We start from the raw sequence: 115343 nt of genomic DNA on the forward strand, positions 1-115343 counted from the left end.
TACTGTTGTTTTGGAATTCATCATTTCTGATGACGTTCACTGAAAATCTTTTATTCATTTTCAGGGATGGTTGCTGTTCAATTATCAATGTTCTTGTTTTGCTTGTTGCCGTTTCAGCAACAACTCGTTTATATTATCACGATTGTTTTGCTTTGTCAACAACTTTTTTATATTTTTCTTCGTTATTCAAAACTTAGAATCAATTAAATTTTTCTGTCTGAACTGCTGTCTCAGCAGTCAGCTTGTGTATAATACTACGTATTTCGACTGTTGTCAACATGCTTTTTTAATTTTTTTATTTTTATGTATTTGTCAATTAAATCTAACTGCAATTATTACTTCTAGCGATCTTTGTCATCCTACATTAATAGAATTGGTTTTACTTATTATTTAAATATAATATCAGTATGACTTTATCTGTGTTGTATTTAACTTGTTTTAATTTATATTCTAAAATCAATCTGTCTGGTACCTATTAATACTTTATGTTAGATTGGATTTGTTTTTTATTTATTCTAAAATATCATTTTACTATTTACGGATTATTTTCTTTTTTCTATTTTTTACCGTAAAATTTTTTAAGCCATTTCCTTCTTTTTAATATTATGTAAACTAAATTACGGATTATCCCAATTTAGTTAGAATAATCCGTAATTATTTTTAATTTTTTTATTTATTATCTATGGTCTTTGGCCTAAGGCTCCTTCGAGTGTAAGCGTTTCGCCACTCATATATTTAAAGTCTGGAGAAGCAAGCTGTACACATACGCGACCTATTTCTTTCTCCACGTCTCCAAAATGTCCCATTGGTGGTGTTTTTACATTTGCTTTAAATGCATCCGGATAAGCTTTTTCAAAATTTTCAAGCTGAGCTGTCCATGCAAGTGGGCATACTACGTTTGCATTTATGCCGTCTGCTGCCCATTCGGTTGCAGCAACTCTTGTAAGTCCTCTGATTCCTTCTTTTGCTGCAGCATAAGCACACTGTCCATAGTTTCCAAATAGTCCTGCACCTGATGCGAAATTAATTACAGAGCCTTTTGTTTCTTTTAAATACGGATAGCATTCTTTCATATAGTAGAAAGCCGCATAAACTCCTGAATACATTGCGAGATCAAATTGTTGTGTTGTATGATCTGCTATTGTTACTCCTGAAGCTGATGCCTGTGCATTATTTATTAACACATCAATTCTTCCAAACTCATCTATTGTTTGCTTTACTACATTTGCAACAACAGTTTCATTGTCTGCTCCGGCATTTATGTCAGCCTGAATTGGCAATACTTTTATTCCGTATTTGCTTTCCAATTCTTCTTTTGCGTCTGTAAGTTTTTTAACGTTACGTCCTGTAAGTACCAAATTGGCACCTTCTTTTGCATAAGCCGTTGCTATTCCGTAACCTATTGAACCACAGCTTCCATCCTGCAATACTGCTCTTCCTCCACCTGTTATAATGGCTGTCTTTCCTGTTAAAAATCCCATATCAGTTTCTCCTTTCTTTACTCTTCCATTATTTTTTCTGAAAAGTTTATTTTGCCCCAAGGTTCTTCCATTACAATTGTAACTTTGCTTTTCCATTGTTGATACATTTCATCTGCGCTATTTTTTTCTTTTGCGTTTAATATATCTTCAACTTTTTTTGCAATTTTTTCTTTTTTGTAAATTTCAACTAGTCTTTCTTTGCTAATATTAACTTTTGATAACATTTTTTCGCTGGAATTTTCTAAATAGTAGTCAGCTTCTTCATTTGCCTCGCTTTCTTCTTCTGCACTCAAGGACACGTCATATTTTGAAGCTTCCTCGTATAATGCCTGTCTTTCGCAAATATCGCTAAGTATCTGGCTTTTTACTCCTTCTTCTAGTGTTACACCTATTTTTAGTTTTTTATTCCACTTAAGTTCTTTATTTTTTGACATATAATAAACTTCGTATGTTGCCTGTGTTTTGTAGGCATAATATCGAACTTCATCCATATATATGTCCGCTATGTCTGCTTTAGAATCAGTGTCTTCTATTTTTATTCCTATCGATTCTTTTGATGCAACTGTCTGGCTTTCACTAGATGGTTGATTATTTTGTTCATTATTATTTTGTGTTAATGAATTTTCTAAATTTGATTCTACTGTTACTGATTCCGTAGTAGCTTCCTTCTGCTTATTGGTATCAGGGGATTTGCTACTTGTGCATCCCACTATAGCCATTGCCACTACAAAACATGTAAGTGTAGCCATCATTTTTTTATTTTTCATCGATTCTACTCCTGTTTATGCTGCTGTGTTGTTATTTTTGAGATTTGCTCAGCCATAACCATTTTATTGTTATGTTATATTTTTTCCATCATTAGTAATTCTTCTGATTAACTTCTTTTTAAGCTTCGGATATCTTCAATTACTTTTCGCATATTTTCCATCAATTCATCAGCGTCTTTTGCCGGTTTCATCGGAATATATTCGAAGTAAGGTGTTTTGTCCGGAATTAATTTTAATCTTCTGTTGTATTTGCTTAGTATTTCCGGTATTTTTTCTGTTTCAATCGGAGCCGTAGGATGCATTGTAAATTTAAGCTTTGTCTTATTTCCTGTTATTTCAGTTATATAAGCTTCATGTGCTGTTGCTTTTATGAGTACAATTTTCAACAGATTTTCTACCTGTCTAGGCATTTCTCCAAATCTGTCTATTAACTCATCCTGCATATCTTCGTATTCTTCCTGCGTTTCTATGCCTGCAATTCGTTTATACACATCCATCTTCTGGCTCTCGCTTTTAATATACCCTGCAGGAACAAATGCATCTATAAGTACATCAATTTTTGTTTCAAATTCAAGTGTCGGAGTTTTTCCTTTTCTTACAAGAATTGCTTCATTTAGCATTTTACAGTACAGATCATAACCTACCGCCTCCATGTGTCCATGTTGCTGCGCTCCAAGTAAATTTCCGGTTCCTCGTATTTCCAAATCTCTCATGGCAATTTTTACGCCGGAACCTAATTCCGTGAAATTCTTTATTGCACCAAGTCTCTTTTCTGCTACCTCTGATAGCAATTTATTTCTTGTGTACATCATAAACGCATATGCAGTCCTATTTGAACGACCTACTCGTCCTCTAAGCTGGTACAACTGAGATAATCCCATTTTTTCTGCATTATGAATTATGATTGTATTTGCATTTGAAACATCAATCCCTGTTTCTATTATAGTAGTAGAAACTAATACGTCTATATCTCCATTTACAAAATCATACATAATTGTTTCTAACTGTCGCTCACTCATTTGACCATGTGCAAATGCTACATTTGCATCAGGCACAAGTCTTTGTATTTCGGCAGCACGTTCTGCTATGTTTTGTACAATATTGTATACATAATAAACCTGACCATTTCGTAATAGTTCTCTGTTTATAGCTTCTCTTACGATTTCATCATTATATTCCATTACATATGTCTGTATCGGCATTCTATCCTGTGGTGGTTCTTCCATAATAGACATATCTCTTATTCCGATAAGACTCATATGCAATGTTCTTGGAATTGGCGTTGCAGTCATCGTTAATACATCTATATTATTTTTTAGTTCTTTAATTTTCTCTTTATGTTTTACACCAAATCGTTGTTCTTCATCTATTATAAGTAAACCCAAATCTTTAAATTTCACGTCTTTTGAAAGAACTCTGTGGGTTCCGATTACGATATCTACATAACCTTTTTTCAAATCTCTTATTGTCTGCTCCTGATTTGCTTTTGTTCTAAATCTCGAAAGCATTTCCACTCTTACAGGAAAATCTTTGAATCTTTGTGTAAATGTCTTGTAATGTTGTTGCGCTAAAACGGTTGTCGGCACAAGATATACTACCTGTTTATTATCCTGTACTGCCTTGAATGCCGCACGTATGGCAACTTCTGTTTTTCCAAATCCTACGTCTCCACATACAAGTCTGTCCATAGTCTTTGTGCTTTCCATATCCGCTTTAACCTGAGAAATTACTTCTAACTGGTCATCTGTTTCTTCAAACGGGAACATCTCTTCAAATTCTTTTTGCCATTCTGTGTCCGGACTAAATACAAATCCTGTGCTGTCCTGTCTTGTCGCATACAATTCAATTAACTCGTCGGCAATATCTGCCACTGCCTTTTTAACTCTTGTTTTTGTTTTTTTCCATTCAGTTCCACCTAATTTATTAAGCTTAGGTGGTTTTGCTTCACTGTCAGCATATTTTTGAATCATGTCGAGCTGAGTTGCAAGAATATAGAGATTGCTACCGCCTTCATATTCTATTTTTATATAATCCTTCACGGTGCGGTCTACTTCAATTTTTTCAATTCCTTTGTAGATTCCAAGTCCGTGATTTTCATGTACAACATAATCGCCTATATTTAAATCTGAAAAATCTGAAATATGTGAACCTGAATAATTATGTTTCTTTCTTCTTTTTTTCTTTTTCTCGCCAAAAATATCAGTATCACTTATTACTACAAATTTTATCATAGGATAAGCAAAGCCTCCGCGCAGGTGTCCTGTCACTATCATTACTTCTCCACTAAGTGCTTCTCTTTCTTTATCCTCTTCGTAAAATGCACTTATGCCAAACCCGCGTAAATCTTCTGCTAGTCTTTTTGCCCTCGTCAGGCTTGCACAAACCATTATTACTTGATATTTTTGTTTTTTATATTTTTTTAAATCCTCAACTAGCATTTCAAATTTGTTATTATAAGGGCTTATTGTTTTTGCTTCTACAGATGCAATTTCATCTACTGTAAAATTCTTTACAGTCTGATCTAATGAAGTAAATAACACTTTCTTTACTGAGTCTATCTTACTTTCGATTGTTTTTCTACTCCACACAATGTCAGTCTGTCCCGGCAAAACGTAACCTTTTTCTAAACGATTGCTCATGCTGTCTCTAAATTCCGTCTCAACAGCTTTCATCTGCTCATCAACTCTTTTTGGCTCGTCTATAAAGAACGCCGCATCTTTTAAATAGTCAATAAAGCTTACCATTCCATCATAGAAATAGTTTACATAACTATCAAATGACATTCCATTTTCATTTATTTCTTCATTATCTATAAATTCTTTTATTATAACTTCAAGTCTATGCGCTTCTTCTGTTTTAAATTGTTTTCTAAGTGCTTCAGAATTTTTCTTTAAGTCTTTTTTTATTTTATCAATTCCGGCTCTTATTTCTTCTTTTGTTAATACATATTCAGTTGCCGGATATATTGTTATTTTTTCAAGATTTTCTATTGATCTTTGTGTTTCTACCTCAAAGCTTTTTATAATATCAACTTCATCATCCCACATGTCAATTCTATATGGGACTTCGTCTGTCAATGTATAAATGTCTATAATACTTCCTCTTACAGCAAACTGTCCCGGTGACTCTACCTGTTCTGCTCCCTCGTATCCCATTTGAACAAGCTTATGTCTTATTGCATCCATTTCAATAATGCTACCTTCAGAAATTTCCAAAACATTTTCTTTAATTCTGTCTAATGGCATTATTTTATCCATAAGTCCATCTGCTGTAGTCACAATTGTACATGGTTTATCTTCTACAAGTTTCTTTATGCATTCCAGTCTTTGCTGCAGGATTACGTTTCCATGTACGTCTGCTGAAAAGAATATGAAATCCTTCGCAGGATACAATACAACATTTTTATCAAATGCTTTTAAATCTTCATAAAGTTCCTTTGCTTTTGTTCCACTAAAAGTAACGATGACTTTATTTTTGTAGCCATCGCTTAATCCTGTTATAAAATGTGCAAGCTGAGAATCCGCACACCCTGTTACCTGACATGTTTTTCCTGTATCAAGGCATTCCTTAGCGCGTTCAAATCCATTTAATTTTTGTAGTGGATAAAAAAATGTATTCATTGTGTCCTTCCTTATTGTTTTAATGATGCCAGAATTGTGGCGGCGTAGCATGAAACAATCCGTAGACATCAAAGTTGTGAGTTTTTAACCTCAACATTATTTTAATTTAGTTATATTTGTTCATTGCAGTCTCAATATTTTCTAGAATCATTACTTCAGCAGCTGATGCAGCGTTTCGTACCGCTTCATCTACGATTTCTCTTTCCTTGCTACCGAATTTTCCTAACACGTGATTAACCAAATCTCCCTGATTTTCACCTACTCCAACTTTTATTCTCTTAAAGTTTTGTGTACCGGTATGGGCTATTATACTTTTTAGTCCATTGTGACCACCGGCACTTCCTTTAGCTCTTATTCTTATCTTCCCTACATCTAGACTGATGTCATCTGCTATTATTATTATTTCCTGTTGTGGGTCTAATTTATAAAAATCCATTACTTCTCTTACAGATTCCCCACTATTATTCATATATGTCTGTGGCTTTACAAGTATGACCTTTTCATTTCCTATCATTCCTATTCCACAAAGTGCCTTATGTCTTCTTGTATTTACCTGAACTCCCATCTGAGATGCTAATTCATCTATTACATCAAATCCTATATTATGTCTTGTCTTGTCATATTTTTTGTCCGGATTTCCAAGTCCTACTATTGCGTACATGTATTTTCTCCTTTATTTTTATAAATTTTTTTCTAAAGACCTTCTCATTTATTACTATCTCTTTATCTTTTACATTTTATTATTATAGTTTACCCTTTATTGCTCTTTATTTAAAGACTTTTTAGCAATAAATTAATTTAAACTGCACACAATTTTTTTATACATATGACTATTGTGCATAGCACTTCGATGCTACTTTGCTTCTTCTCAGCGATTATACATTCGCCAAATTTCTAAAATTGTGTATAATTAAAAATGGCATAACCACAATCGGGCATGCCATTTTAAGATAATAACTATTTTTATTCCAATTTACATTATGTCTATTCTGGATCTGGTTCTAACAATGCTTTTTCATAAGCTGCTAAAACAATTTCCTGAATTGAATTACGAGTCTGTGAATTGATTGGATGAGCAATATCTCTATATTCACCATCTGCTGCCTTACGACTAGGCATTGCAATAAACAATCCTTTTTCACCTTCTACTACTTTGATGTCGTGAATAACAAATTCATCATCAATTGTAATTGAAACAACCGCTTTCATCTTGCTTTCTTTTGTCATCTTTCTGACTCTTACATCTGTAATATTCATATTTTTGCCTCCTCATTGTTTTGTAGAACATTACTTTTATTTTTACGCATCAATCATCACATATCAATGCGTCAAATACTTTTATAACCCGTATCTAAAGTTACGCTCTATTATAATTTTAGGTTCACTTTCATGATTAATTATTTCTGTATTAGGTTTAATTGTTCCGTGACTTTCAACGATACAGTTTTCAAGATGTACGTTGTCTCCAATATAAACATCATTAAGTATAATACAATTCTTTATCGTACTGTTATTTCCGATGTAAGCCTGTTTAAATACAACCGAATCATCTACTTTTCCATTTACTATGCATCCGCCTGAAATTAAGCTATTGCTGACACCTGCTCCCGGATTATATTTTGCCGGTGGTAAATCTTCAACCTTAGAATATACATCCGGATATGTTTTAAAGAAATAATTTCTTACTTCCGGTTTAAGGAAATCCATGTTTGTGTTGTAATATCCATCAACTGTAGAAATATTTCTCCAATAATCTGTAGTCTTATAAGAGTAAATCTTACGATTATTCTTATTCCTCTGTATAATGTCAGATACGATATCATATCTGTCCTCTTCCATACACTGTTCAATCAACTGGATGAGTAATCTTCTCCTAATTACATATACCCCTGTTGAAATTAAAGTTCCATCACTTTCAATTGGTTTTTCTTCAAATTTTACAATACGTCCATCATCATTAGTTGTTACTACTCCATAATTAGATACCTTACCATCCGGTAAATCTGTTGTAACAATTGTTATATCTGCATTCTTTTCAATATGATATTCTAATACTTTATTGTAGTCTAACTTGTAAACTGCATTAGATGATGCAATAACTACATATGGCTCATGGCTCTTCTTAAGGAATCCTATATTCTGTGCAATTGCATCTGCTGTTCCTCTATACCAGAAACCATTGTCAGATGTAATTGACGGAGTAAATACATATAAGCCTCCCTGCTTTCTACCAAAATCCCACCATTTTGATGAACTAAGGTGCTCATTTAATGACCATGCGTTGTACTGTGTAAGTACAGCTACTCTCTGAATATGAGAATTACTCATATTACTCAAAGCAAAATCAATAGCTCTGTAACTACCTGCTATTGGCATTGCCCCTACGGCTCTTTTTGCTGAGAGTTCTTTTAATCTGTTACTGTTTCCACCTGCTAAAATAATTCCTATCGCTCTCATTAAATTTCACCTGCCTTAATTATATAGTCTCCTGATTCAAGTTTTCCGTCAGGGTAATCGCTAATTACAGTCTTACCTGATATAGCTACATTTCTTCCAACTGTAACATTGGATGGTACGGTTGAATTTTCACCAATAACTACTAAATCACTGGCATAAACTCTTGTATCAAGTTTACTTTCTGCATACTCACCCGTTCCAATTGTACATTTTTCACCGATAACGACATTCTCTGCAATGATTGCCTTGTCCACTACAGTTCCTTTCTTAATAACCGTATTGTCCATAATAATTGAATCCCTAACTATTGCTCCTTCTTCAATTACAACATTGGCACTGATTACTGAGTTAGATACATTACCATGTATCTCACATCCGTTGCCTATGATACATCTTTCTACAGATGCCTCCTTGGCTACATACTGTGGTGGCAATGAACTGCTCTTAGTATATATTTTCCAAAATTCTTCATATAAATTAAATTCAGGTACAATATCTATTAATTCCATATTGGCTTCCCAATATGACTGTAATGTTCCTACATCTTTCCAATAGCTTGAATATTCATAAGCAAAAATTCTCTGTTCCTTATCAAAACAGTATGGAATTACATGCTTACCAAAGTCACAATTAGGCTGATTCTTAAGTGCTAAAAGTGCTTCCTTAAGTACATCCCAACTAAATATGTAAATACCCATTGATGCTAAATTGCTCTTAGGTACAGGTGGCTTCTCCTGAAACTCTGTAATTCTGTGATTTTCATCTGCAATTACAACACCAAATCTACTTGCTTCCTCAATAGGAACCGGCATAACTGCAATTGTAATATCTGCATTGTTAGCCTTATGGTAGTCAAGCATAACTTCATAATCCATCTTGTAAATATGGTCACCTGATAAAATTACTACATACTCAGGATTATAGCTCTGCATATAATCAATGTTCTGATATATAGCATTAGCTGTTCCTGTATACCAGTCTGTATTCTCGCTTCTTTCATATGGAGGTAATACTGTTACTCCTCCGATATTTCTATCTAGATCCCATGGAATTCCAATGCCGATGTGGGCATTAAGTCTTAATGGCTGATACTGTGTTAATACACCTACAGTATCTACACCTGAATTAATACAGTTACTAAGTGGAAAATCAATAATCTTATACTTGCCTCCAAACGCAACCGCAGGCTTAGCTACCTTGGATGTTAAAACTCCAAGTCTGCTTCCTTGTCCGCCTGCGAGTAACATGGCAATCATCTCTTTTTTAATCATGTCGTTCACCTCGCTGCTAATTTTATAAAGTAGTTAAATTATACCATTTAATTGCCCATATTTAAAGGATTTTCTTAGATTTTTTTATTACATTTTTCTATATACGAAACGTTTTTATTTAGTTTTTTGTGCATTTTCAACAATTTCCGCCATATTATTGCAGTTAATTTCTAATTTGTCTTTTTTTTAACAATTCTTTTAATGTCATAATCTTAAATTTTTCCTTTTATTTTCTTTTTTTTAAGAGTATACTTATAAAGCAAATAGGAGAGTTTAGCCTTTATTTTTCAGTAAATATGGCGTTTTTTCAGTAAAAAATAAAGTGAAAAATAATTACTTTCTTATAATATTGAAAACTTTTATTTTGTTACTACTTATTATAAAGTAACCAAAATTTATTACTTATTAAAAGAGGTATCACAAATGTATATTTTAAATTTTAACGAACCATGTAAATTACATTTTACGGGAATTGGTGGAATCAGCATGAGTGCTTTAGCAGAAATTATGTTATCAAGACATTTCACTGTTACAGGTTCTGACAATCAAAATTCACAGATTACAGCACATCTTGAATCATTAGGTGCAAAGATTTTCTACGGTCAACGTAACGAAAATGTTTCACCTGACACTGATGTACTTATTTATACAGCTGCGGTAAAAAATGATAATCCTGAATTAGTAGCTGCAAGAGAATATGGGATTCCAACATTAACACGTGCAGAGTTTTTAGGACAAATGATGAAAAATTACGATGTTGCAATTGGTGTTTCAGGAACTCACGGAAAAACCACTACAACTTCAATGATTTCACAGATTTTACTTCAGGCAAATACTGACCCTACTATTTTAGTCGGTGGAATTATGCCTGCAATCAAAGGTAACACCAGAGTTGGTCACTCTGGAACAATGATTACTGAAGCCTGCGAATACACAAATAGCTTCTTATCATTTGCACCAACTGTAGGCATCATTTTAAATGTTGCCGCAGATCATCTTGACTTCTTTAAAGATTTAGATGATATTCGTCATAGTTTTAGAAGATACGCAGAGTTACTTCCTGCTAACGGAGCTTTAATTATCAACGGAGACATCGACAATCTCGAATATTTTACAAAAGACTTAGACTGCAAAGTTATTACTGTAGGTTCTGAAGAATCAGGCAGTATGTACACTGCAAAAAATATTACATTTGATGAATTTGCTCATGGAAGCTATGATTTGTATGTTGAAGGAGAATTTAAGCACAGAGTTACTTTAAAGGTAACAGGTATGCACAACATTTATAACTCTCTTGCAGCAATTGCAACTGCTCACTTTTTAAATATTGATAAAGAAGATATTCTTAATGGTCTTGAAGCTTATGGCGGAACTGACAGACGTTTCCAATTCAAGGGCAAACTTGGTGATATAACTATTATTGATGATTATGCTCATCATCCTGATGAAATTACTGCAACGCTTAAGACTGCTGAACATTATCCTCATACAAAGTTATGGGTTGTATTCCAGCCTCATACATATACAAGAACTAAGGCTCTACTTCCTGAGTTTGCAAAAGCATTATCAGAGGCTGACGCTGTTGTTCTTGCAGATATTTATGCAGCAAGAGAAAAGAACACTTTAGGAATTAGTTCTAAAAATTTGGCTGATGAAATAGAAAAATTAGGTACTGAAGTACATTATTTTCCAACTTTCGATGAAATTGAAAATTTTTTATTAGAAAATTGTAATGATAATGACTTATTAATAACTATGGGTGCCGGAGATGTCTATAAAATCGGCGAAAAGCTGCTAGGTAAATAGAGTTATTAACACTATCCGTAAAAATGTGGTAAAAAGTTATCAACATTTTTACGGATTTTTAGTTTACATAACATTTTATATTTTTAAACCTGATAAATGCCCTATTTAAAGCCTTTTTACAATTTTCGACAAATTATTTTCGAAAGTTATTCACATTATTAACATTATTAACATTTGCCTGAACCCCTTTAAAAATGGGCGTTTCAGTGTTTTTTAACCCTTTTCAAATAAAATTTATTGTGCTATACTTTGTCTTGCTTGAGAGAGAAAAAGGATTTTGACCTTTATTATTTTTTTGCTTTCTCAAGAAATTGGTTTACATAACATTTTGAGAATTTGAGAGGTTTTTATCATGGGTAAGTTAGTTATAGATAGAGGGAATTTTACAGATTTAACATCAGTATCTAATCTTTTTATTGATGAATATATGCCAAATGCCAATGGCGAATTTGTTAAAATATATTTATATCTTTTAAGATTAGTTTCCGGACATTCTACTGAAATAACAACAGATGCTTTGGCTGATCTTTTATGTTTTACTGAAAGTGATGTTGAACGTGGGTTATCTTACTGGGAACGCCTCGGTCTTATTTCTCTTTCAAGAGATGAGGACATGCATGTTAACGGAATTCGCATGGAAGCATATACAACTAATAAATTTTATGTCAAATCAATATTAAACTCTTCAGGAAGCCAGGTTTCAGCAAGAGCTGTTGGCGATACTTTTTATGGCAATTATGAAGATGTTAATTCTGAACCTGCATTAATCGAAAGTATTGCACCTGCAAATGCAATTCCTGCCAAGCGCAAATATACTTCTAAAGAAATTTCCGCATTCAGCAAGGATCCAAGGGTTCAGCAGTTAACATTTCTTGCCCAAACTTATCTTGGTAAGACATTAAACAGTAATGATGTTAATTCTATTTTATATATGATTGATGGTTTAAATTTATCTTCTGATTTTATCGAATATCTTATGGAGATGTGCATTTCATCAGGAAATAATACTTTAGGCTCTATCGAAAAGTCAGCTGTCAACTATTATAAACGTGGAATTACAACTATTGATGATATTAAATTTGATACAAAAATCAGGAAATCAATTTATAAGAGTGTATTTAAAATATTTGGATTAACTGACCAGAACGCAGCAAAGAAGGATGTTAATTACATTTCTAAATGGACAGAAACTTATAATTTTTCAGAAGATATTATTGTTGAAGCTTGCAACCGTACAATAGAACATACCCATACAGCAAGTTTTCCTTATGCTGACACAATTCTTAAAGGATGGTATAATAACGGTATTACAGAGTTATCACAAGTTGAACAGTTAGATGAAGAACATGCTAAAGAAGTTTCTGAGAAGTTTTCATCTCTTCAGGCTTCTAAGGCTTCTAAGGCTTCTAACAAATCATGCTCAGCAAGTCTTAAGAAGTTTAAAAACATGGACGAGCGTACATACGATTCTATTGAGTTAGAAAAAATGTTACTTTCATCTACAAATAGAAAATAGGTTTTAAATTATGGGTTTAAAAAGAGAACAATACGACGTTATTAGCAATATGTATAATATGCGCCGTTTAAACAATAAAATTGAATTAGAAGAGAGAATTGCCAAGGTTTATGAAAAAGCCCCTGAAGTTGAAGAAATAAGCCACCAGATTAGTTCTTTGGCCATTTCAGCCGGAAGGAAAGCTTTAGCTGGGGATTCTTCAGCAGTTGATTCACTAAAAAGGGAATTAGTCTTATTAAAAGATGATAAGAAGGCTGCTTTACTTGCCGCCGGTTTTCCATGTGATTATCTGGATGAGATATTTACATGCCCTGACTGTAAAGATACAGGTTTTATAAATGGTGAACCATGCCACTGCTTTACTAAGGCTGTTGTTGAGGAATTATACTCACAATCTAACTTAAAAGAGATTCTTATGCGAGAAAACTTTGACAATTTTAACTTTGACTATTACAATAGTGGCGAAGTAGATTCTATTACGGGAAAAACTCCTCTTGAAAATATTGAGGATGTTGTTGACCATTGCAGGTATTTTATTAAGAATTTTAAAGACAGTCATGAAAGTCTTTTGATTTATGGGAATGCAGGTGTTGGCAAGACTTTTCTAGTTAACTGCATTGCTAAAGAACTTATAGAACAGGCTTACTCTGTTATTTATTTATCTGCAGTTCAATTATTTGACCTGTTGGCTGATTTATCATTTAACAGCCACAAATCTACGGGAAATAAACATATTAGTATGAGAGAACTTCTAAGCTGTGATTTATTGATTATTGATGACCTTGGCACGGAAATGGCTAATTCATTTACTGCCTCATCACTTTTCAATTGCCTTAATGAACGCCTTATACGTCAAAAATCTACTATTATTTCTTCAAATCTTTCAGTAGATGAATTGAAGCAAAACTATACTGAGCGTATTTTTTCACGTGCAGTTGGCAATTATACTGTTATGAAGATTTTTGGCGATGATATAAGAATAAAAAGTAAATTTAACAATTAACACACGGAGGAAATCTAAAAATGTCTAACAAAAAATTTATCGAATCTATCCCTGTAGGTCCGCTTGCAATTGTTGCTTTACCTGGAAGTAAAGCTCTCGGAGATAAAGTTGATGCTTATATTTCCGGATGGAGAAGTGAAAGACTTGAAGCCAAAGAATCACCTATTACCTTCAAAGGATATGTTAAGGATTCTTATCTTCTAAACGTAAGCGTTCCTAGATTTGGTACAGGTGAAGCAAAATGCGCTTTAAAAGATACTGTACGTGGTTGTGACCTTTACATCATTGATGATGTTACTAACCACAGTATCGAATACACAGTATGCGGTCAAAAGAATCATATGTCTCCAGATGATCATTATGCTGATATCAAGAGAGTTATCGCTGCTGCAAGTGGTAAAGCACGTAAAATTACAGTTATCATGCCTTTCTTATATGAAAGCAGACAGCATAGACGTTCATCTAGAGAATCTATGGACTGCGCTGTAATGCTTCAGGAATTAGTAAATATGGGTGTTGATAATATTATTACATTTGACGCTCATGACCCTCGAGTTAATAATGCAATTCCTATTAGTGGATTTGAATCAGTTATGCCAACATATCAGTTCATTAAAAACCTTTTAAGAAATGTTCCTGATATTAAACTTGATTCTGACCATTTAATGATGATCAGCCCTGATGAAGGTGCTATGGGAAGAGTTGTATACTATGCAAACGTTTTAGGTGTTAACATGGGTATGTTCTACAAACGTCGTGATTATACAAAGGTTGTAGATGGACGTAATCCAATTGTTGCACATGAATATTTAGGGGATTCCGTTGAAGGTAAAGATGTTTTAATTATTGATGATATGATTTCTTCCGGTGATAGTATGTTAGACGTAGCTAAACAGCTTAAGAAGAGAAAAGCAAACAGAGTATTTGTTGCTTCTACATTTGGTTTATTTACAAATGGTTTAGAGAGATTCGATGAAGCTTATGAACAGGGATTAATTTACAGAGTTATGACTACAAACAGTATTTACCAGACTCCAGAGCTTCTTGAAAAAGAATGGTACATCAATGTTGATATAAGCAAATTTACAGCTTTATTCATTGACAGATTAAACCATGACGCATCAATTAGTGACATCTTAAACCCAATTGATAAGATTACTAAAAAGATTAATGAATATAATAATAAATAATTGAGTTAATTTACTATAATATTAAACTGTTGTGTTTACAACCATAGTTGCAAATGCAACAGTTTTTTTAATACAAAAACCTTCAAAAGATTATATTGAGGAAATTCCAAAGAACAAACTTTTTGGATATATCATCTCATATCTCTTGAAGGTTTTATTTTTATGTATTATTTTTTTATGCATTAAATTGTTATGTATTTATTCTTTATCTCTTGTACAAATTGCTCTGTTCTAGCCGTTTTGTTTTAATAAATTATAATTCTGTCGGAATTAATTATAGTCAATTCCAGTTCTTTCTGTTGCAGTTAGCTATAGTCAATTACAAATCTGTTGCAGTTAACTCTAGTTCTGTTCTGCGAATTCTTTAAGTACGCTTATTGTCATTTCGTACTCTTTTTCTACATCTTTAAACATTTCATCACAGCCTTCAAGCTTTCCTGCTCTTAACTGTTCAGTAATCTTTGAGCTTGCTTCATATAACTTGTCAAATCCAAGATTAACACATACACCCTTTAATGTGTGTGCTGCCCTAAATGAATCATCCAAATTTTTGCCTGCTAATGCATCTTTTAAGTTCTGGAAACTTGAATCGTCTAAAAACTTAATTGCAAATTTTTTGATTATCATTTCACTGCCTAATCTTCCTAGGACTTTTTCATAGTTTGAGCCCATCTTTTCGTAGCATTCTTTTGTAGTCATAGTCTGTTCCTCCTATTTAACCTGTTCAATTTTATTTTCTGTTTTTGTAAACCCAATCCCCACAAATTTATTACATTACCAATCTCATTATTTATTATTTAAATTGATTAGCATGTAGCATCTACTAATCAATCTAATTTCTTCAAGTGATAATCAAGTCCAAGTTTGTCCGCCATAACCTTTTCTCTTGTATGACATGAGAACACTATTACCTGGTCAAGATTTTCTGCCATAAACTTCATTGTGTTTCCCATTCGTTTATTATCGTACATTGCAAAAGTATCGTCAAGCAAAATAGGTTTTGTATCGTTTTCAAATATTATATCTGCTGCTGCAAGCCTTAAAGCCATGTAAATTTGTTCAACAGTTCCCTTACTTAATTTAAAAGATGATATTAAAGCATTTCTACCATTAACTGAAACATTTAAGTTATCATCTATAACAATATTGTTGTATTTTTCATTTGTAATCTTTGACATATAGTAAGAAGCCTTTTCGTTAAGTCGTCTTCCAAAACTGTTTCTAACTTCATAAGCTATTTCTTCAATTTCTCTTTTAGCATTCTCTAATGCTCTTATTTCAATCTCTGCATTTTTAATGGATTGAAGTTTTGCTTTTAAATTCTCTATATGCTTTTCTAATTCAATATCCTGTTCCTGCTTCTGCTCTAATACACCTTGCTCTTTTCCAATTTTTTCCTTAAGCGCTGCATATTCTTCATCAAGTTCTTTTATCTCTTCACTATAATCATCGCTTGATAATTCTGATTCTTCAAGATTTTTTAAAGATTCTTTAGCTACACTTAAATTAGCTCTTCTGTTATCAAGTTGACGCTCTGTATATGTTTTTTCATTATTTAATGCATCTAACTTATCCATGATAAGTTTAGTTTCTTTTAAATTTTCAGCAAGTCTTTCTTTGCTCTTTACATTCATAAAAAACTTAACAATTGTTGCTATTAAAAATGCTAATGCTAATCCTGCCGGTATTCCAATTTTTAAAATGCCTTTGCTTGAAAAATCAAGTAATTCAGGATTTGCCATAAACATACCTATTGAACATCCAAGGCATACAACTGTTATAAGGGCGAACACAATTGGTATATTTGTCGCCTTATTTAAGGCGTTGCTTACTCGTTCCATTACTTCCCTTGTTGGAATTCCTTTTGACTCTAACTGCTTTTCCATTTCTCCCTTTTGAGCCGTTATCTCTGTCAAAGTTCTTGAAGCCTTATCAATTTCATGGTTAAGCTGCATTATTTCATTGTAAAGATTTTCTTTTCTGGCACTGTATTTTGTCATTTCTTCTAATCTGACAGCATCCTTTCCTGCCAAATCCTGCTTCTTTGCCAGTAACTCCGCTTCTTTACTCCTGTCTAAATCAATTTCAGAAATTATTGTATCCTGCTCTCTTTTAGACATCTCTATTTCTTCTGCGGTTTCTTCCATATCACGAATTACTGATTCTTTAGAACCTACTTTATTTTCGCTTATTATTTCTTTACGCTCAGCATCAAGACTTGTCAAAGCCTGTTTCATATCAATTTCCATAGACTTTGTTGAACCTAGATTTGCTGCGTAGTTCTTTAATATATTTTCTAATTCTTTATCAGTTGCACTTCCAATCTGGCTTATGCTAATCGTGTTATAATAACAACTTTCATCTAAGCCTCTAAACAACTGCTTTATTTCGTTGTCATCAAGTTCTCTTCCAAGGTCCTCATCTATGACACGAAATGATTTTTCATTTTTATTAAAATTTCTTTCAAAACGATAGTCCTTACCATCGTTTTCAACTCGCATCATTCCACGATATACTTCAGGATTAATCCATGGTTCATATTTGGTATATGTATCTTTTCCGCTGGCTTTTCCACGCTGTTTATCTATACCAAAAAGCATTCCTCTTATGAATGTGTGTATTGTTGTTTTTCCGGCTTCATTTTCACCATAAACAATGTTTAATCCTCTTTCGAAATGAATTTCCGTATCATGAAATTTGCCAAAATTAATCAATCGAATATCTTTTATTATCATTGTTTGTCCTCCATAGCCTCAAGTAACGCCTTAACCCCATAGTATAAGGTCTTCTGCTGTATTGGAGAGAGAACATCCTGGTCGATATATTTTTTAATAAACATTCCTAACAGATTATCTTTATTTCTTTCATATAATTCTTCAAAATCATAGTCAGGCTCTGTTCGGTCCGTTACGGATACTACATTTCCTACCTGAGCCAGGCCTTCTAAGTCAATATCAAAATCAGGATTTCTATAACCTACTATTGTTACTTTATATATATTATCTCTACCTTCTTTTTCTATAAATTCCATAAGAGTGTGTCGCAGTTCCATATTTGTAGCATTTGTAGTTACCGTCATTTCCGCATGTTTATATTCTCTCTTAGAAAAAGACTGGAATCTTATATTCAAATTCTGCTTAGTTACTTCTCCATATATAAATCCTCTAGGGCCTATTTCATTTACATCAATAGGTTCAAGGGAACCTGAATATGCCATTCTGTTAGCTTCATCCAAATCCGGAATGTGAATGTGTCCAAATGCCACATAGTCAAATCCCTCAAGCATTATCTTTCTTTTATTAATAGGAATATGCTTATCATCACCACCGTGAGCTACAAGAATGTTAATCCTATATGGATTTTTTATTTGTATATCATCATACAGCGGTTCTGTTATCTCATTTTTATAATAACTTAATCCATACACATCAACGCCCAAATCATCTATAGGCACACAATCTACTGTTTTGCTATCAAGAAAATAAACGTTCTTATTCCATTCAAAATTTCTATAAAACGAACCTTTTTTTATTGCATCATGATTTCCTGCACACAACACAACCTTTGTATCCGGAATCGTTGAAAACAGGTAGTCTACCTCCTTCAATTCCCTTAACAATGGCTGTCTATGGAATAAATCTCCTGCAATTATAAGTAATTCTATTTCATCTTCCTTAACTTTTTTTATTAATCTTTCAAATGTTCCCCACATTTCATCTCCCCTGTGGACTGCCCAATCCATTTTACTTTCCGGCGTTGCCCCTAGATGAATGTCGGCTGTGTGTATGAACCGCATGTTGAATGATTCTCCTTTTATTCATAATTTTCTTCAAATGTCCAAATTTTTTGTCCATTATAATCCGTAACAAGGCCTTTATTTGTCTTCGCTACTGTTTCTGCCTCATTTTGATTATAATATATTCCAAATAAATTTCCACCCGCATATACAAAATATTGGTCCTGTGCTGCAGGCTTTATTATTGTATTTACTTCTGTTGATTTTTTGTATTTAATGGAAGCTTCCTCTACTTTTAATTCATTCTTTCCACTTAACTGGTTTACAAATGAAATTGCAAGTTCTTTAAGCTTTAATGTATCCGCAAAATAACTTGATTTTGTCTTTGTTTCTAATTTTTCAGTATTATCTATAAGTTGATCATCAGAAATAGCTTTGCCCTTCTTTTCTCTCTTCATGTTAATAATAGTGTCTGTTATTTCAACACCTGTAATAACTGTATTGTCAGAAGAATATGAAGTTATTTCGTTATAATCTTTGTCTATAATTTTTAAAGTATCTATACGCATACTGTCCGAAACATTCTCAGGTTTTGTTATACCATAGATAAGATTGTTTCCTGTATATCCACACGCTGACAACTTTTCGCCATTTTCTCCTGTAAGTTTTTTCTCCTTACCTGTCGTCAAATCTATTACCGTAATACTATCACTATTCATTGTTGTCAAATCGGTATTATAAGCAATTGCTGTTTTTGACTGATTTATCGCATAAGAACCGTCAGGCATATTTTCAACAATTTTGCCGCTTTCCTTTGTTCCTATATTAACATAATATAAACTGTTATCTAACATGAAATAAATTGTTCCATCGTTTACATAACATAATTTGTGAATCTGTTTGTCAATCATCTCTGCAGGCTGGCTAAATGGAATAAACAACAATTCTTTACTTTCATTATTTTCTTTATCATAATGAAATACTGAAATACCATTTTCTCCTAAATGTTCATTACTTGGACTGTATCCATAAACCAGGAAATTAGCATTGCCTTTATCATCTGTCTGAATCATTTTTGCCTTTGTCATTCTGTTTTCTGACACACTTTTGGCATCAAGTGCAAATAATTTTTTCATTCCATTTGATGTTAAATCCATTGTATAAACATCGCCATTAATTTCAAATCCAATGTACTGTCCATTTTCACTTTCAGCAACGTCTATTGTTTTCTGATTCTGGATTCCTAAATCTATAAAAGCTTTTCCAACATTGTTGTCATTTGCTTCCCATACCTGATTTATTTCTCTATTATAATTCAATACATAATTTTGTCCTGAAAAAGTCCATACAACTATTGTTTCTGATACGTTATATGTTTCTTCAACACCTTCTGCATTGCTTGCTTTCACTTGATATTCTAGTGTATATGTTCCTGCTTCTCCGCTGTCTTTGATGCAAAACTCTTTTGCTGAAACATTTACCTTTCCCTGAAGTTCAGGTTTCATTTCACTCCACTGCAACATTTTATAACTTGAAGATAATGTCGTATATCCCAAATCATCATTTTTCAAATCTTCATCAGGCTCTAAATATGTCGCAATATTTAATTCTGTATCCTGTCCTAATGTGCTACTGCTAAACTGCTTTGCAAACGCAATCTGTCCATCTACAAAACTGTCATTCATTACCATGACTCTTGTATAGTAGTATATATTTTCATTATTATTTGTTTCCAATGTTAAAACAAGCTGATATTCCTGTCCCGACTGTAAAATAGCACTGGCATTTATTTCATACAATGTAGTCTTTTCTGTATTTTCTGTCTGCTTTGCTTCCCCATTGTCTATTAATCGGGAATCTTCCGTGCTTCGCACTTCATACTTCATTCCGACAATTGTTCTGCCATTATTTATTATTTTTACAGGTATCACACGACTACTTTCCACCGGAACAATGTTGTCTCTTATATAGTTACTTCCTACTTCTGTTTTATATCCTAATATTGATGCTATCTTTTCTGAGCCATAATATGCATCTACTTCAGGAAGCAATTCGTGTTCATTTGTAGTATGATTATTCTTTGTATCCGATGATTTATCAAATACTTTACCTCTTGTAATACCAAAAACAGCAAGTGCAACCAGTAATATAACAATTACAATTGCTACAACATATCTTTTTTTCATTTTATGTCTCACTTTCCCATTCCAATATGCCGAAATTTTATTTGCTTAAATACGACTTCAGACGGGAAGCTATTTCTCCCCGCCTGTTTCGTATTCATAAGGCACTTCGCCCATTTATTTTTTATTTACAGCTTTTTTACCCTTAGTGCTTTTTGCATGGCTTTTTCTTGTAGCTGCTACTTTTGGGAATTCAAATATAACTGATTCAAATGGATGCAATGGCATGTCCAAACTATATGGCATTCCGTCACATTCACCTTTTTTAGCTTTATATTTTACTTCCTTTGTTTCTCCTGATTCTGTTGTGAGAAGTCGTTTGTAGGTGCCTGCTTTAGGAACTCCCACTCTGTAATCTTCTCTTGCTATAGGAGTAAAGTTTGTTACAAATCCTATTGCATTCTTATAATTTTCTTCTCCTGTCTTTCTTATAAAACTAAAGATACTTCTATCATTATCATTACAGTTTATCCATTCAAATGCATCGTATCCTTTTGTTTCAGTATACATTGCAGGATATTTTTTGTATAAATGTAATAGCTTTTTAACATATTCATGTAAATCTTTATGTTCAGGTTCTTCCAGTAAATACCAGTCAAGACTTCTTGCTTCTGACCATTCCTGAAGTTGTCCGAAATCCTGTCCCATAAACAATAATTTTCTACCCGGATGTCCAAACATAAATGTATATGCTGTCTTTAAGTTCTTAAACTTATCTGCAGGATATCCAGGCATCTTGTTTAACATTGAACATTTAAGATGAACTACTTCATCATGTGATAACACTAATATGAAGTTTTCACTAAATGCATATGTTAATCCAAATGTCATTTTATTGTGGTTAAATTTCTTGAAATATGGGTCTAATTTTACATATTCAAGGAAATCATGCATCCATCCCATGTTCCATTTATAAGAAAATCCAAGTCCACCGTCTTTAGGGTCCGCAGTTACCTTTGGCCATGCTGTCGATTCTTCTGCAATTATATATGCCTGTGGATTTCTCTGTTTCATAATACTGCTTAAGTGCTTAAAGAATTCTATTGCCTCTAAGTTCTTATTATCGCCGTATTTATTTGGAACCCATTGACCGTCCTGTCGTCCATAGTCTAAATATAACATTGATGCTACTGCATCTACTCTAAGGCCATCAACATGATATTTTTCCACCCAGAATAATGCATTTGCAATTAAGAAGTTAACTACTTCTGTTTTTGAGTAATCAAATATCTTTGTTCCCCAATCAGGGTGTTCTCCTTTTCTTGTGTCCGCATATTCATATAATGGAGTGCCGTCAAACATTGCAAGACCATGTGCATCTTTTGGAAAATGTGCCGGTACCCAGTCGAGTATAACACCAATTCCTGCCCTATGGAATTCATCAACTAAATGCATAAATTCTACAGGCTTACCGTATCTGGCTGTTGGAGCATAATATCCTACAACCTGATATCCCCATGAGCCATCAAACGGGTGTTCCAATACGCCCATCAATTCTACGTGTGTATAACCCATATCTTTTACATATGCTACAAGTTCTTTTGCTAATCTCTTGTAATCATAGAATCCGTCTTCGTCGTTTTCATCTACAAAGTCTTTTTTCCATGAACCCATATGTACTTCATATATTGACATCGGTTCTTCGTAGTGGTTTTCCTTTTTCTCATGCCATTTTTTATCTTTCCATGTATAGTCTTCAATATTAGCTACTTTAGATGCATTTCCAGGTCTCTTTTCTGACCAGAATCCATACGGATCAGATTTGTATAAGGTGTCACCATTCTTCGTTGAAATAACGTATTTATACATTTCACCTTCGCCCACACCCGGAATGAATAACTCCCAAATTCCTGAGTCATTTTCCATTTCCATATTGTGGTCAAATCCTATCCAATTGTTAAACTCACCTACTACGCTGACGTTAACAGCATTTGGTGCCCACACTGCAAAATACGTGCCCTTTACTCCGTCTATCTCCATTAAATGAGCACCTAGTTTGTTGTAGATTTCATAATGTGTACCTTGTCCAAACATATAACAATCGTCTTTTGTTATTATTTTTTTATATTCCATATGGGCCCTCCGTTCGTCTTATTTATACTCTGTTATAATTGATTAAACATCCTTTTAAGATTATTTCTCTTTCGTCATCTGTCATTTCTCCAAGCTTCAATGTTATTTTTTTCTTTTCCGTTCCGTTCATTACATAAGCTGTGATGTCAGACTTCTTTTCCTTAATTGCATTTGCAATATCAGGTACAAAGATGTAATCTCCTTTCGCAAATGGTAATTTCATATCTTCATAGATAAATGGAAGCATTCCCCAGTTGATAAGGTTTGAACGATATCTCTTTGTTGCATATTCATGTGCTATATTTGCCCATCCGCCTAATACTTTCTGACAGCTTGCTGCCTGTTCTCTTGCTGAACCATCTCCAGGCTTAACTGCATATATTGTACTTCCTATTCCAACTGTTTCTTTGTTTATATTCATTTCAGGGAAGGCTTCTTTTAAACCATTCCATACTTTTCCAAATTCATCTGAGTGTTCGCATGGGCATTTGCCTGAAACACGAATCTGTTCTGCCTTATGAACATCCTTTGCATTCTTAACATATTCAGGATCTTTTCTTGACAATGTAAATTCTGCCAATCCAAGAGGATTTGAACGATATGATGATGTTTCTCCTGAAGGAATTAATTCATCTGTTGTTGTTACAGGGTCATGAATTTCTGAAACTACCTTTAACAATAAATTATCTGTTAAAGCTTCCATTTTTGGCCAGTCCTTAATATTAGGTCCAAATTTAATTTCTGTATCAGGGTCTGCAACTCCGTGTGAATCAAATACTCTGTTAGCGTAAATTGAGCTGTCAAAGTGATATGTTCTTCCTTTATATTCAACATCCATATCTGTTGCTGCTGTAAGGTATCCCTTATTAGCTGCTGTTGCTGCAATTGAACGTGCATCCATAAGAGCAACTGATGAAATCTGTCCATTCTGTAACTTAGAACCTTCTCTGTTAGGGAAGTTTCTTGTAGAATGTCTGATACTAAATGCGTTGTTTGAAGGTGTATCTCCTGCTCCGAAACATGGTCCGCAGAATGCTGTCTTCATTACACCGCCGGCTTCCATAATGTCTGCTGCGCATCCATTTTTAATTAATTCCATATATACAGGCATTGATGCAGGATATACGCTTAACGTAAATTCATCTGAGCCAATGTTATTGCCTTTTAAGATATCAGCTGCTGCACAGATATTTTCAAATCCACCACCTGCACAACCTGCAATAATTCCCTGTTCTACATAGAATCTGCCATTTCTAATCTTATCCTGTAATGAGTATTCAACCTGTCCGTCTAATGATACTAATGCTTTCTGTTCAACATCGTGTAAAATGTCTGCAAGGTTAGCATTTAACTCATCAATTGTATATGTATTACTTGGGTGGAAAGGCATAGCTATCATTGGTTTAATCTTGTCTAATTCAACATATACCATTCCATCGTAATATGTTACTGCTCCAGGATTTAATTCTTTATAATCATCTACTCTTCCGTGAATGTCGTAGAATTCTTTAATCTTTTCATCTGTTCTCCAAATAGATGAAAGACATGTTGTTTCTGTTGTCATAACATCAACACCAATTCTGAAATCAGCACTTAAGTTGCTTACACCAGGTCCAACAAATTCCATTACTTTATTGTTTACATATCCATTAGCAAATACTTCACCAATAATTGCAAGAGCAACGTCCTGAGGTCCAACTCCCTTTGCAGGCGCTCCTGTCATATAGATACCGATTACGCCCGGCATATTAATGTCATATGTCTGAGATAATAACTGTTTAACTAATTCCGGTCCGCCTTCTCCCATTGCCATAGTTCCCAAAGCACCGTAACGTGTATGAGAATCTGAGCCTAAAATCATCTTTCCACCGCCTGCAAGCATTTCTCTTGCAAACTGATGAATTACTGCCTGATGAGGTGGTACATAAACTCCACCGTATTTCTTAGCACATGTAAGTCCAAACATGTGGTCATCTTCATTAATAGTTCCACCTACTGCACATAAACTGTTGTGACAGTTTGTAAGTACATATGGTATTGGGAATTTCTCTAATCCTGAAGCTCTTGCTGTCTGGATAATTCCTACGAATGTAATATCATGTGATGTCAGTTTATCAAATTTAATCTGGAGTTTTTCCATGTTTCCAGATGTATTATGGCTGTTTAAAATGTTATATGCCATTGTATTCTTAGCTGCTTCTTCTTTTGTTAAATAATTCTGGCCTAATTTTGATTTTAAAATTTCTTCAGAATCGTCCCCAACTTCAATTACTTCGTTACCGTTTAAAAGGTAAGCTCCACCTTTACTTAATGTAATCATTATCGTCCTCCTAAATGCCATTAAATATACATATCAATCTCAGAATGTATTTCAGTTTATTATACATTTTTTTAGCCTTTTATGCAATGCCGACGGACGTTTGTCTGCATTAATAATTGATGTTTTTAACCATAATAGACACATTTCTAATTCACGTCGAATTTCTTATATTGTAAATTAGCAGTTTTTGTTTTATATTACTTTCTAAAGGGAGGGTCTAAATAGAGAGTTTGTCCTTTTATTTTGTGAGGTAAACTCTTGTTTTATAATACTTAGTTTCATCGCTTGGTTTATTTTTGACTGATTTATTCGAAATTAAACCTTTATTATGTATTTAGTTTTATGGAGGGGTTTTATGATTATTGCAATGGTTTGCGATTTCTTAGGTGAAGAAAACAATGGTACCACAATTTTTTGCTACAATTTAATTGAATGGTTAACAAGACACGGACATTCTGTAAATATTATTTGTCCGGATAAAGACAAGTCTGATATAAATTCATGTTTTGTTGTTCCTCAAAAAAAGCATTTAACTAGTATTGAAAAGCGTTTTGCCAATCAGGGGCTTGTATTTGCGAAGCCAAAGCGTTCTGTTATTAGGAAGGCTGTTTTGGGAACAGATGGGGTTTTAATAATTACGCCATTTTCTCTTGGAAAATATGTTACAAAATACGCTTTAGAGCACCGCATTCCTGTAATGGCGACTTTTCAATGTCAGGCAGATTCGCTTATTCGTCCTATTCGAATTGGTTCCAAAGATAAATATAAAAAGAAAATTTACAAACAATTTTATGAACAGGTATACAAATATTGTCAGGCTATACATTTTCCATCTGCGTTTTTATGCAGAGATTTCGAAAAATATATCGGATACACTCCTCATTATATTATTTCCTCGGGAATTAGTTCTGATTTTAGCAAAAAAGTATCATGCCACAGACCTGTAGATAGCAATTTTAGAATTATATATATTGCACGTTTATCTAAACACAAAAATCACAAAGTACTAATTAACGCTGTAAACATGAGCAAATATAAAAACAGAATTCAACTTATTTTTGCGGGTGATGGAGATTACAAATCTTCAATTGAGCGTGACGCCTGCGAACTTATAAATCAACCTATTATTCGTACATATTCAAGGCCTGAATTATTAGAAGTTATTGCGACTTGCGATTTATATGTTCATGCTGCAAACGAAGAAACTGAGGGCATTGCCTGCCTCGAAGCGGCCACATGCGGACTTGTTCCTATCATAAACAATTCACCTAATTCCGCCGCTCCTGCTTATGCAATAGATGAAAAAAATTTGTTTAATTATAACGATGCTGCTGACCTTGCTGAAAAGATAGATTATTGGCTCGACCATCCAAAAGAACGTAATGAAAGAAGTTTAGAATATCTTGATTTTACAAAAAAATACAGTTTAGCCGAATCTATGAGCGCCATGGAAAAGATGTTTAAGCTTGTAATTTATAAGCAGTGATTGCTTGTTTTTTAGCTGGATTTGTGCCATGGCGGAAGTGTTTTTGGATTGACTTAAGATTAAAAACAGAGGTGCATTGGCAATCGCCAATGCACCTCTGCTAATTAAGGAATTTTTACATCCCATTTTTTATTAAATTCAAACTATTGTAAATTCATTTCTAACTTAACAAATTTATTTCTAATTCGATTAAATTCAATTATTCCAAGTTATTATCTAGCTTTCTTCTTAGGAATCTTCTTGAACTCAATATAGCCTACATTCATTCCGGCCATTACATGTTCAAGTTCTAAGTTGTAGAAACCTTTGTCTAATTTTACTTTGCAAAGTTTCTGTGTAATCCATTTTCCATCTGTACCACTTGTCTGAATAACAACCATAACCTTGTCATTTGCATGAACATTTACTGTACACTGTGAAAGATTTGGAAGTGGTGATGAAATATGTACAATTATTGTGTACTCAGCATCTTCATCAATTTCAACTGTAGCATTATCTGTTCCTTCAAATTTAATCTTAGCATCATTTGCAAGTTTCTGAACTTCATATTTTGCATCTGATGCTGATTCGAAGTATTCAGCTACATTTGTATCTATTAATTCTCTTTCGATAACAGGTGCTACAAGTATAAATCTTAAGATGTTCATTGAAGTTCTCTGAAGTTCTCCAACTGTAAGTCTTCCTTCGATTATTGCTGCCTCTGTATTGTCACCATTTGAATTAATTTCTGCTCCATTGTTGTTTACTACCATGTAAGCATCATTCTGTGCGCGAACCATGTCTCTTGTATCCTGATTTGACTCTTTTCCTCCAGTTACAACGTCGTTCATTTTTGCCCACCAGTCAGTCATTACAAAACCTTTATATCCCCATTCTTTTCTAAGAATAGTTGTACATAAGTCATAATTTGAAGCTGCCCAATGTCCGTTGATCGGATTATATGATGTCATAATGGACATTACTGTTTTTTCCTTTACAGCCATTTCAAAGCTCTTCAAATAGATTTCTCTGATTGCTCTTTCTGAACATACAGCATCAATCTTAAATCTGTGTGATTCCTGACCATTTAATGCAAAATGCTTAATTGTTCCCCAGGCGCCACCATCTTTAATTCCGCCTGTTGAAGCAACTGACATTTTTCCTGAAAGGAAAGGATCTTCTGAAAAATATTCAAAATTTCTTCCGTTTAATGGATTACGACGAATATTTACACCAGGTCCAAGTAAAGTATCAACCTGATTTCTGTATAATTCCTGACCTTCCATTGTATATAATTCTCTAACAAGTTCTGTATTCCATGTTGCACTTAAAGCTGTTCCAATTGGAAGCTGTGTTGCTTTTCCTTCCATGCGAAGACCACTAGGACCATCTGCACAACATGCTGCCGGAATGCCGTAGTTAAATAAGCTATCACTCATTCCACCAAATGCTGATGCTGTTCCTCTTGTTACTCGTGGATTACTCATTCCTTCACCACGAATGATTATAGCCATTTCTTCAATAGACAACTGAGCAACAAATTTTTCTAATGTTGCTTTACCGTCACGAACATCCTGAAGTGTAATTCCCATATCTCCTGTTATTGGCATGTCCATTGGAAGATTGTCTGAAATTCTTTTAGCCATGTCAACTGTCTGAGTTGAAACAGGTACATATGTAACTTCATAAGTTCCGTCAGCATTTTTCTTACCAGGCTTCATAATATTTATAGCCTCTGTAGGAGCCATTGCTTCCTGAAGTTCTTCAACTACAACAAGTTCTTCCTCATTGTATGTATTAATCTTTGTAAGATTCTTAACGCTGTTACCAACATAAATATTATATTCGCCTGCTTCTAAAACATAGCATGATTTGTGTCCTGTAACACCTGAATCATCGTAAGAAGCCATATCTGAAATCTTAAATTCTAATGTCAATTCCTGACTTTCGCCCGGTGCAAGTTTCTTTGTCTTTGCAAATGCAATAAGTTCTCTTGCAGGTTTTCCAAGTTCACCCTGAGGTGCTTCATAATATACCTGAACAACTTCTTTTCCTGCAAATTTGTCACCTGTATTTGTAACCTTAACATTCAATTCGATTGAATCTGTCTTTTCTTTTACAGTCTGTGTTTCAATATCAAATGTTGTATAAGATAATCCATAACCAAATTCAAACTGAACTTTGTCCGGTGCAAATGTTTCAAAATATCTGTATCCGATATAAATATCTTCTTCATAAAGATTCTTAAATTCATTACCAAAATTCTTTGTTGATGGATAATCCTCAATACTGTATGCTATTGTATCTGCAAGCTTACCACTTGGTGTTTCAGCACCTGAAAGTACATCAACTACTGCTGTTCCACCTTCCATACCTCCTTGCCATACAATAATTACTGACTTAATGCTTCCGTTATATTCTTCGTCATTAATCCAACTCAAATCAATAATATTTGACACATTTAAAACGATACATACATTATCAAATGCTTTTGTTATATTTCTAAGATTTTCTTTTTCTTCATCTGTTAAAATATAACTTCCCTGCCAAATTGCGTTATCCTTATCTTCTCCGGCAGTTCTACCTATAATGTATAACGCCTTGTTAGTCTTTGCTGCCTGTTCCTTAGCAAATGCTTCATCGATAGGCATATCCTTCTGGAACCATGGTTCACATGCCCATCCACCACCACCATTATCAAATGGGTGGTCTTTTAACCAATTCTTATACTTTTCAACTAATGTTTCATCAATGTTAAGATTGCTGTTTTCAAATCCGTCTAAGATGTTAGTAGCATATTCAACATTAACCGCACCACCTGAACCTGTACCACTTCTATAATATTCAATCTGTGGTCGACCAAATACTGAAATCTTATCTTCCTGTGTAAGTGGTAACATTCCGCCTTCGTTCTTTAACAATACAATACCTTCTGTGGCAGCCTCTTTACTCTTCTGAGCAAATCCCTCTACCGGCACTCCAAACATATTTGTGCTCATTACAATTCCTCCCGAAATCACATACTATTGTTGTTTTTAACTATAACATACTGAATTTATAATTGCTATATTCCGGCAATATAAAAATGTTTTTATTTATTATAGACTTTTAATTAATTTTTTTGCTACTTTCCTTTATTTATCGGCATTTCAAATTATAAAACAGTTCAATCATCTTTAAATTGAAACGTTTTTATTTTTAGTTGGATACATTGTTATTTTTTTATCAATTTATAAGGGAGATTTCCCTCTTAATAAGTCATATAAATTAAAACATTCTTCTCATATTGTTTAGGTCAAATAAGAGAAGAAATTTCGGTCATATTAATAAAAAACAAAGTTTAGCTTTTGGTGCAAATTTAAAAATTTTCAGCCATATTAGTAAATAACAATTTTAGCATTTGGGTAAACTTAATTAAGCCAGTCAACAAAAAAGTTCCAACCATGTTAATATATAACAATTTTAGCATTTTGTTGCAAATCAAAAAGCTCCAACCATGTCGGAAATATTTTATTACCAACATGACTGGAGCTATTATTTAAATTCGTACAACGCTTTTTATACTAATTATTTATATTTACCTAACGGCTTTCTCTTACTAATTTTCTATATTTCTTTCCCTGTCCTTTAGCGCATTTAATAACAATTTTCGAATTAGCATTCTTAAATGCACCTTTCTTAATTTTTTTCAATTTCTTACCTTTAATAACTAAAGTTTTAAGATTTTTGCATCCTTTGAAAGAATTCTTTCCGATAACTCTTACATTTTTTCCAACTACAACACTTCTTATGTTCTTGTTGTTTTTAAATGCGTTTGGTGCAATCGCTGTAACTTTATAGTTAACATTATTATAATTAATTGATGCAGGAACTTTTACATTCTTCGCCTTTTTATTTATATTTCCTAAAAATGTCACTGTAGGATTCTTTGAATTTGCAGCTGATGTAGCTTTATACTTTTTACCTTTTACAATAATAAGTGTGTTTTGCAAATCATTGTTTGTTGTATTGTTTGCATTGTTATTAGTCACATTATTTTTTCCGTCGTTATTTGCTGGATTTTCAACTGGCGGCTGACCATTTTCTTTAAGGTTAAAATCAAATTTAACAGCTATAACTGTATCCGGTTTCACCTCTACACTTTCTCCATCAGTTTCAGCCGGGCATGAATAATTAAAATTTCCATCAACCTTATAATCTCTATAACCTTTTTCACCTGTCAAATCAGAATTAACCGTTACATCAAATTTAATTCCTTCTTCTTTTAACTTTTCCTGTAAAGGATTATATTTAATTTCGTTATTATCTTCATCAGTTTTTGTAACTGTTGTAGCTATATCTTTAATATCTTGTGCAAATTTATTGAGGCTTTCAATCATATTGTCTGAAATATATTTCTCTGCTTCTACAGGCATTGTTAATATTTCATCAAATCCCGGAAGAGCTTTTAACTGACCGAATACCAAATCAACTATAGTTTTTGAATTTGAAGATAAGGCATCTGCAATAGCCAATACAAATTCTGATGCCTGCTCATCTGTAACTTTAAAAGTTGTCTTCGTTCCATTTGTTGTTTCAAATTTAGCAAATGCAGAATCTGCTGTGTTCAGCACTAATTTTGCAAGATTCATTACTGTATTAACAACCTGTTCACCTGTTAATGCAAAGTTAGCTTCTTTTGCTTCCTCTCCATATTTTAAGTCAATTACTTTTCCTAATTCATCCTGTTCAAATAATTTATTATCAATGTCTTTCTGTTCAACAACTTCCACTCCGATAATAGGATAATATTTTCCACATTTATCCTTTAACATATTATTAATTTCTGCAACAGAATCTAATTCAATTGATTTTAACGCCGGAATTTCGAGTGCTTCACACACTTTGCTTGTTGTCATGCCACAATATTCTGACATGAATTTAACAAATGAATCTAAATCAATTTTTACATTTCCATTATTATATTCAATTTTTGTGAGTTTCATCTCTTTTCCGTTTGCAATATTTCCTGCCAATTCAACTGAAAACTGAGTTGTAGTTACTATTTCTGTTGAAACTTTAGCATTAATTGTAAATCTGTCGGTGTACTTATATGTATCTTCTTTTTCATCATAGCTTTCAAGCAATCCTAGTTTTTGTGAATGATCATCCCATGCTGCCCTATATGCCGTTCTTCCATCCTCACCTTTTGTATCATCGTCATTTCTGTGAGCCTCACGGTATACACTATACAAAATCTCATTGATTTTCTCCGACACTTCATCCCCCGCAATATCAATACCCACATTTCCACTGCCTGTAGCATTACTTACGTCCATCATTGATACTGCTTTACTAAATGTCGTATTTGTTGCAGCCGGAGTCTGAACTCCTGCCATAGAAACCGTCATAACTCCTGCGAGAGTCATGGCTGCCACTTGTTTAAAATTTCTCATATTTCCTCCTTTTAGTCTCTGATTTTTTTCATGCGTCACTATAATTATTTATTTTTCTACGCACTACTCTTTCATTTTATTCATGTTACTTTTAAATTATACCATTAAAATTATCATATTAATTTGTAACATTTCGCCTTATTTCGACTTTTAAGGAGATATGAAATAAAAAAAACCTTATCTATATAAATACCTTTATAAGACAAAAAAAGACTTTCCACATGGAAAGTCTTTTTATATAACCTTATTCTACTGTGTAAGGCATTAAAGCAACGTGTCTTGCTCTCTTGATTGCTACTGTAAGAGCTCTCTGGTGCTTAGCGCAGTTTCCAGTAATTCTTCTAGGAAGAATTTTTCCTCTTTCAGATACATATCTCTTTAATTTGTTTGTGTCTTTATAATCAATTACGTTGTTTTCACTAGCACAAAATACGCAAACTTTTTTTCTTCTACGACCGCCTCTTCTTCTCATTGGAGAATCAGGTCTTTCACTCTTATTAAATGCCATAGTTTTGACCTCCTATAATACTAATTAACTATGTTTATGTTAATCGTCTAATCTCTAAAAGTTAAATGGTAATCCTACATCTTCAACACCATCAGGGATATTCATAAATCCATCTCCGGCTGGAGCTGTTGGAGCTGACTGTGCCTGTGGCTGGAAACCACCTTCATTATTAGAAGCACTTGCTTTGCTTTCAGCAAATTCCTGATTTTCTACTACAACTTCTGTTGTGTAAACTTTATTACCATCTTTGTTTGTATAGCTTCCTGTCTGAATACGACCTTCTGCTACAATCTTAGTTCCCTGATGTAAGTACTTTTCAGCGAATTCTCCATTTCTTCCAAATGCTACGCAAGAAATGAAATCTGCTGTCTGCTGGTCGTTGTCTCTTCTAAATCTACGATCAACTGCTAATGTATATCTGGCAATTGCCATTGGGCTATCGCCCTGTGAATATCTTACGTCAGGATCACGGGTTAATCTACCCATAAGAATAACTTTATTCATATTATACCTCTTTATGTTTCAAAAACCTATGCCTCAACCTTTACGCACAAATATCTGATAACATTTTCCATAATACGAATCTGATCTTCTATTTCGTTAGGACAATCTGTGTTATCAGTGTCGAAGTGAATGAAGTAATAATAAGCTTCTGACATCTTCTGAATTTCGTAAGCTAATTTCTTCTTACCCCATTCTTCTACGTCAGTAATTGTTCCACCAAAACGTGTTACAAGGTTGCTTACCTTTTCGATTTCAGCGGCTCTTTCTTCTTCTTCGAGTTTTGCACTAACAACAACTACTAATTCATACTTGTTCATGCTTTCTTACCTCCTTTTGGTCTCTGGCCTCCCTATTTCATTTAGGAAAGCAAGGAAAATTAATATATATCACGAATTGACATTTTATCATAATTCAAGAGCAAATGCAAGAAAATTTTATTCTAAATTTAACTTTTTACTTAATATGTAATAAGTTGCTATATAACTTGCAATCGAAACCACAATTGATAAAACTATACCAAATATAAATATCTGATTTGCAAATGCACTAATATCGTAACTATTACCTAAACTATGCATACATATAACCAAAAATACTGATGATACAACTTGATTTATTATGTAATATCCAATGTAAGCTAATATTGCACCAACTACTCTGTGCTTAGTATAAAGCTGTCCGATGCTTAAGCATGCATACATAAGTATTGGCATACCTATTACTGTCACTATTGCTGCAATTATGCCTTCAGCAACATATCCCCATGCACCTAATTGAGTTAATTCCTGCACACTATCAGATATACATCTTGCATAATCGATATATTTACTATAAGTTACTACAAAAATCGAAACTACAGTCAATACTATTGTTGCTATAAACCATGTAATACAAACTATCATTTTACTTGCAATGTGCTGTCCTACTGTAGCCGGAAGTGTAAATGTTAAATATCCTTCATCTTTAAGCATATTAAAATAAAATCTTCTTAACATTAATACAACAGTTGCTACTGCGATTGCTATAATAGCTATGACATAACTTGCCATTATGATTCCAAACAATATATCAACTACTCTCAACTGTACATCTGATGTGTCCTCAATTATGAGCATAATTTTATTACCAATTGTAAGCAACGCCAAAACTATATATAATCCTATAAAATATCTTGAAGTTGCTTTATATTCATATTTTAATAATTTTCCTAACATTTAAATACCTCCCTGAAAAGTTCATCTACTGACTTTCCTTCCTCTTCTCTTATCTCATCAACTGTCTTATGCATAACTAAATGTCCATTCTTAATCATGACAACCTCATCTAATATCTGCTCAACATCTGAAATCAAATGTGTTGAAATAATAACAGAAGCTTCCGGATTGTAATTAGTTATAATTGTGTTAAGTATATAATCTCTCGCAGCCGGATCAACACCTCCAATCGGTTCATCAAGGAAATATAATTGAGCCTTTCTACTCATAACCAAAATAAGTTGAACCTTTTCCTTAGTTCCCTTTGACATTGTTTTCAACTTATCATTAATGTTAATATTAAGTCTTTCAAACATCTTATAAGCACACTGAGCATCAAAGTCTTCATAAAAATCGTCAAAGAATCCTACCATTTCTTTAACTTTCATCCAATCATTCAAATATGTTCTCTCAGGTAGATATGAAACTATGCTCTTTGTTTCAACTCCTACTTTCTTTCCATCAATTAATATCTCACCTTTAGTCGGTGTAAGTAAACCGTTAGACATCTTTATAAGTGTTGTCTTTCCACTTCCATTAGGTCCTAAAAGGCCAATTATCTTTCCTCTTTCAATAGAAAGATTAAGATTCTCTACTGCAGTAAAAGCTCCATATTTTTTAGTCAAATCTTTACATTCAAATATTATGCTCATTATTTTCCCTCCTCTATAATTTTCACAATCTGTTCTCTGCTAAACCCCAGCTGTTCCATCTTCTCAATGTATTTCTGTGTTAATTCTATTGCTGTACTCTTCTTAGATTCCATAATTACTCCCACATTATCTGTTACTGTTCTACCAGTCGTTCTATTAGTTACTACATATCCTTCTCTCTCAAGTTCCGCCATCGCTCTCTGCATCGTATTAGGATTAACTGCTGCTTCTGTAGCTAATTCCCTTACTGACGGAAGCCTGCTTCCAGGCGGATATTCTCCCACAATTATGCGTTCCTTAATCTGCTCTAATATCTGAGCATATATTGGTCTGTCACTCTCAAATTTCCAAGGCATCTCTCTCATCTCCTTATATAACGCAAATTAATATATTGTATATTTGTATTAGTTGCTTAATACAAATATACAATATACATTTATAATGTCAACTATTTCTTTTAAATGATTTTCTTAATATTTTATTAACTACATGGTGGGATTAGTATTCTTTTTTATTTTGGAAAAAATAAAAAGACATTCCATTGCTGAAATATCTTCTTATTTTATGATAATTACTTAGATTTTAATTTACATAACATCATTTACATAATTGTATTTGTCGGGTTATCAATGTAACCCGTCATTTATAGACAAAATATTATCTATTGTATTTAGGACTTCTTTATATTCCATTGTTGTAGAAGTTTTCGATGTCATATATACAGTTTTTACATTATAATCTCTGATAAGCAAATCGGCACCACCTATGTGGTCGGCATCAGGGTGAGTTAGTACTAACGATGAAATTTTGGATACACCTATTTTATCCAAATATGATTTTAATTTAGGATAGTTACTCTCGGTTCCGGTATCAATCAGCGAATAACTGTTTCCATACTGAATAACAGTTGCATCACCCTGACCTACATCAACAAAATGCACTTTCAATTTTGTCGCAGCATCTACATCAAGACTTGTTGCAGATACAAATAAAGTTAAAAAAACTAATACGAAAAAATATTTTAATTTTGATAAATACTTCATAACAATTCTCCTGTTACATTAAATTACATTGCATTTCCTATTCAGTTTCATCTTCCGAATTCAATTCCGCATATATTTCTTCTGCAAGCTCACTATCAATTATAACACATTCATCTAACTCGCATTCACCTTTTGCAACTGCAGAGGCTAACTCATCACAATCCTTATAACCTCATTTACCACAGTCATCTCCGGGCAACAATCCTCTAATTGCGACTTCAATATCTTGTTTATTCTCCACCTTAATAAACAAGAGCGGTAATATGAGGACTAATCCCAATACAGCTGCAATAATTGCAAATATTAATAAACCATAAGACAAATCTACTATATTAAACCTTCTTTCTGATAATTTCATTTATGAAGAAATAAGCTCTTAATTAACGTACTATTCTTCCAATGAACGCTTTTTCTTTATTAGTTCCACAATCTCCTTTATTATAGGAATTAAAAAAGTTCTTAAAACAAAACAAGCGAAATATATCTCTAAAAAAAGCGCAAATACCATCAAGCCTGTAGTTACAACGTCCTCTTTATTGGCGAAAATGTATTTATTTCTCCACGTATATTCATCTTTATATAAATATACATAAATTAACATAAATGTGCAAGCATAGGCAAAACAGTTAATTAATACATTTACTAATCCGCAAACGTTTCCTACAGTTACATATTTTCTTAATAAATCACATAATTTTTTCATATTTTTCTATTTCTCCTCTGTTTTTTAAATATTAATTACAAATGTGTGTCAACTTTAAAATGCATTAAAACAACACGTGGTTATCGCTTTATGTTGTATTTTAAAGTCCTTAAAAATATACACTTATAATCTTAAAAAAATATATATTATATTTCTTTAAAACCTGCCACAATTAATTTATTTAATATTATCGATATCAACTACTGCAAAAGAACTAGTCCAGTATTGTTCTCCAGAATTATCAAAATAACATACTATTGTGCCTGAAACATAACGAGAATTTATTAAAGTACGCAAATGTCCTGGACTATTTTTCCAAGATATCATTATCCCACTAACACTAAAAAGTCCATGCCCAATATTTTCATTATAGCAATTTTCTGCACTACAAACATGTAGTTCACCTGAAGCTTTTGTCCAATCGCTATAATTAGTTTGAAAACGTCTACATCTTTCTCGTCCAAAAAACTCAATAAAAAGTTTAGAACAATCTTCACCATTAGGTCTAGTATGTGAAAATAACTTGATTAATTCTTTACATCTTATCTTTGCAACGTCAAACAATTCTTTTGACCAAATAAGGGGAGCAATACCTTTTTCGGCACGATACTGATTCTGAATAATAAATGCCTGCTTAGATGCATATTCACAATACCCGTCTTTTCCTTCAGCATAACAACCCTTAGTCATTAACTTTTTCTTATTTCTTAAACTAATAGAAGTATTTTCCTTATATTTAAACTCTTTAGAATAGTCACCATAAACTTTGGCTTAACAGTGATAAGGAACTAATTTACTTATCAACTGTTAGCTGACGGTTTCCGGGGTGCATACGGACAAATCCCGTCTGATTTCTAACAGGAAGTCAGACGGGATTTTCGCTTTATATTTCGAATTATGGAAGACATACCATGAAAACCTTAATATCTTGTGCTTACACTATGGATAATTGCTGTGTGGAACTGAAATTCAGGGACGGCAGAATGATTGCGATTGACACTATCGCTGTTGAGAACGAGATTGCAGACAATATGTATCAGCGGTCAGAGTTGGATTATTTGATCTACAATGACCCGATAGCATATGCTGACTTGATATTGAATGGCGATCCCGAAACCTATCTGAAAACTGTAACAGAATACAAGCCTTTGGATAGCTGACAACACGCTGCCCGCAGGAGAAAATCCTGCGGGCGTTTTTCTGTTTATTTATTTATTTTCCTCCGTTGGATCTCAATTTTGGAAAGAAGATGACTATCTTAAAGCCCTTTCCCCACTGGGAAGCAGCTTCCAGACGAAGGTTTAGATCGTCAGCCATCTTCTTAACCAGGTAAAGCCCTATACCGGTAGCTTTCTTTCTGCTGTCAGTAGAATCCCCGGTAAAGCCCTTTTGAAAAATATACGGCAGATCATATTTTTTTACACCGATGCCGTTATCCTCAACTGAAAGGACATCTGCGGTCTCCGAATGTATCATAGAGATCGTTAGCATGGGACTATCGCTGCTATATTTTATGGCATTGCTCACGATCTGTCCCAACATAAACTGAAGCCCTCTACGGTCTGTATAGACTGTTTCAGATTGCAGTTTATTGAGAATTACAAACTGCTTTTCTTCCAGAAGTGGGGCATAGTCCTCCAGAACTTCCCCCAAGCACTGATTCAAATTGATATCCTCAAACTGATAATCCTTTGTACTGCTCTTTAACCGGGCATAGTATAACATTTGAGTGACATCCTCCTGAAGCTGACTGCGGACATAATCCAGCTTTGCTTGCAGGGGAGGAGATATTTCGTCGCTCCGATTATCCAGGAGCATGGTCAACAACGATAGGGGCGTTTTCGCTTCATGTGCCCAGCCCTCCACATATTCTTCATAGTCCTGTAGGGCATCTGCCATACTGTTACTCTCAGTTTTGTGTTCCTGTAAAACTGATGCCAGAAGCCGGATAGATTCTCCTTCTTCCCGGCTGATGGCACTGAGCAGCCGTTCCTCGTTGCAGATGGTAGGATCACTGAGGAAATCCCGGAACAGCTCTCGGCGGGTAGTCTCCCGCTTGTTTAGTACAAACAGAATCACTGAAAACAAAAGGAGGCTTGTCAGAACTACTAACCCAATCAAGGTTTGAAATGCCTGAATGTCAGAAATCCAAAGAATGATAGCACAAAAGCAATCCACGCCCAACAGCAACAATAGCCAGGGGTAGTATCGCTCTGTTATGCGCCAAAGCTGCTTCATGGAGCCACCCCCGTTTCCAGACGATAGCCCATCCCACGAACCGCAACGATTCGCTGCTTCATCTCAAGACCGGACATCGTCTTTTTCAGCCTGGTCAGATTAACCTGCAAGGCATTTTCGTCTATGTATTCCGTGGTTCCCCATAGTGCTATGCAAAGTTGCTCCGTCGTGACCAGAGCATCGCCGCCGGACAAAAGAGCAACCAACAGTTTTCCCTGATTTTTTGGAAGCACGACAGAGGTATTATGAATATAAAGCGTGTAGGTCTGCTGGTCTAACAGGAAATCTGGTCCCTCTATGAGATTGGTACGGCCTTCATACCTTTTGAGAATATTGGATACCCTGGCAAGAAGTCGATCTTTTCTGCACGGCTTCGTCAAATATTCATCGGCACCCAAGTGGAACGCTTGCAGTTCATCCTTTACCTGATCTCTGGAAGTTAGTACCAGGACGGGGATAGCGGTTTTATTCTTTAGTTCCTGGCAGATTTGAAAGCCACTGATCTCCGGCAAATTCAGGTCTAAGATCACAAGGTCAGGACGGAGGGCTGCCAGGAGCCGAGCGGCATCTTCAAACTCGGTGATTGCCTCCGCAAGATACCCGTCCTTTTGGAGCATATTGCAGAGTTCTTCCCGCATATAGACTTCATCTTCCACAACAGCAATTCTTTTCACGACAGCACCTCCTTCCAAATTATTCTTCTCTCTGTGGCTGCATCAGTGTCAGCAAATACCGATCGCTGGAGCGCTTGACCACTCTCATATAAATATATTCTATCACGCAAAGCAGCAAAATCATAGCAGCAGATACAAACATCATTTCAGCCACTGTCCCACGGGTTCGGGACGAGAGTATCCCTGTAAATAACGCCCTGACTCCAAACAAACTGCTGACAGCCGCAACCAATACAGGAAGTCCCATAAACCAGGTAATTTGCTTTCCAGCAGACTGGCAAAGGGTTTCGTAAGTAGCTCCCAGGCGGATCAGAGTCTGGTATCTGCGCCCGGTTTTCTGCTGACTCATCAGGAACTGAACACCCACGATGGTGTTGGCAACTACCAGGAAAACAATCGCAAGATAGAGGGTAATATAACTGGATGCTATGGTGTAGAAAAGCTGACGACCCATATTCTGAAGATAGCTTTCATATTCAATGTCAATTTCGTCCAGCTTCTCGTTCAAATCCAAATATGCAGTCATAAGGCTATTTCCATTCAGAGCTTGCTCACTGAGCACCGCATTGACATAGGTATCATACATTCCCTGACTATAATATAGGAATGCTTCATCCGGAAGAATCAATGCAAAGGACAAGGTTATAGAACGGTCCGTGACCAAATTCACAGACTGAACCTCTCCTGTAAGATGAATCGGACTACCATCCAGTTCCACCTTGGGCTGCCCGGCCAATACTTGGTTCAGCATTGCGGTACGGCTTGCCGTAGTAAACTCTGTATCAATATAGACAGTGGCCTCCTTTTCGCCTAATTGGAGAGCCGGATTGCCGGACAATTCCAACAAACGATTATAGTCCGATAAACAAATCAAATATGGGTATGTGGCATAACCAAGATTGTTCAGAAGGACATCCCGGTCTTCCGACTGGGGCAGGCTCCGAAGAGAGTCCATAACAGCGTCCATGCTGTAGGCATTATCATAATCTTCTGTGGTGCGAATACGCCCAACCCTCATTTCAAAAAGCTCTGAAAATTGATTTTCCAAACTGTTTTCTTTCAGGACTGCCTTTATATTCGGAAGAACCTGCGATGAATCTTCTGCAGTATGATCTTCAAAAGTATAGTCGATTACATAGCCAGAAGACAGGTTATTCGTTCCTGCAATTCCTACGCCCGCACCAAAACAACACAGCGCCGCCAGAATCAGCAGGGAGCTGATGGCCATGGAGTTTGACTGATGAATGACATTCTCCTGAATCTGCCGGAAGGTAAATACATGAAGCTGCTTATTTCCTTTTCCTTTCTTAACAATCAAAGCAATCAGCGCACGCATCCCATAGAAAAGCAGCATCGTACCAACTATGCCCAACAGCAAAGTCAGTCCCATCATACTTACCTTTGTCCATGCAATTCCCTGAATCGCCATGTAGTAAGCCACTGCCAACATCACACTTCCGCATATAGCAGCCAGTCCATAGATAACAGATGGCATTTGCTTTTTGGGGCGGTTCGTTGGCTGGGATAGCAAAGTACCGATCTCCTGGCGGCTGATTCGTCCACTCAAAATCAGAAGTGCCGTCAGCTTAATTGCCAGAAATCCTGCCAGCGTCCATTCAATCGCAGACCAGGATAAAGAAAACTGATGACCGATGATCCCCATGCCTACCAGCTTGGCGGTGACAAGACTGACAATTTCTGAAAGCACCACAGCCACAGGTAAGCCTATGAGCATGGCAAGAATACTGGTCAGGAAATCTTCCGCCAGAAGCATACCAAACAGTTTACTTCTACGCATCCCCAACATTAGATAAACACCAAACTCATGCCGTCTGCGCTCGAACTGATACTTGCAGGCAAAATAGATCAAAAAGAACAGAATACCGAGGGTCATCCCATAAAACGCAGGAATCAGAAGCAGGAGTTTGTCAACTGCGTCACTCTCCATTTTCTGCAAAAAGAGCATCACATCTTGAGTGGAGATGGAAAGAATCATGTAAAAGGCAACAATAGAAATCACCAGGGAGCTGAAAAACAGACCGTTTTCCTTTCGGCTGCGGCGGCTGTTCCGAAGAATGAGATTAGAGAACATTTGCGCTGCCCCCTCCCAGTTGCGCCATCACCTTCAGGATGCGCCCGTAGAACTCCTGCTGGCTTTCGTCTCCACGCCGAAGCTCATGAAAGATCACGCCATCCTGGATGAACAGGATGCGCTTACAGAAGCTGGCGGCATTGGAATCATGGGTTACCATCAGGATCGTAGCTTGTTCGTCACGATTCAGGCCGGACAGCTTCTCCATAAGACTTCTTGCGTTCTTAGAATCCAGCGCACCCGTCGGTTCATCGGCAAGGATCATTTGGGGATGTAAGATCAGAGCCCTTGCTGCCGCAACACGCTGACGCTGGCCGCCGGACATCTTGGACGGAAACTTATCCAGAACATCAGTGATTTCCAGATAGTCAGCCAACTGCTTCAGCCGCTGGCTGCTTTCTGCTTCGGATACCCCATGCAAGGAAGTCGGGAGCAGGATGTTTTCCCTGCCAGTCAGGTTGTTCAGCAATTCAAAGTTCTGGAATAGATAACCAACTTTTTTGCCACGGTACTCTGCAAGAGCCTTTCCCTTGAGGGATTGCAGAGTATCGCCTTCCACCTGAATGCTCCCACCGGTGGGCTGAATCACAGTTGCAATACAGTTGAGAAGCGTGGATTTACCGGAACCACTGCTTCCCATAATGCCGAGAAACTCTCCCGGCATCACCTGGAAGGTGATCCCATTCAGTGCCTTTGTTTGACTTGGCACATTGCCATAGATTTTTGTTAAATTTTCAATATTCAAAATGGGTTTCATGTGAATACCTCCTATCATTTGTAATAAAATGATAGCATGGGAACACAGCAAATACCACTTACAGTTGTTGTAAGGATTCAGGATATAAGTGGCGGCTCAAGGGGGACGAGCATATATTTTTTAAGAGCATCAGGCGACAATGATAAAATATACCGGATCGCCTCATTGGCAAACCAGTTCGTTTTAATTGTATCCCAATCAGCAAGCCGAATGATTTCTGCTGTGCCGTTCTCAAAATCAACTGATATTTCGCCCCATTCGCCGTCGCAGTCTGCCTGGTATTCGTAGATTGCGGCGGTGATTTTCTTTTTGCGCTTGGTTTTGGATTTCTGTTTCAGCCAGACTGCATGGATAGCACCCTCGGCAATCATCTGATCGAACATGGCGGGAAATAGCTGCCGAACATTTTTGCAAAGCCCTCTGCGGTACGGTCTGCTTCGTTGCTGTCTGATTTTTCCGCAAAATCAAGCACTGCGGTTTGGTATTCCCTAAGAGAATATGCCAAATGTCCGAATACAGCGGTATAACGTTGGAGCATCGCCGCATCAGCATATTTCGGAACTTCTTCAAACGGTAAAGAATTGGTTGCAGCTTTTGTAGCAAACTCCACATATTTTTGTGCGCTGTCCGCAGTAAAAACCTTTTCTATCCGTTCCCGGTGCTTTGGTATATCCATATAGGAGAACGGCGGCGTTTTGCTGAGAATCTCTAACATTGTCAATGCAGCTTCCCTTGCCATAGGAAAGAGTGCAGAAGCGTCCTGTCCGGCGTTCAGCATTCCAAGCAGTAGATTAATTTTCTGGCATTGTTCATTCATTTTGGCAAGAGTATCCGCCGAAACATTCAGCGCATCACAGGCAAGAGTGCCGATAGGAAGTGCTTTGTCCTCATATATGATTGTATCCTGCCAAAAATCCAATGTCATCAATTCTTGATTCATGCTTGCTCTCCTGTCCTGTTTTTTCATTTCTTTCATTATATCATGCAAATGTGAAGAAATCTACATCCTCCGAAAAGCTGTCCTGTTTTTTGAAATGGGGTTGTCCACCGATTAGCCTGTTTTTTGAAAAATCCGGCATAACAATAGTAGACGGAGCGAAGCACCTGCCAATCACGGCGGGTGTTTCGTGCTTTCTGAATACTATGAACGGAGGTTTTCTATGACAATCTATGAAACCATCAAGGTGGCAATCAGCGTAAAGCAAGCCGCCGAACACTACGGGCTGAAAGTCAACCGAAACGGCATGGCTTGCTGCCCGTTCCACAATGACAGGCATCCGAGCATGAGGCTGAATGAGGATTATTTCTTCTGCTTTGGCTGCGGAGTCAAGGGGGATGTGATCGACTTCGTGGCAAGGTCGTTCGATCTGAGCAGCTATGAAGCAGCACAAAAGCTGGCTTCGGATTTTGGGCTTGACCCGAAACCGCCCACTTCCGCAGCTATGCTCAAGCCCAAACGTCCCTATATCCGTCAGTTTCGGGAGGACGAAATGCTGTGCTTCCGGGTGCTGATGGATTATCTGCATCTGCTGGAAGATTGGAAAGTGCGATATGCACCGAAAACACCGGACGATGATCTGGATGACCGTTTTGTGGAAGCCTGCCAGATGATTGATTATATCGAATATCTGGCAGATATTTTGACAGTCGGTGATTTAGAAGAACGGGTTGCCGTGGTGGACGAGCTAATGAAGGAGAGCAAGATTGCTTTCCTTCGGAACTATGTGGCACGGAAACGAAAGGAGGGGTTGTCCCATGGGGAAGAAAGGTAAAATGCCGGATATGAATCTGCCGATCTGGTTTGACGGGCAGAACATCAATGAAGCTCTGTTCTGTGAAGAATTTCTGCGTGAGCGCAGAATCATCTTCGCAAACGGAGCTTTTTTTACGCCCGATGGTCGGGTAACAGACGATCTCCCTCTCCGGGGTGAGATTTACGACAAGCTGAAATTCTGTGCCGTGAACAACATCCCCCGGAAGATCACCAATATTCTGGAGGTGCTGAAACTGGAAGCACAAGTGCCTGACTTTCCTCCGGAGCAGGATCGGATTCATGTTGCCAACGGTACGCTGCTGCAGAACGGAACATTCACTGAGGGCAGACCTGCTATCGTGCGGAGCCGTCTGCCTGTTGCCTACAATCCCGATGCTCCTGCTCCTGTGGTCTGGCTGAACTTTCTGGATGACCTGCTTCATACAGAGGACATTCCCACTTTGCAGGAGTTTATCGGCTACTGCCTGATTCCCTCCAACAAAGGACAGCGCATGATGGTGATTAAGGGCAACGGCGGCGAGGGTAAATCCCAAATCGGTGCGGTGCTTTCGGCAATCTTTGGCATGAATATGAAAGACGGCAGCATCGGAAAGATTTCCGAAAACCGCTTTGCCCGTGCCGATCTGGAACATATCCTCTTGTGCGTGGATGATGATATGCGGATGGAAGCTCTGCGCCAGACCAACTATGTGAAATCCATCGTGACAGCACAGGGCAAGATGGATTTGGAACGCAAGGGCAAGCAGAGTTATCAGGGCTGGATGTTCGCCCGGCTGCTTGCGTTCAGCAACGGCGATTTGCAAGCTCTTTATGATCGCAGTGACGGATTTTATCGCAGACAGCTTGTGCTGACCACCAAGGAAAAGCCTGTGGATAGAGCTGATGATCCTGACCTTGCGGAGAAGATGAAAGCCGAAGCCGAGGGCATCTTCCTGTGGGCATTGGAGGGATTGCAGCGGCTTGTTGCCAACAACTTCAAATTCACAGAGAGTGACCGTATCCGGGAAAACCGGGAAGCGGTCAAGCGTGACAATAATAATATCTTTGATTTCATGGAATCGGAGGGATACATCCGGTGCAAAGCGGATGCGTCCATCAGCTCCAAGGATTTCTATGAAATCTACCGGATGTGGTGCGAAGAAAATTCCCTTGCACCGCTGAAAGCCCGCAGCTTCAGCGACGCCATGATTGCCAATGCCGGGAGATTCAATCTGGAACATTGCAACAACATCACCAACTCTGCCGGACGGCGGGTGTGGGGATTTATGGGTGTGGAAGCTGTGGCAAGACCTCATATAAATGGGTTTTACGATGTTTCGTCATGTACGTACGTACCGGAGGAATGGCGGGATTGATTTTGCCAGTCATGCTCTGTACGTATGTACGCAGCATTTACCCCTGTTTTCTCCCATTATAGGAAACAACGGCTTTCAGAGACAACCTGTTTTCGGGTATTGAAAATCAATGGCAATGGAAACAGCAAAGTTTTTGACCGCAGGACGAAGCTATTTCACGAAATCGTGCTTCTCTGAACCGTGTACCCTGTTCACGGAACAATAGATGTTTTCATTTTTCCAGACCAAATCACACGAAACAGTAAAGCGGGATATGGTCATATATGGACAGGACATCACAAGCAAAATTCTGAACGGATTTCAGAGATTGCAGATTTTTCACTGTTCGGTGTATCTGCTCCGTTTTGGGGTGCAGAGATTGTACCGAACCACAAACAGAATTATGAAGGATTTTTCAATATGAATGTACGCAATGAAATCAAGGCACAGACCATCCGTGCTGGGATGACCATGCAGGAAGTTGTTGACCTGCTCTCGGACGAGTACGGATGGAGCGACAGCGTTTCCAACCTGTCCGCAAAATTACAGCGGGAAAGCATCCGATACAAGGAAGTATTGGAGCTTGCCGATGTGCTGGGATGCGACATTGTATGGCAGCAAAGACGGGAGAAGTGATGCCCCCGGCAACAGCCCCTCGCATCTCCCGTCCCCATAGGCACACCGCAGTGCTGCCTATGGATGGCAGTGAAAGACGCTGCCAACGTCTGCAAGAAACGTTCCGCAGAACAGCTTCATGCAGACGGGCTGACCATGGGAAAAGTTGCAGACATTTTGCCTTGGTCAGCAGAGGTCACCGCAGTGACCGCATACCCCCTCGGGAGAGCCCACGGCACTTTGCAGCCAGAATGGATGAAAGTGTTATAGTGGGTTATTACACTTCCGCAGAAGTGCATCCCCGCAGCCCCGCCCGTCTGCTACTCTCGAAAGAAAGGAAAAAACCTATGGCAAGAAACGATGGAATTGACCGTACCTTTGCCCGTAACCAGGACTTGCCCACCCTCGACGATGTGGCGAAAGTTCAGGAGCATAACGAGCGAGAAAAAGACAGCTACTCCAATCAAGATATTGATACCACCCAGACCCACCGCAATGTCCACTTCAAGAAACCTACCGACAGCTATGCCGCCATGTTCGATCAGATGATTGCAGATGGTGTTATCTCCACCCGTGGTCTGAAAGCCGATGCGGTGAAATATGGGGAGCTGCTGTTTGATGTAAACTCTGCCTACTTCCACAACCACGGCGGCTATGAATATGCCAAACAGTTCTATGCCGATGCCTACAAAGCCGCCGTGGAGATTGTGGGCGGCGAGCAGTATATCCTCTCCGCTGTGATGCACGCCGATGAGCGCAACCGGGCAATGTCCGAAGCCCTGGGCGAGGATGTGTATCACTACCACCTCCATGTGGTTTATATCCCGGTGGTGGAAAAGCAAATCCTGTGGTCGAAGCGGTGCAAGGATGAATTCCTCCGGGGAACGGTAAAAGAAACGATCACACAGGTCAGCCGCAGTAAGAAATGGGAATCCAAACCCGTTCTCAATGAAGATGGCAATCCGATGTTGAACGCAAAAGGGAAAAAGATTTTGAAGTCGTCCTACAGTGTGCTGCAGGATGACTTTTTTAATTTCATGCGAGCCGCCGGATATACCGATGTGGAGCGTGGAGAGCGTGGCAGTACCGAGGAACATCTGACGGTGACACAGTTCAAGGTACAGGCCGAACAGCACCGCCTGGAAACTGTGACCGGACAGGTGGAACAGGCCGAGCAGAGTTTGGCGGATGCCAAGGCTGCTACGGAGAAGCAGAAAAAGAAACTGGAAGCTCTGCAAAAGGAAACCAAGGCAGCAAAGACCATTGCGCTGACGGTGCAGGATATTGAGGAAATGGGCAAGAAAAATGCCCTCACCGGAAATGTCTCGCTCACGCCGGATCAGTGCGATACACTCAAACGCTATGCGGTCAACGGCATTATTGCCAATGCTGACAATAAGCGTTTGAAAGAGAAACTGGCTTCTGCTGAAAAAACAATTTCCATCTGGAAACAGCGGTATGAAGCAGTAAACGAAAAATATATGGAACTGAAACAGAAAGCCCAGCCTTTCTTGGATGCGATAGAGATTGCGTCTGAAAGGGTTTGGGCTTTTGTTCATGCCATTCTCGCCAGAGGAAAGGAAACACAGGAACATAAGCACCCTGCCCGTAAGCGTAGGCAGGATATGGAAATTTAAGAAAGGAACTATTTGCCTATGAATAAAACCGTAGAGGAAATTAACAAGATGATTATGGAAGATGCCCCGATGGAAGAAATCAATGATGCCATCGGCTATATTGATATTTACTCCTGCTTCGACCCGATTTTTGAGCCGCCCATTGATTTTTTGGAAGAATGCCGCAAGCATTGGGAAACAGCGCAGTCTTCTTTCCGCAAAACCATTGAGCGTAAGATCGGGAACACATGGTATGTGATTGAAACAGAATGTGACGGGAATGAGCCGCTTGCCGACAAGGTAAAACGGCTCATTTTTTCTGACAAGGGGGTGATTTGTTAATGACTGCGACACAAAAGCATGATATAATTCCAGTATGCACAACGGTACTGTCGGCTGACCAACAACCGAAGGAGGATATTATGTTGGATCAGCAGAAAATTACCATTCTCTACTGTCGTTTGAGCAATGAGGATGCCCAAGATGGAGAGAGTAACAGTATCGCAAATCAGCGAGAGTATTTAACCCGATATGCCCGTAACCACGGGTATACAAACCTGAAAATTCTGGTGGATGACGGTTATACGGGGACGAACTTCAATCGTCCCGGTGTGCAGGAGGGCTTTGAGCTTGTCAAGCAGGGGCTTGTAGGCTGCTGGCTGGTCAAAGACCTCAGCCGATTTGGTCGTGACTATCTGACTGTTGGACAATATACGGATATTATCTTTCCGAGCTACGATGTCCGCTTTATCGCCGTAAATGACGGTGTGGACAGCAACCGGGGAGACAGCGAGGGCTTCGCCGCAATCCGTAATCTGTTCAACGAGTGGTATCCCCGTGATACCAGCAAGAAAGTCCGTGTCAGTTTGCGGCAGAGAGGAACCAGTGGGAAGCACATGGGCAAACCGCCCTACGGATACCGCTGTGACCCGGAGGACAAGGATCACTGGATTCTGGATGAAGAAGCGGCTCCGGTAGTCAAGCTCATCTTCGACCTTTGCATTGACGGCAAAGGCCCGGAGCAGATTGCAAGGATTCTGGAAGAAAAGCAGATTCTGACCGCAAAAGCTCTGTATGCCAAGCGAAAGAAAAAGCCGATGCCGGAAAGACCGTACCACTGGAGCAACCAGTCCATTGTAGGGATTTTGGAACGGCAGGAGTACACAGGCTGTACCTGCAACTTCAAGACTTATTCCAAGTCCTACAAGCTGAAAAAGCGGATTCCCAATGAGCCGGAGAATATGTTTTATCTGCCGGACACACAGGAAGCGATTGTATCTCAGGCACAGTTTGACAGGGTGCAGGAACTGAGGAAAAACAAACGCCGCCCCGCAAAAGCGGAACGGCAGGGATTGTTCTCAGGGCTTCTGTTTTGTGCCGATTGCGGCGGCAAGCTCCACTTTGCCACAAGCAAAAGCTTTGAGGGCAAGCAGGATCACTACGTCTGCAACAACTACAAGAGCAACCGTGGTACTTGTACTGCCCACTATATCCGGGAAGATGTGCTTCGTGAAATCGTTCTGGAACGCATCCGGGCAGTCAATGAGTATATCCGAAGCGATGTGGACGGTTTTCAGGAGGAATGGCTGCAATGCCGCAGGACTGACCAGGAGCGCAGCATCCGGGATGACAAAAAGAAGCTGGAACAGGCAAAGAAACGCCTTGCCGATCTGGATGTCATCATCTCCCGGCTGTACGAGGACTATGTTCTTGGAAATCTCAATCAGGACAGATACAGAAAGATGTCTGCGGACTATGAAGCCGAACAGGAACGGTTAAAGCTCGAAATTGAAGTTATCGAAGAATGGGTGGAACAGCGGGAAGAAATGAATGACGGTCTGGATGCCTTTATCGCCCTGACACAGAAATATGTGGATGTGGAGGAACTGACACAGACCATCGTGAACGAGTATATCAAGAAGATCGTTGTCTATGCCCCGGACAAGTCCAGCGGCAAGCGCAAGCAGAAAGTGAAGATTTTTTTCAACTTTGTGGACGATGTGGATATTCCCGTTATTTCCGAGCCTATTGTCACACAAACAACCTATGAACGCAGAAAAACGGCGTGACCTTCGGGTCACACCGTTCTCTGCGACAAAATAGTTACTTGTCACTATTAAGCCTTGCCTTTGTTACCTTTTTTATATGCACAAATCTTTATAGTAAAAGTCTCATCCTGCAATAAAGATGAAATAATGAAACTATTATTTTTTGTTGTTAAAACTTTGTTCCATTCGTTAAGTAAATCATCATACCTATAAACTACGTAGCCATTTGCACCTTTTATTTTTTTCCATGAAATGGTTCTGTAATTTCCAGAACACAACTTACCATTTACTTTTTTATTCCATACATACTTAACTTTTGATTTCTTTATATTTTTAACTGTTCCTACACCTGATGCAGCATTTACTTTTTCTGCCGGATTAAAACATAGTCCAACACCTAAAACTATCATTAAAACTAAAACAAAATTTCTTAAAATCTTCATTTCTAATACCTCCCAAATAAAAAAATATATTTATAGTTTCACTTTTTTAAACGTTATTACACATTAAACAACTTAAAAAAGTTCCAACATCCAAAGTTACGCTAAAATCTCCGTCATCAAAGTTTATGAAACTTAAATCTTTAAATTTTAATATCTGACCGTACAACCAATTAATGTCAGACACTTCAACATAACTTAAGTTATTAGCCAAACTTTCATTTTCAGCAACAGATTCACTTAAATATAATGTTAAACTTAAATCCTCACTATTTTTAAATAAAGTTGTGTCCTCATTACATAATACAAATATTTTTTCTTTAAACAACAAATTAACTAATTCATATTCATCATTATCCAAAACATTTGTGGCATTATTTTTACAATAATCTTTAATAATAGAATTCATAACTGTATCCTCCCAATTTTTATCGCTATAATTTTATTTGCTAACATATAAAATAGCAAGTGCAAAAAAATGCGAACAATTTTACTTGTGTAGAATTGTTCGCATTTTGGAATAACTATTTTTATTTACATTATTTAACCAATTTCCTACTCATTCCCCAAGTACTTTTTTACACTTTTCTCAAATGTTTTTCTAGGTAGCATTACTATATGATTGCAGCCTAGACATTTTATTTTAAAATCGGCACCAACGCGAATTATTTCCCATTCGTTTGTTCCGCAAGGATGACCTTTTTTCAATACAACTTTATCGCCTAATTTGTAATCCATTTTAATCGCCTCCCTGTTTTTTAATTTATTAAATTTGTTAAACAGTCTTAGAATATAATCTTATATTCTTAAAATTCGTGAATTTCAAATTTTTAGAATGTGTTATATTTATTCTCCCTGAGCTTTCCATTTAACAATTGTCTTTATATTCTGGCTGTCATATTTTGCATTATCCAAGCCATTTTCCTGACTTTCACCATCTGTAGTGCTCTGACTTTCGTCCGCATTTTTCTTGCCATCTTTCTTATCTTCTTCATAATAAATTGTTATCTGTGCGCCCGGCTTGATGAAAATAAGACTTTCATCTTCGGCGAACAATTCTTTGTACACATTGTTATTTTCATCAGAAATATATACATAAGTTTCGCCGTCTGTTGTAATGTACTCAACATCAGTAACCCGTATATTAATATTTGGCAAATCATTGTTCATGTCATCGATTGCCTGCTTGTTGCCCAAATTATTTTCCTTCATAAGTTTATTGTAAGAAGAAAGCGTATCTCTTTGCGTTGTTCCAGTAGCAACAATGCTGTATTTTTTTACATTTACAAGGGCATACTGTTTTACGAGGTTGCTCTTGTCCTTCAAAACCATGAAATATGTTGGCTCGCCACCTATATTTATGATTGCAGGGAATGAAGCCTTGTATCCTAAATTCTGGACCTGGCCTTCTGCTGCGTCCATTGCTGAAAATTCTTCTGCACCTGCTGCCTTGAAGTATCTTGTTTCTCCGGTTCTTGCATTTATCATTACAAATCCAATATTAGATGAATCGTCAATAACAGAAGTTACGCCTGTGTAAATCCATACGTCATCATCCATTACCTTGTAGCCATAATCCTCTGTTGTTATTTTACAATCCTTCTGACCTATTATGCTGTTGATGAATCCGTCTGACAAAGTTCCATACCAGTCGAATTTTCTCGTTGCCAAATCACCATCATAAATTCTGTCTACCCACTGTGGCACATTTTTTACATCATAATATTTGCTTTTGCCTGTGCAAGGGTCAAATATGACAACGCCTTTTACGTCTTTACCACCAAACAAGCCTATCTTTGCTGTTAATGTTGGGCAAATATAATATGGATTTCCATCATTATCTAATTCAAAATAATATCCTTCAAAAATTGCTGTAGGATATTCAAATCTAAGTTTTCTTTGTAATTTGTCATTAAATCGTGCTGAAGAAGTATACTTAATTGGTTTGTCTAATTTTATATATTCTGCTTCAAATTCCACAGGGTCTACCAAAACATATCCCGGTATACCATTTTTTCTGTTGTTAAACCATTTGAAAAAATCTGCATACTCTAGCGTTGCTACTTTCTTTGGCTGGCCATTGTAATCTATCTGGTTGTAATCCTGATTAATTACATACTGACTTACAAGGTCTGATAATGAGCCAATTGCTCTTTCGCCGACAACTCTTGCACTCTTTGTATCCATAAGCGCAATATCATTGACTGTGTCTGTCTGGGCGATTTCATCTTCAAATTTGCATTCTTTCACTTTGATAAGACTTGAATATCTTGAAGCGTTAAATATTTCTAAAGATGTTAATCCGCCAATCACTACCACAACCACGCCAATTGCGATAACAGCCGTTACAATTTTTGATACTATTGTTACACTTAGCTGCTCAATATTATTTTCCTTACTGCAAAAAAATGTTGCAATCAAAAACAATAGTACAAAGAATCCCTGAAAAATCCAGCTTCCTATATCATGTATGTTAAGTGGCGGTAACAAAATGTAGAACGCAATAAATTCTAATATTGCTACTACTATTAGTGCTATAATCGTTTTTGCAACCGATGTTTTTTCAGTATAATTTTTCAACATTAAATATTCCTCCATATATATAAACCTTCAGTAAATAAATTATTCCTGTATTTTATTTATTCTTTATTACAATAAACTATTCTTATCATTTACATTAGATCTTCGTTGTAATGAGCTCTTCCTCCTCCGATAAATTTCGCTCTGCTTCGTGCAGCAATTACCCTTGCCTGACCTATTATATTATTTTCCATTTTAACAGGTACAGCCACTTTCTTTATGTGCATTCCTATTAAAGTTCCACCGATATCAATCCCTGCATTTGCCTGAATTTCTTCTATAGCTATAGGATCTTTAAATGTGTTATATGCTGTAGTTCCAAATGAGCCACCTGCTTTTGGCTGCGGTACAACATTTACTTCATATGCATTTGGCACAGCCTCACGCTCTACTATAATCGCCCTGTTCAAATGTTCACAGCACTGTGCAGCAAGATAGATTCCTCTTTCCTGAGTGACCTTATAAATTCCTTCAAAAACTGCTTCAGCTACCTGAAGATTTGAGTTTGTTCCTATTTTATCTCCACAAACTTCACTTGATGAACAACCTACTACTAAGATTTGTCCTTTTTTTAATTTACCTGCATCACATATTTCATTGGCAACATTTTCTGCCTGTTTTCTAATTTCCTCGTACATAAAAATCGCCTCCTGTTTTCTACGAGTGATTGTACTCCTTTATTATATAAAAAATCAAGGAGTTACCGCAACTAAAATTACAGCAACTCCTTTTATATTTATTATTAGCTTAATAATTTGTTATTTAGTTAACTTTTAATACGCTCTTAAATGCATTGCTTGCGTTTAAAACTTCAACTAATACAAGTCCTAATACAAGGCATGTAATTCCCTGAACTCCATTACTTGGAATTGAAGCTGCTGCTGTCATTCCGTATCCTAAAAGTGTGCTTTCATATAAGAAGTAACCGAATACCATTACTAACTCAGCTACTACTGCACTAACTGCAAATGCCAAATGCTTATTTGCCTTTGCAATTATCTTAAATAAAAGAACTGCTACAATACCCATAAGTGCTTTAATAATAAATGTTCCAGGTACATATGTTGTGTATCCTGCAATTAAATCAGCAAGTGCCGGTCCTAATCCTGCTGCGGCTGCTGCAAAGAAAAGATTTTCATCTACTAATTTGCCTTTTTTGTTGCCTACATAAAATGTTCCTAATACCCATGCTGCTAATAAAACTACTGTATCACCAATGTTAACATATCCTGATGTTCCAATAGTAGGGATTCTGATAATCATTGTTGCTACGCATCCAAGTGCAGCAAACATTGCAGCTAAAACTAACTTAACAATTTTTTCAGTTGAATTGTTCATAATTTTCCTCCTGTTTTAATCAGAAATCTGTAAATCCATCAAGCATATATGAACGTCTTTGCTTTATTTCTGACCTTTTTCTTTTAATATAATTCTTATTTAAACAATTTTATCAATATATGGTATTAGATAAATAGTCAGTTTTTATGTAATTGACAATACCAGTTAGTTGTATTACACACATGGCTTTGCCATGTGTAACCCCCTCAAATCGGCTTTGCTTCTTCGTCTTGTATTTTGTTATACACTTGGCTTCGCCATGTTTTAACACCTCAAATCCGCTTCGCTTCTTTTCGGTGATTAAACATTCGCCAAATACTTTTAGTTTTTTTTGCAAGCAAAAAGCTAAAAGTATTTGGCTCATTGTGTATAACAAAAAAAGAAATCTTATTGCTAAGATTTCTTTAAATAGAGAGGCGACAACCAGATTTGAACTGGTGATAGCGGTGTTGCAGACCGATGCCTTACCACTTGGCTATGTCGCCATAAAATATAGAACTATTACATTATAGCAACTGTTCTTTTTTCAGTCAAGAATAATTTCTTGAATGACTCCAAGGGGATTTGAACCCCTGTTACCGCCGTGAAAGGGCGGTGTCTTAACCGCTTGACCATGGAGCCTTAGTGGATTTTTCCAATCCACTTTTTACAGCTTTTTTAATTTATCAAATAGTATCGTGTTTGTCAACAATTATTTTCAATATTTGTATTATTTTAAATATTTTTAATATTTATTTTCTATATTATTCTCATTTGTTCACGACGCTTACTGATATTTTTATCATTTCCATAAATATTTATCCGCAATATCTACTGATATTCTTCTCATTTTCATAAATATTATGCAAGAAGATTGAGGTTATTTAAAAACATCTGAATTGCATTATTGTCGTATATCAGACTTAAAAATACGCTATTTCCAATTGCATCGCATGCCTGCTGTCCCCAACTTGTTGCACTAAATGCTGTAATTATTATACATGCAATCCAAAGTACAAAGACTGCTTCTATAAGTCCGATAACAGCTCCGCCTCCTTTATCTAACATATTTATTCCCGGAAGCTTTGATATTATATCAAGCAAATGAACCACCAGCTGAACCAGCAGCGTCAAAACAACAAATAGCAAAATAAATGTAGATGCATTTAACACAGAATCTATCAAATATTCTGCTACATACTGGCTAAAATTTTCTACACCTAATTCTATGTAGCCATCAGCATTATTATTCTTAATTAACGATTCCTTTACACTTTTTGGCAACGGTAAACTGTTAATTGTATTTTTCTGAGCTGTTTCTCCGGTCTGGGAAATGCTGTCTGATACATCTACTATTTTTTCATCCACATATTGTGTAACCTGCTTTGAAATTGCATCATACACCGGAGTTGTTTCTATAAAATCTTTCGTAATTGGTGTTAATATCTGAACTAAAATTAAAACTATTAACATCGATGCCAACGAAAATATCATCTTTATCATTCCTCTATGTTGCCCAATAAATATCATAAGTGCGATAAATACTATTACTGCAACTGTTAATATTGTTTCCATTTTTCCTCCATTTATTTTCATCTGTAACTTGTAACAGTTTATTTATTCTTCTGCTGTCTGTTTATTCTTTGTAACCGGACTCTTCAAACTATATCTGAGACTGATTTCTTCTATCTTATTTTTTGTCATAAGCAAAAATGTATTTGTACTTTCCATAGGAACTATCGCGTCTAACTGTTTTGTAAATACGTGTTTAAATTTAACCACGCCTTTAAGGGATATCAATTCACATGTAACGTCGTCATACATTAGCACGTTTTTTCCTGCAAATTTAACATGGTCCAAATTCATCTCTATTTCCTTAGACATGATTTTTTCTCCACTCAAAGAATACACTTCCATTTTATATGGAGTATCCCCTTTTGAGTTTTCAAATATAAGTCCTACATATTTTTCATTATAAAATACCTTTTGTATTTCTTTATCAAATTTTATTTCTTTTCTAATTGTTGGCTTTTCTTTCATCTTATATATAGTAAGAACATTATCACCAATCGCTATCGCATCTTCATTTGACACAAAATATACTGCAGGTACTATAGTTTCTCCATATTGATTAAATGTGCCTACCACTCTGTCAACTTCGTCTTTACCTACATTTGAGAAGTTATAGAAAATCACCTGATTTTCAGTACTTCCTTCCTTAATTGATAAGTACGATGTCATCATTTTCTCACCATCATTTGAAATTGAAAACGATAATGGGAATCCATTTTCACTAAGCAATGATTTGTGTGAAACGATAAGATTTCCTTCTTTATCATATAATTCAATATAATTTGCACTTGCTTCTTCTAAAAGTGCCGCAACCACACCCTGTTGTGCCACTTCAATTTTAATTATAGGATAACTTGTGTTTACTTCACCGACTTTTCCTTTTTTATTGAAAATGTAAATAGTATTACTATTCTTATCCGCTATCGCTAAATAATCTCCACAAACGTCTACTATTGGTGATTTCATTTCGTACGCTTCGTTCCAAATGGTTTCTGTTCCATTGATGTACGAAATTCCATCGTTACTATATTTTACTACAAATTCGCCAAACGCCTGATACTGGCTGTTTGTTCCTGTTTCTATCTTTATTGTCTTTCTGACTTTATAGTTATTGTATGTGCGATAAACACAAAATAAATATATTGCTAAAAGTAATGCGCATACAATTCCAATTATTGTTATTACCTTTATTTTTAGATTTCTTGATTTATCTTCCCGTGATTTTTCTGACTCAATTACTGTATCAGGTCTAATAACTCTGAGTTTTCTTCTTTTCTTTGCTAACTTCACTTTTCTTACTTCCTGTACCTTATCTGCGTTTCAGTTTTCCTCAATTATATTCTTTTATACTTCAATGCACAATGTACATTTTATTCAGATTATACAATATATATTTTTTTATGGCAATTTTATCTGCTGACCTTCTATTATTTTGTAATCGTCTCCTATTCCGTTAAAAGCCTTTATTCTGTCAACCATATCACTATTTCCATAATATGTCATACTGATATCATATAAGGTTTGTCCGGGAGTTACTGTATGAATTGCTCCTCCATATATGCCTGCCTGTACATTTGTTGATTTGTTTTGTGGTTCAGTTTCCGTTCCTGTTCCATCATTATTTGGTTGTGATTTGGCATTATCCTGTATATCGGATTGTGTGTTTGATGAATTATTCTGCTGCGTTAATCCGCTATTATCCTGTGATTCAGATTGCTGCGTCTGCGATAAATTGTCATTCTTCATATCATCTGTCTTAGGTTGTGATGAATTTTGTCCATCATCTGAATTGGTCTGTGAAGAATCATCGTTCTGCCCATTTTCAGATTGCTTTTGCTGTGTATTCTTTTTGTCATTCTTTTCTTTCTTACTATCAGATTTTGTTTCGTTGTTATTCTCCGTGCTTTCTGATGTTGATAGTGAATCTATTATCTGATTTACTGCCTGAGAATTTTTGTTGTCATTTATATTTTCCAATGATGTTTTTATATTTTTTAATTCACCATAATTATTTAGCATAACAATTGTTGACAGTAAAAGAGCAATTATTAGCAAACCACTGATTCCAACCGCTACTTTGCTGACTTTGCCTGAATTTTCACTTCCATTTTTATGTTGGTTTTCAATTTCTTTTTTTCTTTCACTTATAGCTTTTCTAAGCTGAAACGAATCCGAAATTCTGCTGTTTTTTTCTGCAATGCGTTTCTGCTTATTTTTTACATTTAATTTTTCAGGTGTTTCCGTTTTGTTATCAACCTGCTTATTAGCATATATGTCCTTTTTCTTTTTTCCTAAAATGTCAGGCATTTCTATCGTCTGCCCGCTCTTTGTGTTTGCCTCCTCATCGTTTTCTGATTTTTGGTTTTTACTTTTAGACGAAGCTTTATTCATTACAACGCTATGATTTTCATTTTCTCCATTATATTTATTTGCCTCTTCTTTTATTAATTGTTCATCATTTTCCTTTATTATTTTACCATCTGTTTTTTTATTATTTTTTATATTTTCCTTAAGATTTTCATTGATACTATTTTTATTTTGTTCCCTCTCCCTCACATATTTTTTCATTTTCTCATTTTTTTCATAATATATGTAATAGCCGCTTTGTCTGTTCAAATTTCCATTTTCATACACAAAAAATCCATCTTCATTTTCCGTTCTATCACTTAAAAAGCAGACTTTATCATTTCCGGCGAAGTTATCAAGATGTATTTTCTTTATTCCTGACATATCATCTTTTACTCTGTACGGAACAGATATGAACCAGCCCACAATATCGAATTCATCAAAGTATCTTTTTATATCTTTATATAGGTTCGTCCAAATTTCATCGTTAAATATTATGCTGTTTTCGATTACGTCGTTTACTTCTGCCATTCCTTTTACAAATATGTATGAATAACCTTTTACCTTTTTTGTTTCACCAAGAAGAACACCATATCTTATGTTATCTTCATTTTCCGGTTCCTTTTTTAAGTTGCTCATTACATAATCTTCTACATATATTTTCTTTTTAGAATTGTTGTCACCAATTTGGCGAATGTTTTTTGGCAACCTTACTTCACTTTGTCCTTTGGATTCTTTTCCATTATAAACCATCTCTATCATGAGCCCTCCTCTACATTTATTTCTTGTAGAATATAGCACATGAAAAAAGCACAATTTGTCAAATTAGGTTTTGTAAAAATATATGTAAAAATTCTTTTGCGACATTCATCGAAAAAATGCGGTTAACTGTGATTGGGCCTTTATTTATAAAAAGCTTATCACTGTCAACCGCATTTTCTTCTTATGTTTATATTAATTATGTATGGTTTAATGTATTCCCGACTATTTGAGACTTAAATGTTATTTCTTTTAATTTCTATACAAATATACCCGACTTAAATTATTTGTTCTACATATCCATAATTTCGCTAAATACTTTACCTAAGCTGTCATTAATAACTAAATCCGCTCTTGAATCTCTTATTGTCATTGTCTTATTAATTAATACAAGCTTGTCCCCTTTGTAATAATCAATAAGCCCTGCTGCAGGATATACTATAAGGGAAGTTCCTCCTATTATAAGAACGTCTGCTTCCTCTATTGCTTTAATAGCCTTCTCAACGATTTCTTCGTCAAGTCCTTCTTCATATAAGACTACGTCAGGCTTTATATCTCCACCACATTCGCAATGTGGAACACCTTCTGAATTTTTTACATATTCAAAGTCATAAAACTTTCCACACTTTTCGCAGTAGTTTCTCATTACAGAGCCATGAAGTTCATATACAACTTTGCTTCCTGCCATCTGATGCAATCCATCAATATTCTGAGTTACAATTGCTTTTAATTTACCCATCTGTTCTAATTTAGCAAGAGCCTTATGTGTGACATTAGGCTGCGCACCTTCATATAACATACGATCTTTATAAAATCTGTAAAACTCTTCTTTATTCTTCATATAGAAAGAATGACTAATAATTTCTTCCGGTGGGAATTTGTATTTCTGGTTATAAAGTCCATCAACACTTCTAAAATCCGGAATACCGCTTTCTGTTGAAACTCCTGCACCTCCAAAGAAAACAATATTATCACTTTCTTCAATTATTTGTTTTAGTTGTACAACCTTATCCTCCATCTTATGGTTCTCCTGACTTTTTAACATATAATATAGACCATTATACCATTTTTCTTTTATTATTCCACAACAAATTCCATATCAGCTAACATTATTATATCCCCTAACTGAAACATTACCTGCGTATGTGGCTTTAATTTTTCGCCATTAACAAAAGTTCCATTAGATGAGTTTAAGTCTTCTATATAATATCCATCCATTTCTTCATATATTCTTGCATGAACTCTGCTTATAAACTGCTCTTCTAATTTATAGTCTGAACTTTTCCCACTTTTACCTATAATGCATGGAAATCCATTTGGAATTATTGTTACAGGATTTTCTATGTCAGTACTCCTTAGTAAAATACCTGTACTATGAACATTTGATGTAAGAAGAACCGTAGCCTCTTCATCAATAGAATCCATTTCTTTAACAGGCATTTCACTTGCTACAAATTTTTCAATATCATCAAATCCATCCGTCTCCTCTAATTTTATAAAATTATTTTCTAAAAGTTCTTCTCTTTTCTTTGGTTTACTTCTCTTCCAGAATTGCCACCATTTCTTACTCTTTGTGTTTGTTTTTCCATTCTTATTTTTTGCACTATCCTTTATATTTTCCTTTATTTCTTTATTCTTTTTTCTATTTTTCTCTTTTTCTTTTTTCTTATTTGCCCTTTTCTCTTTTTGTTTTCTTTCCTTTTCGTTTTTATTGCTGAATCTTTTATTTATATTGTCATTTTCAAAATCTGTACTATCAAAATATTCGTCTGCATCTTCTTCTATAATATTATCCAAATCTTCCAAGTCATCATTTTGCTTTTCATTATAATAATTGGATTTTTTAGCCTTTTCATATGAATACTTATTAATATTATTTCCTGGCATTTTTATATTTTCAGCTACATATTCTTTTAGCTCTGTAATTGTAAAATTCTCTGATATTATTTTCTGTTGCAGTCCATAACCTATTACAACCGCTTCCCTATCATTATGATTTAAAAGTTCTAACAATTCTAAAAAAAGTCCGTTCAGACCTTCTTTCATTCCCTGCTCAGTAAATGGATAATAGCAAAAATTATATACTTTCTTTTTTGAATCCCAGTAAATCATGTCCATATCAAAAACTATATTGTTAATATCAAGCAAATATTCCTTCATAGATTTTGCTACTATCGCCATACTGTTTATAAACTGTTCAATATCTTTGGCTCCTACTTTATTTTTTACAAATAAACTTCTCATGGAATTTTTTGACGTTATATCATAATAGAATTGGTTTTCATTATTAATCTTCTTTATATTTATACTTAAAATTCCTTCTATTTTATTATTAATCAACATCTGAAGTTTGTAGTCATTTTCCACGTCCTTCTGATTTCTTATAATCATATAATTATTTATTCCGTCTTTCTTATAAGATATTTCCATTCACACCCTCAACTTTCTTTACCTGCCTTTATCAATTTGCTTTAGAATCAATAACTGCCTTGCAAATATACATCTTTTGCTCATCCATATTTTTCTCTATTTTAATTTCTATATCTTCATCATTATCCATAATATTTTTTATCCATCTCATTTGAAAATTATATTTACTTTCTATCGTAACCGCACTTTTATTTACCTTTTTTATCTTATTATCCGCTACAAATACCGGTATCGAATCTATAGCTTTTGTGGCTAACCTTTCCATTTCTGTTTTCTCATTTTTATCATACATTTCTATGCATTTACCATAAACATATACCTTTGTAACAACTATGTCATGAAGATAAAATGCCATAAATAAAGTAAACGCCAGCATTAAAAACACCATTGGCATTACAAGGCTTGCTTCTATTGTCATTTCACCTTTTAACTTAGGTTTTTGTTTTAAGTCTATAAATTTTTGCTTTAAGTTTATAATTTTTCCATAAACTTCCACCCTATCCTCCACCCTCTTTTTATATTTCATCTTACATTCTCACCCTCTTAAATTATTTACTATCACACATATTTGTCCTATTAGTAAAAATGGAGCTAACGGAATTGTTGTTTTCTTATTAGACAAAACTTTAAATATTGCTATTAATGAAACAAAAATAAAAGCCCATACCAATGCTGAAAGTAAATACACTACATTCATAAATAATCCTAATGTTATTATCATAATTCCATCCCCAATTCCTATTTGCGACGAGAAAAGCATACTTAAAATCAGAAGAACTATTCCCGGCATTAATGCAAATATCAGCCCCTCCATATTTCCATTTAAGTAAAGCAAAGCATACGCAATACCAACTATAAAAAATATTGTGCAATATATTAAATTTAATTCTTTCTTTTTAATATCCATTATCGTGCATCCACATAAATACACTCCACTAATTATCCAATTTAACATCTTACTCTATTGTTTCACACTGAATTAAAATTTACATACGAACAACTTACACTATGTTTAACATCCTATTCTGTTGCTCCACACTTACTACATGCATTTTTCGTTTCTACCTGAGAAATATCTAATGTAATTACCCTTCTTGTAAGTCCTCTGCAATTTATGTCCGTGTGATATTTCTTTCCTTCCTTCGTTATAAAAACCACTTGGCTATCAGCTATTTTTTTATTCACACAAATACTGCATGCTTTATATTTGCTCCCGCTACCGGTTCTTCTTTGTGTCATTTCCAAATAAGAAGTTTTTTCTATGTTTAAATTTAAATATGTACAGTCAATATTTGTGTGATAAACTTTTCCTCCATCCGTCATATAAACAAGGTTCAACTGTTGTGTTAAGTCACGTCCTGTCCATGCCTTCATTCTTGCTCTTTGAACAATTTGAATCTGATTGTCTTTAGAAAAATAGGGATATTTATACCTTGAAATAGCTATTATGTCTACCAGACCATCATTCATATCCACTTTACTTTTACTCAAATCAACCAGCTTTTGAGCACTATTTTTCACGCCTATTTCTTTAACCAGTTTTCCATATAAATAAGCTACACCTATTACATTTTCCTGACAAAATTTATTATTGTCCTGTCCTATTTCGTCATTGTCTGCATCAGCATTTTTATTTTCATATTCTTTAAATTTACTGTTAATGCTTTTCCGTGTTTCTTCCCCGTTTTTGTCATTATTTGTAATATTATTCGCAATTTCCAAATAATACATTTTCTTTGCTGTATCCTTTGCAATATTATTTATATTCATCTGCATAGAAACCTGCCAGTTAAACATCAAAATAAAATGAATCATTGCAAAAGATGCATATAAAAATACTGACATGGCAAGCGCCGCCTCAATCGTTAATGAGCCCTTTAAATTATTTGAACTTTTTATATTACATGAGTTATTTACATTATGTAAGGCAAATAAAAATACCCTTTTTCCAGACAAGTTATAAAATTTACGCTTTTGCACTTGGAGAGATGCACATTTGTTATTATTTTTATTTTTTATTATTGTTTTATTTGGCTTTATTGTTCTTATGAAAAAGGGCATTATTATTTACCTCACATTTATTCTGCTAATCAGATTTTTACAAAACTCTCAACTATCTGTTTAAATTTATAATTCTTAATATTGTTTTCTATGTTCGACGTTGTTTTTAATATTACGTTCTATGTTCGACGTTGTTTTTAATGTTACGTTTTATGTCCGACGTTGTTTTTAATATTGCGTTCTATATTCAACGTTATTTTTAATGTAATGTTCTATATTCAACGCCATTTTTAAATCAGTACTCATATTCCATCTTGGTTTTATAAACATAACTTTCGTTATTGTTACCTATTAAATATGACACTATTGGTAACGACGTAAATACCTGTTCTATTCTAAGATTTGCTTCAACTTCACACATTCCAAAACACTCTGAAATTAAAAAATCCTTATTATATCTTTTTTGCATATTTACCTGCACTAAATCCATAGTTCTAAAAACAGTATTTTTTGTTTTCTGTGTCATAATCATTGTCTGCAAATACTGTGTATAAGTTAACCCTGTATTGTTTTTACGTCCGTCTTCAAATGTCCCGATATTTTTTATGCTGCTATTCCAGTTTTCACTGTTTTTCACTATCGGTACTTTTTCTCCATTTAATAACTGCCTTACATCAATAACCGCTTCTGTCAGTGCCCACGCCTCTATTATTACTGCCTGAGCAACCGGCGTTAAAAATGGCATTCCAATAGCCGTGGCTACTGTTTCAGCCAAAGTTGTTATTTCCTTCATCTTTTCGCCATCCGTTATTAAATACGCTCCATTTGATAAATTTCTAACTTCAACTAATTTTTTAATAGTCTCTGTAAGATTGTCTTTATCATTTAAATTTCCATTTAAAATGTACTCCATTTCGTACTTTAAGGCTGTATCATCATTTCCATATTCAGAAATTTTTGCATAATTGTTAAAGTACAATTCTATATACTTCACAAAGATTCCTTTGTTTGTAATATCCTTTATTAAATCTGCTTTCTTATTACCATCTGTTTCTAATGTTGTTGGCAGATTTAGATTTCTTATCTGCATTGTAGATATATTGTTTACATCCTCTAAAACAATTCCTAATACACCATCGCTTATTAAACTTTTTGCTCTTTCATATAAGTTTTTTTCTTCTTTCGCATCATCATTAGAATTTCCTTTTTTTAGATTCCACAAACTTTTTTCAATGCTTTTAACCTTATCTAGCATTTTTTCTATTTCACTAATATTGCTTTGATTAATATCTGCATCCACATTTGAAGCTGTCAATATTTCTTCTATTGATTCTTTAATTACTTTCAAACTTTCTCTATCTGATTCTATATAATCCTCATATCCTGAAAAATCGCCATTCATTTCTTTTTCTATAGCATTTTTCTTTTCAACATATGTATCCATATCTGTTAGAGTTTTTGATATTAAAGTGTCCTCTATTTTCAACACGCTTTTTAGTTTCTTATATTTATTCCAAAACTTCTTAACCTTTTTATTGTGAATATTTTGGTTCTGGTTTTGACCTGTTATATTTGCTGTTATATTTGCTTTTAAATCATCAAATTTCTGAAACACCGCTGACATTTTTCCCTTTAACTTTTCTGTTTTTTTCAATTCGTCAATCTGAGTGTTTATTTTTTCTACGATTCCTATCATTTCTTCTGAAACATCATTGGCTATATTTGTAACATTACTATTTTCTTTTATTTCATTACATGTTTCCTTATTATTATTTTCTTCTTCGGAATCGGAAATTAATTTATTAACAGCATCAATTCCCACAATATATTTTGCATAATCAACTACTTGTTTTACAAATAAGTCTCCTTCTTTATCTGTGGCGTATTTTTGTTTTAAAATATTTACACTTTCTATCTCCATATTTGAAAAATCATAATTTTTAAAATCTAAATCTGCCATATTTATATTATCCTGCATATATCTTGTAACCTGATTACCTAACGGCTCCTGTTCCCATGCAAGTAATATTCCATAATCCTGATATAACTGTTTTCCATATCCTGCAAAAACGGATTCAACTGCCATATATGTTGCAGCTTTTCCTTCCATTTGCGAAACACTTATTCTTGCTGACTCAATTACAGTACATACAACAACTATAACCACAGTTATAACCAGGCTTAAAAATATAGTTACGCTTGCTTTTAATCTCATTAAAACTTGCCTACTTGAGTTTTTATTGAAGTAAATATTCCATCTGCAATATCTCCTATCTGTTTCTTAAAAATTAGTGCAAGTCCAACTAAAACCAATATTATTAAAATAACTTCAATTACACCCATACCTGACTCATCTTGTCCAAAATCTACTAAATTTTTCTTTAATTTATCTATTAAACCTCTCATATATTTCTCCCATTTCTACATTATTTATGTTGCTATCCTGTTTTATATTTTTATTGACATAAGTGCCGGAGCCACGACAATGCCCATTGCTACAATCAACATTATTATCATTGGTCCTAACAGTTTCGTTCCGACTTCCTCTCCTTCTTTTAATGCCTTATTTTTTCTTTCAATTAACGCATTATCCATTTCCTCCTGCAAAGCTACTGCCATTTCTCTTGTTCCACGTTTAATGTTCTGTTGTAAAATATTTGCCAGTTTTATATAGCAATGAATTCCGCTTCTTTTTCCATATTCACTAATAGCCTGCTGTTCATTAATACCACTATTCATTGCATTTAATGTATAATCCAGTTCTTCATATGCATATCTATAGCCTAAATTCAAATTTCTTTTATACTCTGCAACAATTCTTTCCAAACCATTTCGTATCGACATGCCGGCACCATTATATAAAAGCAGCTTACTAATAATTTCAGGATAATCCCTTACCATCTGACTTTCTCTTTTCTTTAAATTTTTGTCCAGATTTTTGTCTTCAAAAAAGAATATTGCAATAGCAAAAATCAGCCCTATAATTATAAATTTATCTGCAACGGTGTCTACATCACTATAAAATTCAATACTTTTACCATTTATTTTTCGGGGTAGTTTTATAGTTTTTTCATACAGATTTTCATCTGCTATTTCCTGAACCTTATCCTGTACTGAATCAATTTCATCATTCCCGGTGATATGCAAAGGAATTTCATATATTATCGTTACATCCTCTAAAGACAAATAACCTGTAAGTTTTACATCATCGCCCTTATCATTTATTTCCTTAATAATTTTTCCTGATGAATCAATAACATCTTTTTTATCAATTTCCCATCTTATATCAATTTCCTTATCATCATCAGTTGTTATTAAATTCAGTTTTTTCGAAATGTTATTAACATTTTTGTTCTCACCTAGAACTTTTTTTAATATTTCCGGCTTTTTTTTATCAAGTTGTTCATAACATTCATCAATAGTCAGACTTTTTTCTGCAGCGTTAACAGTTATTTCTTCACTGTTATCTTTACCTTTTGCAATGAGTGAATACTCTTTTTCTCCCTCACCCGGATTATTTCTTTGTATTTCTGATAATTTATTTTTTGTTTCTCCATATTCATTAACACCTATACCCAATCCAACAATTAAAACTATTACTAATACAGCGATACTATTCGCTATCTTTTTACTCATATACAAATATCGGTATTCATCTATGTCTTCCCTGACATATAGTTTCTTTAATTTTGAATCACTTTTTTTATATAGGTTTTTGCATTTTTTCACAACAAATTTATCATTTATCCCAAAACATAATCCATAAAGTTTTAACAAAGGATGCTCGTCCTTATCCAACTTATTTTTTAGTCTTTTTCTATACTTTATTTTGTATCTTCCTGTCACTAATAAAAGTATAAGTAAAATTACTAAACCACTACTACATAACACTATACCTGCCATCTATTCTCCAATTTCATTCGCTATCATTTTCCCTGATATCTAACAATCTATATTTCATTACCATAATCCATCTTTCCAAAATCATTAAATCTCAACCTCAATAATCTTCAATAAAATAATTAAATTTCAACATCCATAATTCTTTGTGCCCATACGATTGCCAGTACATACGCTATTAACCCGATTGTCATAATGCCTTTTCCCATCCATGTTTCATACATAACATTTAAAAACCCCGGTGAAGAAATCAGCATATATCCAATTAAAATAACGGGAACTGTACTCATTATTTTTTGTTCATATTTTTTTCCGTTTATAGCTACTCTTATTTCCTCTTTTACTTCTGATTTCTGTCGTATATTATCAGCTACGTTTTTTACAACATGAATCATATTTCCACCTTTTTTTTGCGCTATTTCAAATACGGCTACAAACAAATTTAAATCTTCTATATTTGCCCTCTCTGCAAAATTTTTTAACAATTTTTCTAACGGAACATTTAATTTAATTCCTGATAATATAATCCTTAATTCCTGGCAAATATAACTGTTATAACCATGCATTCCCAACATCTCTTTATAACTTTCTTTTAATGCTGTTACTGAAGATGCGCCTGCACTCATCGCATCAGCCATTCCCATTAGCATATCTTTAAACTGTGCCTCTAATTCTTCTTTACGCTTTCTTTTTAATTGCAATTTTTTAATTCTTAAAATAACTATTATTAAAGGTGATAAAAGCACTGCATATAAATATTTGCCATAAAATAATTTGGCAATCATAAGCACACATACTATCGCCATTATTAGATAATTAAATAACTCTTTCCTGTTAAACACATACTTTTCGTAATCCATTTATACACCTATATTTCTATTCCATGTGTTGCTAATTTTTCATTATTTTTTAGTTTCTTTTCTGTTTTTTCCAAACTACCCTGCACAATACCATTTCTTTCACCTGTTTCCTTATATACATATAATGGTTGAAGTTTTATTTTTTCATTTTCATCTTTCACCATCTCGTGTATTGTCATAACTTTTCGTGTCTTATCCCTTAATCTTCCCAAATGAACCACTATATCTATTGCTGCTCCAATCTGTGATTTTATTGCTTCAAGTGGTATATCAATTCCTGTCAAAACCATGTTTTCAAGTCTGTACATCATATCTTGTGCAGAATTTGCATGACCTGTACACATTGAACCGTCATGCCCTGTATTCATGGCCTGAAGCATATCCACCGCTTCTGCGCCTCTTACTTCTCCCACGATTATTCTGTCCGGTCTCATTCTCAAAGCTGTCTTTATTAAATCTCTGATTGTTATTTCATTTTCACCCTCAGTATTCGCCTGCCTTGTTTCCATTCGTACCAAATTATCAGTATTGAGCAATTGTAATTCTGCCGAATCCTCTATCGTAATAATTCTCTCATCCTGCGGAATATAATTGGACAATGCATTTAAAAATGTAGTCTTGCCTGAACCTGTTCCTCCACTTATAAAAATGTTGTATCCACCCTCTACAAGTTTTTTAAGAAAATCGGCTGCCTCTTTTGTGATAGAACCCCATTTAATCAAATCTTCCATTGTTATCTGGTCAGCCGGAAATTTTCTAATTGTTACTGCGGCTCCATCAATCGCAACAGGGGGCAAAACCACGTTTACTCTTGAGCCGTCAGGCAATCTTGTATCCACTATAGGATCAGTCTGATTTACCCTTCTATTTGTTGCTGAAACAATCTGCTGAATTACGTCCTCTAACCTTTCTACCGAAGGAAATTTCCCATCTATTTTTACAATTCGGCCAAATTTTTCTGCATAAATATTGTCCACTCCATTAATCATAATTTCAGAAATATTATCATCTGCCAAAAGTTCCTCTAAAATTCCAAGTCCTCTGATTGAATCATACAATTGTCTATGTATCTCCCATCTGTCATAAAGTGGCATAAGTCTGCACTTGGCAACTCCTGCAATAACATAATCAATTATTTCATGAAGTTCTTCATCATTAGGATTTCTTGTCATGTCTATCTCTTCAATTATTTTTTCACGCAATTCTTCTAAATCAACTTTTGTTTTCAAGCCACTTCCTCTTTTAACAGTTTTCTTATAAAATCACCTAAACTACCCCAAATCTGCTTATCAAAATAATCTTCATCCCATTGGTTTTCATTACAAATAGGCAATTTTACCTTAACAATCTTATCTAACAACTCTTCCTGCTCTGTTTTAAATATAAATTCTTCAAATTCAGATATTTTCATAAGCGACATTCGGTCATCATTCATTGGCATATAAATTACGTTGCAAAACTCCAACACTTCATAAATGTCTTTAACCATATTGCTTAAATCTAAAATTATCGTCTTGTACATTCCTGAATTAATAATTGCCTGTATCATTCCCAGCCAAACGCTACTGTCTAAACTTCTCAAGTCATTAGAAAACATCGAAGGCGGTATATAATCCATTTCATTTATGCTGTTAACTATCGCTTTAAGTTTTAATGGTAACGACTCCGGATTCTGCTTGTAAAAATACATTAAATCAGACAAATCTCCGCTGTACTCTTTATTAAAAATCTTTGATAAAGCCGAAAACTCTTCCATATTTATATACAGGGTTTCTTTCTCTTTCGCTAAAACCTGTCCTAAAGTAATTGCAAATGTGGTCTTTCCACTTCTGCCAATTGGCGAATACACTCCAATTACTTCAACATCATCAACCAAAACTGACCCGACGCCTTCCGCAGTGCTTATATCGACATAATAATTTATTACTTCTCTTATAATATTTTCTGAAGATTGATATTTATAAATCGATGCATAACTTATATATTCGGCAAATACGTTACCATCCGTCAGCAAAATTATCTTTCCAATATTATATTCAGCAATATCATGCGTCATTGCAGTTGCAGATATCAACAAAATATCTATCTCTCTTTTTTCTGCAAATTCCTTAAGTGCCTTTAATTCTGTAAATGCAACCGTGCGAAACGGTATTCCTCTTTTGTCACTTATGTACTCCATAAGCGAATTCGCATAGTTGCTATCAACATCGTAAATTCCCAGCATACCTGTTTTCATTTATTTTGTTCCTTTCTATATACTTTTTGTTGTTTTTAGTGTACTCACATTATATATGCATATTTTCAAATTGTCTATACCTTTTTATAATTTTTTCTATTTTTCTTTTTGAATTTTACTGTTGACTATAAATTTCACTGTGTTATACTGATGTAGTATTGAATACTACATGTTATGTTTTGGAGGTGTCAAATGGCTAAAAGAATTAAATTAGACGACAGAGAACTCCCTGATTACACAAAAGGGGAAGAGATTTTTAATATGGTATCCCACATTGTTGGGGGAGCATTGGGCATAGCAGCTATGGTATTATGTATTATTATGGCAGCTAAACATGGAAGTGCTATCGGTGTAATAAGTAGTATCATTTATGGAATTACTCTTATTGACTTATATGCAATGTCCAGTATTTATCACGGTTTGAAACCGGGCAAAGCCAAAAAAGTTATGCAGGTTCTTGACCATTGCACTATTTACTTTTTAATTGCAGGAAGTTATACTCCTGTACTACTTGTTGCAATGATGCCTAAATATCCTGTTATCGCATGGGTTTTATTTGGTATTGTCTGGGGTTGTGCAGTAGTTGCATGTACGCTTACTGCTATAGATTTAAAGAAATATAACGTATTTTCCATGATTTGCTATTTAGCCATGGGATGGTGCATAATATTCTTTATAAGACAGACATTTGAAGTTATGGGAATGGGTGGAGTTGTATTACTTGTTTCCGGTGGAATTGCTTATACTGTTGGTGCTGTTCTATATGGTCTTGGAAAAAACCACAGATATATGCACTCTATCTTCCATTTATTTATTTTACTTGGAAGCATCCTTCACTTTTTTGCAATTTTACTTTATGCGTTACCACAATAATTTTCTGACGCTTTAATGTGAATTTTGTCTATTTTTCAATCACGTTATTTTTTATTTTGTCATATAGATATATTAAGAAAATAGTCGGATTTGAAAATGATTTATAATTATATACCCGTTTATATACAGCAAAGTTCACTTAGTGAAGGCTTTTTTATCAAGATGGATTCTTCTTTTTCTAACAAAATTGATTATGTTAAGGAAATGTACCCTAAAGCTTTTGCAAAAATTCAAAGTACTATAGAAGAAGAGTGCGATAAAATGGATTATGTCGGCAGTCCTATGTACGACGAATATCCTGATAAAACCAGACTTTTAGGTATCAGGGATAGAATTTTTGAGATTGTTCATATGGAAAATGCAGCCTGCGAAAATGATGTCTGCATAATATATCCCGAAGATGATTGGTTAAAAGATACAATTATGGTTCTTCTTTTATATGAAATTCAAAGAAGAAATCAATAGTAAATGACGTGCTTGTTTTTACAAGCGATAAAATTTAATTCATATAATACACAAAAACAGGGAGATAAGAACTTTATCTCCCTAAAAAAATAATGATTCGCATTTTAAGCTGCCAAGTGCTCAAAATAAAGGTTCACATTCAAAGTAGTGAAGCACTTAAATTAAAAGTTTGCACTCAAAGTAACGACGTGCTTAAATCTAGCAAGTATTCTTGCCTATTTACATTGTATGCAATTATTATTAATTTTGCCACTATAAATATTCTGCGACTTCACTCCTGAGTTTTTCCTCTATTTCTATTATTTGTTTTGCCATTTCTTTAGCATTTTTTTCAGCTTTTTCATATTGGTTTAAATATTTGTGCAAAGATTTAATTCCCATATTGCAACCATCTGTAATCAAATCCGCAATTGTAGCATCTCCGCTTTCCATTGTTGTTTTTACACCTGTTTTCACACGAGACATTCCTTTTGCTATTGGATTTGGTTCTTTTTCAAAAGCTTCTCTTTCATTTAACATATCATGAATTTGATTTCCTAGACTTTCATGATGCGATTTGCTTTCTTCTAGTACATTTTTCAACTGCTGACTTCCTACTTTATCAAGCATATTGTCTATTGACGCTACCGCCATTTTGGTCCCGGCATCGCATTCCTGCAACAACTTTATTGTATCAATACTTTTCATTTTCTAAATCCTTTTTATTTTTATATTAACCAAATTTAGAAAATTTATTAAATTTATCGACGTCTATCATAATGAAAAACAATTTATACTTTGCGTCATTTAATTTGGATAATTCCCTCTTTTGTATTCGCATATCTCTTTTCTATGCAGTTAAAATATGTGCAAATTATAAATCCACTTCTATAATTCTATTTGATTTTTTATAGCGAGTATATTTTACACCTGCAGCGTCCATCATTCGTTTCGACGCCTTTACCCCTGGCGTATCTCCATATTTGTCCTGATCGTAAATAACTTCTTTTATTCCACATTGGATAATTGCTTTTGCGCATTCATTACAGGGAAATAATGTCACGTATATTTTTGCTCCTTCTAAACTTCCACCTCGGTAATTTAATATTGCATTCAATTCACTATGTGTTGTGTAAAAATATTTATTGTCATACGGGCTGTCACTTTCACGATTCCATGGAAATTCATCATCGTCACATCCCACAGGAAGTCCGTTGTATCCCATAGATAAAATCTTATTATCCTGACTTACTATGCATGCTCCAACCTGAGTATTCGGGTCTTTTGAACGCATAGATGATAAATATGCAACGCCCATAAAATATTCATCCCAGGATATATAGTCTTTTCTTTTATAATTTCGCATACATATACCTCCTTGTTGTCATAAAACCTATAAGCACGCGCATGCGCGCTTCAGTCCTTCTTCTTTCTAAATAAGCACTGCACCTCAATTCCGCTTCGCTTCATTTCGGTCGCGCGCATGCGCGCTATATCAATAAGCAAAAATACGTTTTCTTTTGTGCTAGCACAAGAAAACGTATTTTTACTTATTGATGCAGTGCTTATTTAGTTCCGAATATTCTGTCTCCAGCGTCTCCTAATCCTGGTACTATATAGCTGTGTTCATTTAATTTTTCGTCTAATGCTCCGATAAACATGTCAACATCAGGATGTGCTTCCTGCATTGCTTTTACTCCTTCAGGAGCTGCTATGATACACATAAATTTGATATTTTTTACACCTTTATCTTTTAACATCTGAATTGCTGCTACAGATGAACCACCTGTTGCTAACATTGGGTCTACTACAAATACATCTCTGTTTTCACAATCTTCAGGTAATTTACAGTAGTATTCAACAGGTTTTACTGTTACAGGGTCTCTATAAAGTCCGATATGTCCTACTTTTGCTGATGGAATCATTGCTAACATTCCGTCTACCATTCCTAAACCGGCTCTTAAGATAGGAACTATTGCTAACTTCTTTCCACCTAATTCTTTTACTGTTGTTTTGCAAATTGGTGTATCAATTTCAACATCTGTTAATTCTAATTCTCTTGTTGCTTCATATGTAATAAGCATTGCAATTTCACTAATTAACTGTCTGAAATCTTTTGTTCCTGTTTCCTTTCTTCTGATAATTCCAATCTTGTGCTGAATCAATGGGTGATCCATTACCATTGTCTTTGCCATTTATTACTTCCTCCATCTTTTTTAGCTTAATTTTGGTACTCTTAATTTGTAAACCAATTTTCTCATTAATTCATTCAATGAATCATATAACTTGCCATATTCCTGCAATTCTCCACCATAAGGGTCCGCAATATTTCCTGACTCATTTATAAATTCTTTGAATGTGTAAACATTCTGTGCCTCCGCATATTCTTCATATACAGTAGGCTTTAAACTTTCTTCAAATACTAAAACTAACACATCTTTTCCAAAGTCCGATTCACTTAATTGTTGTGATGCATATCCCTTTACGTCTAAATCTTTTGCCGCTGCTATCGCTTCAACTTTCTGATTTATCGGCTCCGGGAACAATACAATCAAGCCTCTGGATTCAATCTCAATTGGTTCTATTGGCATCTTCTGTCTTAAAATGGCCGCTGCCAACGGACCTCTTGATGTATCATCTTTCGTTACGAAGATAATCTTTGAATAATCCATTATGCCTCCAAATATACTATAAGTTTATTATGTTATAACCTGCTGCCTTAGTAAGTCTGTTCATAATCGCATCACCTACATCTTTTCTGGAAAATGTTTCTCCAAAAATAAACTGAGCTTCCATCTTATCAAAATCTCTCAGTGCTTTAAACAAATGATTTGCAATTGTTTCAGGCTTGTCCAAGTCCCCTAGAGACACTATAACTACTCCATCATTTACCTTTCCTTCATAAAAATGTTTATTCTGGTCTGATGTAAGTATTCCCGTAACGTATCCCTGTGAATCCTTTTCATTGGCAACTTTAATTATTTCATTCGCAACCTTTTCTTCTTCTCCATCGTACATTCGAAAATCAGCTTTAGGTGCGTAATGCCTATATTTCATACCTGGAGCCTTCGGTCTAAGTCCGTCCGTAGGCTTTGTAAGAATCGCCTTATCCGTTTCTACTTGGTCTATTACCTCTTTTAACATTTCTTTTGTAATAAATCCTGGGCGCAAAATCATAGGCGGCTCAACTGTTACGTCAATAATCGTTGACTCCAACCCCATTCCTACCATTCCACCGTCAATAATCATATCAATTCTGCCATCCATGTCATCAATAACATGTTCTCCTAATGTAGGACTTGGCTTTCCTGATAAATTTGCACTTGGTGCTGCTATGCTAACACCTGCTTCTTTTATAAGCGCCTGTGCAATCGGGTGATTTGGCATTCTTATAGCAACTGTATCCAATCCTCCCGTTGTGTCCTTTGGAACAATATCACTTTTATTAAAAATAAGTGTCATTGGACCCGGCCAAAAAGCATCCATAAGTTTCTTTGCCACTTCCGGAATCTCTTTTACCAACGGTTTAAGCATCTCTTCATTTGCTATATGTGCAATTAATGGATTGTCGGACGGTCTGCCCTTTGCCGCATAAATCTTCTTAGCTGCCTCTTTATTTAATGCATTGGCACCCAATCCGTATACAGTCTCTGTAGGGAATGCTACAAGTCCACCTTCTCTTATTATTTCTCCAGCTTTTTTAATTGATTCATTATCAATATTTTCTGAATTCATTTTTACAATTAAAGTATCCATTTTTTGCCTCTTTTACTGAATTTTTCTAAATTCTACGTAAGCCCATACTCATTTTTTATAATACCATATATAGTACTAAATTACAAATATTATGATGTATTGCAAATGTTTTGCAGGGCATTGTATTTAATGCAAAATTTGCTTTTTCATATAGACTACAGCTTTTATATCAATAATAAAATATTGTTTTTTTGCACTAAAAAATCGGTGCGACAGGATTCGAACCTGCGACCTCTGCGTCCCGAACGCAGCGCTCTACCAAACTGAGCCACGCACCGATTAAAAAATTTTTCTTAATGTATTTTATCTTTTATATTTTATCATATATATTAGTATTTTCAAGTTCAATCATACCGTAATCAGGCAAAAAATTCTATACTTAAAGGTTCACAATTCCTTTAAATATAGAATTTATTATTATAAATTATTAAAAGCTTTTCACCTATTCCTTTTAATAACCACCACTCCCCCTGCAATCATTACCAACCCAACTGTTGCCAATATGACTGCTATAGCTCTGTCCTGACCTGTTTGTGGAAGTTTGTTGTCATATTTAGCTGTTGTTGTTTGATCATTTTCTTTGCTTTGCTTTTCAGATGTATTTCCTTTGTTTTTTCTTTTACGCTCATCTTTTTTACTTTCCTGTTCTTTGCTTTCTATGTTTTTTGATATGCTTTTAGGTTCCACATCTATGCTTTGTTGTAATTCATTATTGTCATTTATATATGGAATTGCAATTATCTGCGGAACAAATTCATACATTTTATCCTGTTCCACACAAGCATCAATAAGCATTAAATACATACCATCTTTTGCTTTTTCATATTTCATTTTTCCCTGTTCATTTGTTGTTCCTACATAATCTGCCGATATTCCATCTAAACTAATATAACCTGAAATCGTATTTGCAATTTTGCTCAGGTCGTAATTATTTTTTATGTCATTTACTTCAATCGGATATTTTGCAAATGCCCCTGAAAGAATATATTCATCATTTTCGTTTTTTTCTGCAATTTTATAAATTCTAACTTCTCTATCTGCAAATATGACATTTTCATTTTTAAGAGCAATGTTTATTTCATACTGATTGTTTTCAGTCTGAGCTGCTTTTATTTTATTATTTGATATAATTCCAACCTGTATAACAGCCATAAATATCATTAATGCCATTACAATTTTCTTATATGCTTTAGATTTTAAATTTTTATACGCACAAATTATTGTGTTTTTTATTGCTTTCTCTCTCATATTCATACACCCTCTTTCCTTTATTTACGCACACTGCAAATGTTATTACAAATAATGTCATTATAATCAACACCAAAGCCAGTGCTATTATTACTACTTTCCACGGATTTACTTTTTGTTCATTGTCTGATTTTTCTGCTTTATCTTCGTCTATTCGTATCCCTTTTACCAATAGTCTGTGTGTATTAACAGCATATGGCGTACATGTAACCAGAGTCACATAATCTTTATCTTTTTCAATACTTAATTTTGAAATGTCTTCAGGTTTTACTACTGAAATTTCTTCCACCTGATAAAATAATTTTTTATTTAATACTGTAATTTGAAATTTGTCACCAATTTCCATTTTATCCAAATCAGTAAATAATTTTGCATTTGGCAACCCTCTGTGAGCTACAAGTACGGCGTGTGTACTTTCTCCTCCTACAGGTAAAGATGAACTTTCCAAATGCCCTACATATTTACTTAGTACTTCATCTGTAGTCCCATGCTTTATTGGAATTTTCACCTTAATCTTTGGTATGGAAATATAACCCATGCTTCCTGAATCGTCTACATTTAAAATGTCGGCATATTTATTTTCTTCTTGGTTTTTATATTCTAAATTATCTTTTGTCAGATTTTCATTATATAAATTAGCCTCATTTAATATACTTTCTGACTTTTTATTCTCCATTTTTTTCATTAGCTCATCATATTGTTCAGTCGCTTTTGTTGCATCCATTTGGTTTACATAACTACTAACTACCGGATATAGTAACACGGAGAAACCTATCAAAAAAATTATAACTAATACTATCGTTGTCGTTTTTCTTTTCATAACTATCTCCCTATTGCCATTTTTAGTTTATTTGGGAGTCAAAAGTTAAAGGCTTTAATCTTCATATGCAAGATTAGCTTTATAGTTAAGCTTATAGAGGATTCGAACCGATACAAACTTATAATCTTTATATGAAAGATTACCTTTAACCTTTGCCCCAATATTTGTCTTAGGTTTATTTTTAATATTCTATAGTTCAAAATTTTTCATATGAAATTTAAAAAATATATTTTGGGAAACAGTTTATCATCTTTCTTTAACTGTTTTTCTTCTAATTACATAAACACCTGTCGCAGCGCCTAACATAATTATTAATCCGCCTGCTACAAATAATGCTGTTCCCATTCCACCTGCAGTTGGAAGTGTTGCTCCTTTTTTATTTTCAACTGTAACCTTTTTGTATCCGTTTTCTTTTTCTATATCTGTTGTAATTTCTGTTTTGTCGGCTGTGATTGTGTATATTCCACTGGCTGCATTTACAACAATTTCAATTGGCTCTAATAATTTTTTGTAACCTGACGGAGCCATAGTTTCTACCAAATAATATTTTCCGGCTTTTAATCCTTCAAATGAAGCAATTCCATTTTCATTAGTTACAATCTCTTTGATTGCATCACCTTTGCATTCCTTATTATCGTATAACTTAAACTTTGCATTCTTAAGTTTTACTGCATTATTATCTTTATCAATCTTTTCGATGGCTACGCCAAATGTATAAACAATTTTTTTGTCATCATCATTTCCAAATCCCGGAGTGTTTTGTGTTGGTCTGTCAGTATTTTCAGAATTATATGTTGTTCCATCAAATGGTGAGTTTTTGTAAACGTAATTTACAATATTTTCATTTCCAACTGCTGTTCCGACTTTAGCTTTTTCATTTAATGTTGCCTTGTATTCTACCGTCACGGTTGTATATGTTTTAATTTTTCCGTAATTAAAATCTACATAAAATTTCTGTCCTTCATGTTTTACTGTGTACTCATTTCCATTTATTAAACCTTTTGAATTTTCTCCATTTTCACCTTTAACTACAATAGAATTTATATCTATTGTTAGTCCCTCTGAAAGTTCATCTCCTATATATAATGTAGTATCTGTTGCACCTTTCGGATAAACAGGAACTGCTGCACTTAATTTATATGTGATAACATCCCCTACACTTGCTGTCTGTCTGTTTCCATCAGTCGCAGTGCCATTTATAATATTTTTTTCTACAGTAGGCTTACTTACCTTCATTTTTACCGAATACTGTTCATATATTTTATATTCATCATTTTCAACAAATGGCTCAACCTCTGCTGTAACAGCCTGATAAATGTATGCCCCGTTTGTGTTTCCACTTCCAACAATAATGTACTGTCCCATTGCTACAGCTTCAAATTCAGCTTTTTCTTCGTTTGAAATGTTTGTAGATACATATTCAGGGTTAACACTATTTGTTCTTACATAAGAAGCAAATTTTCCTAACACTTCTTTTAATTTTGTTTCGTTTAGTTTAACGTAATCATCTACTGTCATTGTTTTGTATTCTGTATTTGCAGCCGTAAACTGTTCAAATGTCGCCGTAAAATTTCGGTTTATTGTATTTGTATCTTTGTCATAAATGGTTTCAACTACTTTATATGCATTTAACACATCATTTTCATTTCCTGTTAAAACATTTATCTTTACTGTTTCTCCTCCATTTACAACATTAGCTTTTGTACCGTCTGTCTTTGTTGTTGTGGCAAATACAGCTACATTTAATGCAACCATAATAGAAAATGCCATTACAACTGCTAAAAGTTTTGATACTTTTTTCATTTAATGCTCCTTTTTTATTTATTTGTAATCACATTTGTTTTTATAAATTCAAATGTGGTACATGCTTTTTGCTTTAGAAAGTTTTCATATATTCTATTCTTACTTTCCATCATTCTATTAGAAAATTTTATTTTATTTTCTGCAAACAACCAACTAAAACACTTACGGCACACAACATAATTATTAGGCCGATTTTTACAAACGGTTCACTACCTATACCTCCGGCATCCGGCAATTCATATATTTTTGTGTTTGTTATTGTATAAGTTGTGCTTGCATTTTTTGTTGCAGTAGCCTGATTTGTTTTTGATGTAAATTCTGAAGCAAATCCCGCAACACTAATTTCTTTTACACTATAGGTAAACTGATTTCCTATTGTATCTCTTGTAAGCAGCCCTTCTACGGATTCTTTCCATCCGTTTTCTTTTTTAACTGTAACTGTGTTAAAATATTCTGTTTTTTCTTCTGTGGAATCTTTATATTTGATTGTTCGATAGATTTCTACTTCTATGGAATCCGGAATCTGCTCCGTTCCTTTCCATTTTTTATATATATTTAAATCTATTAAGGGTCTGTCAATTTTACTTCCAAGAGGTGTCGTGCTAAATGATGCCCACACCTGATTTGTTCTTGGAACTCCTCCGTTATCCGGATACCTCATAAAATTTCCCAATGTAAAACTGAAAGCGTTAGACGTTGACTGTGGCATAATTGTAACTGAATTTTGAAGCCAATTATCAGGCACTTCAAATGTGCTGTCATAAATATCTCCACTCCACGGATTTGTTCCGCCGTTATAACCATACTGTGTTCCAAATCTGTTTCCGCTGTCTTTATACATTTCTACAATATTACTGCTCCATGGAATGGTATTTGAAAATTTTCCTGAATAAACATATGCTTTTACATTCTGCGGATTTTGTGGAACTACATATTCTGGTCCATAGTATGCTGCCGGATTTTCCCCTTCCTGAACATCCGCCGGATTAAGAGAATTTATTGTGTAATAATCAGCAACCGGACTGTCAACTGTTCCTATGTCATTTAGAACAATTTTGTTTCCAAATGTTCCATCTGTGTTTAAATAATAAAACTCCAAATCAACATGAAATTCTTTTACATTCTGCCATACCCAGCCACTATATAGCGATTTACTTATTTGAATTGTCGGATAATATGAATATGGTCCATAGTTATTTTTACCCCAATTCCATCCTTCTCCTACATTTCCTGTAGTTGTTGCATTTTTTGACGTTCTGTTTTTAAATGGTGTAACTTTTATATTTGCATAAGCTCCTACCGGCTTTCCATCGTATGTTCCAACTTCAAAATATTTGACTTTAAAATTCATTGTAGTTGTTTCTACATCCAAATCTTTATTTTTCCATCCGGCGTTCATATCTGTCTTATAATTGTTTGCATTAGGATTAGAACCTTTACATTGAATCGCTATCCCATTGTATTTATTACTAAATGAAGCGTATATTCCTTTTATCGCTCCATTCCATGTCCCATTCCATACATCGCCTTTCATACTTTCGCGACTTACGTCCTGATAAGCTCTGACTCCTTCTCCTGCCTCAACAATTTTTGCATTTCCATCTATATCTTTGACCTGAAGTCGATTGTACGGAAATACTTTGTCAGTTGATACTATCGTAGCGTCCGGCACAGGAATATCATTTGCCGCAAAATTTACTATAGACTCGGTTTTCTGACTGTTATTCACATCTGCATTTAGCATAACTGCTTCGCCTGCAAATGTCGTAGCACATATTAAACACATGCTTACTACTGCTATTATTTTTTTACTTTTTTGGATTATTTTTTTCATGATCATATCTCTCCCACTTTTATATTTGGCAATTGTATTTTCAATTAGATTTTGTCTTGTTTTTCTCTGCTTGTTATCATATGAAGCATTATTGCCAAATATTCCAAATTTAATTCCATAAAGTGGGATTTTTGCGAATGGGGATTATGAGATGGAATGCCTAGCACGGAACAATCCGTAGGCATCAAAGTCGTGGGGGCTTTTGAATCCGACATCTTATTTTATAATATTTACATCTTTACATCTCACAACAACTCTTGCCTGTCCATTAAATGTACATGTAAACAAGGTCAAATCATATTCCGTACTTATTACTTTTTCGACCTGTGTGGGCAATAAATTTTCCACACTTTCTACTTTATAGGAAAACGTGGAGTCGTTTGCGGATTTATATATAATTTCATCGCCTTTTCGCAAATATTTTATTTTTCCAAAATGCGTTGAATAATTGTGTGCAGCTAAAACAAATCCTGCGTTGCCCACACTTCCACTATATACGCACGGAGTTTTCTTTAACTGTTCGTATGACCATTTTTCATTTATTGGGAGTTTGATTTTTAGAGACGGAATAATTAATATTCCTACATATTTTTCACTTGAAAATTCTATGAATTTATCAGATTCAGAGTAACTATCTGTCAGATTAGATTTATTATCGCAATATCCAGATTCATTATTTTTGTTTTCCATATAGTTGATTATTTTTTCAGAAGATATACCTGCATTTCGATTTTCTATAGTATTTTTAATTGTCAGGGTGCCTGCTGTTCCAAGCAAAATGCACCCCATGACAATTGTAATTTTTGCTATAAATGTTTTTGGCTTTTTTAAATTTTTTCCTTTTTTTAATTTCATTTTATTTTTGCCTGCAACTTTTTTAACATTTTTCAATTTATTTTTTCAAATATTCTTCGATTCCTTTACATATCAGACCTGCCATTCTTTTTTGATACTCATCTGACGACAAATTATTTGCATCGTCCCAATTGCTTAAGAATCCACATTCCACTATTATTGTAGGGCATTTTGTATGTAACAGCATATAATAACTGGTGTTTTCCTTGATTTCTTTTTTATTGTTTATATTTATATTATCGTTTAATATTGTCTGCATTATTTTCGCCAGTTCCGTACCACCTGCAGAATTTCGATAATAAAATACCTGCGCTCCTTTTACATTTTCCGAAGTAAAACTATTTTGATGAACGCTTACAACTATTATTTTTTCATTTTCCAAATACTCTTTATTTATTATTTCACAGCGTTTTTCCATATCGGCCCTTTTTTTATTTCCATCCGATTCCTGATAAAGTCCGGTATCACTTTCCCTTGTAAGCACAACCTTTGCTCCTGTGTTTTTTAAAATTTCTTCTATGTACAGGCTTATGGATAGGTTAATATTTTTTTCAAGTGCATCATTTATACCTATTTTCCCGGGGTCAATTCCTCCATGCCCAGGGTCAATAACTATTGTGTAACCACTAAATGGTTTATGCTCTTGTTTCTTAGTTTCTTTATTATCGCTTTCCACGATTTTTTCCATATTACAGGCAATCATAGTAATCGACATCAGCAAAAGAAATGCCATAACCGCTTCAATTTTTATATTTCTTTTTAGTATTTCGTACATATTTGTAAAACTCGTTTTCATCCAATTAATTATATTCGTCATTTACTCTTTTCCGAATTATTCAATTCGATATTTGACTTTATACAAATATATGCAGTTAGCGATTAAAATATGATTATTTATTAATCAATTCATCCAAATAATTCTTTTCTATCTTCTGAGATGATTTGTATTGTCTTAAGCCTGCTTCATGCACAGCCATAACATCCTGAAGTAATTCATTTGATGACATACGAACTGCTCCCCTGCTCAACACAATCATTTGCTCAAGTCTGTCTGAGGTTGCAACCGTAACCTGATATTTTTTCCCGATTTCATTAGTTACTTTTTCAATATATGTGTCTGCCGTTTCCGCTTCTTTTGTATAGACAACATTTATATTGTTGTATTTTGAAACCTCTCCTATATTTCCCTTAACTTTGTATGCATCAAATACAAGTATTAACTCGCATTGCTTGTATCCCTGATAATTACTCATAATATCCATAAGTTTAAGTCTTGCCCCATCCAGATTGACCTGTGCAAGTTCATTTAATTCATTCCATGCAAATATTACATTGTAACCATCCACAAGCAAATATTTTTTCTCATTTTTCTTATTTTTGTTTTCCTTATAAACATATTCCTTCTGTGTTCTCTTTCCACTTCCCTGATTATCCGTATAACCAAATCCTGATTCATTCGCCAAACGTCTTTTAACAGGACCAAACTGTTTTTCAAATATTGCCTGTAATTCCTTGTCCTCTGCATAACTTGCACCCATTTGCCACTTTTTCCCTGGTTCAGGCTGCTTTACCGGTACAAATTTTTCCGGTTCTTCATAATCATTATCCTTTAAGTTATCAGTTGTTACATGTGCATAATCCTTTACTTTATCCCATTCAACATTAAATCCTGCACCATGAGCACAAAATACTGAACCTGTTGGATTCTCTACATCACGTTCACTGTCGTAATTAATATCCATAATGACTTCCGACGCATTGTGACAAGGCATATAACCCGCCAATTTGCAATATAGTCTTCCTCGTCCTCTTGTGTAAGTATTTACCGTTGTAATGTAACCACTCATAGTTGATACAGGTGCATACCCTGTAATTTCCGTAACCTCGCCATTTGTCTTCGGTGTTTCAAATTCCCCTTTCATCTGGCTTATATCATTCATCGCCCTACCCACATTTTCCGTAGGTACTTCCAATGTAAATTCATAATATGGCTCAAGCAAAATACTTTCTGCCTGTTTTAATCCATTTCGTACCGCCCTATAAGTTGCCTGTCTGAAATCTCCACCTTCAGTATGTTTTGCATGCGCTCTACCGCCAATAAGTGTTATCTTCATATCTGTAATGTGCGAACCTGTAAGAACACCAATATGCTGCTTTTCATACAAATGCGTAAGTATTAATCTTTGCCAGTTTTTGTCCAAATCATCTTCCTTACATGCAGTTTCAAACACCATACCACTACCCGGTTCTCCCGGCTCAAGAAGCAAATGTACTTCCGCATAATGTCTAAGCGGTTCAAAATGTCCTATTCCTTCCACCTTATTTTTGATGGTTTCCTTATACACAATGCTACCCTGTCCAAATGTCACATCTATATCAAATCTTTCCTTTATAAGACTCTGTAAAATTTCAATCTGAACATCTCCCATAAGTCTTGCATGAATTTCTTTCAAATTTTCATTCCACACAATATCAAGCTGCGGGTCTTCCTCTTCTAACTGCTTTAATTTGTTAAATGTACTATGAGCATCGCATCCTTCAGGTAAAATAATCTGATATGTCAAAACCGGCTCTAATACCGGAATACTCTCTCCTTCCTGATTTCCGATTCCCTGTCCCGGTCTTGTATTTTCGAGTCCTGTTACAGCACACACTTCGCCTGCTTTTACGCTATCTTTTGTCTCAAATTTGTTTCCTGAATAAATTCTAATCTGATTAACCTTTTCATCATTGATTACATCTTTAACTTTAAGTACTCCGCCTGTAACCTTCATATGTGTAAGTCTGTTTCCCTGACTGTCTCTTGATATTTTATATACCCTTGCTCCAAATTCATCCGAATAACTTTTATTCTTAGTAAGATTAGCCATTGCATTTAATAAAAGTTCAATGCCATCAAGCTTTAAAGCTGAACCAAAAAAGCATGGAAATACCTTTCTTTCTGCAATAAGATTAGTTATTTCCTCATTTGATATTTCACCTGTATCCATATAATTTTCAAGGGCATTTTCATCACATGTTGCAACATTTTCAAGAAAATTATCATCTGACTTCTCATAATCAGAAAAATCTACGCAATTTGTATCTAGTCTTGATTTCAAATTCTCCATTATATGATTTTTATCACTACCAGCTAAATCCATTTTATTAACAAATATAAATGTAGGGATGTTGTATCTTTTTAAAAGTTTCCACAAAGTTTCTGTATGCCCCTGAACTCCATCACTTCCGCTGACAACTAAGATTCCATAATCAAGAACCTGTAGTGTTCTTTCCATTTCCGCAGAAAAATCCACATGCCCCGGAGTATCAAGCAAAGTCATGTTTATTTCTTCATTTTCATTTTTCCACTTTAACTGTGCCTGCTTTGAGAATATTGTAATTCCACGCTCACGCTCAAGGGAATATGTATCCAAAAATGCATCTTTATGGTCAACTCTTCCTAATTTCCTTATGTTTCCTGTTGTATATAACAAAGCCTCTGACAATGTAGTTTTTCCTGCATCTACATGTGCCAAAATTCCTAATATCAATTGTTTCATACGCCTGTTCTCCTCTATATATCAAAATAAGTCAAGAACTCTGTTCTTCACATCATTCCTGACTTGATTTTTCGTTATTATTTACTGTTTAGTATATCTGTTAATTTTGCAAATTCTTCCAGCGTAAACGCTTCACCTCTTACGCTTTCTGATTTGCCCATTGAAACAAGTGCCTCTGTAACCTGTTCCCTTGTAAAATTTAATTCCGGTGAATTTTTCAATCCGTTAGCCAATGTTTTACGTCTTTGGTTAAATGAAGCACGTATAATCTTAAACATTAATTTCTCATTGCTTACTTTTACCTGAGTATCTTTGTGTCTTGTAAGTTTTATAACTGCAGAATCTACATTTGGCTTTGGCATAAAACATGATGCCGGAACCTTTAGCACTATATCTGCTGTTGCATAATACTGAACGGCTAATGATAAAGCTCCATAGTCCTTTGAACCGGGACCTGTTTTCATTCTGTCCGCGACTTCCTTTTGAACCATAATTGTAATGCTGTCAATTGGCACTCCACTTTCAAATAATCCCATTATGATAGGAGTTGTTATATAATAAGGCAAATTTGCAACAACCTTAATTGGCTTTCCGTCATTTCTTTCTTCTGCCAATTTCTTAATATCCACTTTTAAGACGTCTTCATTAATCACTTCTACGTTATTATATTCGCTTAAAGTATCCTGAAGTATCGGAATAAGTGACTTATCAATTTCCACTGCAACTACTTCTCTTGCATTTTCGCACAAATACTGTGTCATTGTTCCTATTCCCGGACCAATTTCTAATACAAAATCTTCTTTTGTAATATTTGCAGCACTTACAATATTTTCTAATATATTAGAATCAATTAAAAAATTCTGTCCGAATCTCTTTTGAAATGCAAATCCGTATTTATTTATTACTTCTAATGTTGCTTTCGGGCTTCCTAAATATGCCATTCTGTTTCCTCATTTTCTATATTAATCTGTCTACATCATCTAATCCGATTCCATATATTTTCTTTGCATTATTGCTTGTTATCTCTACAACTTCGTCAGGAGTTATTCCCTTTATTTCAGAAATTGCACTAACAATATACGGAATATTCAATGATGAATTTCTCTTGCCTCTGTTTGGTTCAGGTGATAAATATGGGCAGTCTGTTTCTAACACTAAATTTTCCATTGGAGCATATTCAACTACTTCACGTAATTTTCTCGCATTCTTAAATGTTATTACTCCTCCGATTCCCAGATAGAATCCCATATCAATGTATTCACGTGCCATTTCTTTTTCATATGAAAAGCAATGAACGATTCCTCCGATTTCTTCTGCCTTCGAAGCTTTCATAACATCTAAAGTATCTTTAGCTGCCTCTCTGCTATGAACAATTATCGGAAGCTCTGCTTCTCTTGCAAGTTCCATCTGCTTTTCAAACCAGGCAATCTGTTCATCTCTGTTATCATTCCAATGATAATCCAGTCCTATTTCTCCCACTGCAACAATCTTAGGTTTATAAATTGCGTGTTTCAACCAGTCAAAATCCTCATCTGTAAGACTTGCAACTTCGTCGGGATGAACTCCAAGCGCCCCATATACATTAGGGAATCTTCTTGTAAGACCAACTGTTGTTTTGCATGATGCAATGCTTGCTCCCACATTTACAATATATTCAATTCCTCTGTTTTGCATAGAATCTAATAGTTTTTCTCTATCTTTATCAAATGCTTCGTCATCATAATGTGCGTGTGTATCAATTATCATGATTCTTCCTCCACTCGTTGATTATCTTCAATTTATAATCATAATTTTGCAATCGTCATTTGCAGTGTCTCTCTAAAAAATCTGCAATCACCAAATTGAGGGGCTTTTGACCCCAACATTATATTTATAAAATCCATCTTTTTCCCGTAACATATCCTCACTCATTATACTCGAATAAAGAGTTGCTTGCAACACTTGTGACACTTACAATCATATTTCAAAACCAATCCTGATTAAAATAATTTTCATCTTATATACAAAGACCTTTGACGTACTTTTATTAAATTAAACCGGATTATGCATCGCCTCTTAATTTAATAATTTCCGTCAAAGGTCTCTTTTAATTTACTTTATTATTCATCATCGCCAGGTCTTTGTGTCCACCAGCAGGCTACTCCTGCTGCAACACATACAACAGCTAAAATAATAGCTACTATATTCATTGCCATAACACACACCTCCTATTACAAAAGATTTTATCTATGTAATAGTCAGCACTCTCTTTTTGCCATCCTGGTTGTGTATATAAACTATATTGTAATTCTTCCGTTTATTAAAAGTATATAAACCTGAAACACTCTTTACACTAACTCCTCCCGGAAATAAATTGTGTGAAAATATTGCTCCATAAATAAACGGTTGCTGATGTCTGTTTCTTGATTTTGCTTCTTTTGAAGTTCCATCTACAGTTCTTTTAATCTGTATTTGTGCATTTTTTTCAGAACACAGACATTCACTTTTAACTCTTTTTGCTTCCTGCTTAATACTTTCTGTATGAGCATAATCATTCTGATTTGCAAATACTGTGACAGCATAAGAAGAATAGCCTGAGCTAAAAATAATTGACAATAAAATGGCAATTGCAAATATTCTGTTTTTAATCCATTTATTTACTGTCATAACCTGCTCCCTTAAATACATCTTAAATAAACTTTCCAACAAATATTATTTTGTCGTTAAATACAATCTGACAAACAACTTGAATAATTTTCTTTTATTCAACCATTAAACATATTCTATTATATTTTAACAGATTTCACTTCCTGCAGGCATATCTTTGTCTAATGTCATTACTGAAAGGTTTCCATCATCATCTGCTGCTGCAAGAATCATTCCCTGTGATTCTACGCCACAAAGCTTGCAAGGTTTTAAATTTGTAATAACTGCAACCTTCTTACCAACCATTTCTTCCGGTTTGTAATATTTTGCAATACCTGATACAATCTGTCGTACTTCATTTCCAATACGAATCTGTGAAACTAAAAGTTTCTTTGCCTTTGGAACCGGCTCGCATTTTAATACTTCACCAACACGAATCTGTACTTTATCAAAATCATCAATTGTGATTTCTTCTTTTGGTTCAACTTCCGGATATTTTTCTTCCGGTGCTGCTTCTGCTTTCTGTTTTGCCTGAATTTCTTCTACCTTTGGCATTACATCTTTAATGTCTAATCTTGCAAATAAGATTTCCGGTTTTTCTGTAACCTTATTTCCTGATGGATATTTTCCAAATTCAGTCATATCATCAAATGCTCTTGCCTGTGTGTTTAACTGTTCAAGAATCTTCTTTGATGTTTCAGGCATGAATGGCTCTAAAAGACTTGCTCCTATTGTAATACTTTCAATTAAATTGTAAAGAACTGTTTCAAGTCTTGCCTTCTTTTCTTCATCCTTTGCTAATGCCCAAGGCATTGTTTCATCAATGTATTTATTGCATCTCTTAAACATTGTGAAGATTTCAGTAATTGCATCCGCAACCCTTAAATCGTCCATTTTATTAGATGCCTTAACCTGAGTTTCAAGAACAACTTTCTTTAAGTCTTCATCAACTTCTTCTGCAACACCTGCGTTATTTACAACACCGCCAAAGTATTTATTTGACATTGAAATTGTTCTGTTTACAAGATTTCCAAGTGTGTTTGCAAGGTCAGAATTCATTCTTTCAACCATTAATTCCCAAGTAATTGTTCCATCGTTTTCAAATGGCATTTCATGAAGAACGAAGTATCTTACTGCATCTACTCCAAATAAGCTTGCAAGGTCATCAGCATAAATGATGTTTCCTTTTGACTTGCTCATTTTTTCTCCACCCTGAAGTAACCATGGATGTCCAAATATCTGCTTTGGAAGTGGAACGTCTAATGCCATTAACATAATTGGCCAGTAAATTGTATGGAATCTTAAGATATCTTTTCCAATTAAGTGAAGGTCTGCAGGCCAATACTTCTTATATAATTCACCGTGATTTCCATCTACATCGTATCCAAGTCCTGTAATATAGTTTGATAACGCATCAATCCATACATAAATAACATGCTTTGGATCAAAGTCTACAGGAACACCCCATTTAAATGATGTTCTTGATACGCATAAATCCTGAAGACCCGGAAGAAGGAAATTGTTCATCATTTCATTTTTTCTTGATTCCGGCTGAATAAATTCAGGATGAGTATTTATATGTTCAATCAATCTGTCCGCATATTTGCTCATTCTAAAGAAATATGCTTCTTCCTTTGCAGGTGTACATTCTCTTCCACAGTCAGGACATTTGCCATCTACTAACTGTGATGTTGTAAAGAATGATTCACATGGTGTACAATACATTCCTTCGTATTCACCTTTGTAAATATCACCCTGATCATATAATTTTTTGAAAATCTTCTGAACCTGTTTTTCGTGGTCTTCATCTGTTGTTCTGATAAATTTATCATAAGATGTTCCTACCAAATCCCAAATTCGTCTGATTTCTCCTGATACTTCATCTACAAATTCCTTTGGTGTTACACCTTTTTCTGCTGCCTTTAATTCAACCTTCTGTCCATGTTCATCTGTTCCTGTCTGGAATCTTACATCATAACCCTGCTGTCTCTTATAACGTACAATGCTGTCTGCAAGGATTGCTTCGTATGTGTTTCCAATATGTGGCTTACCTGATGTGTAAGCAATGGCTGTTGTCAAATAATATGGTTTCTTTTCCATTTCAAATAAACTCCTTTTTTATTTATTCTAAAAACTCCCGAATATAGTTTCATAGGAATTGACAAAATCAACGAAAGTACAATTACGTTGCCTGTCGCCCGTAGTGGTACTAAATTAAAATAAGCACTCTCTTCTTTATGCAAAGACGAGAGTGCTTTAACTTCGTGGTACCACTTTACTTTATTCAGATATTAGTATCATTAATTACTGTATTCAAATACTATTCTTAATCCACTAACAAAACTATATCCAAATCTCATTTCACTTTAACGGGTGTATCCGTCACAGGTTTACTTTATGCTCGCCCATGCCGCTCCAAGTCCATCTTCCATAGTTCAACCTGTTGTCTGCTTTCACCTAATCAGACTCTCTGTAAACTGTATTCCCATGTACTCTTCTCTTCATTGCGTTTAATTATGCCAATTACTATGAGTGTATTATTTTTATGTTTATTTGTCAATATTGAAAGCTGAATTGTCTATATTTCCAACCACTCTTTCAACCTCTGCCTCGTCAATCCCTTTGCATCACCCATTACAATCAAAGAAATGTTTTGATTTCTGAATATAACATTTGATACTTCTCTCAAACGATAATAATCTATTTTTTTATTTTCCTTAATTTTTTCTTTGATTGTTAATAATTCTTTTTTCTTTATGAAATCATATCCCATCTGAAAGTTTAATTCATTGGAGTCTTCTAGCCAAAACCATAGGTTGTCCGTGAAAAAAGTCATATTCATATCTATATCCCTTTGCGATATATTTTCTCTTAGATTTTTTATAATCCACATAATTTTTTGCAAACCTGCTTGTAAGTTCTTTTTTTCGATAGAAAAAAAGATTGATAAAACTGCTGCATCATTATAAATTTCCACATACGAATATATATCATATACTAGCCCCATCTTTTCACGTATCTCTTTTTGCAATCGAGAGCCATCACCACCACCTATAATACTATTTAAAAACAGAAGTTCATTTTCTCTAATTAATTTTAAATTCACATCAAACGATAACTGAACATCTAATATATTCCACGAAGAATATTCTTTCACAACTATATTAGGTTCTCTTTGAAATTGTACCTCTAAAATATTTTTATCAATATAATTTTTTTCGTTATCATTAATTGGAATTCTTTCAAACTGCTTAGTAATTGATTCAATATCATCTTCTTCAACAGCTCCTGTAATAACAAAAACGATATTTTCCTTGCAAAATATATCCTTTTTATATTTTACTAATTCCTCTAAACTGATTTTTTTTATAACTCGTTCTTCTCCTAGTATTGATTGCGATAATGAATGTTCTTTCCAAATTGCTTTATCCGAAATCTGCTGTAGTTCCTCTTCATCCTCTTTTTCATATATTTCATTGAGAACAATCTTTTTTTCACTTTCCAGCTGCTCATCTGTCCAATTAAATGTAGTTAAGATTTTTTTAAAAAGCAACAAACTCTTTTTCAAATATTGGGGTCTGACTTTCATTCTGTAATTCATCATCTCTTTGTATGTTGTACCTTGCAAAGAGCTTCCCATACATTCTGTCTCTTGATATATCTCTTCTTGAGACATTTCACCAAGTTGTCTAAAATGTATATGTTCAAGCAAATGTGTAATTCCATTATTTCTTTTGGTTTCATATCTCGAACCTGCTTTCACATATAATCCAATTTCAACTGATTTTGCATATTGAATTGGATAAAATATAAATGTTAATCCATTTGACAATTTGCTTACTCGCATGTATCTTTTCTCCCTTACTAAACTAAGTTATATAAAACAGTATATATGTTTATTTTGGTAAATTCTGTTTTTTCATGCATCAATATTTCTTCTCCTCATATATGTCTAGAAATATATAATTATATTTTCTTTATTAGTTAGTCAGCTCATTTAAACTTTTAAATAAGTATTTTTCTTTATTGCCTTCACTCATTATTATATTTGTTCCTAATGTATTGTTAATTACAGACGTAGAAACATAATGTTTATATTTACTTCCGTCCTTTGTCGTTACAATAATATTAATATCTACACTTTTATCTTCTCTTTCAAAATACTTGTACTCAATATTTGTAGTCTTTTTTCCATATCTTTTTTTAATTTGTTTTTTTATTAAATTTTTTACATCATCAGCTTTAGAAATTTTGCTAAATTTTTCTTCCGATAATGTCTTAACATCATAGTCCTGACACATTTCTTTCTTGCCATTCCATTTAATATGATACTTTTGCTGAGACAAACTCATCCATTCATTAAATTCCGGCTGTAGCACAGAATATGAATAATCATATGCATATAATTCTTCGTTTTCTAAAAATAAATTTATCTTATTTTGTTCAAAAACCTTTACTGCCTTATTTTCTTTTACTTTATATATTTCTGTATACATACTGTCATTCTGCCTTAATTGTGCAACATTAAAAATAATATAGTTTTTATTTTTTATAAACAACTCAATTGTTGTATCTTCTGTTGCAACAAATTCATCCGACAGTTTTTGACTATTTTTTCCACTTAAAAACCATAATTCAAATTTATTTTCTTTTTTCTCCTCTTTATTAGCTAAAATAAAAGCTTCTTTTTCGCCGTCGTTATCATAATCCTCAACAATCATTTTATATATATCTTTATCAGTCAGTTTCTTAATCTCATCTTTATAATAATCTGTTGACGTTTTTATTTTTTCTTTTTTAGTTGTGATATTTTCTGATGTGTCGCAACCAACTAAGACTATTATTGATATAGTCATTATAGTTAATATTTTCTTCATATTAGTCTCCGTTTCTTTCTATAAACATATTAATTATGTATACATTATGCATTTTCAATTGTACTTCCATTTCTGCATGTAACCTTTGTAAACTGATTGTTTGCATCATATTCTTTCTGTACTGTCGATGTTTCACCTATCTAAAAAATCCTTAAGCATTAACCTTCCGATAAGTGAAATTCTATATGAAACACTTGGTCATGCTTAAGGATTATGTTTTAATATTATTCCCTATTTCCCAACGCTATAGCACACGAATATCACATTATAAAATTTGTATTTCTACTCATCACTATCCTCTTCCATCTCATCCATTTCTTCTATTTTTTTTATTGCATCATCAATTGTATAAATAACTGACCTTGCAGTTTCCTTTTCTTTATATTCTAATAATATACTAATTATCATATCTCTATTGCTCTCATTTGCAATATCTTTCAAACTGTTTACTACTGCGCATTTATTAGAATATTTTTTTGAATTTGTCATTGATAACAGTTTGCCAAAATATTCTTTTTGACCTAAGTTATATAAAACAGTATATATGTTTATTTTGGTAAATTCTGTTTTTTCATGCATCAACATTTCTTCCAAAAATTTTATTAATTCATTTTCTTTGTGAATCTTAACCGCTATATCTCCTAATGATATTATTGCGTATCCTCTTACATAACCGCTTGTATCTTTTTTTGCTATTTTTTTTAGTATATTGTAAGTTGTAACCGATTCACTTATGCCCAACGAATCACATGCTTCAGTTCTTACCAGCCATTCCTTATCATTAGTTAAGCGTAATAATATTTCTTCTCCTTTTTCATCACTTGAGTCGACTAAAATTCTTGCAACAAGAGCTCTAATAGTCAGTTCTTTATCATACGATAATTCCTTTAATATCCTATAATCATCTTCATCGAATTCCTCCTCATATGCTTTATCATCTAACCGTGCCAATACTTTTATTTTTTCTTTATATTTCATCCTTTATCCTCCTGTAAATGTATATATTTTCCAACAGGTTAATGTAATTTTATAGTTCTCTATCCCAAAACAAGTCGTTTTTTAAATCGTTTATTAACTCTTCTATCGAGCTAATTACAATTCTTTTATTCTCATTACTTCTACGTTCCTTTAATACCCTAAGTATTTCATCTTTATTATTTTCACTTGCAATATAATCCAGACTATTTATTACTGAAATCCTATTTATATAATTTTTTTCATTAATCATTTCCAATAAATTATATAAATAATTTTCTTTTCCAATAACGTATAACGATGTGTATATACATATTTTTATAAATGGCTTTTCCTTGTTTTTTATTTTTCCTTCTAAAAATTCTACAAGTTCATTTTCTTTATGTAACCTACGTGCAACATCTTCCAATGATCGTATTACATAGCCCCTTACATTATCTGCTTTATCTATTTGAGCAATTTTTTTTAATGTCTCATATTCCACTAAAGTTTTACCAATACATAATGAGTCACATGCTTCAGCTCTTACTGATGAATCATTATCACCAGTCAATCGTAACAATATTTTTACACCTTTATCAGTATCAGAATGAATTAACATCTCTGCAACTTTTTCTCTTATACCATTTTCTTCATCCCATGATAATTTATCTAATACTTGCAATTCATATTCATTAAAGTTTCTTTCCTCTATATTTTTTTCTATCTTCTCCAACAAATCATATTTTTCCTTGTTTTTTATGTATATATAATCTCCTACAATTATATCTGCATATTCTTTAGCCTGTCTCTCTTCTCCTATTTCTGTTAATTTCATTTGATTTATCCATTGAAAATAATGCGTCAATTCATGAGCCATAACATGACAATATGATATTAATACATTCCTCCTTCCTCTTTTTATTTTTTCTTTACAATAATCTCCTACTGAAATTCTTATAAATGGTTCTTCAAGTTTATCATAGGGACCCCAAAAAGTACCATCTACCAATTCACCATCTATAGCCTTGATTTTCATTTTAGATTTTACATATACATTTACTCTATACGGAAAGCTATATTCTTTCCTTAAGTGTTTTGCAAAATCCTTTAATGCTAATTTAACTTCTTCATCAACATTAACATCAAATCTCAATCTTAAACCATTGCGTATATTATTACCTTTATAAACTTTTTCCCAATTGTCGCAATTCCATATATTCATATTATTTTCTTCCTTTATATTTATTATGACCTCTACCTGGTGTATGTTTTTTTGGTTTAGCTGGCATATTATTCCTCTTATTGTTTTTAGGTTTGTAGTTTTCTTTTGTTCTATTCTTATTTTTATTTTCTCGCCCTTGCTTCTTTTGATTATTTCTACCATATGGATCTGTATTATATTCTTTTGTTTTATGTCTTTTTGCCGACACAACATCAATAGCTTCTTTTGTTACTACAATAGATACTACTGCACTTATAAAATAATATTCAACTAATGGAATCGCTACTACAAAATGTCCACTCGGATCTACATAATTAATAGGATTTCCTCCACAATACGCGTACAAATTCCATGTTTCATAACTATCTATTTCTCCCCTGTAACTGTCCTGCGTAATAAATGTAGCTGTATCAGGGTTATAATATCTTGAATTAAAATAATAAAGTCCTGTTAATTCATCATATACTCCTGATGTGTAGCATATTTCATTATAGAAATTTAAATTTCCGACCTTTGTTGTTTTTCCATAATCTCCATATTTGTAACTTGCTATCGCCTGTCCATTTTCATCTATTATATTGGATACACTTGTACGTATATCTTTGTTGTAAAAATATGAATGCTCATTTTCATTTTCACAACGTATTGTCGCAATAATATTATTCTGTGGTCCTATTATATTATGGCTCGTAATATTTTCGCTTTCATCTGTTGTGTATAACACAACTTCTCCCTGATAAAAATAGTTAGTTACTGCACCATTATCATTTTTGGAAATTCTTTTTCCGTCATAATCATATGTATTTTCCTGTGTATACTTTATTTTTCCACTTGTACTTCCATTTCTGCATGTAACCTTTGTTAACTGATTGTTTGCATCATATTCTTTCTGTACTGTCGATGTTTCACCTATCTAAAAAATCCTTAAGCATTAACCTTCCGATAAGTGAAATTCTATATGAAACACCTGGTTATGGTTATGCTTAAGGATTATGTTTTAATATTATTCCCTATTTCCCAACGCTATAGCACACGAATATCACATTATAAAATTTGTATTTCTACTCATCACTATCCTCTTCCATCTCATCCATTTCTTCTATTTCTTTAATTGCATCATTAATTGTATAAATAACCGACATTGCTGTTTCCTTTTTCTTATGCTCCAATAGCACATTAATTATCATATCTCTATTGCTCTCATTTGCAATATATTTCAAACAATTTACTACTGCACCTCTGTTTGTATATTTTTTCGAGTTTATCATTGATAACAGTTTGCCAAAATATTCTTTGCGACCTAAGTTATATAAAACAGTACATATATTTATTTTTGTAAATTGTACTTTTTCATGTTTCAATCTGTCTTCTAGATATTCTAGTAATTCATCTTCTTTATTAATCTTATCCGCTATATCTCCTAATGACAATATTGCATATCCTCTTACGTAACCACTCGTATCCTTTTTTGCTATTTTTTTTAGCAGATTGTAAGTTGTAACAGATTCGCTTATACATAATGAGTCGCAGGCATCCGCTCTTACCAGCCACTCCTTATCATTAGTTAGGCGTAACAATATTTCTTCTCCTTTTTCATTACTTGATTCAACTAAAATTTCCGCAACAAGATCTCTAATCATAACTTCTTTATCATAAGATAATTCATTTAATATTTTGTAATCATTTTCATCCAGTTCTTCCTCATATGATTTTTCCTCTATTTGTCTCAATATTTTTTCTTTTTCTCTAAATTTCATTTTTCTCCTCCTGTAAATGTGTATAAAAAACATATAATACTATTTTCAAATTCATATAAAACTGTAAATTGTTTCTTTCTAAATTTAATATACTTATAGCATTTTACATTTCCTTAAGCCATATTATTTATGTTTACTTTTTCCTTTGTTTTTGCTTTTGTTTTTACTTTTTTTCTTCCCTCTGGTTTTTTGCTTATTTATTTCTTGATATGCTTTCAAATGACTTCTTATCTTCTGTTTTTCCTTCTTAGTAGTTGTTGGATCTTTTAATCTTCCAAGAAGTTCTTCATTTGGAATACCAATTAAATCCGTCTCTTTCACGTTCTCGTTTCCTTTTGTTCTAACCGGATTTATATCCACCAAACTTTTCTTTGGTACTATTTCTGTTTTCACCTTTACTCTTACTTTTGTTTCAGAAATATTTCTTACCTTATATGCTTCATATGCCTTACCGCCCAAATATATTATACTTCCAGCCGTTATCGCCCCTGCTATTGTTAACGTTATCCATCCGGTTGGATTCCACACATTAGCAACTCCATAACCATAAAGCGGTACTGCTATTGCATTATGTCCGCTCGGGTCTACATAATTAATAGGATTTCCTCCACAATACGCGTACAAATTCCATGTTTCATAACTATCTATTTCTCCCCTGTAACTGTCCTGCGTAATAAATGTAGCTGTATCAGGGTTATAATATCTTGAATTAAAATAATAAAGTCCTGTTAATTCATCATATACTCCTGATGTGTAGCATATTTCATTATAGAAATTTAAATTTCCGACCTTTGTTGTTTTTCCATAATCTCCATATTTGTAACTTGCTATCGCTTGTCCGTTTTCATCTATTATATTGGATACACTTGTACGTATATCTTTGTTGTAAAAGTATGAATGCTCACCCTCATTTTCATAACGTATTGTCGCAATAATATTATTCTGAGGTCCTATAATATTATGACTTGTAACATTTCCACTTTCATCCGTTGTATATAATACAACCTCTCCCTGATAAAAATAATTAGTTACTGTTCCATTATCATTTTTTTCAATTCTTTTTCCGTCATAATTATATGCATTTTCCTGTGTATACCTTATTTCTCCATTTGTATTTCCATTTCTACATATAACCTTTGTCAACTGATTGTTTACATCATATTCTTTCTGTACTGTCTCAGTTACTGTCGATGTTTCACCTATCTAAAAAAATCCTTAAGCATTAACCTTTCCGATAAGTGAGATTCTATATGACACACCTGGTTATGCTTAAGGATTATGTTTTAATGTTATTCACAATACAATCTTTAGTATTTAATTTTCAATTATTTTACTTAATCATAAATATTTATATATTCTGTACTTGCCCATCCCCATGTTCCTGTTTTTGTTCTTTGCAAATAATACCATCTACCACTTGGACATTCCCTATTAGATTTAGTTAAATTAACTTTTACTTTTTCCTTATTATACATTCTTTCAAGTATTGTGTTGCTTGCTCCCGGTCCTGTTCTCAATGCTATTCCGTTTCCCACAACTACTCCACCAATATAACTTGCAGTTGAATATTGAATATCAATCATATTTATTTCTTGCTGCATATCAATTTGAATAGTAGCTTCAACTATTTCATCATTTATGCCAGTCTCATCAACGCAATTTGCCATAACATTATTTGTCATCATAACTGCAGCTCCACACCATATGCATAATGCCCATTTAATCATTTTTTTCTTCATTTTCTTACCTCTCCTTTTTCTTATATAATTGAAATTAATAATTTCAATTTATCTCTACACTTACCCTTTTCAAACCAATTTCCTTATACTGCTTTTCTCTTATTTTGCTCTTTGTCTTATATTGTTTTTCAGTATATATTGCAACATCAATTATTTTCTTTTCTTTACAATTGAATCTGATTTGCACCACTTCACCATTGCTCTTTTCAAAATAATAGCTCATTATGCCTGCCTGAACTTTTTTATTTTCAGTTAAAGTATATTCGTAATGATATTTCGAATCTACATCTGCAATTTTTGCTTCCTCAACAATATTTTTCTTAACTGATTTTGCGCATTCTTTAAATAAATTTTCATCCACTTTTTGATCAGTATTTTCGTTTTCATATGTATCATTATGGATGTATTCTAACTTTTTATTTTTCGCATCTATGTTAACTATTATGCTATTGTTCTTTTGAAAATGTATCTCATAACCGGAATCCTCATTTACATTTGCTTCCACATCATATTTGCTTGTATCAATATCGTAAATGTTTTTCGCATATTCAGCTGCCAATTCTATTACTTCTTCTTTAGTCATTTCATTTCTGTTAATTATTTTTTTATCATTTTCAGCTAACTGTTCATTAGATACATTTTCATCATAATTTTCCTGTGTTCCTCTATGCTCTTGTCTTAAACTGTAATCCTCCTTATATCCATAATCAATTATTTGTAAAATCTGTTCGTCTGTCATTTCTTCTTTAGGTATTACATAAGTTCTTGTTGTTGTTACAAATGTAATCTGTCCTTCTATTGCATCGCCTTCATTATCTACTACAGAAAGTTTACCTTCAGGAAATCTTCCTTCTTTTTCATATTGTTCTCTCAACACATCCATTCTTTCCCACTCAGAATCTGTAAGTTTTCTAGAATAAGAATCTTTTTCTGCATTTGATTTGTCCATATCAACAACTAATTGCTTTTTTTCTTTTTTTGACATATCATTCATTCGTTTTGAAATTACATTAATTGTCGCTCCTACTGCAATTGACATTATAAGCACTAATATTGCTGCAATAACAAATGTCAATCTGATTTTTAGTTTATGTTTTCCCTCAACCTGGTTTTCTGGTAATTCATCCAAAATTTTCTGTACTTTTTCTTCATAAGTTTTCGGCACCTCTATTCTTTCATTTTTAGCCATCTCAAATATTTTCTTATCAACTTTATTCATCTCTACCTCTTTGCACTTTCATCTCAGTAAAATCCTCTAAATACTTCTAAATAAAAATTTATCTTTATACTATAAAAGTAATCTAAGTTTTTCCCTTGCTCTACTCAATCTGGATTTTACTGTCCCTCCTGACACTTCTAAAATTTGCGATATTTCTTTTATCGTAAATCTTTCATAATAATACAAAATAACTACTTCTCTAAATTCAGCCGGAAGACTCATTACTAATTGTTTAAGCTCGAAATCAGTCATATAATACTCATTTTCAAATGCACTCTCTGTATCTGTTAAAATTTCTCTATTTCTTTTTGATAGCATTCTTTTAGCTTCATTTGACAAAATAGACATAATCCACTGCTTAAACTTTCTTCTATTTTTTAATTTATTCAGATTTTCGTATGCTTTCCTTATAGTTTCTGAAACAACATCCTCTGCATCTGTTTCATTTCTTACTATGCTTAAAGCAAACCTATACATCTGCCCTTCATATTTTTTATCGATCCGGCAAAATCATCTTTTGTCATTTTGTTACCTCTGTTTTTTCTTTTTTGAGACGTCTCTATATATTAGACACTTGAATCACCGAAATGGTTCCCGTAAATTTTTAGTTTTTTTTCACACTCTCCGCTACCTTAACCAATTCTTCTTTGGTAACTCCGATTCCATCTAATCCTATAAAATAATCATCCTCTTTCCATAACAACTTATTTGTATTTCCAATTTCCTCATACTCTTTTTCAACATACATAGCTTTCTTTCCATTGATGTCCAAATATTCTACTTTTGCGTTTTCCGTATCTATTGAATATGTTGTAGTATCAATATTCTGCCCAAGTGTAATACTATTGTCATTTCCGTCTGCATATTCTATGTATCTTGATAGCGTGCTACACGATAACGTTAATGCACTAAATCCTTCTGGCAAATATGTTACATTGTATTCTTCCGTCCATTCAATATCAAACTTGTCCTTATTTAACCATGAGTTATTTTCTTTATTAGCATCATTAGACTGAATCTGTGTAGCTATTTTTGACTCCTTAACAAGAAATCCTAAAGTTGCGCTTCTCATAGCCGGTACCGATACAACAGATACATTAAATACAATCATAACTGCTGCAACAACTACCGCTGCCTTGTAAAACAGGGGAATTCCGTTCCTTTTTTCTTTACTTTTATTGAATTGCACATTTTGATTATCAGTAAACAAATCATCAATAAACTTTGTATAATTTTCAGGTAGCGGCTCCCCACTCTGTTTATTTAACTGATTTGCTTCCTCAATGATTTTTTCACCTTTTTCTTCAACATACGTTGAAGATGCTTTTTTTAATAATTGTTCAAACTCTCTTTCATTTTTCATCTTCATTACTCTATCTCCATCTCTTTTTTAATAATCTTGAAAAGACGCTTTTTTGCTCTTCCCACATATACATGAACCTGTTCCTGCTTTATATGAAACATCTCACTTATTTCTTTTTCACTCATATTCCACAAGTACTTATACACAATCAACTCCGCATCCCTTTGTGACAATTTATCCATATATTTTTTCAAATTGTCCTGCAATTCTTTTCTTGCATAAATTATTTCCGGATATTTGCTTTCATCGTCATCAGGTATTTTTTCGATTTCATTATCTTCAAATCCCAAGTTTACATGTGCATTTTCGCGTTTTTGCTTTCTTGTATAATCAATTGAAATATTTCTGATTATACTGATGAGATAAAACGCAATCTGAGGTTCCTCAAGTTTTCGTATCTCTTCATAATTATTAAACACTTTTATAAATGCTTCGCTTACCATATCATCGGCTATGTGATAATCTCCCACTATCTCATGGGCCCTAGCCCTCATAATACGGTAATACTTTTCATACCAACCGGTTATCTCCCTTTTCTTTTTTTCATTGTTAATCTTCAATTGCGCAATTCCTTTTTCACTAGTAAAATTTCTCCCCTATATTATAAACGATATTTGAACACAAAACCGAACACATTTTAATGAAAAATTTTATAAATTTCACTAAAATATGTTCGGTTCTCATTTTTCTTTATTTATTACATCTAATCAACTTAGACCATTCTCCAAAGTTCTTTTTCCCATCAATTATCTTATAAGCCCTAACTTTTAAGTAATAAGTTTTATTGGCATTCACTTTTCTTATGACACCTTTATTTTTCTTTACATTAACTGTTTTCTTACTTTTCGTTAATTTTTTATTTTCTCCAACTTTTATCACATAGCCATCTGCATTTTTAACTTTTTTCCATGTAATATTTAATTTTTTATTTTTTAACGTAGCTTTAACATTTCTAGTTTTATTAATCTTTACACTTATAGGTTTAGTCAATTTTATCATTACAGATGAATCTGAAAATTCTACTGTAAAATAACTTTCTCCCTCTGGTAAAGTCTTAACATATTCTTCTTTTAATGCTATCTTCATAACATCCGATATAGTTGATACTGTATAATTAGATTCATCAACTTTTATTCCTTTGTATGTCAATTGATTAAATAAATCTGCATAAAATGTGTGTGAAAATGTATTTGATTCCAATAATGCTTCGGCATTTCCACTTCCGTTCCATTTTGAAAAAGAAAAGCTTGCATCCTTAAAGTCAATTTTATGTGTCACAACATAAAGTCTAATAGGAATAATCGCCTTAGCAAATACAGCTTTAAATGAGTACATTCCATCCTGCAAACTTTTTAGATAACTTTCATTTAAACTAATAACAACATTTCCATTCTGTTCTGCTACAGAAAAATGACTATTTGAAACTGTATTCTTATTACATTCCAAATATTCAAATTCATTATATTTAGCAACATCCGAACCTTTTGTCAAATAATCGTTGCCTATTGTTACAGTTGCATTTCCATTTCCGTTCCATGTTCCAAACATTAAATATCCATCTTGATATGTAACCTTTGTAGTATTTCCATATACATTAAGACACATCATTGTCAAAACAGATACCATTAATAATATTAAAGCCTTACCTCTTACCTTCTTTGACATAATTATTGTCTCCTCTCTCTATTATTATTTCACATTATTTAGTTACTCAAAAATATCATATAAATCTTTTATAGTTTTACTTATTCCTGGTTATGCTATATTTTATTTTATCATCATATTAATTTCATTAACCATTTCTCCAAGCCCATTGTTGTTTTGTTCTTTTGTTAGTTCTTTAATATAATTCTGTGGATTAATTGTTTTTCCATTATATGATACTTCACATATTTTGAAATTTCTCAAATCCATGCCAAGCATATATTTCTCATAATCCAATTCTTCTTTATCGCTATAGTAGTTTTTCTTTTCCAACTTATCATAAAATTCATCATGTACAAATTCGATGTTTTTTACTGTTGATGAAAGTTCTATCTTTTGCAACTCACTACAATTAATATTCCACACTTTTGTTCCCACTTCATACATTCCATAAAGAAATGCTGATGACTCTACTGTTTCACATCCCTGCTCAACTTTAACTTCTTTTCGTCTTGATGGAATTCTTATAAGCTTCTTTCCATCTTTTGAATAAATTACACCATTTATTGATTTGTAATTAGGGTCATTTTCCATTACTTCGAAATTGTTTGTCGGAATTGAAGTTATTACATCTATATTTAATGGAGTATTAAATTTTACTGTTTCGATTTTTCTATTATGCTCAATTCTTGTTAACGCTCTATCTGTATAATATTTTGCAACATCACTTCCTAAGCATTCAAAGTTTCCCGGCATAGTAACTTCAGTAAGATTTACACATCCCCTTACTATATTTGCCGCAATCTTTTCTACACTTGCCGGAATTACTATTTTTTCTATTCCGGTTGCTGCAAATGCATATTTCCCTATTTCTTTAACCGTACTTGGAATATTTATTTCTTTTAAATTTTCGCTTCCGCTGAATGCCGCTTGTGGAATCTGTTCAATTCCTTCTTCAATATTTACTTTGCTTAAACTATCAATTTCTGAAAAATTAGGAATTTTTCCCTGTCCCTTTATATTCATTACTCCATTTTTTAATGTAATCTTTCCGCCTTTAATTGGCATGTTTATGTATTTTGTTTTTGTAAAATTAATTGCATCTTCTTCTAACTCTACAACTGATTTAAATTTAACATTTTTAACTTCAGATTCATTAAATGCATGGCATCCGATTTTATTTAATGTCTTTGGAAATTCTATTTTTTTGATTCCTTTAACAAATCTAAATGCATCATCACAGACAGATTTTACACCTTCTTTGATAATTACTTTCTTTATCTTTCCACTATATTTTCCTGCATCAAATGTCATACTTTCCGGCATTTTTCCCTTACCATATATAGTGAGAACACCTTTTTTAAGTTTCCATTTAACTTTATTCTTTTTATTATTTTGCTTAATATTTTTTGTAGCATTAGCTCGTTTTGCAGCATATACATTTGTTGGTGCATTATAGGCACTCAAACATGATAGCATCATAGCTGCCACTAACATTATTGTGATAAATTTCGATATTCTTTTGCTCATAGAATTACCTCCCACAAGATTGTAATTTCATAATTAACAACTTTTTACTGATTTGACTTAATAGTGTTGTTTAATTCATCAGTCAAATCAAGCACACCATTATTTCTTGTTTTACCAAAAATCTGTTTAATAAACGTTTGTGGTTTTACCGTTCTTCCTTTATAAGTTATTTCCTGCAAATTAAAATCTCTCATACTTAAAGTTTCTATTGTTTCCAGATAATCTCCCATTTTGTTACACTGCTTTTTTTCTGTCCTATCATAATAATTATCTGTTTCAAGACAAATCTGCTTAACTGAATTTGCAAGTTCTATTTTTGTCAAATTACTACATCTTAAAAACCACTCATCGCCATCGCTTTCATACAATCCATAAAGAAACGCTGATGATGCTACATATTCACATCCATCTTCAACTTTTAGTTCTGTTCTCTTTGATGGCACTCTTACTAAATTTCTTCCGTCTTTTGAATATATTACTCCATTTATCACTTTATAATTCGGGTCATTTTTTACTACAACGAAATTATTTGTGTCAATACCTGATATAACATCTAAATTCAATGGTGTATTAAATTTTACAACATCCACATTTGTATCTCTCTTATCAATTACATTTCTCATTGGAGTTGATTCTTCACCATCCCTGGCTATAAACTCAAATTCACCCGGCATTGTTACTTTTGTTAATTTACTGCATTCGCTAAATATATTTGGTCCGATTCTTTTTACACCAGATGGTATATTAATTTCCTTCAATCCTGTTTTTGAAAATGCATTTGCATTTATTTCTTCAACTGTCTTTGAAATCTTTAATTTTTTCAAATTAGCACTTCCGGAAAATGCCCACATTGGCAAGATTGTTATTCCTTTTCCGATATTTATTTCTTTTACATATGCATTTCCCACTCTAACAGGTATTTCACCTTTACCGGTTATGTTCATCACACCATTTTTTAATGATATTTTTCCACCTTTAATAGGTATGTTTATGTATTTTGCATGATAAAGTTCTAATCCGTTTTCTTTAATTTTAACTTTTGACTTTAATTCAACCTTTTTTAGTTTATTATACTCAAATGCATTTTCCCCTATTTCTTTTAATGACTTTGGAAATTGCACTTCTTTTATGCTTTTTATAAAATAAAATGCATTATCACAAACAGACTCTACTCCCTCTTTAATAATAACCTTCTTTATTTTTCCCTTATACTTTTCATAATCAAAGGTCATATTATTTGGCATTTTTCCCTTCCCATATATTGTAAGTACACCTTTTTTAAGTTTCCACTTTACATTCTGCTTCGTATTTTTTGTTACAGTAACATGCTTAGCTGCGTATACGTTTGTTGTTATTCCGCACTCGCTCCAACAGGATAACACCATAACTGCCACCAACATGATTGTGATAAATTTATATATTCTTTTACTCATAGAACTACCTCCTGCTAATGCATTTATTTTAATGTTCTTACTTTAACAAACGTATTTGTCGTATATAATATTGCATTTTTTAACTATTATTAATTCCAATTATTATAAGTATTTATTTTACTTCTGATTATTTTATTATTTATACTATTACATCACCTCCAACTACTCTGCTTGTAAAATCCAATAATACACATTTAATATCCATCAGATTTACTTCTTATTATTTGTCATCGTCACATCGTCTATGCAGCATATATGCTACACCAATTTACTGTTAATTTTTTTGTTATCTTATTTATAGTTGGAATTAATAAAATTATTTAGTTACTTAAAAATATCATATAAATCTTTTATAGTTTTATTAGGATTTTTGTTAAGAATTGTGTTAGATATGTCTAATCCCCCATATAAAACTAGCCTCTACGTGTCTTTATTGAATATATACTAGTTATATACTCATTGTATAAGTTTAAAATCTATGCGTCAATACGTTTTTATTTTGTCACAATTTGTTTTTTACTATTAGCCAACACTAATCTGTCATTACTTTTATTTAACAATTATATTTATTTTTTATTCAAATCAAAATTAATCCCTTATATTATAAACGATATTAGAACACAAACCCGAACACATTTTAATGAAAAACTTTATGAATTTCACTAAAATATGTTCGGTTTGCATTTTTCTTTATTTATTCATGGTTATACAATACTTTTCTAATTCCTCACTACTTAAACTTACATTATTTTTAATCACATTTTGAGTTGAAAATTTAGCTATTTTTTCATCTGTTGGAAAATTTCTTATATAATCTTTTCCTTCTGATTTAAAAATACATTCATAATCATTTACCGGGTCATATGCATTTTCAACCAAATTGCTGTCCATTAAAAATAATATATATTTGTCACCAATTTTAGGATATTCTGAATCTGTTGTTTTCTTTTCTATTAATGTATTTTTTCTTTCTTCTACACTTAATTCTTTAAATTTTTTATCTCCTACATTTTCAACTAACTGTTCTACTGTCATATAACCTCCATACAGCAAAACCGTTATTTTATCATTCGTATTTACGCTTCCTTTAAACTTTTCATTGACTTTTAGTTCCATAACAGTATATGGCTCTCCATATAATACTGTAAAAAACGTATTTTCAACTTCCCCTTCAATGATATACTCAGAATTATTATATAATCCGTCTATCTCTTTACATGATTTTGCAAATGACATTGATGATTTAACAGAAGCCGCCTCTTCCTTCTGTTTTTCCGTAAATTTCATTTTTTTTATGTTTACAGTCTTATCAACTACATTTGTTTCATTCTCATTTGTAACCTCAGTCACTTCTTTTTTAGTATTTCGATATGTCAACTCATTTGTATTATTTTGACATCCACTTAGCATCAAAACTATTGATATTATTAAACACGTATAAATTAATTTACTATTCATTTTTCCACCTTCTTCGTCTTTTATTTGCGAAACATTCTACTTATATATATGATTTATATTATTGCAGTCAACTTTTGCCGGCTTATTTCTTTCAATCGCTGTATTTCCATTATCTGACAATATATATCTATCATCATAATTATACATAATAGAACTATTTTGTTTATTTGGCTGGTGGCTCAATCCCATTGCATGACCTATTTCATGCCCAACTAATCCTGTTCGTATTTTTATTTATTTAATTGGAATTAATAATCTGAATTCATCTCCACACTGACCCTTTTCAGTCCAAGTTCTTTATACTGTTTTTCTCTGGTTTTACTCATTGTCTTATATTGTTTTTCAGTATATATTGCAACATCAATTATTTTTTGTTCCTTGCAATTTACTCTTATCTGTACCACTTTGCCATTGCTCTTTTCAAAATAATAACTCATTATACCTGCCTGAACTTTTTCGTCTTCAGTCAAAGTGTATTCATAATGATATTTTGAATCCGTCTCTGCAAGGTTTGCTTTATTTATGATTATTTCTTTAACTGTATCTGCATAATTTGTAAATAAGTTTTCATCCGCCTTTTCGTTATTATTTTCGACTTCATATTCATCAATATGAATGTATTCTAATTGTTTATTTACTGCATCTATATTTACTATGATACTGTTGTCTTTTTGAAAATGTACTTCATAACTTGAATCGTAATTTGCATTTACATCCACATCATATTCGCTTACATCAATATCGTATATATTTTTTATATACTTAGCTGCCAATTCTTTTGCTGCTTCTTTGGACATTCCATTACTACTTTTAATTTTTTCTTCATTTTCAGCTACCTGTTCATCTGAAACAACTCCATCATAATTCTCTTCTGTTCCCCTGCGTTCCTGTCTTAAGCTATAATCTTCTTTGTATCCATAATCAATTATTTGTAAAATCTGTTCATCAGTCATTTCTTTTTCAGGTATTACATAAGTTCTTGTTGTTGTTACAAATGTTATCTGTCCTTCTTTAGCATCTTCTTCTTTATCTACTACAGCAACTTTGCCTTCCGGAAATCTTCCTTCATTCTCATACTGCTCTCTCAACTTATCCATTCTTTCACGTTCAGAATCTGTAAGTTTTCTTGAATACGAATCTTTATCTGCATTTGACTTATCCATATCCGTAATCATTTGCTGTTTTTCTTTGTTCGACATGTCATTCATACGTTTCGATATTGCGTTAATTGTTGCTCCTGCCGTAACTGACATTATAAGAACAAGCACTGCTGCCATTGCAAATGCCGGTCTGATTTTTAATTTACGTCTTTCCTCAACCTGGCTTTCCGGTAATTCATCTAAAATTTTTTGTACTCTATCTTCATAAGATTTTGGTGTATTTATTTCTTCTTTTTTCGCCATCTCAAATATTTTTTTATCCATCCTATTCATTTTAACCACCTTACACTTTCACTTCAGTAAAATCCACTTATAACACCTTACTATAAAATAGTATTTATAATAACAATTTCAGTTTTTCTCTCGCTCTACTCAATCTGGATTTTACTGTACCCACTGACACTTCTAAGATTTGCGCTATTTCTTTTACCGTAAATCTTTCATAATAATACAAAATGACAACTTCTCTAAATTCTGCCGGAAGACTATTTACTAAATGTTTAAGTTCCAAATCATTCATATAATAGTTATTTTCAAACGTATTACTATCATCTGTCAAAATTTCTTTATTTCTTTTTGACATCATTCTTTTGGCTTCATTTGCCAAAATAGACATAATCCACCGCTTAAACTTTCCTTTATTTTTTAATTTATTCAGATTTTCATATGCTTTCTTTATAGTTTCTGCAACCACATCTTCTGCATCTGTTTCATTCTTCACTATACTGAATGCAAATCTATACATCTGCCCTTTATACTTTTTTATTAAGCCTATAAATTCTTCCTTTGTCATTTTGCAACCTCTGTTTTTCTTTTTTTGAGACGTCTCTATATATTAGACACTTGAAACACCCAAATGGTTCCCGTAACTTTAAATTTTGGGTTAAATTTTAAATTTTATTTTTATTTCTAGTTTTTATTATTTTTGTTATTAAGTCAATTAAGTTTTTAGAAATAAAAAAAGCGAAGGCACATATGCTTTCGCATATATGCCTCCTAATAGTGATGTATATTATTATGAAATTCTAGCAATCCATCATTGTTTTTCCTTCGCCAACTAATCCGGCAAAGTCATCTACGAACGCGTCAATTGCTGATGTAATTGCTGCATTCTTAATTAATCCTTCAATAACTGCTGTTCCAACTGTTGCAGCACCGATTCCGTATTTTGTAAGTTCAAGAACCTGCTGTGAATTCTTAAAGCTTGCTGCTAATACTTCTGTGTTTAAACCATTGTTTTCAAAAATGTCATGGATATCCATAGCTGTCTTAATTCCATCATATCCCATGTTATCAATTCTGTTTACATAAGGTGCAGCGTATTTTGCTCCTGCCTTTGCAGCTAAAAATCCCTGCATTGGTGTGTAAATAGCTGTTGCTGTAATATTTACACCCTGTGCACTTAAAATCTTCATTGCCTTAAGTCCCTGTGGAGTTGTAGGAATCTTAACAAATGTATTTTCTCCAAGTCTTTCTCTAATTACTGCTGCTTCTTTAACCATGCCTTCAGCATCCTTAGAAACAACCTGAACATGAAGTTCACCGTCTTTTCCAACGATTTCTCTAAGTTCAGTTAATACTTCGTATGGATTTCTTCCACTCTTAGCTAAAATTGATGGGTTTGTTGTTACACCATCACATGGATATAAATCCCAAATCTCTCTTACTTTTTCAATGTCTGCATCGTCAATAATAAATTTCATCTTAATTTCCTCCTAGAATATTGGATTGTATAATTTAGGGTATTTGCTTTCGCAAATATCATAGTTGCCTTAGTTTTATTTAAATCTCCAGAATCAGATTTTTGATTCCATTATCAGTCGCTATCTTTCCAAATGCCCTCATCTCACTATCTTTATACATCGGCGGATTATCTTCATAGCAAAACTTCATGTCAACCATATCATATTTTGCTTCCGCTAATGGATTATAATTCAGTAATTCATAATGCACATCCGGATAAATACCACTAATAAACTTTGCAATTTGGGCAATATTTTCTTCATTAGTGGTAATTCCCGGAATTAATGGAGTTCTGATAACTACTTCATCTTTCAAATCGGAGGTAAGCAGAATTTCAAGATTTTTCTTAATCAATTCATTGCTTACTCCTGTATATTTTTTATGTTGCTCTTCATCTATAATTTTGCAATCTGCAAATACATGATCTAAATACTTTATTGCTTCTCTTACAACTTCTGACTTAACATTTAATGCTGTCTCAATTGATGTTGCAATTTTCTTTTCCTTTAACCCTTTAAGTATTCCTATTGCAAATTCATGCTGGAACAGTGGCTCTCCGCCTGACAGCGTAACTCCACCTCCGTATTTGAAAAAAGGTTCATCTTTACTTGCTTCCTCAATTGCCTCTTCAACTGTCATCTCTCTCGAGTCCATTGTTAATGCAACTGCCGGGCATGCATCTATGATTTCTTCCCAATTTTCATCTTTAGAAATATCCAATTTAATATTTCCGTCATGTTCGTATACACCACCATTCTTTGCTGTGTGTACACATGTGTTGCAATGAATACATTTATTAGGGAAATACAATGGTCTTTGCTTTATTGAAATTCCCTCAGGATTCTGACACCATACGCATTTTAAAGTACATCCTTTTAAAAATATGGTTGTTCGAATTCCTTTTCCATCGTGTGTCGAGAATCTTTTAAAATCAAATACATATCCTTTCATAGATTCCACCTTTTTTCATTTGTCCTAAGAATACATGATGCATTTTTAGGATATCAAATTATATTCTAACAGGCAGTCTAACCTGTCTGCTTTACGTTTTCCTGCTATTTATATTTTACCTTTTTATTGTTTATTTTTAAACATCTATTTTAAATATCATTGTAACTTGTTCTTGCAATTATTTCATTCTGAAGTTCATCAGCTAATTCTACAAAATATGCTGTATAACCTGCTACACGAACTGTTAATCCTCTGTATGCTTCAGGATTTTTCTGAGCTGCCTGTAAGTCTTCTTTTCTAACTACGTTAAACTGAATATGTGGTATTTCCAAATCAACAAATGTACGAAGCATTTTTGCAAATTTGTCTATTCCATTCTCTGTCTTAAAGAATTCAGGAAGGAATTTCATATTTAATAATCCACCATTTGTTGTCCAGCTCTTATCTAATCTTGAAACTGATTTCAATACTGCTGTAGGTCCGTTTGTATCACGTCCGTATACAGGTGACATTCCTCCATCTGCTAAAGGTGTTCCTGCATATCTTCCATCAGGTGATGCACCTACATTTTCTCCCATTGGTACATGAGCTGAAACTGTATACATACCTGTGTGATATAAACCACCACGGTAGTTTTTGTAATTTTTTAATCTTTCTCTAAAGTATCCTGCCCATTTAGCACCTAATTCATCTACCCACTCAACATCGTTTCCGTATTTAGGAACTTTGTTGAGTAACATTGTTCTTAAAATTTCATCTTCTTCAAAGTTCGTTTCAAGTGCTTTAAGTAATCTTTCTTTTGATACTTTCTTTTCATCAAATACTAACTGTTTTACCGCTGCCAAACTGTCAGCTAAGTTAGCAACCTGAATCATCTGAATTCCGGAAAGGTTGTAATGAGCGCCACCTCTCGTTACATCCATTCCTTTATCCATACAGTCATTAATTACTGCTGAAAGGAAAGGTGTTGGAAGTAAATCCATATGAGCTTTTTCAACCTGTTCGCATGCAAGAATCATCTTGTCCATATAGTAATCTACATGTGCCTTGAATGCATTTTCCAAATCTTCAAATGTTTCATATTCTGTAAGTTTTCCTCTATCAGGTGCAATCTGTTTTCCTGTGAGTAAATCAACTCCGCCTGTTAAAGTTACTTCAAGAACTTTATTTAAGTTAAACATTGCTGCATCTGACCATCCAAGGTTGTCTCCCTGTGTTGTAAGTTCAACGCATCCTACAATTGCATAGTTTCTTGCATCCTTAGGATCAACCTTTAAATCTTCAATCATTGCCGGAACAACTGCTTTGTCATTAAAGAACTGTGGCATACCACTTCCAAGTGATACAACTTTGATTGCTGCCTTTAATAATTTATCGCTAGTCTTTTCACATAGTCTTACTGAAAGGTTTGGCTGCGGAAGACCGATGTGTTCCTGTGCTTTTAAATAAATATATGAAAGTTCATTTTCAAATGGTTCTCCATTTTCATCCTGTCCACCAACTGCAATATTAAATCCAATTGGGAAACCTGCAAAGAACTTAGCACTGTTTGAATTTCTCATATATACTATTTCATTAAATTTTAACCACAAACATTCTGTAATTTCCAATGCATCCTGCTCTGTCATTACGCCGTTATCAATGTCCTTTTTGAAATATGGATACATAAATGTGTCCATTCTTCCCGGTGAAAATGATGATGCATTTGATTCCATCTGAAGAATTACAAACAAAAACCAGATTGCCTGATTTGCTTCATGGAAATTCTGTGCCGGTCTCTCTGCAATATTCTTGCAGTTTTCTGCAACCTTTTTCATATTGTCAGCATACTCAGGATATTTTTCTGCATTTTCAAGACATAAATCGTGATATCTCATTATGAAATTAATAACACCTTCCATAACTGTGCTTACACTCTTGTAAAATAATTTCTTTTCTTCATCTGTTTCTTTATTGTAATGTTCATCAGCTTCTGCCTTTAATCCAGCAGGTCCTTTTTCAAGCCATCCCTTGCAGTCAGGATTGATATGTCCCTGTGCATGATCTTTTTGATTTATTTTTACAATCTTAGCAATTTCTTCTATTTCTTTTCCATATCTTGCTCTCAAAACATCTTCAAGTGACTTTCCCTGCCAATATGGATAAATAACTTCTCTAAAATATGCGATGTCTTCTTCATGTACATTAAATTTGTCTTGTGGACGTGTAGGCAATGTTTCAAATTCTTTGTTTACCCATGTACTTCCGCTTTCCGGGAAAACTACTCCGTAACGAACTCCTGCTGTTCTGTTACCTACAATCATTTCTTCAGGTTCAACACTAATATTGATTTTCTCTAAACAATTCTTTAAAGAATAAGCTCTCTGCATGATTCTTGGTTCATCCTCATGCTGCTTATATGTGTCAGTAATTATCTTAGCCTGCTCAATTGACGCATATCTCTTTTCAGAAAGCATCTTATCTTTTAAAACTGAAATTCTTTCTTTCATAACCAACTCGCTCATAATTACTCCTTTCAAATATATGTTTTTCATTTATTGTTTTTTCCCAGTTATTATTGTTTTACATATTCTGCATCTTTCCCAGGATTATTCTTTATTTACTGTAATTTTATTCTATAATAACCCTTCTCGTATGTCAATGTATTTATTATTGTTTGTTATTACTTTTTATTGTTTGTTATTGTTTTTTAATTCCTAATTTGCACTATCGATGATGAAATTTCTTCTGTACAAACTGCGATTTTATTATGAAACGTTTTTACATATTTTTTAATATAAAAAAACAGATAAAATCCATTATGATACTAAATTTTAACTAAAACATATTTTTATTAATACGTCTAAAAATTTTTATCAATTATAGATTTTATCTGTTTCAATTTTTTGTTTATGCAAACCACTGTATTCCATATCTCTCTATATTTTCTTTTATTTCTTTTTCAGGTTTGCTGTCTAAAATGAATCCTTCAAATTCACCAACTGTTGAATATCTGTAATTTCCATCTATGGAAAATTTTCTGTTCTCAAGCATCACATAACTTTTGTTACTTGCTTCCATGATTGCTTTTTTTGTCATTGCATCATCAACAGCATATGTATAAACACAATCTTTTTCCAAATCTACTCCTGCTGAACCCATAAACGCTTTATCAAATCTGAATTCTTTAATTTGATTATTTGTCAGTGTTCCAACAAAACCATCTCTACCTCTGCTTAATGTTCCTCCCAAAAATACAAGTTTAGTATCAACCGGAGATGTGAATGTAAGCATTACATCAATCATATTTGTAACTATTGTTATCTTAAGATTGGCCTGAACTATTAACTTAACTAATTCAATATTGGCTGTAGATATATCAAGAAATATTACATCTCCTTCTTCAATCAAACTTAATGCTTTTTCGGCAATTCTATTTTTTTCTTTTGTAAATTTTCCAATACGTTGCGAAACATACAAATCATGAATGTTGGTTCTTACCTTAACAGCACCACCATAAGTCTTTTTGAGAAGTCCTTTTCGCTCTAATATTGTCAAATCTTTTCTTATACTATCTTGTGTTACATCAAACTTTTTACTTAAGTCTTTTACTAACACTGAGCCTTCTCTATTTAAAATTTCAACAATCTTTTCATGTCTTTCGGATGCTAACATATGTACCTCCTGTCATATGACCCTAAATCATTTTCCTTTTATTATACAATATTGTTGATTATTTTACATTTTTTGTCAAGTTTTCAAAAATTATCTCTCCAACTCCACCCGCATTATTGTCCGATTTTGTTATATGCTTTGCAGCTGATTTTGCTTTTTCATTTCCGTTTACAAGTGCATATGACTCTCCTGCCCACTTAAGCATTGTCACATCATTTCCTGAATCTCCAAATGCCATTACTTCCTCTGCTTTTATTCCT

Annotated in this window: 105 protein-coding genes, 3 tRNA genes and 1 pseudogene (1 of these 109 running past the window's edge); 14 read left to right on the forward strand and 95 right to left on the reverse strand. The window is 33.8% G+C overall.

Features of this window, described 5'->3' with window-relative positions; genetic code table 11:
* Positions 1–680 precede the first annotated feature (680 nt).
* The 7 genes from N5B56_RS11945 to N5B56_RS11975 form a co-directional block, all read right to left on the reverse strand.
* Entirely contained in the window at positions 681–1481 is an 801-nt protein-coding gene (locus N5B56_RS11945) for an SDR family NAD(P)-dependent oxidoreductase (protein ID WP_022089213.1), read from the reverse strand.
* Positions 1482–1498: 17 nt separating this feature from the next.
* Positions 1499–2248, reverse strand: a complete 750-nt coding sequence (locus N5B56_RS11950; protein WP_260979057.1) for a hypothetical protein — start codon at positions 2246–2248, stop codon at positions 1499–1501.
* A gap of 107 nt (positions 2249–2355) precedes the next feature.
* Positions 2356–5868: a transcription-repair coupling factor gene (gene mfd, locus N5B56_RS11955; protein WP_260979058.1), complete on the reverse strand. Its 3513-nt coding sequence runs from the start codon at positions 5866–5868 to the stop codon at positions 2356–2358.
* Between the two features lie 106 nt (positions 5869–5974).
* Positions 5975–6529: an aminoacyl-tRNA hydrolase gene (pth, locus tag N5B56_RS11960; protein WP_147586515.1), complete on the reverse strand. Its 555-nt coding sequence runs from the start codon at positions 6527–6529 to the stop codon at positions 5975–5977.
* A 323-nt stretch (positions 6530–6852) separates the two neighbouring features.
* The gene (gene spoVG, locus N5B56_RS11965) at positions 6853–7125 is read right to left on the reverse strand and encodes a septation regulator SpoVG (protein ID WP_022089209.1); all 273 of its coding nucleotides are present in this window, start codon (positions 7123–7125) and stop codon (positions 6853–6855) included.
* Positions 7126–7206: 81 nt separating this feature from the next.
* A complete protein-coding gene (gene glgD / locus N5B56_RS11970) occupies positions 7207–8325 on the reverse strand; it encodes a glucose-1-phosphate adenylyltransferase subunit GlgD (protein ID WP_147586516.1) in 1119 nt (372 codons plus the stop codon).
* Entirely contained in the window at positions 8325–9596 is a 1272-nt protein-coding gene (locus N5B56_RS11975) for a glucose-1-phosphate adenylyltransferase (RefSeq protein ID WP_147586517.1), read from the reverse strand. Before N5B56_RS11975 ends, glgD begins: the two co-directional genes overlap by 1 nt.
* Positions 9597–10019: 423 nt before the next feature.
* On the opposite strand from N5B56_RS11975, the gene murC reads away from it, so the two are divergent.
* The 4 genes from murC (at position 10020) to N5B56_RS11995 (ending at position 15111) form a co-directional block, all read left to right on the forward strand.
* The gene (gene murC / locus N5B56_RS11980) at positions 10020–11402 is read left to right on the forward strand and encodes a UDP-N-acetylmuramate--L-alanine ligase (protein ID WP_260979059.1); all 1383 of its coding nucleotides are present in this window, start codon (positions 10020–10022) and stop codon (positions 11400–11402) included.
* Positions 11403–11754: 352 nt separating this feature from the next.
* Positions 11755–12918: a DnaD domain protein gene (locus N5B56_RS11985; RefSeq protein WP_260979060.1), complete on the forward strand. Its 1164-nt coding sequence runs from the start codon at positions 11755–11757 to the stop codon at positions 12916–12918.
* 10 nt (positions 12919–12928) lie between these two features.
* The gene (locus tag N5B56_RS11990) at positions 12929–13921 is read left to right on the forward strand and encodes an ATP-binding protein (protein WP_022089204.1); all 993 of its coding nucleotides are present in this window, start codon (positions 12929–12931) and stop codon (positions 13919–13921) included.
* A 20-nt stretch (positions 13922–13941) separates the two neighbouring features.
* Entirely contained in the window at positions 13942–15111 is a 1170-nt protein-coding gene (locus N5B56_RS11995; protein ID WP_022089203.1) for a ribose-phosphate pyrophosphokinase, read from the forward strand.
* A 342-nt stretch (positions 15112–15453) separates the two neighbouring features.
* Here the strand turns inward: N5B56_RS11995 and N5B56_RS12000 are convergent, their stop codons facing one another.
* The 6 genes from N5B56_RS12000 to N5B56_RS12025 all read right to left on the reverse strand — a co-directional run bounded on the left by N5B56_RS12000 (position 15454) and on the right by N5B56_RS12025 (position 25423).
* Positions 15454–15810 carry an Hpt domain-containing protein gene (locus N5B56_RS12000; protein WP_147586521.1) on the reverse strand — a complete coding sequence of 119 codons (357 nt, stop codon included), beginning with the start codon at positions 15808–15810 and terminating at the stop codon, positions 15454–15456.
* 128 nt (positions 15811–15938) lie between these two features.
* On the reverse strand, positions 15939–17846 hold the full coding sequence (locus tag N5B56_RS12005) for an ATP-binding protein (protein ID WP_260979061.1): 1908 nt from the start codon (positions 17844–17846) through the stop codon (positions 15939–15941).
* On the reverse strand, positions 17843–18907 hold the full coding sequence (locus N5B56_RS12010; RefSeq protein WP_260979062.1) for a metallophosphoesterase family protein: 1065 nt from the start codon (positions 18905–18907) through the stop codon (positions 17843–17845). Before N5B56_RS12010 ends, N5B56_RS12005 begins: the two co-directional genes overlap by 4 nt.
* Positions 18908–18924: 17 nt before the next feature.
* Complete coding sequence (locus N5B56_RS12015) at positions 18925–21033, reverse strand: hypothetical protein (protein WP_260979063.1); 2109 nt, start codon at positions 21031–21033, stop codon at positions 18925–18927.
* Between the two features lie 114 nt (positions 21034–21147).
* The gene (gene glgB, locus N5B56_RS12020; RefSeq protein ID WP_260979064.1) at positions 21148–23103 is read right to left on the reverse strand and encodes a 1,4-alpha-glucan branching protein GlgB; all 1956 of its coding nucleotides are present in this window, start codon (positions 23101–23103) and stop codon (positions 21148–21150) included.
* A 22-nt stretch (positions 23104–23125) separates the two neighbouring features.
* Positions 23126–25423 carry a hydratase gene (locus tag N5B56_RS12025; protein ID WP_260979065.1) on the reverse strand — a complete coding sequence of 766 codons (2298 nt, stop codon included), beginning with the start codon at positions 25421–25423 and terminating at the stop codon, positions 23126–23128.
* Positions 25424–25778: 355 nt separating this feature from the next.
* Here N5B56_RS12025 and N5B56_RS12030 point away from each other — a divergent pair, with 355 nt between their 5' ends.
* The gene (locus N5B56_RS12030; protein WP_260979066.1) at positions 25779–26909 is read left to right on the forward strand and encodes a glycosyltransferase; all 1131 of its coding nucleotides are present in this window, start codon (positions 25779–25781) and stop codon (positions 26907–26909) included.
* Between the two features lie 212 nt (positions 26910–27121).
* Here the strand turns inward: N5B56_RS12030 and N5B56_RS12035 are convergent, their stop codons facing one another.
* From N5B56_RS12035 to N5B56_RS12090, 13 genes and pseudogenes are all read right to left on the reverse strand, one after another.
* On the reverse strand, positions 27122–29887 hold the full coding sequence (locus N5B56_RS12035; protein ID WP_260979067.1) for a glycoside hydrolase family 3 protein: 2766 nt from the start codon (positions 29885–29887) through the stop codon (positions 27122–27124).
* 582 nt (positions 29888–30469) lie between these two features.
* Positions 30470–32323 (reverse strand): leucine-rich repeat domain-containing protein, encoded by a 1854-nt coding sequence (locus N5B56_RS12040; protein WP_260979068.1) that lies wholly within the window; start codon positions 32321–32323, stop codon positions 30470–30472.
* Between the two features lie 244 nt (positions 32324–32567).
* Complete coding sequence (gene rpsR / locus N5B56_RS12045; RefSeq protein WP_022089193.1) at positions 32568–32831, reverse strand: 30S ribosomal protein S18; 264 nt, start codon at positions 32829–32831, stop codon at positions 32568–32570.
* A 54-nt stretch (positions 32832–32885) separates the two neighbouring features.
* Positions 32886–33335 carry a single-stranded DNA-binding protein gene (locus tag N5B56_RS12050; protein WP_117910632.1) on the reverse strand — a complete coding sequence of 150 codons (450 nt, stop codon included), beginning with the start codon at positions 33333–33335 and terminating at the stop codon, positions 32886–32888.
* A 26-nt stretch (positions 33336–33361) separates the two neighbouring features.
* A complete protein-coding gene (gene rpsF / locus N5B56_RS12055; protein ID WP_022089191.1) occupies positions 33362–33652 on the reverse strand; it encodes a 30S ribosomal protein S6 in 291 nt (96 codons plus the stop codon).
* A 117-nt stretch (positions 33653–33769) separates the two neighbouring features.
* On the reverse strand, positions 33770–34549 hold the full coding sequence (locus N5B56_RS12060; RefSeq protein WP_260979069.1) for a hypothetical protein: 780 nt from the start codon (positions 34547–34549) through the stop codon (positions 33770–33772).
* Positions 34543–35241 (reverse strand): ABC transporter ATP-binding protein, encoded by a 699-nt coding sequence (locus tag N5B56_RS12065; protein WP_117910634.1) that lies wholly within the window; start codon positions 35239–35241, stop codon positions 34543–34545. Before N5B56_RS12065 ends, N5B56_RS12060 begins: the two co-directional genes overlap by 7 nt.
* Positions 35241–35597, reverse strand: coding sequence for a GntR family transcriptional regulator (locus N5B56_RS12070; RefSeq protein WP_260979070.1), 357 nt, complete (start codon positions 35595–35597; stop codon positions 35241–35243). Before N5B56_RS12070 ends, N5B56_RS12065 begins: the two co-directional genes overlap by 1 nt.
* A 270-nt stretch (positions 35598–35867) precedes the next feature.
* A complete protein-coding gene (locus N5B56_RS12075) occupies positions 35868–36284 on the reverse strand; it encodes an MBL fold metallo-hydrolase (protein ID WP_260979071.1) in 417 nt (138 codons plus the stop codon).
* Positions 36285–36321: 37 nt separating this feature from the next.
* Positions 36322–36450: pseudogene (locus tag N5B56_RS13570) on the reverse strand (hypothetical protein); the annotation flags it as partial.
* A 6-nt stretch (positions 36451–36456) separates the two neighbouring features.
* Positions 36457–36642, reverse strand: a complete 186-nt coding sequence (locus N5B56_RS12080; protein WP_260979072.1) for a hypothetical protein — start codon at positions 36640–36642, stop codon at positions 36457–36459.
* A 30-nt stretch (positions 36643–36672) separates the two neighbouring features.
* Complete coding sequence (locus tag N5B56_RS12085) at positions 36673–36987, reverse strand: hypothetical protein (RefSeq protein WP_260979073.1); 315 nt, start codon at positions 36985–36987, stop codon at positions 36673–36675.
* Positions 36988–37164: 177 nt separating this feature from the next.
* On the reverse strand, positions 37165–37677 hold the full coding sequence (locus tag N5B56_RS12090; protein ID WP_260979074.1) for a CAP domain-containing protein: 513 nt from the start codon (positions 37675–37677) through the stop codon (positions 37165–37167).
* A 221-nt stretch (positions 37678–37898) separates the two neighbouring features.
* Here N5B56_RS12090 and N5B56_RS12095 point away from each other — a divergent pair, with 221 nt between their 5' ends.
* Positions 37899–38147, forward strand: coding sequence for a DUF6061 family protein (locus N5B56_RS12095; protein ID WP_085531192.1), 249 nt, complete (start codon positions 37899–37901; stop codon positions 38145–38147).
* A 52-nt stretch (positions 38148–38199) separates the two neighbouring features.
* Here the strand turns inward: N5B56_RS12095 and N5B56_RS12100 are convergent, their stop codons facing one another.
* The 6 genes from N5B56_RS12100 to N5B56_RS12125 all read right to left on the reverse strand — a co-directional run bounded on the left by N5B56_RS12100 (position 38200) and on the right by N5B56_RS12125 (position 43688).
* The gene (locus tag N5B56_RS12100) at positions 38200–39225 is read right to left on the reverse strand and encodes a sensor histidine kinase (RefSeq protein WP_117522843.1); all 1026 of its coding nucleotides are present in this window, start codon (positions 39223–39225) and stop codon (positions 38200–38202) included.
* Complete coding sequence (locus tag N5B56_RS12105; protein ID WP_033121503.1) at positions 39222–39899, reverse strand: response regulator transcription factor; 678 nt, start codon at positions 39897–39899, stop codon at positions 39222–39224. The genes N5B56_RS12100 and N5B56_RS12105 overlap by 4 nt, the downstream gene beginning before the upstream one ends.
* A gap of 19 nt (positions 39900–39918) precedes the next feature.
* A complete protein-coding gene (locus N5B56_RS12110) occupies positions 39919–41991 on the reverse strand; it encodes an ABC transporter permease (protein WP_260979075.1) in 2073 nt (690 codons plus the stop codon).
* The gene (locus N5B56_RS12115) at positions 41981–42748 is read right to left on the reverse strand and encodes an ABC transporter ATP-binding protein (protein ID WP_044963530.1); all 768 of its coding nucleotides are present in this window, start codon (positions 42746–42748) and stop codon (positions 41981–41983) included. The genes N5B56_RS12110 and N5B56_RS12115 overlap by 11 nt, the downstream gene beginning before the upstream one ends.
* A gap of 77 nt (positions 42749–42825) precedes the next feature.
* Complete coding sequence (locus tag N5B56_RS12120; RefSeq protein WP_428979613.1) at positions 42826–43131, reverse strand: hypothetical protein; 306 nt, start codon at positions 43129–43131, stop codon at positions 42826–42828.
* Positions 43116–43688 carry a hypothetical protein gene (locus N5B56_RS12125; protein WP_346432208.1) on the reverse strand — a complete coding sequence of 191 codons (573 nt, stop codon included), beginning with the start codon at positions 43686–43688 and terminating at the stop codon, positions 43116–43118. Before N5B56_RS12125 ends, N5B56_RS12120 begins: the two co-directional genes overlap by 16 nt.
* Before the next feature lie 220 nt (positions 43689–43908).
* Here N5B56_RS12125 and N5B56_RS12130 point away from each other — a divergent pair, with 220 nt between their 5' ends.
* The 6 genes from N5B56_RS12130 to N5B56_RS12155 all read left to right on the forward strand — a co-directional run bounded on the left by N5B56_RS12130 (position 43909) and on the right by N5B56_RS12155 (position 50156).
* Positions 43909–44520 carry a CHC2 zinc finger domain-containing protein gene (locus N5B56_RS12130; RefSeq protein ID WP_117522847.1) on the forward strand — a complete coding sequence of 204 codons (612 nt, stop codon included), beginning with the start codon at positions 43909–43911 and terminating at the stop codon, positions 44518–44520.
* A complete protein-coding gene (locus N5B56_RS12135; protein ID WP_227143262.1) occupies positions 44504–45877 on the forward strand; it encodes a DNA primase family protein in 1374 nt (457 codons plus the stop codon). The genes N5B56_RS12130 and N5B56_RS12135 overlap by 17 nt, the downstream gene beginning before the upstream one ends.
* 399 nt (positions 45878–46276) lie before the next feature.
* Positions 46277–46492, forward strand: coding sequence for an LLM class flavin-dependent oxidoreductase (locus tag N5B56_RS12140; RefSeq protein WP_260979076.1), 216 nt, complete (start codon positions 46277–46279; stop codon positions 46490–46492).
* A 326-nt stretch (positions 46493–46818) separates the two neighbouring features.
* Positions 46819–48108, forward strand: a complete 1290-nt coding sequence (locus N5B56_RS12145; protein WP_117788320.1) for a plasmid recombination protein — start codon at positions 46819–46821, stop codon at positions 48106–48108.
* A gap of 48 nt (positions 48109–48156) precedes the next feature.
* Entirely contained in the window at positions 48157–48429 is a 273-nt protein-coding gene (locus N5B56_RS12150; RefSeq protein WP_173794053.1) for a hypothetical protein, read from the forward strand.
* Positions 48429–50156 carry a recombinase family protein gene (locus N5B56_RS12155; RefSeq protein WP_117788317.1) on the forward strand — a complete coding sequence of 576 codons (1728 nt, stop codon included), beginning with the start codon at positions 48429–48431 and terminating at the stop codon, positions 50154–50156. The genes N5B56_RS12150 and N5B56_RS12155 overlap by 1 nt, the downstream gene beginning before the upstream one ends.
* 47 nt (positions 50157–50203) lie before the next feature.
* On the opposite strand, the gene N5B56_RS12160 is transcribed toward N5B56_RS12155, so the two are convergent.
* From N5B56_RS12160 to N5B56_RS12265, 22 genes are all read right to left on the reverse strand, one after another.
* Entirely contained in the window at positions 50204–50578 is a 375-nt protein-coding gene (locus tag N5B56_RS12160) for a fibronectin type III domain-containing protein (protein ID WP_260979077.1), read from the reverse strand.
* 46 nt (positions 50579–50624) lie between these two features.
* Positions 50625–50984 (reverse strand): hypothetical protein, encoded by a 360-nt coding sequence (locus N5B56_RS12165; RefSeq protein WP_260979078.1) that lies wholly within the window; start codon positions 50982–50984, stop codon positions 50625–50627.
* A 146-nt stretch (positions 50985–51130) separates the two neighbouring features.
* Complete coding sequence (locus N5B56_RS12170; RefSeq protein WP_022089187.1) at positions 51131–51313, reverse strand: DUF951 domain-containing protein; 183 nt, start codon at positions 51311–51313, stop codon at positions 51131–51133.
* A 108-nt stretch (positions 51314–51421) separates the two neighbouring features.
* Positions 51422–53158: a hypothetical protein gene (locus N5B56_RS12175; RefSeq protein ID WP_260979079.1), complete on the reverse strand. Its 1737-nt coding sequence runs from the start codon at positions 53156–53158 to the stop codon at positions 51422–51424.
* Positions 53159–53247: 89 nt separating this feature from the next.
* Positions 53248–53793 (reverse strand): TIGR01440 family protein, encoded by a 546-nt coding sequence (locus N5B56_RS12180; protein ID WP_022089185.1) that lies wholly within the window; start codon positions 53791–53793, stop codon positions 53248–53250.
* A gap of 124 nt (positions 53794–53917) precedes the next feature.
* Complete coding sequence (locus N5B56_RS12185; RefSeq protein WP_117910638.1) at positions 53918–54493, reverse strand: ECF transporter S component; 576 nt, start codon at positions 54491–54493, stop codon at positions 53918–53920.
* A 414-nt stretch (positions 54494–54907) separates the two neighbouring features.
* Positions 54908–54978: transfer RNA gene (locus tag N5B56_RS12190), tRNA-Cys, on the reverse strand.
* A gap of 64 nt (positions 54979–55042) precedes the next feature.
* Positions 55043–55114: transfer RNA gene (locus tag N5B56_RS12195), tRNA-Glu, on the reverse strand.
* Between the two features lie 219 nt (positions 55115–55333).
* Positions 55334–56047, reverse strand: a complete 714-nt coding sequence (locus tag N5B56_RS12200; protein WP_260979080.1) for a CvpA family protein — start codon at positions 56045–56047, stop codon at positions 55334–55336.
* Between the two features lie 42 nt (positions 56048–56089).
* Positions 56090–57334 (reverse strand): DUF5711 family protein, encoded by a 1245-nt coding sequence (locus N5B56_RS12205; protein WP_117910640.1) that lies wholly within the window; start codon positions 57332–57334, stop codon positions 56090–56092.
* 108 nt (positions 57335–57442) lie between these two features.
* Positions 57443–59152, reverse strand: a complete 1710-nt coding sequence (locus N5B56_RS12210; RefSeq protein WP_260979081.1) for a LysM peptidoglycan-binding domain-containing protein — start codon at positions 59150–59152, stop codon at positions 57443–57445.
* Between the two features lie 289 nt (positions 59153–59441).
* A complete protein-coding gene (locus N5B56_RS12215) occupies positions 59442–60167 on the reverse strand; it encodes an NAD-dependent protein deacylase (protein WP_022089180.1) in 726 nt (241 codons plus the stop codon).
* Positions 60168–60226: 59 nt separating this feature from the next.
* Positions 60227–61579: a DUF6382 and FHA domain-containing protein gene (locus tag N5B56_RS12220; protein ID WP_117910641.1), complete on the reverse strand. Its 1353-nt coding sequence runs from the start codon at positions 61577–61579 to the stop codon at positions 60227–60229.
* A 31-nt stretch (positions 61580–61610) separates the two neighbouring features.
* On the reverse strand, positions 61611–62105 hold the full coding sequence (locus tag N5B56_RS12225; protein WP_147365051.1) for a TadE family protein: 495 nt from the start codon (positions 62103–62105) through the stop codon (positions 61611–61613).
* 9 nt (positions 62106–62114) lie between these two features.
* Positions 62115–62486 carry a hypothetical protein gene (locus tag N5B56_RS12230; RefSeq protein WP_158574539.1) on the reverse strand — a complete coding sequence of 124 codons (372 nt, stop codon included), beginning with the start codon at positions 62484–62486 and terminating at the stop codon, positions 62115–62117.
* A 113-nt stretch (positions 62487–62599) separates the two neighbouring features.
* On the reverse strand, positions 62600–63424 hold the full coding sequence (locus N5B56_RS12235) for a hypothetical protein (RefSeq protein WP_260979082.1): 825 nt from the start codon (positions 63422–63424) through the stop codon (positions 62600–62602).
* 451 nt (positions 63425–63875) lie between these two features.
* Complete coding sequence (locus N5B56_RS12240) at positions 63876–65795, reverse strand: DUF5702 domain-containing protein (protein WP_260979083.1); 1920 nt, start codon at positions 65793–65795, stop codon at positions 63876–63878.
* Positions 65795–65986, reverse strand: a complete 192-nt coding sequence (locus N5B56_RS12245) for a Flp1 family type IVb pilin (protein WP_022089174.1) — start codon at positions 65984–65986, stop codon at positions 65795–65797. Before N5B56_RS12245 ends, N5B56_RS12240 begins: the two co-directional genes overlap by 1 nt.
* A 42-nt stretch (positions 65987–66028) precedes the next feature.
* The gene (locus N5B56_RS12250; RefSeq protein ID WP_260979084.1) at positions 66029–67483 is read right to left on the reverse strand and encodes a hypothetical protein; all 1455 of its coding nucleotides are present in this window, start codon (positions 67481–67483) and stop codon (positions 66029–66031) included.
* Between the two features lie 119 nt (positions 67484–67602).
* The gene (locus N5B56_RS12255) at positions 67603–68340 is read right to left on the reverse strand and encodes a type II secretion system F family protein (protein WP_260979085.1); all 738 of its coding nucleotides are present in this window, start codon (positions 68338–68340) and stop codon (positions 67603–67605) included.
* An 8-nt stretch (positions 68341–68348) separates the two neighbouring features.
* Positions 68349–69569: a TadA family conjugal transfer-associated ATPase gene (locus N5B56_RS12260; RefSeq protein WP_487318533.1), complete on the reverse strand. Its 1221-nt coding sequence runs from the start codon at positions 69567–69569 to the stop codon at positions 68349–68351.
* Positions 69566–70576 carry a P-loop NTPase family protein gene (locus N5B56_RS12265; RefSeq protein ID WP_260979086.1) on the reverse strand — a complete coding sequence of 337 codons (1011 nt, stop codon included), beginning with the start codon at positions 70574–70576 and terminating at the stop codon, positions 69566–69568. The genes N5B56_RS12260 and N5B56_RS12265 overlap by 4 nt, the downstream gene beginning before the upstream one ends.
* Positions 70577–70768: 192 nt before the next feature.
* Between N5B56_RS12265 and trhA the strand changes: the two genes are divergently transcribed.
* On the forward strand, positions 70769–71449 hold the full coding sequence (gene trhA / locus N5B56_RS12270) for a PAQR family membrane homeostasis protein TrhA (protein WP_022089452.1): 681 nt from the start codon (positions 70769–70771) through the stop codon (positions 71447–71449).
* A 96-nt stretch (positions 71450–71545) separates the two neighbouring features.
* Complete coding sequence (locus N5B56_RS12275) at positions 71546–71914, forward strand: hypothetical protein (RefSeq protein WP_022089451.1); 369 nt, start codon at positions 71546–71548, stop codon at positions 71912–71914.
* Positions 71915–72166: 252 nt separating this feature from the next.
* On the opposite strand, the gene N5B56_RS12280 is transcribed toward N5B56_RS12275, so the two are convergent.
* The 41 genes from N5B56_RS12280 to N5B56_RS12480 all read right to left on the reverse strand — a co-directional run.
* Positions 72167–72601: a hypothetical protein gene (locus tag N5B56_RS12280; RefSeq protein ID WP_022089450.1), complete on the reverse strand. Its 435-nt coding sequence runs from the start codon at positions 72599–72601 to the stop codon at positions 72167–72169.
* Between the two features lie 166 nt (positions 72602–72767).
* A complete protein-coding gene (locus N5B56_RS12285; protein WP_260979087.1) occupies positions 72768–73259 on the reverse strand; it encodes a deoxycytidylate deaminase in 492 nt (163 codons plus the stop codon).
* A 199-nt stretch (positions 73260–73458) separates the two neighbouring features.
* Positions 73459–74088, reverse strand: a complete 630-nt coding sequence (gene upp, locus N5B56_RS12290; RefSeq protein WP_022089448.1) for a uracil phosphoribosyltransferase — start codon at positions 74086–74088, stop codon at positions 73459–73461.
* Between the two features lie 21 nt (positions 74089–74109).
* A complete protein-coding gene (locus N5B56_RS12295) occupies positions 74110–74565 on the reverse strand; it encodes an arsenate reductase/protein-tyrosine-phosphatase family protein (RefSeq protein ID WP_022089447.1) in 456 nt (151 codons plus the stop codon).
* Positions 74566–74581: 16 nt separating this feature from the next.
* Positions 74582–75649, reverse strand: a complete 1068-nt coding sequence (locus N5B56_RS12300; RefSeq protein WP_022089446.1) for an L-threonylcarbamoyladenylate synthase — start codon at positions 75647–75649, stop codon at positions 74582–74584.
* Between the two features lie 204 nt (positions 75650–75853).
* Positions 75854–75927: transfer RNA gene (locus tag N5B56_RS12305), tRNA-Pro, on the reverse strand.
* A 160-nt stretch (positions 75928–76087) separates the two neighbouring features.
* Positions 76088–76897, reverse strand: coding sequence for an LPXTG cell wall anchor domain-containing protein (locus N5B56_RS12310; protein WP_260979088.1), 810 nt, complete (start codon positions 76895–76897; stop codon positions 76088–76090).
* Complete coding sequence (locus N5B56_RS12315) at positions 76854–77717, reverse strand: class C sortase (RefSeq protein WP_260979089.1); 864 nt, start codon at positions 77715–77717, stop codon at positions 76854–76856. Before N5B56_RS12315 ends, N5B56_RS12310 begins: the two co-directional genes overlap by 44 nt.
* A gap of 246 nt (positions 77718–77963) precedes the next feature.
* Positions 77964–79520 carry a SpaA isopeptide-forming pilin-related protein gene (locus N5B56_RS12320; protein ID WP_260979090.1) on the reverse strand — a complete coding sequence of 519 codons (1557 nt, stop codon included), beginning with the start codon at positions 79518–79520 and terminating at the stop codon, positions 77964–77966.
* A 127-nt stretch (positions 79521–79647) separates the two neighbouring features.
* Positions 79648–81354 carry a Cna B-type domain-containing protein gene (locus N5B56_RS12325; protein WP_260979091.1) on the reverse strand — a complete coding sequence of 569 codons (1707 nt, stop codon included), beginning with the start codon at positions 81352–81354 and terminating at the stop codon, positions 79648–79650.
* A 216-nt stretch (positions 81355–81570) separates the two neighbouring features.
* On the reverse strand, positions 81571–82209 hold the full coding sequence (locus N5B56_RS12330) for a sortase (RefSeq protein ID WP_022089432.1): 639 nt from the start codon (positions 82207–82209) through the stop codon (positions 81571–81573).
* Between the two features lie 37 nt (positions 82210–82246).
* Positions 82247–83026, reverse strand: coding sequence for an N-acetylmuramoyl-L-alanine amidase family protein (locus tag N5B56_RS12335; RefSeq protein WP_260979092.1), 780 nt, complete (start codon positions 83024–83026; stop codon positions 82247–82249).
* Between the two features lie 73 nt (positions 83027–83099).
* A complete protein-coding gene (locus N5B56_RS12340; RefSeq protein ID WP_260979093.1) occupies positions 83100–85751 on the reverse strand; it encodes a translation factor GTPase family protein in 2652 nt (883 codons plus the stop codon).
* Between the two features lie 77 nt (positions 85752–85828).
* Positions 85829–86692 carry a 16S rRNA (adenine(1518)-N(6)/adenine(1519)-N(6))-dimethyltransferase RsmA gene (gene rsmA, locus N5B56_RS12345; RefSeq protein ID WP_117910746.1) on the reverse strand — a complete coding sequence of 288 codons (864 nt, stop codon included), beginning with the start codon at positions 86690–86692 and terminating at the stop codon, positions 85829–85831.
* A 16-nt stretch (positions 86693–86708) separates the two neighbouring features.
* Positions 86709–87497 (reverse strand): TatD family hydrolase, encoded by a 789-nt coding sequence (locus N5B56_RS12350; RefSeq protein ID WP_022089426.1) that lies wholly within the window; start codon positions 87495–87497, stop codon positions 86709–86711.
* Between the two features lie 480 nt (positions 87498–87977).
* Positions 87978–88397 (reverse strand): hypothetical protein, encoded by a 420-nt coding sequence (locus N5B56_RS12355; RefSeq protein ID WP_260979094.1) that lies wholly within the window; start codon positions 88395–88397, stop codon positions 87978–87980.
* A gap of 126 nt (positions 88398–88523) precedes the next feature.
* Complete coding sequence (gene metG, locus N5B56_RS12360; protein WP_260979095.1) at positions 88524–90476, reverse strand: methionine--tRNA ligase; 1953 nt, start codon at positions 90474–90476, stop codon at positions 88524–88526.
* A gap of 478 nt (positions 90477–90954) precedes the next feature.
* Complete coding sequence (locus N5B56_RS12365) at positions 90955–92223, reverse strand: M16 family metallopeptidase (RefSeq protein ID WP_260979096.1); 1269 nt, start codon at positions 92221–92223, stop codon at positions 90955–90957.
* A 133-nt stretch (positions 92224–92356) separates the two neighbouring features.
* The gene (locus N5B56_RS12370) at positions 92357–93253 is read right to left on the reverse strand and encodes a hypothetical protein (RefSeq protein WP_260979097.1); all 897 of its coding nucleotides are present in this window, start codon (positions 93251–93253) and stop codon (positions 92357–92359) included.
* Between the two features lie 282 nt (positions 93254–93535).
* A complete protein-coding gene (locus N5B56_RS12375; protein WP_260979098.1) occupies positions 93536–94231 on the reverse strand; it encodes a HEAT repeat domain-containing protein in 696 nt (231 codons plus the stop codon).
* Positions 94232–94280: 49 nt separating this feature from the next.
* Positions 94281–95432, reverse strand: coding sequence for a HEAT repeat domain-containing protein (locus tag N5B56_RS12380; protein ID WP_260979099.1), 1152 nt, complete (start codon positions 95430–95432; stop codon positions 94281–94283).
* Between the two features lies 1 nt (position 95433).
* On the reverse strand, positions 95434–96345 hold the full coding sequence (locus tag N5B56_RS12385) for an RHS repeat domain-containing protein (RefSeq protein ID WP_487318534.1): 912 nt from the start codon (positions 96343–96345) through the stop codon (positions 95434–95436).
* A gap of 148 nt (positions 96346–96493) precedes the next feature.
* Positions 96494–97189 (reverse strand): HEAT repeat domain-containing protein, encoded by a 696-nt coding sequence (locus tag N5B56_RS12390; protein ID WP_260979101.1) that lies wholly within the window; start codon positions 97187–97189, stop codon positions 96494–96496.
* Between the two features lie 123 nt (positions 97190–97312).
* A complete protein-coding gene (locus N5B56_RS12395) occupies positions 97313–98392 on the reverse strand; it encodes an RHS repeat-associated core domain-containing protein (RefSeq protein ID WP_487318535.1) in 1080 nt (359 codons plus the stop codon).
* A 131-nt stretch (positions 98393–98523) separates the two neighbouring features.
* A complete protein-coding gene (locus tag N5B56_RS12400; protein WP_260979103.1) occupies positions 98524–98928 on the reverse strand; it encodes an SH3 domain-containing protein in 405 nt (134 codons plus the stop codon).
* Between the two features lie 43 nt (positions 98929–98971).
* Positions 98972–100147 (reverse strand): hypothetical protein, encoded by a 1176-nt coding sequence (locus tag N5B56_RS12405; protein WP_260979104.1) that lies wholly within the window; start codon positions 100145–100147, stop codon positions 98972–98974.
* Between the two features lie 69 nt (positions 100148–100216).
* Positions 100217–100648: an RNA polymerase sigma factor gene (locus N5B56_RS12410; RefSeq protein ID WP_260979123.1), complete on the reverse strand. Its 432-nt coding sequence runs from the start codon at positions 100646–100648 to the stop codon at positions 100217–100219.
* A 103-nt stretch (positions 100649–100751) separates the two neighbouring features.
* Entirely contained in the window at positions 100752–101516 is a 765-nt protein-coding gene (locus N5B56_RS12415; protein WP_260979105.1) for a DUF4367 domain-containing protein, read from the reverse strand.
* Positions 101516–102070: an RNA polymerase sigma factor gene (locus N5B56_RS12420; RefSeq protein WP_260979106.1), complete on the reverse strand. Its 555-nt coding sequence runs from the start codon at positions 102068–102070 to the stop codon at positions 101516–101518. Before N5B56_RS12420 ends, N5B56_RS12415 begins: the two co-directional genes overlap by 1 nt.
* A 130-nt stretch (positions 102071–102200) precedes the next feature.
* Positions 102201–103175: a hypothetical protein gene (locus N5B56_RS12425; protein WP_260979107.1), complete on the reverse strand. Its 975-nt coding sequence runs from the start codon at positions 103173–103175 to the stop codon at positions 102201–102203.
* 102 nt (positions 103176–103277) lie between these two features.
* The gene (locus tag N5B56_RS12430) at positions 103278–104684 is read right to left on the reverse strand and encodes a leucine-rich repeat domain-containing protein (protein WP_260979108.1); all 1407 of its coding nucleotides are present in this window, start codon (positions 104682–104684) and stop codon (positions 103278–103280) included.
* A gap of 44 nt (positions 104685–104728) precedes the next feature.
* Positions 104729–106117 carry a leucine-rich repeat domain-containing protein gene (locus tag N5B56_RS12435; RefSeq protein ID WP_260979109.1) on the reverse strand — a complete coding sequence of 463 codons (1389 nt, stop codon included), beginning with the start codon at positions 106115–106117 and terminating at the stop codon, positions 104729–104731.
* A gap of 690 nt (positions 106118–106807) precedes the next feature.
* Positions 106808–107575 (reverse strand): hypothetical protein, encoded by a 768-nt coding sequence (locus N5B56_RS12440; RefSeq protein ID WP_260979110.1) that lies wholly within the window; start codon positions 107573–107575, stop codon positions 106808–106810.
* A gap of 36 nt (positions 107576–107611) precedes the next feature.
* Positions 107612–107809: a matrixin family metalloprotease gene (locus N5B56_RS12445; RefSeq protein WP_346432209.1), complete on the reverse strand. Its 198-nt coding sequence runs from the start codon at positions 107807–107809 to the stop codon at positions 107612–107614.
* A gap of 14 nt (positions 107810–107823) precedes the next feature.
* Entirely contained in the window at positions 107824–109008 is a 1185-nt protein-coding gene (locus N5B56_RS12450; RefSeq protein WP_260979112.1) for a hypothetical protein, read from the reverse strand.
* 64 nt (positions 109009–109072) lie between these two features.
* A complete protein-coding gene (locus N5B56_RS12455) occupies positions 109073–109528 on the reverse strand; it encodes an RNA polymerase sigma factor (RefSeq protein WP_260979113.1) in 456 nt (151 codons plus the stop codon).
* A 232-nt stretch (positions 109529–109760) separates the two neighbouring features.
* Positions 109761–110438 (reverse strand): transaldolase family protein, encoded by a 678-nt coding sequence (locus N5B56_RS12460; protein WP_022089167.1) that lies wholly within the window; start codon positions 110436–110438, stop codon positions 109761–109763.
* Between the two features lie 79 nt (positions 110439–110517).
* Entirely contained in the window at positions 110518–111429 is a 912-nt protein-coding gene (locus tag N5B56_RS12465) for a glycyl-radical enzyme activating protein (protein ID WP_260979114.1), read from the reverse strand.
* A gap of 149 nt (positions 111430–111578) precedes the next feature.
* Positions 111579–113933 carry a glycyl radical protein gene (locus N5B56_RS12470; protein ID WP_260979115.1) on the reverse strand — a complete coding sequence of 785 codons (2355 nt, stop codon included), beginning with the start codon at positions 113931–113933 and terminating at the stop codon, positions 111579–111581.
* 385 nt (positions 113934–114318) lie between these two features.
* Positions 114319–115083: a DeoR/GlpR family DNA-binding transcription regulator gene (locus N5B56_RS12475; protein ID WP_117910703.1), complete on the reverse strand. Its 765-nt coding sequence runs from the start codon at positions 115081–115083 to the stop codon at positions 114319–114321.
* Positions 115084–115141: 58 nt separating this feature from the next.
* Positions 115142–115343 carry the 3' end of a Cof-type HAD-IIB family hydrolase gene (locus N5B56_RS12480; protein ID WP_260979116.1) on the reverse strand. It continues 635 nt past the right edge of the window, so the window shows 202 of its 837 coding nt (coding positions 636–837); its start codon lies beyond the right edge, outside the window; its stop codon occupies positions 115142–115144.

Source organism: Eubacterium album (assembly GCF_025336545.1).
Taxonomy (GTDB): domain Bacteria; phylum Bacillota; class Clostridia; order Lachnospirales; family Lachnospiraceae; genus Eubacterium_U; species Eubacterium_U album.

Bases quoted from the DNA above. Each gene is read 5' to 3' on its own strand.
- N5B56_RS11945 (WP_022089213.1), bottom strand. From the start codon at position 1,481: ATGGGATTTTTAACAGGAAAGACAGCCATTATAACAGGTGGAGGAAGA.
- N5B56_RS11950 (WP_260979057.1), bottom strand. From the start codon at position 2,248: ATGAAAAATAAAAAAATGATGGCTACACTTACATGTTTTGTAGTGGCA.
- mfd (WP_260979058.1), bottom strand. From the start codon at position 5,868: ATGAATACATTTTTTTATCCACTACAAAAATTAAATGGATTTGAACGC.
- pth (WP_147586515.1), bottom strand. From the start codon at position 6,529: ATGTACGCAATAGTAGGACTTGGAAATCCGGACAAAAAATATGACAAG.
- spoVG (WP_022089209.1), bottom strand. From the start codon at position 7,125: ATGAATATTACAGATGTAAGAGTCAGAAAGATGACAAAAGAAAGCAAG.
- glgD (WP_147586516.1), bottom strand. From the start codon at position 8,325: ATGAGAGCGATAGGAATTATTTTAGCAGGTGGAAACAGTAACAGATTA.
- N5B56_RS11975 (WP_147586517.1), bottom strand. From the start codon at position 9,596: ATGATTAAAAAAGAGATGATTGCCATGTTACTCGCAGGCGGACAAGGA.
- murC (WP_260979059.1), top strand. From the start codon at position 10,020: ATGTATATTTTAAATTTTAACGAACCATGTAAATTACATTTTACGGGA.
- N5B56_RS11985 (WP_260979060.1), top strand. From the start codon at position 11,755: ATGGGTAAGTTAGTTATAGATAGAGGGAATTTTACAGATTTAACATCA.
- N5B56_RS11990 (WP_022089204.1), top strand. From the start codon at position 12,929: ATGGGTTTAAAAAGAGAACAATACGACGTTATTAGCAATATGTATAAT.
- N5B56_RS11995 (WP_022089203.1), top strand. From the start codon at position 13,942: ATGTCTAACAAAAAATTTATCGAATCTATCCCTGTAGGTCCGCTTGCA.
- N5B56_RS12000 (WP_147586521.1), bottom strand. From the start codon at position 15,810: ATGACTACAAAAGAATGCTACGAAAAGATGGGCTCAAACTATGAAAAA.
- N5B56_RS12005 (WP_260979061.1), bottom strand. From the start codon at position 17,846: ATGATAATAAAAGATATTCGATTGATTAATTTTGGCAAATTTCATGAT.
- N5B56_RS12010 (WP_260979062.1), bottom strand. From the start codon at position 18,907: ATGCGGTTCATACACACAGCCGACATTCATCTAGGGGCAACGCCGGAA.
- N5B56_RS12015 (WP_260979063.1), bottom strand. From the start codon at position 21,033: ATGAAAAAAAGATATGTTGTAGCAATTGTAATTGTTATATTACTGGTT.
- glgB (WP_260979064.1), bottom strand. From the start codon at position 23,103: ATGGAATATAAAAAAATAATAACAAAAGACGATTGTTATATGTTTGGA.
- N5B56_RS12025 (WP_260979065.1), bottom strand. From the start codon at position 25,423: ATGATTACATTAAGTAAAGGTGGAGCTTACCTTTTAAACGGTAACGAA.
- N5B56_RS12030 (WP_260979066.1), top strand. From the start codon at position 25,779: ATGATTATTGCAATGGTTTGCGATTTCTTAGGTGAAGAAAACAATGGT.
- N5B56_RS12035 (WP_260979067.1), bottom strand. From the start codon at position 29,887: ATGAGCACAAATATGTTTGGAGTGCCGGTAGAGGGATTTGCTCAGAAG.
- N5B56_RS12040 (WP_260979068.1), bottom strand. From the start codon at position 32,323: ATGAGAAATTTTAAACAAGTGGCAGCCATGACTCTCGCAGGAGTTATG.
- rpsR (WP_022089193.1), bottom strand. From the start codon at position 32,831: ATGGCATTTAATAAGAGTGAAAGACCTGATTCTCCAATGAGAAGAAGA.
- N5B56_RS12050 (WP_117910632.1), bottom strand. From the start codon at position 33,335: ATGAATAAAGTTATTCTTATGGGTAGATTAACCCGTGATCCTGACGTA.
- rpsF (WP_022089191.1), bottom strand. From the start codon at position 33,652: ATGAACAAGTATGAATTAGTAGTTGTTGTTAGTGCAAAACTCGAAGAA.
- N5B56_RS12060 (WP_260979069.1), bottom strand. From the start codon at position 34,549: ATGTTAGGAAAATTATTAAAATATGAATATAAAGCAACTTCAAGATAT.
- N5B56_RS12065 (WP_117910634.1), bottom strand. From the start codon at position 35,241: ATGAGCATAATATTTGAATGTAAAGATTTGACTAAAAAATATGGAGCT.
- N5B56_RS12070 (WP_260979070.1), bottom strand. From the start codon at position 35,597: ATGCCTTGGAAATTTGAGAGTGACAGACCAATATATGCTCAGATATTA.
- N5B56_RS12075 (WP_260979071.1), bottom strand. From the start codon at position 36,284: ATGAAGTATTTATCAAAATTAAAATATTTTTTCGTATTAGTTTTTTTA.
- N5B56_RS12080 (WP_260979072.1), bottom strand. From the start codon at position 36,642: ATGAAATTATCAGAAAGAAGGTTTAATATAGTAGATTTGTCTTATGGT.
- N5B56_RS12085 (WP_260979073.1), bottom strand. From the start codon at position 36,987: ATGAAAAAATTATGTGATTTATTAAGAAAATATGTAACTGTAGGAAAC.
- N5B56_RS12090 (WP_260979074.1), bottom strand. From the start codon at position 37,677: ATGACTAAGGGTTGTTATGCTGAAGGAAAAGACGGGTATTGTGAATAT.
- N5B56_RS12095 (WP_085531192.1), top strand. From the start codon at position 37,899: ATGAAAACCTTAATATCTTGTGCTTACACTATGGATAATTGCTGTGTG.
- N5B56_RS12100 (WP_117522843.1), bottom strand. From the start codon at position 39,225: ATGAAGCAGCTTTGGCGCATAACAGAGCGATACTACCCCTGGCTATTG.
- N5B56_RS12110 (WP_260979075.1), bottom strand. From the start codon at position 41,991: ATGTTCTCTAATCTCATTCTTCGGAACAGCCGCCGCAGCCGAAAGGAA.
- N5B56_RS12115 (WP_044963530.1), bottom strand. From the start codon at position 42,748: ATGAAACCCATTTTGAATATTGAAAATTTAACAAAAATCTATGGCAAT.
- N5B56_RS12120 (WP_428979613.1), bottom strand. From the start codon at position 43,131: ATGTTCGATCAGATGATTGCCGAGGGTGCTATCCATGCAGTCTGGCTG.
- N5B56_RS12125 (WP_346432208.1), bottom strand. From the start codon at position 43,688: ATGAATCAAGAATTGATGACATTGGATTTTTGGCAGGATACAATCATA.
- N5B56_RS12130 (WP_117522847.1), top strand. From the start codon at position 43,909: ATGACAATCTATGAAACCATCAAGGTGGCAATCAGCGTAAAGCAAGCC.
- N5B56_RS12135 (WP_227143262.1), top strand. From the start codon at position 44,504: ATGGGGAAGAAAGGTAAAATGCCGGATATGAATCTGCCGATCTGGTTT.
- N5B56_RS12140 (WP_260979076.1), top strand. From the start codon at position 46,277: ATGAATGTACGCAATGAAATCAAGGCACAGACCATCCGTGCTGGGATG.
- N5B56_RS12145 (WP_117788320.1), top strand. From the start codon at position 46,819: ATGGCAAGAAACGATGGAATTGACCGTACCTTTGCCCGTAACCAGGAC.
- N5B56_RS12150 (WP_173794053.1), top strand. From the start codon at position 48,157: ATGATTATGGAAGATGCCCCGATGGAAGAAATCAATGATGCCATCGGC.
- N5B56_RS12155 (WP_117788317.1), top strand. From the start codon at position 48,429: ATGACTGCGACACAAAAGCATGATATAATTCCAGTATGCACAACGGTA.
- N5B56_RS12160 (WP_260979077.1), bottom strand. From the start codon at position 50,578: ATGAAGATTTTAAGAAATTTTGTTTTAGTTTTAATGATAGTTTTAGGT.
- N5B56_RS12165 (WP_260979078.1), bottom strand. From the start codon at position 50,984: ATGAATTCTATTATTAAAGATTATTGTAAAAATAATGCCACAAATGTT.
- N5B56_RS12170 (WP_022089187.1), bottom strand. From the start codon at position 51,313: ATGGATTACAAATTAGGCGATAAAGTTGTATTGAAAAAAGGTCATCCT.
- N5B56_RS12175 (WP_260979079.1), bottom strand. From the start codon at position 53,158: ATGTTGAAAAATTATACTGAAAAAACATCGGTTGCAAAAACGATTATA.
- N5B56_RS12180 (WP_022089185.1), bottom strand. From the start codon at position 53,793: ATGTACGAGGAAATTAGAAAACAGGCAGAAAATGTTGCCAATGAAATA.
- N5B56_RS12185 (WP_117910638.1), bottom strand. From the start codon at position 54,493: ATGAACAATTCAACTGAAAAAATTGTTAAGTTAGTTTTAGCTGCAATG.
- N5B56_RS12200 (WP_260979080.1), bottom strand. From the start codon at position 56,047: ATGGAAACAATATTAACAGTTGCAGTAATAGTATTTATCGCACTTATG.
- N5B56_RS12210 (WP_260979081.1), bottom strand. From the start codon at position 59,152: ATGATAGAGATGGTTTATAATGGAAAAGAATCCAAAGGACAAAGTGAA.
- N5B56_RS12215 (WP_022089180.1), bottom strand. From the start codon at position 60,167: ATGGAGGATAAGGTTGTACAACTAAAACAAATAATTGAAGAAAGTGAT.
- N5B56_RS12220 (WP_117910641.1), bottom strand. From the start codon at position 61,579: ATGGAAATATCTTATAAGAAAGACGGAATAAATAATTATATGATTATA.
- N5B56_RS12225 (WP_147365051.1), bottom strand. From the start codon at position 62,105: ATGAAATATAAAAAGAGGGTGGAGGATAGGGTGGAAGTTTATGGAAAA.
- N5B56_RS12230 (WP_158574539.1), bottom strand. From the start codon at position 62,486: ATGGATATTAAAAAGAAAGAATTAAATTTAATATATTGCACAATATTT.
- N5B56_RS12235 (WP_260979082.1), bottom strand. From the start codon at position 63,424: ATGTCAGTATTTTTATATGCATCTTTTGCAATGATTCATTTTATTTTG.
- N5B56_RS12240 (WP_260979083.1), bottom strand. From the start codon at position 65,795: ATGAGATTAAAAGCAAGCGTAACTATATTTTTAAGCCTGGTTATAACT.
- N5B56_RS12245 (WP_022089174.1), bottom strand. From the start codon at position 65,986: ATGAGAGGTTTAATAGATAAATTAAAGAAAAATTTAGTAGATTTTGGA.
- N5B56_RS12250 (WP_260979084.1), bottom strand. From the start codon at position 67,483: ATGGCAGGTATAGTGTTATGTAGTAGTGGTTTAGTAATTTTACTTATA.
- N5B56_RS12255 (WP_260979085.1), bottom strand. From the start codon at position 68,340: ATGGATTACGAAAAGTATGTGTTTAACAGGAAAGAGTTATTTAATTAT.
- N5B56_RS12265 (WP_260979086.1), bottom strand. From the start codon at position 70,576: ATGAAAACAGGTATGCTGGGAATTTACGATGTTGATAGCAACTATGCG.
- trhA (WP_022089452.1), top strand. From the start codon at position 70,769: ATGGCTAAAAGAATTAAATTAGACGACAGAGAACTCCCTGATTACACA.
- N5B56_RS12275 (WP_022089451.1), top strand. From the start codon at position 71,546: ATGATTTATAATTATATACCCGTTTATATACAGCAAAGTTCACTTAGT.
- N5B56_RS12280 (WP_022089450.1), bottom strand. From the start codon at position 72,601: ATGAAAAGTATTGATACAATAAAGTTGTTGCAGGAATGCGATGCCGGG.
- N5B56_RS12285 (WP_260979087.1), bottom strand. From the start codon at position 73,259: ATGCGAAATTATAAAAGAAAAGACTATATATCCTGGGATGAATATTTT.
- upp (WP_022089448.1), bottom strand. From the start codon at position 74,088: ATGGCAAAGACAATGGTAATGGATCACCCATTGATTCAGCACAAGATT.
- N5B56_RS12295 (WP_022089447.1), bottom strand. From the start codon at position 74,565: ATGGATTATTCAAAGATTATCTTCGTAACGAAAGATGATACATCAAGA.
- N5B56_RS12300 (WP_022089446.1), bottom strand. From the start codon at position 75,649: ATGGATACTTTAATTGTAAAAATGAATTCAGAAAATATTGATAATGAA.
- N5B56_RS12310 (WP_260979088.1), bottom strand. From the start codon at position 76,897: ATGAGAGAGAAAGCAATAAAAAACACAATAATTTGTGCGTATAAAAAT.
- N5B56_RS12315 (WP_260979089.1), bottom strand. From the start codon at position 77,717: ATGAAAAGAAAAACGACAACGATAGTATTAGTTATAATTTTTTTGATA.
- N5B56_RS12320 (WP_260979090.1), bottom strand. From the start codon at position 79,520: ATGAAAAAAGTATCAAAACTTTTAGCAGTTGTAATGGCATTTTCTATT.
- N5B56_RS12325 (WP_260979091.1), bottom strand. From the start codon at position 81,354: ATGAAAAAAATAATCCAAAAAAGTAAAAAAATAATAGCAGTAGTAAGC.
- N5B56_RS12330 (WP_022089432.1), bottom strand. From the start codon at position 82,209: ATGAAATTAAAAAAAGGAAAAAATTTAAAAAAGCCAAAAACATTTATA.
- N5B56_RS12335 (WP_260979092.1), bottom strand. From the start codon at position 83,026: ATGACGAATATAATTAATTGGATGAAAACGAGTTTTACAAATATGTAC.
- N5B56_RS12340 (WP_260979093.1), bottom strand. From the start codon at position 85,751: ATGAAACAATTGATATTAGGAATTTTGGCACATGTAGATGCAGGAAAA.
- rsmA (WP_117910746.1), bottom strand. From the start codon at position 86,692: ATGGCATATTTAGGAAGCCCGAAAGCAACATTAGAAGTAATAAATAAA.
- N5B56_RS12350 (WP_022089426.1), bottom strand. From the start codon at position 87,497: ATGATAATTGATACACACGCACATTATGATGACGAAGCATTTGATAAA.
- N5B56_RS12355 (WP_260979094.1), bottom strand. From the start codon at position 88,397: ATGACAGTAAATAAATGGATTAAAAACAGAATATTTGCAATTGCCATT.
- metG (WP_260979095.1), bottom strand. From the start codon at position 90,476: ATGGAAAAGAAACCATATTATTTGACAACAGCCATTGCTTACACATCA.
- N5B56_RS12365 (WP_260979096.1), bottom strand. From the start codon at position 92,223: ATGCGAGTAAGCAAATTGTCAAATGGATTAACATTTATATTTTATCCA.
- N5B56_RS12370 (WP_260979097.1), bottom strand. From the start codon at position 93,253: ATGAAGAAAATATTAACTATAATGACTATATCAATAATAGTCTTAGTT.
- N5B56_RS12375 (WP_260979098.1), bottom strand. From the start codon at position 94,231: ATGAAATATAAAGAAAAAATAAAAGTATTGGCACGGTTAGATGATAAA.
- N5B56_RS12380 (WP_260979099.1), bottom strand. From the start codon at position 95,432: ATGAATATATGGAATTGCGACAATTGGGAAAAAGTTTATAAAGGTAAT.
- N5B56_RS12390 (WP_260979101.1), bottom strand. From the start codon at position 97,189: ATGAAATTTAGAGAAAAAGAAAAAATATTGAGACAAATAGAGGAAAAA.
- N5B56_RS12400 (WP_260979103.1), bottom strand. From the start codon at position 98,928: ATGAAGAAAAAAATGATTAAATGGGCATTATGCATATGGTGTGGAGCT.
- N5B56_RS12405 (WP_260979104.1), bottom strand. From the start codon at position 100,147: ATGAATAAAGTTGATAAGAAAATATTTGAGATGGCTAAAAATGAAAGA.
- N5B56_RS12415 (WP_260979105.1), bottom strand. From the start codon at position 101,516: ATGAAGATGAAAAATGAAAGAGAGTTTGAACAATTATTAAAAAAAGCA.
- N5B56_RS12425 (WP_260979107.1), bottom strand. From the start codon at position 103,175: ATGTCAAAGAAGGTAAGAGGTAAGGCTTTAATATTATTAATGGTATCT.
- N5B56_RS12430 (WP_260979108.1), bottom strand. From the start codon at position 104,684: ATGAGCAAAAGAATATCGAAATTTATCACAATAATGTTAGTGGCAGCT.
- N5B56_RS12435 (WP_260979109.1), bottom strand. From the start codon at position 106,117: ATGAGTAAAAGAATATATAAATTTATCACAATCATGTTGGTGGCAGTT.
- N5B56_RS12440 (WP_260979110.1), bottom strand. From the start codon at position 107,575: ATGAATAGTAAATTAATTTATACGTGTTTAATAATATCAATAGTTTTG.
- N5B56_RS12450 (WP_260979112.1), bottom strand. From the start codon at position 109,008: ATGAATAGGATGGATAAAAAAATATTTGAGATGGCGAAAAAAGAAGAA.
- N5B56_RS12455 (WP_260979113.1), bottom strand. From the start codon at position 109,528: ATGACAAAGGAAGAATTTATAGGCTTAATAAAAAAGTATAAAGGGCAG.
- N5B56_RS12460 (WP_022089167.1), bottom strand. From the start codon at position 110,438: ATGAAATTTATTATTGACGATGCAGACATTGAAAAAGTAAGAGAGATT.
- N5B56_RS12465 (WP_260979114.1), bottom strand. From the start codon at position 111,429: ATGAAAGGATATGTATTTGATTTTAAAAGATTCTCGACACACGATGGA.
- N5B56_RS12470 (WP_260979115.1), bottom strand. From the start codon at position 113,933: ATGAGCGAGTTGGTTATGAAAGAAAGAATTTCAGTTTTAAAAGATAAG.
- N5B56_RS12475 (WP_117910703.1), bottom strand. From the start codon at position 115,083: ATGTTAGCATCCGAAAGACATGAAAAGATTGTTGAAATTTTAAATAGA.